A 109,915-nucleotide genomic window follows, 5' to 3' on the forward strand; every position below is an offset into this window, starting at 1 on the left:
CGGACAGCAGCAGCTCCGACAGCAGCGGCGCGGACAGCTCCACCCAGCAGGGCCCGCCGAGCGGCGGCGGCGGCTTCGGCGGCGGCTCGTTCGACGTCGACTCGTTCACCGTGACCGGCATCCCGGTCTCCGGCGACGCCGTCGGGCCCCTGACCAGCACCGAGCTCACGAAGGGCCGGACCTTCACCGCGAAGGACGCCGGCAAGGACGTCGTCGTGCTGGACGCGTCCTACGCGAAGAGCGAGTCGAAGGCCGTCGGCGACACCGTCGACATCGGCGGCACCGACTTCGAGGTCATCGGCATCGTCACCTCGACCGGCTCGTCGTCCACGACCGGCTCGAACACCTACATCCCCCTCGACACCGCACAGGCGCTGGCGGACCTCGACGGCAAGGTCACCTCGATCTACGTGTCCGCCGAGTCCTCGTCGGACGTCAGCGCGATCAAGACCGCCCTGCAGCAGAAGCTCACGACCGCCACGGTCTCGACCGAGTCCGACCTGGCGTCGAGCGTCTCCGGTTCGCTGAGCACCGCGTCGAGCCTCGTCTCGAACCTCGGCACCTGGCTGTCCATCGTGGTGCTGGCGGCGGCGTTCCTCATCGCGATCCTCTTCACGATCTCCGGCGTCACCCGACGGACCCGCGAGTTCGGCACCCTCAAGGCCATCGGCTGGTCGAACGGCCGCATCACCCGGCAGGTCGCCGGGGAGTCGCTCGTGCAGGGCCTCATCGGCGGTGTCCTCGGCGCAGCAGCCGGCCTGATCGGCATCCTCGTGGTGAACGTCATCAGCCCGACCATCTCGGCGAGCGCCTCGACCACGACGGGCGGTGGCGGCGCAGGTGGTGGCGGCCTGCCCGGTGGCGCGGCGACCGCGGCCGCCGGCAGCGGCACCACAGGCGGCGCTCCGGCCGGCGGCTTCGGCGGCGGCGCGAGCTCCGCGTCGACGACCGACGTGGTCCTGCACGCCCCGGTGACGGTCGAGGTCATCCTGCTGGCGATCGGACTGGCGATCCTCGGTGGCCTCATCGCCGGCGCACTCGGCGGTTGGCGCGCGAGCAGGCTGCGTCCGGCCGAGGCCCTGCGGAGCGTGGCCTGATGTCCGGGCCCGCCACCGACACGACACCGACCACCGGCCCGCACGCCGGGCCCGCACCGATCCCGAGCACGCGACCAGAAGGAGCGACCGTGACCAGCACCGACACCGCAGCCGGCCAGGCGGAGGCGAGCCGCGCCTCCAGTCCGATGTACCGGCTGACGAACGTCAGCAAGACGTACAAGCAGAAGAACCGGACCGTCACCGCCCTGACGAACGTGGACCTGACGATCCCGCAGGGACAGCTCGTGGCGATCCAGGGTCCGACCGGCGGCGGCAAGTCGACGCTGCTGCAGATGCTCGGGGCGCTCGACCGACCGACGGCCGGGTCGATCCACCTCGGTGGCGACCGCGACGTGGCGAAGCTCGGCGACGGTGCACTGACCGACCTGCGGGCGACCGAGATCGGCTTCGTGTTCCAGAGCTTCAACCTCATCCCCACGCTGACGGCGCTCGAGAACGTCGAGACGGCGTTCGCGGGCTCCCTGGCGAACCGTGCACGCTCCGAGATCCGCGAGCGGGCCACGGCTGCGCTCCGGGAGGTCGGGCTCGGCGAGCGGATGGAGCACCTGCCGGCCGAGCTCTCCGGTGGGCAGCAGCAGCGCGTCGCGATCGCCCGCGCCCTGGTGAAGAACCCCAGCGTGCTGCTGGCGGACGAGCCGACCGGCGCGCTCGACGAGGGCACCCGTGACGAGATCATGGGGCTCATCGAGAAGCAGTGGAAGGAACGCGGGTTGACGGTCGTCATCGTCACGCACGACTCGTGGGTGGCGAAGCGGGCCGAGCGTCGCCTGCACCTCAAGCAGGGGCAGGTGCGCGAGGTCTGAGGTGACCCGGGTCTCGCGGTGGGCGACGGTCCCGTGGCCACGAGCCCGAGGACTGTCGCTCAGACCGAGTCTCGTCCCACCGGGTAGTCGCAGTAGGCGAACCAGCGGGAGTCCGGCGACCACGGCGGGACGTTGACGGTGCCCTGACCGCCGTCGAGCACGACGAGGGTCTCCGGCACCGGCATCATCCGGGCTCCGCGGACGAGCACCCCGGGCAGCAGCCGCAGTTCCACGCGGTGGTCGGCCGGGTGGCCCTGCACGCCCGGCTCGTACGACAGGTAGAGCAGGTGTTCCCCGTCCGGCGAGACGTGCGGGAACCAGTTCACCCGGTCGTCGTTCGTCAGCCGTACCGGATCGATCGACCCCGGCCGGAGGGAGACGAGCTGTGCGGTGCCGGGCGTGAAGCGCTCCGAGTTCCACACGAGCACGTCGCCCGCGAACGACACCCCGTCGTCGGCGTGTTCATCCCTCGTCAGGAACGTCGGCTCGCCGGTCGCCGGGTCGACGAGTGCGACGTCGGTCGTCCAGACGCCGTCCGTGGTCCGCTCCCCGACGATCGCCGCGAGGGTCTCCCCGTCGGGTGCGATGCCGTGCAGGTAGAACTTCCGGAGGGTCGGCAGGGCGGTGGTCACGTCGGTGAGGGTCGCCGCCGCTCCCCCGGCGGGCACCGGGACCCGGTAGAGGTCCCCGTCGCGCCCGCTCACCACGACCGAGGTGCCCGACGGGTCGAGCACGTGGTCGTTGTTGATCTCGGGGACGCCGGGCATCGACACCCGCACCAGGGCGGTCTCGTCGAGCACGGCGTCCGTGTCCGGAGCGGGCAGCCGCAGCAGCCAGAGGTCGCCGTCACCGTTGAGCACGAGCGTGTCGGCGTCGAGGACGTTCGGCGCCTCGACGAGCACCGTCCTCGACTCGAACACCAGCCGCGGTGTCCGCGACGCCATGTCGTACACGTGCACCCGGCTGGTCTGTCCCGGCAGCAGTTGCCGCCCGCGCGCTTCGCTCATGGGTCCCATCCTGCCGGGCCGCCTCGGACTGGTCCGCGAAAGCGACAGATCCCCGCCGAACATCGGCGGGGATCTGTCGCTTTGGCAGAGCTGGAGCTGGAGCTGTAGCCGGAGCGGCTACTTCACCGCGCCGGCGGTCAGGCCGGCCACGAACTGCCGCTGCACGATGAGGAACGCGGCCACGACCGGGATGCTCACGACGAGGCTCGCCGCCATCACCTGGTTCCAATAGACGTTCGTCTGCGTCGAGTACTGCTGCAGACCGACCGCCAGGGTCGAACCGAGGCCGTTCGTCATGACCGAGGCGAAGAGGACCTCACCCCAGGCCGTCATGAACGAGTAGATCCCGACCGCCACCAGACCCGGGCGGGCCGAGGGCAGGATGACCCGGAACAGGGCACCCATCGGGCCGGAGCCGTCGACCATCGCGGCCTCGTCGAGTTCGCGCGGGATGGTCTCGAAGTAGCCGGCGAGCATCCAGATCGAGAACGGGAGCGTGAACGTCAGGTAGGTGATGATCAGGCCGAGCCACGATCCGACGAGCTGGATGCCGAGCGTGTTCCCGAGGTTCGTGAAGATGAGGAACAGCGGGAGCAGGAACAGCACGCCGGGGAACATCTGGGTGGAGAGCACCGCGGTGGTGAAGGTGCTCTTGCCCTTGAAGTTCCAGCGCGAGACACCGTAGGCGGCGAACGTCGCGATGATCAGCGAGAACACCGTCGCGACCGTGCACACCACGAGCGAGTTGATGAAGTACCGGCCGAGCGGCACCGTCGACCACATGTCGATGAACGGCTGGAAGGTGATCGTCGTCGGGATCCACGTGAAGTTGTCCTGCACGTCACCGAGGGGCTTGATCGCCGTGGTGATCATCACGTAGAGCGGCACGACCGTGAAGAGGGTCAGGACGATCAGGGTGATGATCTTGAAGGACTTGGCGCCAGTTGTCTCACGCACGGACGGACCTCCGGTTGGTCACGGCGAGGTAGATGCCGGTGACGACGAGCAGGAAGAGGAGGAGCAGGACGCTCATCGCGGCACCGGAACCGAAGTTCCAGGTGATGAACGACGCGTTGTAGATGTGGAAGCTCAGCAGGTCCGCGGCCGGGGGCTGCGCGGTCGAGCCGAACAGCACGAACGGCGTGTTGAAGTCGTTGAAGGTCCAGAGGAACATCACGAGCACGAGCGTCACGTTGACCGGGCGGACCATCGGCAGCGTGATCGAGCGCCACTGGCGGAACGGCTTCGCGCCGTCCACCGAGGCAGCCTCGTAGACGTCGTTCGGGACGGACTGCAGGCCGGCCATCAGCATCAGGAACGCGAAGGGCCAGGTCTTCCAGATCGCCACGACGACGACCGCGACGAAGGCGTTGTTGCCGATGAGCCAGAACGGGGCGTTCCCGCCGAAGAGTCCGAGTTGGTCGACCAACAGGTGGTTGAGCGCTCCGGAGTCACGCTGGAACATGAACTTCCAGGTGATCACGCCGGCGTACATCGGCAGCGCGTAGGGCACCAGGAACAGGGTGCGGAAGAGCCCGCGACCCGCGAACGGCTTCTGCAGCGCGACGGCCGCGGCCATGCCGAAGGTCCAGGAGAGCCCGACGACCAGGACCGTGAAGGCACAGGTGATGAGGAACGAGTTGAGGACCCCGCGGCCGATCGCCTGGTCGAAGTCGATGGCGACCTGGTAGTTCTTGAACCCCGCGAAGGGGGCGGCGCCCCAGTTGGCGATGAAGTACTTGGTGAGCTGGATGAACGAGATCCAGATGCCGGTGAGCATCGGGACGATGTGGATGAGCAGCTCGAACAGGATGGCCGGCGCGACGAGCGCGTAGGGCAGCCAGTTGCGCTTGCGCTTGCGACCTGGCGGACGGCTCGACAGCGTCGAGCCCTTCGTGTGCGTCAGGTCGATGCGCTCCGCATCGGGCAGGACCGTCGTGGACATGGGCGGGGGCCTTTCGGCAGGAGGAGGGTCGGGTGCTTCGCACCCCGGTCCGTGGCAGCGGACGGGAGGCGCGGTGTGCGTGAGACGTGAGGCTCACTGCCGGCGGTTGGCCGGCCCTGGGGCTGGGGGGTGGAGGCCCGGGGCGCGTCCAGCGGACGTGCCCCGGGCCTCCGGGATCGGATCAGCCGTTCGCCTGGGACACCTGGTCCTGGGCGGTCTGCAGGGCCGACTTGATGTCGGCCTCGGAGACCTTGGAGCCGGTCGCGATCTGGGCGAACATGTCGTTCATCGCCTTGCCGACCGTGGACTCGAACTGGTCCTCGGCGGGCACCAGCGGGAGCGGCTTCGCCTTGTTGTTGTAGATGTCGAGGAACGTCTTCGTCTGCTCGTCCGTGACGGAGTCAGCAGCCTCGGCGAGCACCGGCAGAGCCGAGTACGGCTTGTCCAGCGTCGTCTGCGTGTCCATGTCCGTCATGTACTTGACGAACTTGAGCGCGCCGTCCTTGTTCTTCGTGTTCTTGAAGATCGACAGGTTGATGCCGGCCGGGAACGAAGCGATCTGCTCGCCACCGGTCGGTGCGGGCAGGGCGACGACGCCGTACTCCGACGACTTCATGCCGAGCGACTCGATGGTCGCGTTCGCGTTGTTCTGGTTGAGGATGAACGCGGCCTTCTTCTTGGCGAAGTCCGTGGTGGACTGCGTCGCGTTGTCGTACTGCGCGTTCGACGGGTTCGCGACCTTGGCGTCCTGCATGAGGTCGAGGTAGCGCTTGATGCCGTCGACGTTCGCCTTCGACGTGAAGGTCGGCTTGCCGTCCTTGTCGAACCACTCGCCACCGTTCTGCGCCGAGTTGATGAAGGCGAAGTGCGAGTTCTCGGTGTACGAGCCGCCGGCGAGGCTGAAGCCGTAGGTGTCGCCCTTGGTCAGCTTCTTCGCGTCGGCGACCATGTCCTCCCACGTGGTGGGCGGGGTGATCCCGGCGTCCGCGAGCATCTTCTTGTTGTAGTACAGGCCGTACGCCAGGCCGTAGAGCGGCACGCTCGTGACGGTCTCACCCGGGGCGCCACCGGTGGAGAGCGCGACCTTGCCGAACTTGTCGGCGCCGCCGATCGCCTTCATCTCGGCGTCGCCGTACTCCTGGAACGCACCGGTCGCCTGGAGCGAGGTGGCCCAGGTGTTGCCGATGTTGACGACGTCCGGGCCCTGGCCCGAGGTGACGGCGGTCTGGATCTTCGTCTGCAGGTCGTTCCAGCCGATGACCTGGAGGTCGACCTTGATCCCGGTCTCCTTCGTGAACTTCTTGAGGACGGGGGTCAGCACCTCCTTGTCGTTCTGGAGCGACGTGCCCTGGTTGGACGCCCAGTAGGTGAGCGTCTTGGAGTCGCCGGAGGAACCGGACGATCCGGAGGAGCAGGCTGCGAGGCCGGTCACGGTGAGTGCGGCGGCCGCGGTGATGGCCAGTGCGCGGATGGCAGTGCGCATGACTCTCTACTTTCTCGTCGTTGAGATGGTGCAGGGATGGAGCAGGGGTGCTGCGAGGTGGATCTGTCGGGTGCTGCTGTGGTGCGGGACGGACCCGGGCCGGTCAGGCCAGGGTCTGCTCCGCGGGGTCCCAACCCTCGGGGAGGGTCTGGGAGGGCGAAACGGTGCTCTCGACGAGCACCGCCTCGCCACGTTCTGCCGCCTCGGCGATGGAGACCATCACGTCGAGGACGTGGAAGGCGAGCGCACCGGGGACCCGGTTCTCGTCGCCGGCGCGGAGCGAGCGGGCGAGGTCGACCACGCCGGTGCCGCGCGAGTAGGTGGAGCCGACCGCGGGGATCGTCTCGGGCTCCTCGGCGCCGAGCGCGTACAGCTCGGTGTCGCCGTCGAAGTTGTTCGGGTCCGGGAACACGACGGTGCCGGTCTCGCCGGCGATCTCGACGACGCCCGTGCGACCGCGGTCCGACTCGAACGAGAAGACGCTCTGCGCGCTCCCGCCGTCCTCGAACTCGATCAGCGCGGAGTGGTTCGTCGGGACGTCGACGGGGAACTCGGTACCCGCCTTCGGGCCGGAGCCGATCGTGCGCGTGGCGCGGGACTTCGACGCCGTCGCCGTGACCTTCTTCACCGGACCGAACGTCTGCACCAGGGTGGTGATGTAGTACGGGCCGATGTCGAACAGCGGGCCCGCGCCGTAGGCGAAGAGGAACTCGGGACTCGGGTGCCACGACTCCGGGCCGGGGCTCTGGAAGAGCGTCAGGCCGTTGAGCGGCTTGCCGATGCGGCCGTCGCGGATGGTGCGGAGCGCGGTCTGCAGGCCGGCACCGAGGAAGGTGTCCGGTGCGACGCTGACGGTCTTGCCGGCGGCACGGGCGGCGTCGCGGAGCTCGGCAGCGCTCGAACGGTCGAGGGCGTACGGCTTCTCGCCCCACACGTGCTTGCCGGCGGCGAGTGCCTGCAGCGCGACCTCGACGTGGGCGGCGGGGATCGTCAGGTTGACGACGATCTCGATGTCGTCGTCGGCCAGGAGCTCCTCGACGGTGCCCGATCCGGGGACGCCCCACTTCTCGGCCTGGGCGGCTGCGCGCGGCAGGTCGATGTCGGCGATGAAGCGGACCTCGACGTCGGGGAAGACGGTGAGGTTCGACAGGTACTGGTCGGAGATGACCCCGGCGCCGATGACGCCCACGCCGACGCGGCCGGTGCGGGTGCTGCTGTCGACCGCTGCGGTCGTGGTGGTGTCGGTCATGCGCGTGCCCCCTCGAGGAACGTGTAGGAGTCGGCGACGGCCTGGAACACGTCGCCCTCGTGGCCGTCGAGCTCGACGACGTGCAGCGCGTCGGGCGCTGCGGCGAGGATCTCGCGGATCGGCATGATGCCGTTGCCGACGGCGACCTGCTTGTCGTCGTCGTGCGACCCGTCGCCGTCCTTGACGTGCAGGAACTCGATCTTGTCGCCGTACTTGCCGATGATCGCGACCGGGTCGTCGCCGCCGACCGTGACCCAGTAGGTGTCGAGCTCGAGCACGACGTCGTCGGACAGTGCGTCGGCGAAGACCTCGTAGGCGCTGACGCCGTCGATGCGGTTCGAGAACTCGAACGCGTGGTTGTGGTAGCCGAGGACGAGGCCGTGGTCGGCCGCACGCGGGGCGAGGGCGCTCAGTTCGCGGGCGATCGCCTCGACGTCCTCGCGGGTGGTCCAGCGGGCCTCGTCGATGTGCGGGTCGATCAGGGTGCCGAGCCCGGCGGTGACGCTCGCGTGGAAGATGCGCTCGAGGTCCTGCTCGCCGGCGTCCAGCAGCCGTGCGTGTCCGCTCGGGGCGGCGAGGCCGGCGTCGCGCAGCGCGGCGGCGAGTTCGTCGGCGTTGTCGACGAAGCCGAAGGCCTCGACGTTCGTGTAGCCGATGTCGGCGATGCGCTGGAGCGTGCCGGGCAGGTCGGCCGAGAGGGCGTCGCGGACGGTGTAGAGCTGAACCGAGATCGGTTGGGTCACCTGGGGGTTCTCCTCGTCGAGATGGTGCGGTCGTCACTGACCGAGCGTCACACTATGGCCACTTCTGTCGGCGGTCAAGCAGAAGTTCGAGGAACGTCGACGAACTTCGTTGCGTGGCGCGTTCGATGTGTGCTTCACTCCCCACATGGTCGACTTGACTCGGACGGCAGCGTCGCCTCCGGTCGGGACGAGCGAGCTCTTCCAGATCCTCCGCGACGGCGTGCCGCGGACCCGGGCCGAGCTCGCCGCACTGACGGGACTCGCACGCTCCACCATCGGCGTGCGCCTGGACTCCCTCATCGAGGTCGGTCTCGTCGGCCCCGTCGACACCGCCGTCTCCACCGGCGGACGGCCGCCGGCGCAGGTGGCGCTGAAGCCCCGCGCCCGGCTCGTCATCGCCGCCGACCTCGGTGCCTCGCACGGCCGTGTCGCCGTCACCGACCTGGTCGCCGCCCCGCTCGCCACCCGCGAGGCGCGCATCGACATCGCCGCCGGCCCGGTGGAGACACTCTCGTGGCTGGTCGCGACCATCGACGAGCTGCTCGACGAGGTCGGCCGCGCCCGCCAGGACGTCATCGCCATCGGGATCGGCGTGCCCGGCCCGGTCGAGTTCTCGACGGGACGACCGGCCAATCCCCCGATCATGCCCGGGTGGGACGGCTTCGACGTGCCGTCGTGGCTCCGTCAGCACATCGCCGCACACGTCCTGCTCGACAACGACGTGAACATCGCGGCCCTCGGTGAACGGGAGCACGGCTGGCCCGACGTCGACCACCTGCTGTTCGTCAAGGTCGCCACCGGCATCGGGTCCGGCATCGTGTCGGACGGCGCGCTGCGACGGGGCGCCCAGGGCACCGCGGGCGACATCGGCCACGTCCGGGTCTCCCGCGCCGGCGACGTCCCCTGCCACTGCGGCAACACCGGGTGCCTCGAGGCGGTGGCCTCCGGTCCGGCGATCGCCCGCGCCCTGCGCGCGAAGGGGCACGACGCCCACACCGGCGCCGACGTCCTGGACCTGGTGAACCGGTCCGACCTCGACGCGATCTACGCCGTGCGCCAGGCCGGCCGCGACATCGGCGAGGTCCTCGCCACGTGCGTCTCGCTCATGAACCCGTCGGTGATCGTCCTGGGCGGCTCGATCACGCAGGCCGGTGAGCACCTGCTCGCCGGCGTCCGCGAGGTCGTCTACTCGCGCTCGATGCCACTCGCCACCGAACACCTCGTCATCGCCCAGTCGCGTGCGGGGTCGCTCGCCGCACTGCAGGGAGCAGCGGCGCTGGCGATCGGATACGCGCTCTCCCCCGCCGGGGTCGACGAGCTGGTCGCCTTCGCCGAAGGGCGCGAGCTCGTCTCCTGACGTGCGCGCCGCGACCCGTGAGCGCGTCGGATTCGGTCCTGCCGGTGGTCGGGGGGAGAATCGTCGGGTGACGATCGTGCAGCCCACCCTGTGGGGCGACCTGGACCCCGGCCTGGAGGACGTGCCCGCCTCCGCCACGCCGGTCGCGGTTCCGGGGCGGGACGCGTTCACCGCCCTGCGCGGCCACACCGAGCGCATCGTCGCGCACTCGTCGGACCGCTTCGCATGGCTCCGCGCCCGCGCCGCGGGCATCACCGCGACCGACGTCGCACGACTCGCGTCGCTCCACGCGGTCGAGGCCGTCGTCGCCGAGAAGCGCTACGGCTCACGGTTCTCCGGCAACGCGTTCACCGAGCACGGCAAGGACCGCGAGCCGCACATCGCCGCCTGGGTCGCGGCCACCCACGGCATCCAGCCGTCGGCGCACCTGTTCCACGCGGCGGCGAACCGGGCGCACCTCGCCACCCCCGACGGCGTCGGTGTCCAGGGCTCACGCGTCGTGCTAGCCGAGATCAAGACGACCGCGAAGGGCTGGCGGAGCATCCCCCGGCACTACCTGCGACAGATCTGGTGGCAGCAGTACGTGCTCGGCGCCGACCGCACCCTGTTCGTCTGGGAGCGCCACGACGGCTTCGTCCCCGTCGCCGACGAACCCGAGTGCCGGTGGGTCGACCGTGACGACGACCAGATCCGCGGGCTCGTCCAGCTCGCCGACCTGGTGCTCGACAAGCTGCGCGACTTCCGCTCGTAGCCCGTCCGCTCAGACCTTGACCAGGCGGAGCCGGCTCATCCCCACGACCAGCACGCCGAGCAACCCGATCGAGACGCCCACGCCGACGCAGTAGATCGCCACGACGCCGTAGCCCTGCGCCGGGTCGAGGAACGGGTACGGCACCCAGCCGTCGGTCGCGCCGCGGATCAGGATGACGATCGTCCACACCGCCGGGTAGATCAAGAACCACCACACGTGGCGGAGGAGCAGCTTCGACCGGTCCGAGAACACCAACCAGTCGAGCACGGCGTACGCGGGGATGACCTTGTGCAGCACGTCGTTCGACCACTGGACGTTCGCCGACACGTCGACGTTCGTGAGCAGGGTGTTGTAGACGATGCCCGTCGTCGCGATGTACACCGTCCCCGCGCCCCGCAGCAGGCTCACCCGCAGGTCACCGCGCTTCCGCCGAGCCGACGCGACGAGGGTCACCGCCAGGGCCACGGCGATGATGGCGTTCGACTGGATGGTGAAGTAGCCGAAGAAGTTCCACGGGTTGTAGGCGGCCGTTTCCGAGCTGACGAGCCACTGGGCGACGATCGCCACGACCACGGCGATGACGGCGATCAACCGGAGCGAGTTGACGAGGGTGCGCACGCCACCACGCTACCGGGGCCGCGGTCCCGCAGATGCGGAAAGGCCCGCACCGTTTCCGGTGCGGGCCTTCCTGCGGGTCAGTGACCCGGAGGTCAGTGACCCGGAGGTCAGTGACCCGGAGTCAGTGGACTCAGATGCTGTTGACGTCCAGCGGGATGCCGGGGCCGAAGGTCGTCGAGACGGCGCCCTTCATGACGTAGCGGCCCTTCGAGGAGCTCGGCTTGAGGCGGTTGATCTCCTCGAGCGCGGTCGAGATGTTCTCGTCGAGCTGCTCCGGCGTGAACGAGGCCTTGCCGACGACGAAGTGCACGTTGGCGTGCTTGTCGACGCGGAACTCGATCTTGCCGCCCTTGATGTCGTTGACGGCCTGCGCCACGTTCGGGGTCACGGTGCCGGTCTTCGGGTTGGGCATGAGGCCACGCGGGCCGAGCACCTTGCCGAGACGACCGACCTTGCCCATGAGCTCGGGCGTCGCGACGGCGGAGTCGAAGGCGGTGTAGCCCTCGGCGACCTTCGCGATGAGCTCGTCGCCACCGACCTCGTCGGCGCCGGCTGCGATGGCGGCCTCGGCCGCCGCACCCGTCGCGAACACGATGACGCGGGCGGTCTTGCCCGTGCCGTGCGGCAGGATGACCGTGCCACGGACCATCTGGTCCGCCTTGCGCGGGTCGACGCCGAGCTTCAGTGCGACCTCGACCGTGGAGTCGGTCTTCGCAGAGCCGGTCTCCTTGGCCAGGGCGACTGCCTCGGTCGGGGTGTAGAACTTGTCGGCCTCGATCTTCGCGGCCGCGGCTTCGTAGGCCTTGGACTTCTTCGCCATGGTGGTCTCCTTGCGAGATACGTGGTTGACGAGCCGGCGCGGCTCTCCCACGGAAAGGTGTCTGGGTGTGGGCCGGAGCCCGATCGGTGCTTAGGCCTCGACCGTGATGCCCATCGAGCGTGCGGTGCCGGCGATGATCTTCGCGGCCTGCTCGATGTCGTTGGCGTTCAGGTCGGCCTGCTTGGTCTCGGCGATCTGACGGACCTGGTCCATCGAGATCTTCGCGACCTTGACCGTGTGCGGGGTCGCGGACCCCTTCTGCACACCAGCAGCCTTCTTGATGAGCTCAGCGGCCGGCGGGGTCTTGAGGACGAACGTGAACGAACGGTCCTCGTAGACGGTGATCTCGACCGGCACGACGTTGCCACGCTGCGACTCGGTCGCCGCGTTGTACGCCTTGCAGAACTCCATGATGTTGACGCCGTGCTGACCGAGTGCCGGACCGATCGGCGGGGCCGGGTTGGCGGCTCCCGCGTTGATCTGCAGCTTGATCAGGCCCGTGACCTTCTTCTTCGGTGCCATGACTTGTCTTCCTCCTGGAATCGAACGCACGGGGATCCGTGCACTCTCCCGCTGGTCCGGCCGTTCCGGACCGCGGTGAAGGCCCACACGCACGAGGCGTGCGGGCCCAAACTCGATGAGTCTACCCGAACGGGCAGACCTGGACTAGAGCTTCGTGACCTGGTCGAAGCTGAGCTCGACCGGGGTCTCGCGCTCGAACAGCGAGACGAGGACGGTGAGCTTGCCGCTCTCCGGCTTGATCTCGGAGATCGAACCGGGGAGGCCCGCGAACGAGCCCTCCTTGATGGTGATCGTCTCGCCGACCTCGAAGTCGACCTCGGCCGCGGGCTGCGCCTGCAGGGAACCGCCGGACTTCGAGCCGCCCTTGGTCGGGGCGGCCTCGGCGACCTGCACGAGGGACTTGAGCATGCCGAACGCCTCGTCGAAACGGAGCGGCGTCGGGTTGTGGGCGTTGCCGACGAAGCCGGTGACGCCGGGAGTGTGCCGGACGACCGACCACGAGTCCTCGTTGAGGTCCATGCGGACGAGCACGTACGAGGGGATCCGGACACGGGTGACCAGCTTGCGCTGCCCGTTCTTGATCTCGACGACGTCCTCCATCGGGACCTCGACCTGGTAGATCGAGTCCTCCATCGACATCGACACCATGCGGTTCTCGATGTTCGACTTCACGCGGCGCTCGAAGCCCGCGTAGGAGTGGATGACGTACCACTTGCCCGGCTTCATCCGCAGCTCGACCTTGAAGGCCTCGTACGGGTCGACCTCGGCCTCTTCGGCGTCGTCGTCCTCGGCGTCGATGGCTTCGTCGGCGGCGAGGGTCTCGTTCGCCTCTTCGGCGGTCTCGGACTCGAGTTCGATCTCTTCCTCGTCCTCGACGGCCTCCACCGCAGCCTCGGCCTCGTCGGCGGAGTCGATCTCGAGGGCGTCCTCGACGACGGCGTCGGCCTCGGGGTCCTTGGACTCCTGCAGCGCGGTCAGCTCCTCGTCGATGCCGAGAGACTCGTCGTCCTCGGACTCGACGGAGATCGCGCGCTCCTCGGCGGACTCGGCGGAGCGCTCCTCGCCGGTCTCGACGTCGCCTTCCTGGTTCTCCTCGACCTCGGAGGACTGCTCGGCAGCCGTCGCGAGGTCGATGTCGTCGCGGGAGTAGTCAGACACAGTCGATTCTTTCCGTTCGGTGGTGCGGGTCGGGATGGCGGACGGTCCTGGTCACGATCGGCTCCGTCTCGGGCGACCGTACTCCACGGGACTGCCGCACAGGGCAGTCGACGTCCGGGTCAGGCCGTGGGCCCGTTGCCGAAGACGTACCCGACGCCGAGACCGAACACGAAGTCGAGGATCGACACCAGGATCATCATCACGACGACGAAGACGAGCACGACCAGCGTGTAGCTGAAGAGCTCCTTGCGGGTCGGCGTCACGACCTTGCGAAGCTCGCCGATCACCTGACGGATGAAGAGCACGATGGCAGCGATCGGACCCCGGCGCTCGGCCCGGTCCTGCTTCGCCTTGGCGACGACGTCGTCCGCCGTCGTCTCCATGTCTTTGCTCGCCAACTTCTACCCTTCCAGAGTTGCAGGGCGGACAGGACTCGAACCTGCAACCTGCGGTTTTGGAGACCGCTGCTCTACCAATTGAGCCACCGCCCTTCAGAGCACGTCCGTCACCGATCGTGTTCCGGTGGTCGAGTGTACGGGAGTCCGTCACACGGTGTCCACTTGACCCCCTCCACGGCGTGCCGCGCCGATAGGCTGGGACCCGTGAGCACCGCAGCCCCCGGCCCCGAGTCCACCGCTACCCCCGCCGCCGCGCCGACCGATCGGCCGCGCATCGCGTCCCGCATCGCGGCGATCGCCGAGTCCGCGACGCTCAAGGTCGACGCGAAGGCGAAGGCCCTGAAGGCCGCGGGTCGCCCCGTCATCTCCTTCGCCGCCGGCGAGCCCGACTTCGCGACGCCCGACCACGTGGTCGTCGCCGCGGTCGAGGCCGCACAGGACCCGAAGAACCACCGCTACACGCCGGCGACCGGCCTGCCGGAGCTGAAGCAGGCCATCGCCGCCAAGACCGCACGCGAGTCCGGCATCACCGTCGACCCGTCGCAGGTGATCGTCACCAACGGCGGCAAGCAGGCCGTCTACCAGGCGTTCCAGACGATCGTCGACGCCGGGGACGAGGTCCTGCTCCCCGCCCCGTACTGGACCACCTACCCCGAGGCCATCCGCCTGGCCGGTGGCGAGCCGGTCGAGGTCTTCGCCGGCAGCGACCAGGGGTACCTCGTGACCGTCGAGCAGCTCGAGGCCGCGCGCACCCCGAAGACGAAGGCGCTGCTGTTCTGCTCGCCGTCGAACCCGACCGGTGCCGTGTACACCGCCGAGCAGACCGCGGCGATCGGCGAGTGGGCGCTCGAACACGGCATCTGGGTCATCAGCGACGAGATCTACCAGGACCTCGTCTACGACGGGCTGCGCTTCACCGGCATCCTCGACGCCGTGCCGGCCCTCGCCGACACCACGATCCTCGTCAACGGCGTCGCCAAGACCTACGCGATGACCGGCTGGCGCGTCGGCTGGTTCATCGGCCCGGCCGACGCCGTCAAGGCTGCGTCGAACCTGCAGTCGCACCTGTCGTCGAACGTGTCGAACGTGTCCCAGCGCGCCGCGACCGCCGCCCTCACCGGGCCACAGGAGCCGGTGGCGGCCATGCGCGAGGCCTTCGACCGCCGTCGCCAGGCCATCGTCGCCGGGCTCAACGCGATCCCGGGCTTCGTCACGCCGACCCCGCAGGGCGCCTTCTACGTCTACCCGGACGTCACAGCACTGCTCGGTCGCGAGTGGGCGGGCTCGACCCCGACGACGACCCTCGAACTGGCCGACCTGATCCTCGAGCACGCCGAGGTCGCGGTCGTCCCGGGCGAGGCCTTCGGACCCTCGGGCTACCTGCGGCTGTCGTACGCCCTCGGCGACGACGACATCGCCGAGGGCGTCGCCCGTCTGGCGCGGTTCTTCGCGTAGACCCCACGCACCACGGAACGGGCCACCTCGTCGAGGTGGCCCGTTCGCACGTCCGGGAGGCCCGTGGCGCGTCGCGTGGGCGTCCTCAGTCGAGCAGGTCGCCCACCACGACGGGCTCCGGCACGAGCGAGACCCCGAAGCGGTTCAGGACGGTCACCTGCACGTACCGCGCGAGCTCCGCCACCTGGGCGGCCGTCGCTCCGCCGCGGTTCGTCAGCGCGAGGGTGTGCTTCGACGAGATCGCCGCCCGCGAGCCCGGCACGGCGTAGCCACGGTGGATCCCGGCGTGCTCGATGAGCCAGGCGGCGCTGAGCTTGACGTCGTCACCAGCCGGCCACCGTGGCGCATCGGCGGGCAGCGTCTCGGCGAAGGCCGCGGACACGATCGGGTTCGTGAAGAACGACCCGGCGCTCCAGGTGTCCCGGTCGTCGGCGTCGAGCACCATGCCCTTCGAGGCGCGGAGCCGCAGGACCTCGTCGCGGACCGTGGTCGGCTCCACGAGGGCACCGAGGTCGACCCCGAGCGAACCGGCGAGCTGGGCGTACCGCACCGGCACACCGTGCTCGCCCGCCGTGCCGAGCCGGAACTCGACCGTCAGCACGACACCGCGGCGTCCGTGCTTGAGGGTCGACGTGCGGTAGCCGAGCGCCAGCTCGGCTGCGGGGACCCACGTGCGCTCCCCCGTGGCCGCATCGAGGAACTCGACCCGGGTGAGCACGTCGGAGAGCTCGACCCCGTAGGCGCCGATGTTCTGCACGGGGGCGGCGCCGACGGTGCCCGGGATGCCGCTGAGGGCCTCCAGACCGGTCCAGCCGTTCGCGACGGTGGTGGCGACGAACGCGTCCCAGGGTTCACCGGCCGCGACGCGGACGGTGACGCCGTCTGCGTCGGCGTCGGCCTCCACGCCCGAGGTGCGGACCAGGACGACGGTGCCGTCGAAGCCCGAGTCGGCGACCAGCAGGTTGCTGCCGCCACCGAGGACGAGCCACTCGTGGTCGTCCCACGCCGCACGCGTGTGGGCGACGAGCTCGTCGGTCGTCGTGGCCGTCAGCAGCCGCGTGGCCGGACCGCCGACGCCGAGCGTCGTGAGGTCGGCGAGCACCGGCTCGTGCACGGTCAGCGGAACGCCACCGTGACCTGCGCCTTGCCGAGCACGGTCTGCCCGCCGGCGGTCACGGTGAGGTCGATGCGCTTCGGTCGGCCGTCGTCGTCGACGGTCCCGACCTTCGCGACGATGCCGATGGTCGCGCCCTGCTCGGGGTCCACGACGACGGGGCGGGTGAAGCGGACGCCGTAGCCCGCGACCCAGCCGCTGTCGCCGAGCCACTCGGACACCGGCTGCACCGCGAGGCCCATCGTGAGCATGCCGTGCGCGAGCACGCCGGGCAGCCCGACCGAGGCGGCGACGTCGTCGCGGTAGTGGATCGGGTTGAAGTCACCGGAGGCGCCGGCGTAGCGGACGAGCGAGTCGCGGGTGACGTGCACCTCGCGCTCGGCGACCACCGTGCCGACCTCGATCGCGGTGGCGGGTGCGGCGGTCATGCGTCGTCTCCTCGGACCACGAGGGTCGACGTCGCCGTGACGACGCGCTCCCCCGCGGCGTCGTTCATGGTGCTCTGGGCCGTGACCATCGCGTTGCCGCCGAGCGTCTTCACGCTCGTGACGGTCAGGGTCGCGGTGAGTTCGTCGCCGGCCACGATGGGCCGGTCGTAGGTGAAGGACTGCTCGCCGTGCACGACGCGGGAGAAGTCGATGCCGGCGTCCGGCTCGGCCAGGAGCTGCGCGAGCGTGGCTTCCTGCACGACGACCGCGAAGGTCGGCGGGGCGACGACGTCGGCGTACCCGGCGGCACGGGCCGCATCGGGTTCGTGGTGGACGGGGTTGGTCGCGAACACCGCGCGCGAGAACTCGCGCACCTTCTCGCGACCGACCAGGTAGGGCTGGGCCGGCGGGAACGTCCTGCCGACGAGCTCGGGGTTCACTGACACGTCGGCAGTCTACCGACGCCCGTCCTGGGGCCTGTCGATGCTGAGGATGCATCGGCTAGGCTTGCCGCGTCGGTTCGGGGGAACCGGCGGTCCCGTGTCGACACCGGATCAGGGGACGGGGGAGCACCGATGGACAGCAGGACCGAGTTCGCCGTGCACACGGGCGACCGCTGCACCGCGATGGAGGTCGCCGCCGCGGCGCTCCGCACCACGGGACACCACGTCGAGTCGACCGGTGGGACCCTCACCGCGACGACCGGCAACCGGCTGCTGACGATCTTGCTCGGCGCGCTCGTGCACCCGTCCCGCGAGTTCCGGCGCTACGAGCTGTCGACGACCGTCACGGGGGCGTCCACCACCATCACGCTCCGGCACAGCGGACACGGGACGGCTGTCTCCGGCGGCAGCATCGGCGCGAGCCGGCGACGAGCGGCTTGGCACGAGGTGAGCGCGTCGGTCGAGCGTGCGCTGCGGTCCGCCGGCGTGTTGCAGGCGCGGACCGGCACCGGGTCGCACTCCGCGCTGTAGTCCCGGTCACGGGGCGGACGGGAGGCCCGGGAACGACGAAAGCCCGGCGAACAGATCGCCGGGCTTGCTGTAGCGAGGGCGGGACTTGAACCCGCGACCCCACGATTATGAGTCGTGTGCTCTAACCAACTGAGCTACCCCGCCAGAGATCCGGAGCGACACGCGCGCCGGGTCGGAGCCCCGAGTCAGGATTGAACTGACGACCCCCTCCTTACCATGGAGGTGCTCTACCACTGAGCTATCGGGGCGATGTGCCGCGAACGGCACCACACGAGGATAGCAGACCTCCGACGCTGCTCCGGAACCGGGCGAGACGCCCGGGCGTGCCGCGCCGGCGACCGCTAGTTCGCGTTGGTCTGGAGCCACGCCAGCGGGTCCACGGGGACGCCGTCGACGTGCACTTCGAGGTGCAGGTGCGGGCCCGTGGAGTTGCCCGTGCTGCCCACGAGGCCGAGCTCGTCACCGACCTCGATCTGCTGGCCGGTGACCACCTTGAAGGAGTTGTCCTCCATGTGGCCGTACACGCTGACGAACTGCTTGCCGTCGACGTCGTGCTCGACCCAGACGTCGTTGCCGAAACCGCCGTCGTTCGCCTGCACCTTGATGACGGTGCCGGCGGCGATGACACGGATCGGGGTGCCCTCGCCGGGGGCGAAGTCGACGCCCATGTGGTTCGTCGAGCAGAACGAGCAGCCGGCGACCTGGCGACCGCCGAAGCCCGACGTGATCGGCACCCCGGTGAGGAACGGCCACTGGATCGTGCCGGTCGGGTCGTTCGTGAAGCTCGAGGCGTCGACGTTCTTGTACTGCGTGGCGTCGGACACCGTGTACTGGTCGCGGGTCGTCGAACCGTCGGCTGCTGCGCTGACGCTCATCGACTGGGTCGCACCGTTCGCCGTCGACCGGACCGCGGTGGAGCCGGTCTCCGGCACGTAGAGCGCCTGGGCGGGCAACGACGTCGAGACGACGAGCCCGGCGACGAAGAGGAGCGCACCGACGGCCGTCACGCGCGACGCCGCACGGCGGAACGAGGCGCCCTGCTTGCGAGCGGTGGGGGCCGGCGCGGTGGTGCGGCTCGTATTGATGTGCCGGGTGGCCCGGTCGACCTGCACGGCGGACGCCGCACGGCCGGTGCGCCGACGGGAGGCCGGGACCTGGCCGATGACCCGACGGGGCTGCGGTGCGGCGGAGGACGGAGCGGCAGCGGGCACGGTGCGCGGTGCGGTGGCGTGGACGTCCGGCGACGTGGGGGCAGGCGGCGTCGTGATGCGCGATGCCGGTCGGACCGCCGACTCCGGCAGCGCGGGCGACGCCGGCGCGAGGTCGATCGGGGACACCGGAGCAGCGGCGGACGACGGCGTGGTCAGCCCGACGACCTCGTCGAACGACGGGCGCGCGGCGCTGTCGGGCGCGACGTCCTGCGTGTGGTCCTGCGTGACGGGAGCACCCTTCGCAGCCGCTCGCTCCGCCTCGATCCGTGCTCGTCGGGTCATGTGGACGACCGGGGTGGCGGCGTCGACGGGACCGGTGGGGACGGACGTCAGTGGAGAGTGGGGCATGCGTGCGGTGGCGATCCTGATCGGGGAAGGAGGGTGCTCGTTGGTAACGAGCAGATAACGGGACCTGAGCACGGTAGCAAACGTCGTCGCACGTCGCCAGTCGTGGTCATGTCCACCGGGGACCCCCAGACCGAGGGACCGTCCGGGGCTCAGGCGTCGAGTGCCTCGGCTTCCAGTCCGCGCAGCAGAGCCTCGAGGTCGTCGGCCACCGCGGGGCTCGCGAACAGGAAGGAACGGCTGCCACCCGCTTCCCAGATGCGGACCGACGCCCCGGCCTCGTGCGCGACGACGGAGCCGCCGGCCATGTCCCACGGGTTGATCCCGCGCTCGTAGTAGGCGTCGACGATCCCGGCACCGACCGCGCAGCAGTCGAGCGACGCCGCTCCCCCGCGTCGGATGTCCCGTACCTCGCCGATGAGCCCGGCGAGCACGGCCACCTGCTCACGCCGTCGGTCTGCCGTGTACCCGAAGCCCGTCGCCACGAGCGTCTCGGCGAGCGAGGCGGGAGCGCTGACGGACAGGGGGACGCCGTCACGGGTGGCGCCCTGCCCGGCCGCGGCGCGGAACACGACCCCGGTGGCTGGGGCGACCACGACACCCGCGACGGGCTCCCACGTCGTCGGGTCGGCGGAGCCGCGCACGACCCCGATGCTCACGCCGTACTCGGCGCTGCCGTACAGGTAGTTGACGGTGCCGTCGATCGGGTCGACGACCCACGTGATGCCCGACTCCCCCGACGCCGAGCCCGACTCCTCACCGTGGAACGCGTCGTCCGGCCGGGCCTCGGCGATCCGGGTGCGGATGAGCGCCTCGACCTCGCGATCCGCCGCGGTGACCACGTCGACGATGCTCGACTTGCGGTCGGCGACCTCAACCCCCTCAGCACGTCGTCGTGCGGCGAGCGCGGCCGCCTCGCGTGCGATCGTCTCGGCGAGGTCGGCGAACTGGGACGGTGTGCGGTCGGATGCCATGCACCGATCCTGCCAGTGACGACGAAAGCCCCGTCCGGATCGGACGGGGCTTCCAGGTGGTGGCAAGTGAGGGATTCGAACCCCCGAAGGCTACGCCGGCTGATTTACAGTCAGATCCCTTTGGCCGCTTGGGTAACTTGCCATGCGCACCCAGCCGGTGTGATCACCAACCGAAGGCGCGCACAAAAGCATAGCGGATCCGGAACGGTGGTCGTGACCACCGTGAGCCGATCCGCGCGACCGGAACCGGGCCTCCTGTCCGCCGTTAGGCTGTCCGGCATGGCAGACAGTTCCTTCGACGTGGTCAGCAAGGTCGACAAGATGGAGGCGGAGAACGCCCTCAACCAGGCGGCCAAGGAGATCGAGCAGCGGTACGACTTCAAGGGCGCGGACGCGTCGGTCGCCTTCAGCGGTGACGACGTCCTCATCAAGGCGAACTCGGAAGAGCGCGCCAAGGCCGTCCTCGACGTCCTGCAGAGCAAGGCGATCAAGCGCAACATCAGCCTGAAGAGCCTCGACGCCGGCGACCCGTACCCCTCGGGCAAGGAGTACCGCATCGAGGTGAAGTTCAAGAACGGCATCGAGCAGGACGTCGCCAAGAAGATCGGCGCGTTCCTGCGGGCGAACGCCCCCAAGACCGTGAAGAGCCAGATCCAGGGCGACGAACTGCGGGTCTCCTCGAAGAGCCGTGACGACCTGCAGAACACGATCCAGCTCCTCAAGGGTGAAGAGTTCGACGTCCCGTTGCAGTACATCAACTTCCGCTGACGCGCGGCGTCAAACGACACCCGAACCCGACACCGGCACCCCGTGGAGCACTGGCTCACCGTCGCGATCACCGTCCTGGCCGTCCTGCTGGACCTGGCGATCCGCGCCTTCTCGATCATCTACGTCCCGATCAACCGGAAGCCGCAGACCGCGACGGCCTGGTTGCTGGCGATCTTCCTCATCCCCTACATCGGCTTCATCGTCTTCCTGGTCATCGGGTCGACGAAGCTGCCGCGTGCCCGGCGTGAGAAGCAGACCGAGATCAACGCGTACATCCTCGAGCAGACCGAGGGCATCGAACGCGTGCGCCGTGACCACCCGTGGCCGCTCTGGCTCGAGAGCATCACGACGCTGAACCGCGAACTCGGCGCCATGCCGCTGGTCGGCGGCAACTCGGCCGAGCTCTACCCCGACTCGGAGGAGTCGATCGCCGAGATGACCCGGGCGATCGACCAGTCGCGTCGGTTCGTGCACGTCGAGTTCTACATCGCGACACTCGACGACACGACCCGGCCGTTCTTCGACGCGCTCGCCCGCGCGCAGGCCCGCGGCGTCACCGTCCGCTTCCTGCTCGACCACTGGGCGAGCCGCGGGTACCCCGGCTACAAGGACACGCTGGCGTTCATGGACCGCGCCGGCATCGAGTGGCACCTCATGCTCCCGCTGCTGCCACTGCAGGGGAAGTTCCAGCGCCCCGACCTGCGCAACCACCGGAAGATCATGGTCATCGACGGCTCGGTCGCGTTCACCGGGTCGCAGAACCTGATCGATGCGTCGTACGACATCAAGTCCCACATCGAGAAGGGCATGGTCTACAAGGACCTCTTCGCCCGGTTCGAGGGACCGGTCGTCGCGGGACTGAACGCCCTGTTCGTCACCGACTGGTACAGCGAGACCGACGAACTGCTGCTGCGCGAGAGCGACCCCGTGCAACGAGCCGACCGCGGTGACGCACTCGACTGCCAGGTGGTGCCGTCCGGGCCGGGGTTCGACGGTGAGAACAACCTGCGCCTGTTCAACGCGCTGCTCTACTCGGCGCAGAAGAAGGTGTCGATCACCTCGCCGTACTTCGTCCCGGACGACTCGATGCTGTACGCCATCACGACGACCGCCCAGCGCGGCGTCGAGGTCGAGCTCTTCGTCGGCGAGATGGGCGACCACGCGATGACGTGGCACGCGCAACGCTCGTACTACGAGGGCCTGCTCCGCGCCGGCGTCAAGATCTGGCTGTACCGGGCACCGGTGATCCTGCACGCCAAGCACTTCACCATCGACGACGAGGTGTCGGTGATCGGGTCGAGCAACATGGACATGCGCTCGTTCAGCCTGAACCTCGAGGTCTCCGTGATGGTGCGCGGCCACCGCTTCGTCGACGCGTTGCGCGCCGTGCAGGACGCCTACAAGGAGCACAGCTTCGAGCTCACGCTCGACGAGTGGGTCGACCGTCCGCGCCGGTCCAAGGTGCTCGACAACGTCGCGCGGCTCACGGCAGCGCTGCAGTAGCGGACGCTGTCGCGCTGGCGCGCTGGCGCGCTGGCGCGCTGTCGCGCCGTCGGCCAGGAGGCGCGGAGCGGCTCCGCCCCACACGGTGCGCCGTCGGCCAGGAGGCGCGGCGCGGCTCCGCCCCGCACGGTGCGCCGTCCGCCACCCGGTGCGACGTTGGCCGCACGGTGCGCCGCGACCGCGGGGCACGCAGCGGGCAAGCCCGCACCGGACGAGCAATCCGGCACCGTGCGGCGCCGGTACTGCCGCTCAGCGCATCGGGACGAGGGATGCCAGGGCCGGGACGGCCCGCTCGAGCGGGCCACGGCCGAGGAACCGGCGCCAGACCATCGCGAACACGACCGAGCCGAGGGCGAACCAGCCCCACGCCTCGGCCGACTCGGGGTAGGTCGGCAGCATCGCGATCACCACGAGGTGTCCCGAGTAGACCGTGAGCGGCATCGACCCGACGGCAGCGAGCGGGAACGCGATCCGCTCGGCGACCCGGCCTCGCCCGTCGAACACCAGGATGCACAGCGCGATGACCGCCACCGCCACCCCGGCTGTGCCCACCACGTCGACGACCGACGACGAGTGGTCACGCGGTGACAGGAAGAGCTGGGCGAGGGCCTGGCCCGGAGTGGCGTTGTCGGCGGCGTACGGAACGCCCGGGAACGCGAACGCAGCCCCTGGCGGCAGCGGCGCGACGACGGTGCCGACGATGTACGCGGTGGCGGCGACCAGTGCGCCGGACGCGAGGAGCACGACCTGCCGGCCACGATCCTCCAGACCGGCCCGGGCGACCGCGAGACCGACCAGGACGTGCGCCAGGAATGTGACCACGGGGTAGACCAGGCCGAGCTGCACGCCGACCATGCCCGCGTCCGCGTAGGCCGGCGCGATCGCGACTGCGGCGATCGGCGACAGGACGGCGCAGGCACCCGCGAGGGCGAGGAGCCACGCCGGGCGGACCCGGAGCACCGGGATCACCAGCAGGAAGAGCACGCCGTACGTCGGCAGGATGACGTAGACGGGGGTGTCCAACGCGATGAGCACGAACCCGACGGCGACGACGGCCACGGCGCGGATCGCCAGGCGTGCCCGGACCCGGCCGATCGTCGGTGGTCCAGGCGGGCTCGTCCGACCGCTCGTCAGCCCGATCGACACCCCGGCGAGGACGGCGAACAGCGTGGACGGGCGGCCGTGCGCCACGGCCGACCACGTCGAGGGGTCGGACCAGTCGAGCTGGTCCGCGATGCCGCCGATGTGCGCGGCCATCATGCCGAGCAGCGCGAGCGCCCGTGCGACGTCGACGCCCTGCAGCCGTGCGCCGGAAGCGGACGCGCCCCGCACCGCCGTGGGCGGGACGGGGCGCGTGTCGGTCATCGCCGTCAGTTCGTGGGCGCGTCGACGCGACCGAGCGACACGTCGATCATCTCGTCACGGGGCACGACCTTGATGCGCTCACGCCCCTCGGCAGCACCGAGCGCGAGCTCGTGGGTGTCCAGGTTGTGCCAGCCGTCGAGGTCGGTGTACTGGACACCCCGCTCGCGGAGCAGCGCCGGGATCGCACCCTCGGACGGGTCCTCCGGCGTCCACCAGCTCGCCTGGTCGTTCACGATGTGCTGCACGGTCTCCATCGCGTCGGACTTCGTGTGGCCGATCAGGCCGACCGGGCCGCGCTTGATCCAGCCGGTGGCGTAGACGCCCGGGATCTGCTGGTTGTCGTCGTCGAGGACCTGGCCCTCGTGGTTCGGGATGACGCCGTGGCGCTCGTCGAACGGCAGGCCGGGCAGCGGGGAACCGAAGTAGCCCACGGCACGGTACGCCGCCTGGACCGGGATCTCGCGGATCTCGCCCGTGCCCTCGACGCCACCCTCGCCGTTCGGCCGGGTGCGCTCGTACCGGATCGCGGTGAGGTTGCCGTGCTCGTCGCCGACGAACTCCGTCGGCTTCGCGTAGAAGTGCAGGTGCAGCCGCCGGCTCGCCTGGCCGGTCTCGCGCGTGCGCCACTGCTCGAGCACCCGGTTGATGACCATGACCTGCTTGTTCGTGGCGATCGCGGTCTTCGAAGCCTCGTCGTGGTCGAAGTCCTCGTCGTAGACGATCATGTCGACGTCGCGGACCTCGCCGAGTTCGCGGAGCTCGAGCGGCGTGAACTTCACCTGGGCGGGACCACGGCGGCCGAAGACGTGGACGTCCGTGACGGGTGACGCCTTCAGACCCTCGTACACGTTCGCCGGGATCTCGGTCGGCAGCAGGTCGTCGGCGTGCTTCGCCAGGATGCGGGAGACGTCGAGGGCCACGTTGCCGACCCCGATCACCGCGACGCTCTCGGCGGTCAGCGGCCAGGTGCGCGGGACGTCGGGGTGGCCGTCGAACCAGCTGACGAACTCGGCGGCGCCGTAGGAGCCCTCGAGATCGACGCCGGGGACGTCGAGGTCGGCGTCCTTGATCGCGCCCGTCGAGAAGACGACGGCGTTGTAGTGCTTCTTCAGGTCCTCGAGGGTGATGTCCTCGCCGAAGCGGACGTTGCCGAACAGCCGGACGACACCGCGGTCGAGCACGTCGCGCAGCGCGTTGACGATGCCCTTGATGCGCGGGTGGTCGGGGGCGACGCCGTAGCGGACCAACCCGTACGGCGCGGGGAGCTGCTCGAACAGGTCGATCGACACGTCGTGTCCGTGGGCCTCGCGCAGCAGGATGTCCGCGGCGTAGATGCCGGCGGGTCCGGCGCCGACGATGGCGATTCGGAGGGTGGGCACTGATCGTCTCCAGTTCGTTCGGGTGGGGTGCTCCCGGTGGTGCGTCCCGCGCGGCGGCCGTGGGGCCGTCCGGTCGCGGGCGGTGTTCAGCGGCTGCGGTCGACGACGGAGTCCGCGAAGCGGGTGAGTGCCCGCTTCACGGTGCCGTCGGGCAGCGGGGCGAGGGCGTCCACGGCTTCGCGGGCCCAGCGGACCGCGACCGTGCGCGTCGACGCCGTCGCCTCGTGTTCACGCAGGGCGGCGACGGCCGACTGGTACGGCACGGAGCCGACCGCGTCGTCCGGGGCGCCGTTCACGTCGCGCTCGATGCGCTGGACGAGGTCCTGCGCCGCCGGGTCGGTCGCCGCGTGCCGCCGCAGGTGCAGCATCGGCAGCGTGTCGACGCCGGCGCGGAGGTCGTTGCCGGCGATCTTGCCGGTCTTGTCCGTCGCGGGTGCCAGGTCGATGACGTCGTCGACGAGCTGGAAGGCGACGCCCACCTTCTCGCCGAAGGTCCCGACGGCGTCGAGGTACGTCCGGTCAGCGCCCGAGAACATGACGCCGGCGCGGGCGGCGGTCGCGATGAGCGAACCGGTCTTGTCGCTGAGGACCTGGATGTAGTGCTCGACCGGGTCGTCGTCGGGCTGCGGGCCGGTGGTCTCGTGCAGCTGGCCCATGCAGAGCCGCTGGAAGGTCTCGGCCTGCATCCGGATGCCCTCGGTGCCGAGGTCGGCGGTGATGAGGCTGGCACGGGCGAAGAGCAGGTCGCCGGTCAGGATCGCCACGTTGTTGCCGTAGGTGATCTGCGCCGCGGGGACCCCACGGCGGACGGGCGCTTCGTCCATGACGTCGTCGTGGTAGAGCGACGCCAGGTGGGTCGTCTCGATGCTCACGGCCGCCTTGACCACGGCGTCGGTCACCCCGTCGCCGAGCTGCGCGATGAGCAGCGTGAGCGTCGGACGGATCCGCTTGCCGCCCGCGGAGAGCAGGTAGCGGCTCGTGGTGTCGGCCAAGGTGTCCGTGGAACGCATGGCGTCCTCGAGCCCCTGCTCGACGAGCTCGAGCCCGTCGTCGACGGCGGTGATGAAGCGGCGGTCGGCGGGCGTGGCGAACAGCCGCTCGCCGATGCCCAGCGAGGCGCGGAGGCTCGGCGCGCGACGTGCGACCGGGACGCTCGGATTCAAGTGCTGCTCCGTCTTCGGGGGATGGTGACCGGTCAGTCGTCGGCCGGGTCGACGCGCGGCTGCTCGCCGGTCGCCTGGTGGTCGCGGCGTGCCTTCGCACGACGGGCCGCGGACTCGCGCACCGTGTCGGCGACGGGCTTGCGGCCACGGTGCAGTGCGACGATACCGGCCGTGAGGTTGCGGTAGGCGACCACGGAGAACCCGACGCCGCGCAGCCACTGGGTCAGGACCTGCTGGTCCGGCCACGCGTCGATCGACTCGGCGAGGTAGCGGTAGGCAGCGGGGTTGCTGCTGGAGAGCTTCGCGATGCCCGGGAGCACGCGCTTCAGGTACGTGCCGTAGCCCAGGCGCAGCAGCGCACGGGGCGGGGTCGAGAACTCGCAGATGACGACGCGGCCGCCGGGCTTCAGCACCCGCAGCATCTCGGCGAGCGCCTGCTTCGGGTCGTTCACGTTGCGGAGTCCGAACGAGATCGTGACCGCGTCGAACGTGTCGTCGTCGAAGGGCAGGTGTTCGGCGTCGCCCTCGACGAAGGTGATCTCGGGGTGTCGCTCACGGCCGACGGCGATCATGCCGGCGGAGAGGTCGAGCGCGCTCACCTCCGCACCCTTCTTCGCGAACGCCGCGGCACTCGTGCCGGTGCCGGCGGCGATGTCGAGGACCTTCTCGCCGGGCTGGGGGTCGACCGCCCGCACCGTGGCGACACGCCACAGCGGTGCGTTGCCCGCCGACAGGATGTCGTTCGTGAGGTCGTACTTGGCCGCGACGTCGTCGAACATCGCCGCCACCTCGTCCGGCCGCTTGTTCAGGTCCGCTCTGCTCACCCGACCAATCCTAGAGGTCTCGACCGTACGTTCACCGGACTCGCAGCGACGGCTCGTGCGACCGGCGGACGGCCGGGCGTCCGACCGACCGCGCGTAGCATCGGAGCCGTGACCCGAACCACCACGGCGGCGCCCCCGCTGACGGTCTCCACCCGGATCCTCGACGACCCGGGCACCGTCCTCCGCCACACGCTCCGCGACCGTCCCCTGGCCTTCGTCCGGAACGGCGACGGCATCGTCGGCATCGGGGAAGCACTGCGGTTCACGTTCACCGGGCCCGACCGGATGCGCGACGCGGCCGCCGTGTGGCGTTCCGTCGTGGAAGCCGCCACCGTCGACGACCCGGTGCAGCTGCGCGGGTCGGGTCTGGTGGCGTTCGGCTCCTTCGCCTTCGCCGACGACTCCGCCGACGAGAGCGTGTTGATCGTCCCGCGCGTGGTCATCGGTCGTCGGCGCGGGAAGGCCTGGCTCACGGCGATCGACACGACCGTCGGCGCCGAGCCGCTCGCCTTCACACGGACCTCGGTGCCGGTCCCCCACGTCGGACCGCACGTCTCCGTCACGCTGCGTCCGGGCCGGATCGACGAGGCCGCCTACGCCGCGAACGTCGCCGAGGCCGTGCGGCGCATCGTCGCCGGGGGCGCGCAGAAGGTCGTCCTCGCCCGCGACCTCGTCGGCACGCTGCCGCCGGGAGCCGATCGACGCGCCGTGCTGCTCGACCTCGCCGCCGCCTACCCGCAGTGCGTCACGTTCGCGGTCGACGGCCTGGTGGGTGCGACCCCGGAGACGCTCGCCCGCACGGACGGCACGCGGCTGACGGCACGGGTGCTGGCCGGCAGCGCCGCACGCGGGACCGACGAGGTGTCCGACCGTGCGGCCGCCGAGGCCCTCGCCGCCAGCGCGAAGGACGTCGAGGAGCACGCGTTCGCGATCGACAGCCTGCTCGCCTCGCTCCGCCCGCTCGTCACCGAGCTGCGTGCCGACCCCGAGCCGTTCCGACTGCAGCTGCCGAACCTGTGGCACCTGGCGACCGACGTGCAGGCGACGCTGCCGCCGGACACCACCTCGCTCGACGTCGCCGACGCCCTGCACCCGACCGCCGCGGTCGCGGGGACTCCCACCGACGTGGCCGTCCGGCTCGTCGCAGAGCTCGAGGGCGTCGACCGCGGACGCTACGCCGGTCCGGTGGGCTGGATGGGCGCCACGGGCGACGGCGAGTGGATGCTCGCGCTGCGGAGCGCCCGGATCGACGACGACGGCACCGTCCGGGCCTGGGCCGGCGCCGGTGTCGTGGCGGGGTCGGAGCCGGCGCGCGAGGTCGCCGAGACCGCCCTGAAGTTCCGACCGGTCACCGACGCACTGGCCTGAGCGGCGCGGCGCCACGCGGCCCCGCGGTCGCGCTGCATCGCCCCCGCCGCGTCAGTCCGCCAGCGGGACCTCGATGACGACCCGCTCGGCCGGGTCGGTCAGCACGCGTTCGAGGTCGCCCCACGTCTCGGCGCGGCGGTACTCCCAGCCGAGGCCGGTGACGACCCGTTCGACGTCGACGTGCTGCGGGGTCGACATCATCCGCCGCATGTCCTCCGGTGGGGTGGTGCGTGCCACCTCGAGCCCGCGGAAGATCGCGCCGCCGTGGTCGTTGCCGACGACGACCTGCACCCGGTGCGTCCGTTCCTCGGTGCCGGTGACGAACGCCCCGAGGTCGTGCAGCAGGGTCAGGTCGCCGAGCAGCACGCGCGTGGTGCCGACCGACGCCGACGACTGCTCGAGCGCCGCGGCGATGCCCAACGCGGTCGACACGGTGCCGTCGATGCCGGCGAGGCCGCGGTTCGCGTGCACCCGGATCTTCTTGCCGAGCACCCGTCCGTCGGCGACGCGGATGATCTGCGAGGCCCCGAACACGAGCCGGTCGTGCGGCCACGTCACGCCCCACACGGCGTCGGCGAGCATCGCGCGGTCGACCGGTCGGCGGCGGAGCGCGACCTCGTCGCGCAGGAACTTGTTGCGTTCGGCGCGGTCCGGGGACCGCTTGGCGCCGAGGTCGGGTCCGGCGTCGCCGTCGCCGAGCAGCTGACGGCTCGCGCCGACCCAGCGACCGACCCACGCACGGTGCTCCGGCCGGGTGCGGCCGGTCACGCGGACGTCGGACACGAAGGTGGTCAATGATTCGCTGTGCCCACGCCGCCGGTTCCCGGGCAACGCGCCAGCGGCGTCCGGGCCGTGCCGGTGGGGAGAGGCGCGGGCCGGGTCGAAGGGATCGGACGCGGGTCCGCGGACCACGATCGTCTCGACCCCCTGCCGCTGCAGCAGCACCGGGACCTCCCGGCTGAGGGTCGGGTGGCCGAGCACGACGGCGCGGCGGACCACCCCGCCGAAGTCCGGGTCGCGCAGGAGGTCGCGGTACGCGACGACGAGGTTCCGGCCGAACCGTGCGCCGCTGGAGACCTCGGCGAGCAGGGGCGCCCCGAGCTCCCAGGCGATGCGCTCGGCGTCCGCACCGGCGTCGTGCCCGGCGATGACGACCGTGCCCGGCTCGTCGTCCGGCGACAGCTCCGCCACCGGCAGACCCCCGTGCCGGCGACGGGTGGCGAACGCGGTGTCGACCTCGTCGTCGGGGACGCCCTGCACGTTCTCGGCGTCGAGGCCGGCGGAGAGGGGTTCGCGGAACGCGACGTTGAGCTGCGCCGGCCCGGGTTGTCCGGTGTGTCCGGCGGCCGCGGCGACGGCCTGCCGGGCGAGGTCGCGCAGCGCGGCACGCACCGACGCGTCGGCCCCGTGTGCCGACGGCGCCTCGACGTCGCGGACGAAGGCGACCGCGTCGCCGAACATGCCCGGCTGGACCGTGGTCTGGTTGCTGCCGATGCCGCGGAGTTCATCCGGCCGGTCGGCGCTCAGGACGATCATCGGGACGCCGGAGTGGTGCGCTTCGAGGACCGCGGGGTGCAGGTTGGCGACGGCGGTGCCCGAGGTCGTCACGACCGCGGCCGGCCGGCCGGACTCCACCGCGAGCCCGAGGGCGAAGAACCCGGCGGTGCGCTCGTCGAGTCGGACGTGCACGGTCAGGCCACCGGCACGCTCGAGGGCGACGGCCGCGAGCGCGAGGGCCTGCGACCGCGAGCCGGGACTGACGACGACGTCGGTGACGCCGGCGCGCACGAGTTCCTGCAGCAGGGTCAGGGCCGCGTCCGTCGCCGGGCTGCCCGATCCCGCGGGCCCGTCAGCGATCGGTGCGGCCGTCGTCGTCTCGGTCGTGGAACTGATCTTCGAGGTCTCGGAGGGTCGCGTCGTCCTGGTCCTTGTCCGTGAGGGTGTCCCCCGGCGCGGGCGTGGTGCCGAGGAAGTCCGGGTCGTCTTCGGGTCCACGGTACCGGGCGGTCGTGCCCGGGGACGCCGGCGACCGGCCGAGCAGGAACCAGAGCACCCCGCCGAGGACGGGGAGGACGATCACCAGGAGGATCCAGACACCGCGCCTGAGGGATCGGACACGTTCGCGGGGCATCGTCGCGCAGTCGATGGCCGCGTACACCGTGAAGGCGACAGCGGCGACGACGACGATCAACCACAAGCGGACCATGCCCAGGAGTGTAGGTCGCGAGCCTGTGACGACCCTGCCGGTCGGCCGTCCGTAGACTCGCAGGGTGAAAGCGTGGCTCCTCTACACCCTCGCCCGGCTCGGCATCTTCGCGGCGGCGCTCGTGCTCCTCCTGCTCCTGACGCCGATGCCCTGGTACTGGGCGACCATCGTCGCTGCCCTCGTCGGGCTCCTGGTGTCCTACATCGCGCTCGCGAAGCTCCGCACCACGGTCGCCCTGAGCCTCGCCAACCGCCGCGGGGGCCCGGAGCGCGACGCGGACACCGACTTCGAGGACGACTTCGTCGACGCTGCGGACACCGACGCCGCGGACACCCCGACCGTGCGCCCGGTGTCGGACGCCGACCGGCACGCCGCGCGCCGGGACACCGACGCGGAGTAGTCCTACGGCTGGACGGCGAGCGTGATGCCGAGCACCACGCCGAACACCAGCGACGCGAACGACGACAGCTGCAACGCCGTGATGAGCTCACGCGGCTTGCGCGACGACACCCCGATCGCGAGCGCCGGCAGGGCCAGCAGCAGCGAGAAGTACGTGAAGCCGGTGCGGAAGTAGAGCAGGACGAACCAGAGCAGCACGACGTACGGCAGCATCAGAAACAGGCCGTACAGCACCCGTGCCACCGGTCGGCCGACGACGACCGCGAGGGTGCGCTTGCCGGCCAGACGGTCCTCGTCGACGTCGCGGATGTTGTTGACCATCAAGACCGCGCAGGCGAAGAACCCGGCGGCGACCGCTGCGGCCCACCCGCTCGCGGTGGCCTGACCGATGAGCACGTACTGGGTGCCGAGCACGGCGACGAGGCCGAAGAACACGAAGACGAAGACCTCACCGAGCGCGTTGTAGCCGTACGGCTTCTTGCCGCCGGTGTAGAACCACGCGGCGACGATGGCGGCGGCGCCCACGAGCAGCAGCCACCACAGCTGGGTGAGCACCACGATGACGATCCCGGCGACCGCTGCCAGCCCGAAGAACGTCAGCGCGACGGTCAGCACCGTCCGGGGCTTCGCGAGGCCGGCACCCGTCAGTCGAGCCGGGCCGACGCGGTACTCGTCGGTGCCGCGGACGCCGTCGGAGTAGTCGTTGCTGTAGTTCACGCCGATCTGCAGGAACAGGGCCACCGCGAGGGCGAGCAGCGCGATGGCGAGGTGCGCGTCCTGCGCCAGGAACGCACCGAAGTCACCCGTGGTGCGACTGTCGACGAAGCCCACGGTGGTGCCGAGCACCACGGGGACGACGCCCAGCGTCAGGGTGCGGAGCCGTGCCCCGCCGATCCAGTCCCGCGCGGTCGCCCGGCGCTTCGAGCGGAGCGGGGCCGCGGCCTTCGCCGGGTTGCCCGAGCGGCCCTGCTTGTGCGTCGTGTTCTTCGTTCGTGCCACGACCACCGATCCTATCCGCGACGCGTCGCGGTGCCGTCGCGCGGACCTACGAGGACGCCAAGTCCTGGATCGCCCGCCGGTCGGGCTTGCCGGACGGGAGCATCGGCAGCCGGTCGACGACCACCACCGCGGCCGGACGTGCCGCACGACCGAGTGCGTCGCCCACGTGGGACCGGACGGTGTCGAGGTCGAGCGGCTGCTCGGTGACGACGACCGGCACCTCGCCCCACTCCTCCGAGGCCCGTCGGGTGACGACCGCCCCGTGCTGGTCGGGCAGGTCGCGCACGAGCCGCTCCACCGCGCCGAGCCGGACCTTCTCGCCACCGGAGACCACCACGTCGTCGAGACGTCCGAGCACCTGGACCACCCCGTCGGACACCGTTGCGGCGTCGCCCGTGCGGTACCAGCGCAGACCGTCGCGATCGACGAACGTCGTGGCCGTCCGGTCGTCGTCACCGAGGTACCCCTCGGCGAGCATCGGACCCGACAGCTGCAGCTCGCCGTCCACGACCTCGGTGCGGACGGTGCCGAACGGGACGCCGTCGTACACGCAGCCACCGCTCGTCTCGCTGGCGCCGTAGGTCGTCACGATCCGCACGCCCGCCGCGACCGCACGATCGCGCAGTGCCGCCGGGGTCGCCTGGCCGCCGACGAGGACGGCGTCGAACCGGGCGAGCGCAGCGGTCGCACGGCCGTCGTCGAGCACACGGGCGAGCTGCACGGGGACCAGGGACGTGTAGCGCCGTGGGGCGGCAGGGCCGGTGACGAGCCGGTCTGCGGCGTCCGCGAACGCCGCCGCGTCGAAGTGGCCCGGTGCCACGACGACCGGCGTCGTCCCCGCGGCGATCGAGCGGGTCAGGACGTTGAGGCCCGCGATGTAGTGCGTGGGCAGCGCGAGGACCCAACCACCGGGGCCGCCGAGTGCGGCGTCGGCGGCTGCGGCCCCCGCGAGCAGCGCTTCGGACGAGAGCGCCACGCGCTTGCCGGTGCCGGTGGACCCGCTCGTCTCGACCACCAGGGCGACCCGTTGCCGGACGTCGGCCGGTGGCGGGGTCGGCAGGGCGGGCGTTCCCTCGGCGACCGGGAGCAGCGCGGGGCCGCCGGCGAGCGCCGCCTCCAGGCCGCGGAGCACGGCCAGCGGGTCCGACGTGCCGAGCGCGACCAGCGGACGGCTCATGCCACGCCCACCGGGCGCGTGCGGACCACCGGACGCAGGCGGAGCACCGGGCTCAGTAGTGCCACGGGAACGACGTCCACTCGGGGGCGCGCTTCTCGAGGAACGAGTCGCGGCCCTCGACGGCCTCGTCGGTGCCGTAGGCGAGCCGCGTCGCCTCGCCCGCGAAGACCTGCTGGCCGACCATGCCGTCGTCGACGGCGTTGAACGCGTACTTCAGCATCCGGATCGCGGTCGGGGACTTGCCGAGGACGATCTCACCCCAGCGGATCGCCTCGCGCTCGAGGTCCTCGTGCGGGACGACGGCGTTCACGGCACCCATCTCGTACGCGCGCTGCGCCGAGTACTCCTGTGCGAGGAAGAAGACCTCGCGCGCGAACTTCTGGCCGATCTGCTTGGCGTAGTAGGCACTGCCGTAGCCGCCGTCGAACGACCCGACGTCGGCGTCGGTCTGCTTGAACCGGCCGTGCTCGGCGCTCGCGATGGTCAGGTCGCAGATCGCGTGCAGCGAGTGCCCGCCGCCGGCCGCCCACCCGGGGACCACGGCGATGACGACCTTGGGCATCATGCGGATCAGGCGCTGCACCTCGAGGATGTGCAGTCGCCCCATCGAGGCCTGCGCGGCGGCCGGGTCGACCCCCTCGGGCGGAGCTCCCTCGTCGCCGACGTACTGGTAGCCGCTGCGCCCGCGGATGCGCTGGTCGCCGCCGGAGCAGAACGCCCAGCCGCCGTCCTTCGGGCTCGGGCCGTTGCCGGTCAGCAGGACGACGCCGACGCGGGGGTCCTGACGGGCGTCGTCGAGTGCGCGGTACAGCTCGTCGACCGTGCGCGGACGGAAGGCGTTCCGCACCTCGGGCCGGTCGAAGGCGACCCGGACGATGCCCTTCGAGACGTGCTTGTGGTAGGTGATGTCCGTGAACTGCTCCGCGATCGGAGCCGCGGTCCAGACGTCGGGGTCGAACAGGTCGGAGACGGGAGCAGCCATGCTCCCAACGTACCGCTGCGGTCAGGCGCCCATGCCGGTCAGGACCTCGGGTGCGACGAACACCAGGATCACGATGAGGATGACCGGGTTGGCGAAGAACGCCACCACGACGCCGATCGCGCCGTACCACCGGCCGAGGCCACCGACCGCGGCGACGAAGCCGAGCACGGCGGCGATGAGGGTCAGGAAGACCACGACGAAGCAGATCCCGAACGCGAACTCGGTGTCGCCGCCCATGAAGACCGCGAAGGCGCTGGCGTCGACCGCTGCGGACACCACCGCGAGGCCGAGGGCGATCTTGCCGACGATCGGGCTGCGGCGCTTCCGAGCCGCCGTCTGGCGCACGTCGACGGTGCCCTGCTGCATGAGCCGGGCGAACTCGTCGGTGTCGCGACCGGGGCGCTGCGACGCGTGCTGCTGCGGTTCCCGCGCCACCGCGCCTCCCTCGTTCCGGACGGTTCGATCCGGGTCGTGACCTGTGCCGACCGGGGCCGACCGATGCATGCTAATGCCCTGCCCTGGCGGTCCCCTCCGAGGAACCGGCAGGTGCCCTGGGTGCGGTGGGAGGATGGCGGACGTGCTCCCCGACCTCGCCGAACTCACCGCCGACGCGCACGTGGTCGCCCTGCCCATGCGGGTGCGGTTCCGCGGCATCACCACGCGCGAGGCGGTCGTCCTCCGGGGCCCCTCGGGGTGGACGGAGTTCTCGCCCTTCGTCGAGTACGACGACGCCGAGGCCGCCGCGTGGCTCCGCGGCGCGATCGACTTCGGGTGGACGGAGCACGAGCCCGCCGCCGACTCGGTGCCCGTGAACGCCACGGTGCCGGCGATCACGCCCGATGCGGTCGCCGCACTGCTCGCGCGCTACCCCGGGTGCACCACCGCCAAGGTCAAGGTCGCCGAACCCGGCACCACCGTCGACGACGACGTCGCCCGGGTCGCCGAGGTCCGCCGCGTGATGGGCCCCTCGGCGGCCGTCCGGGTGGACGCCAACGGTCTCTGGAGCGTCGACCAGGCCGCCGAGGCCCTCGAACGCCTCGCCCCCTTCGACCTGCAGTACGCCGAGCAGCCCTGCCGGACGGTGCCCGAACTGGCGGCACTGCGGTCACGGACCGCCGGCCTCGGCATCCGGATTGCCGCGGACGAGAGCGTCCGCAAGGCAGCGGATCCGCTCGCCGTCGCGCGGGCCGGGGCGGCCGACGTCCTCGTCGTCAAGGCCCAACCGCTCGGCGGCGTCACGGCCGCACGCGCCGTCATCGCCGAGGCCGGCTTGCCGTGCGTGGTCTCCAGCGCGCTCGACACCTCGGTGGGGCTCGGCATGGGGGCGTTCCTCGCCGCGGCCGCGATGTCCCCGGGGTACGCCGCGGGGCTCGGGACGGCCGCGATGTTCGCGTCCGACGTCACCGCGGACCCCCTGCTGCCCGTCGGGGGCCGGGTGCCCGTGCGCCGGGCCACGGTGTCGTCGGACCTGCTGGACCGGAACGCGGCGTCGCCGGAGCGCACGGCGTGGTGGCTCGCCCGGCTCGAGCGCGTGCACACCCTGCTCGCCGCCGCGTAGAGGGACGCCGACACGGACAGGAGGCGCGGTGCCAGCTGGCACCGCGCCTCCTGTCCGATCGCAGTCGCGACCAGAGCCGCGTCAGCGACGCACGTCGCTCACAGACCCGAGTAGCTGTGCAGGCCCTTGAAGAACACGTTCACGACCGAGAAGTTGAACATCACGGCGGCGAAGCCGATGAGCGCCAACCACGACGACCGCGCACCGCGCCAGCCGCGGGTCGCACGGGCGTGGATGTACCCGGCGTAGACGACCCAGATGATGAACGTCCAGACCTCCTTGGTGTCCCAACCCCAGTACCGGCCCCAGGCGCGCTCCGCCCAGACCGCACCGGCGATCAGGGTGAAGGTCCAGAGGACGAAACCGACGAGCAGGACGCGGTAGGTGAGGACCTCGAGGCGGTCGGCGTCCGGCAGGGTCGCCATGAAGCGGAGCTTGCCCGACGCGGTGCGGCCCTGGCGGTACGTCTGCACGAGCTGCGCCACCGCGAGCCCCGCGCCGAGCGCGAAGAACCCGGTGCCGGCGATCGCCACGAAGACGTGGATGACCAGCCAGTAGGACTGCAGGGCGGGCTGCAGCGGGACGACGGGGACCCAGTAGTTCACCGTGGCGATGCCGAGCAGGATGATCGTCAGCCCGGTGATGAAGACACCGAGGAACTTCAGATTCTGCCAGAACTGCACCAGCAGGAAGATGAGCGTGATCAGCGCCGTGCCGGTGAGCGAGAACTCGAACATGTTGCCCCACGGCACACGGTCGGCCGCGATGCCGCGGAGGACCACCGATGCGACGTGCAGGACGAGCGCGAGGATCGTCATGGCCATGCCGACGCGTTCGAACTTCGTGCCGCGCCCGGCCGAGCCGCTGGCGTTCGCCGGGGGTGCGGCGACCGGTTCGAGCACGACGGTGCCACCCCGGACGGTGGCGACGGTCTTCGCCGAGCGGGCCGCACCCAACGAGGCGGTCGCGGCTGCGTCGTCCGAGTCCGCGCCCGTCTTCTTCGCCGCTGCCGTCACCTCGCCGGAGCGTTTCGCCATGTCCAGCGCGAACGAGATGAACGCGATGACGTAGACCGCCATCGCGGAGTACGTCAGCACGACCGAGTAGGTCGCGAGGTTCGTGGTCATGTCGTTCACTGGGGCATCCTAACTCCGAGGTCCGACGTGTGGCGGTGTGCGATGTCCCCGACGGCCCGTTCGAGGTTGGGGTCCTCGCCACGGGCGAGACCGGCGTACTCCAGGTCGTACTCGCCGTGCTCAGCGCCCTTGCGGGGGACGACCTTCACCCACACGCGTCGGCGCGGGACGAAGAGCGACGTCAGCAGCCCGAGCGTGGAGAGCAGCGCGAACCCGGCGACCCACGCCTGCGACGGGTCGTGGTGCACGTCGAGCGACACGTAGCGCTTGACGCCGTCGAACGTGATCGACCCGGCGCCGTCCGGCAGCTGCTTGGTCTGACCCGGCTTGAGCGCGATGCTCGCCGTGTCGGACTGGCGGCCGGCGATCTGCTGCAGGCCCTTGGTGTCGAGCGTGTAGACGCTCTGCGGCACCCCGCTGTCGAGCCCGAGGTCGCCGGTGTAGACCTGCAGCGTCAGCAGCGGGTTCTGCGTGTCCGGGTAGGCGCTCGTGTACGCACCGGAGGCGAGCTTCGACGCCGTCGGGTAGAAGAACCCGACCATGCCGAGCTGGTCCGGCAGCGCGTCCGGCACCTTGATGACGCCGGTGGACGTGTAGTTGGCGTCCTCGGGCAGGAACGGCACGACGTCCTGGAACGCCACGTTGCCCTCGCCGTCGCGCACCGTGACGTTCATCGCGTAGCCGTTGCCGAGCAGGTAGACGTTGGTGCCGCCGACGTGCAGCGGGTCGTTCACGCCGAGGCGGCTGGTCTTCGACTCGCCGCCCTTCTCCTTGCTCGTGACGGTCGCCGAGTAGTCGAGCGCCTGGCCGAGGGCGTCGAGGTTGCGCTCCTCGTACTTCGTGACGAACTTGTCGAGCGTCAGGTTGTAGCCCTTGAGGTCGGTCTGCTGGAACCAGCGACCGGGGTTGAACGAGTCGTAGGAGCCGAGGACGTTCGAGAACGTCTGCCCCTCGACCAGCAGCCGCTGCCCGGTGAACCCGAACCCGCCGCCGACGCCGACGGCCAGCAGGACACCGACGAGCGCCGCGTGGAACACCAGGTTGCCGGTCTCGCGCAGGTAGCCGCGCTCCGCGCTCACCGAGTCGCCGAAGCGCTCGACGCGGTACCCGGAGCGCTTCAGGATCGCCATCGCGCGCGTCACCGCGTGCTCGGTGGACGGGAGGCCCGTGGTCGCGTCGATCCCGGTGGTGCCGTCGATCATCGCGTCGGGCTGCACCGCCACGGTGCGGAAGCCCGCCAGTCGCGTCAGGCGCGCGGGGGTCCGGGGCGGACGGGTCCGCAGCGCCTGCCAGTGGTGCTTCGTGCGCGGAACGATGCAGCCGATCAGCGAGACGAACAGCAGGAGGTAGATCGCCGAGAACCACACCGAGGTGTAGGTGTCGAAGACCTGCAGCTTGTCGAGGATCGGGTAGAGCGTCGCGTGGTCGGCCTTGTACTGGACGACGCCGTTCGGGTCGGCGGTGCGCTGCGGCACGAGCGAGCCCGGGATCGCCGCGAGGGCGAGCAGCATGAGCAGGAACAGCGCGGTGCGCATGCTCGTGAGCTGCCGCCAGAAGAATCGGAGGGTGCCGATGAACCCGAGCTTCGGCTGGTTGATGCCGGGGTCGCCGGGGCCGGAGCCGTCGACGTGGTCGGACGGTCGCTGCGGGTCCGACGCGGTGTCGGCCCCCGTCGCTTCGGTGTCGGGGTCAGATCGCGGGGACAAAGCTCTGGATCACCGCCCCGACACTCGACATGACGGCCGACCAGATTCCGGTGACCATGAGCAGACCGATGACGATCAGGATCGCTCCTCCGATGATGTTGACGGTGCGCATGTGGCGCTTCACGGCGCGGATCGCACCGGTGGCCCAGCCGGCCCCGACGGCGACCAGGACGAACGGGACGCCCAGACCCAGGCAGTACGCGACGCCGAGCCACATGCCCTGCCAGGCGCTCCCCGACTGCACGCTGAGCAGGTTGATGGCGGCGAGGGTCGGCCCGAGGCACGGGGTCCACCCGAGGCCGAACACGATGCCGAGCAGCGGGGCGCCGACGAGTCCGGTCGCGGGCGTCCAGCTCGGCTTGATGGTGCGCTGCATGAACGTGAACCGCCCGACGAAGACCAGGCCCATCGCGATGACGACGACGCCGAGGACCTGCGTGATGAGGTCCCGCCAGCGCACGAGCCAGAACCCGAGCGCCCCGAACACCGTCGTGTACGCGACGAAGACCGCGGTGAACCCCAGGATGAACAGGAGCACCCCGAGCACGACCCGACCCCGGCGCTGCCCGCCCTCGGCGATCCCGCCGACGTACCCGAGGTAGCCGGGCACGAGCGGCAACACGCACGGCGACAGGAACGAGACGAGCCCCGCGAGCGCCGCCACGGGCAGCGCAACGGCCATCTGGCCGCTCAGGATCGCGTCGGCGAAGGGGTTGGAGGCCACGGGTCAGGAGGCCTTGCCGGCGTCGAGTTCGTCGCTGATCAGGGTCTTCAGGATGCTCGTGCCGTCGACGGCACCGAGCACCCGGGCAGCCACGCGGCCCTTGGTGTCGAGGACGATCGTGGCCGGCACGGCGTTCGGAGCGATCTGACCGGACAGCGCGAGCTGCATCGTGCCGGTCTTCTGGTCGAGCACGGTCGGGTAGTCGACCCCGAAGGTGCGCTCGAAGGCAGCCGCGGTCGCTGCCTCGTCGCGGACGTTGACGCCGATGAACGCGACGTCGTCGGCACCGGCGTAGGACGCGTGCACCTTGTTGAGGTACTTCGCCTCGGCGCGGCACGGCGGGCAGCTCGCGTACCAGAAGTTCAGGACGACGACCTTGCCCTTGAGGTCCTTCGACGAGACGGTGTCACCGTCGGAGTCCTTCGCCTCGAAGTCGACCGCGTCGGACCGCTTGTCGGCGCTGACCTCGGTCACCGCGCCGTCGCCGGAGATGTAGTTCTGGGTGGTGCCGTTGCCGTACTGCTTCGCCAGGCCGCCGTTGTCCGACGAGCACCCCGACAGGACGAGTGCCGCGGCGACCGCCGTCGCTGCGAGGACCGCGAACCGCTTGCTGATGACGCTCACACTGCTCCTTCGTCGATGGCGGTCGCGCGCAGCTCCTGCGCGGGATCCGTGTACCCGACCTCGGTGAACCGACCGGTCGTCGAGGCGGGCACCCGTTCGACGGTGGTGATGCTCGACAGGTCGCAGCGGCGCTTGCGCGGGTCGTGCCAGAGCGACTCCCCCGCGAGCTTCCGGTGGACCATCCAGATCGGCAGCTGGTGGCTGACGAGGACGACGTCGCCGCCGTCGACGCTCTCCCATGCCGTGGTCATCGCCGCGAGCATGCGGTTGGCGATCGACTCGTACGCCTCGCCCCAGCTCGGTCGGAACGGGTTCGCGATCCAGGGCCACTCCGCCGGGCGGCCGAGCGAACGCTTCGTGAAGCCCGGGGGCTGCCCCTCGTACCGGTTCGTCGGCTCGATGAGCCGCTCGTCCAGCGTGACGTCGAGCCCGTACGCGGCCGACCACGGAGCCGCGGACTCCTGCGTGCGCTGCAGCGGCGAGGCGACGATCCGGCGCACGTCGACACCGGCGTCCTGCCACGCGGTCGCCGAGGCGAGGGCCATCTGCTTGCCGAGGTCGCTCAGCCCGAAGCCCGGGAGCCGGCCGTACAGGACGCGGTCGGGGTTGTGCACCTCACCGTGCCGGACGAGGTGGAGTCGGGTGGCGGGCATGGGTTCCAGTGTAGGTCGCCCATCGGTGCTCACCGGCCCCACAGCCGATTCACCGGATGCGGAAGCGCTCAGCCGAGTTCGCCCGACAGCCGCCCGTGGATGGCCACCGACCCGGTGTTGAGACCCACGACCTCGACCGTGGACCCGTGCTTGGCGAACCGTTGCTCGACGCCGTCCAGCGCCGCGACCGTCGAGGCGTCGAAGACGTGCGCGTCGGACATGTCGATGACCACGTGCTCCGGGTCCTCGGCGTAGGAGAACCGGGTGACGAGGTCGTTCGACGACGCGAAGAACAACGCACCGCGGACCCGGTAGCGCACGGTGCGCTCGTCGACCGGCTCGCGCACGACAGTCACGACGTGGGCCGCCCGGCGTGCGAAGACGAGCGCCGCGACGACGACCCCGACGAGCACCCCGGTCGCGAGGTTCTCGGTCACGACGACCACCACGACCGTGATCAGCATGACCGCGGTCTCACCGAGCGGCATCCGTCGCAGGGTGCGCGGGCGGATGCTGTGCCAGTCGAAGGTCGCCACGCACACCATGAGCATCACGGCGGTGAGGGCGGCCATCGGGATCTGCGCGACGAGGTCGTGCAGCACGATCGTCAGCACGAGCACGGACGCACCGGCGACGAAGGTCGAGATCCGGGTCCGCGCGCCCGCGGTCTTCACGTTGATGACCGTCTGGCCGATCATCGCGCAGCCACCCGTGCCACCGAAGAACGCCGATGCGATGTTCGCGACGCCCTGCCCCCAGGACTCCCGCCACTTGCTCGAGCCGGTCTCGGTGATCGAGTCGACGAGCTGCGCGGTCAGCAGGGTCTCGATGAGGCCGACGATCGCGACGCCGAACGCGTACGGCGCGACGATCTGCAGCGTCTCGAACGAGAACGGCGTCACGATGCCGTTGAACCCCGGCAGTGCGGTGGGCAGTTCGCCCTCGTCACCGACCGTGGGGACGACGACGCTGAAGAGCATGGTGATACCGGTGATCACGACGACCGCGATGAGCGGCGCCGGGACCGCCTTGGTCAGGAACGGGAAGCCGACGATGATCGCGATGCCGAGGGCGGTCAGCGGCCAGACGACGAACGGGACGTCGTCGCCGAGCAGGTTGGGCAGCTGTGCGGTGAAGATGAGGATAGCCAGCGCGTTCACGAAGGCCACGTTGACGCTGCGCGGGATGAAGCGCATCAGTCGCGCGACGCCGAGGAACCCGAGGACGAGCTGGAACACGCCGCCGAGCACGATCGCGGGCACGAGGTACTCGATGCCGTGTTCGCGGACGAGCGGCGCGATGACCAGCGCCACCGACCCGGCTGCGGCGGACACCATCGCCGGGCGCCCGCCCACGATCGAGATCACGATCGCGATGATCACGCTCGAGAAGAGACCGACCGCCGGGTCGACACCGGCGACGACGGAGAACGAGATCGCCTCGGGGATGAGGGCGAGCGCGGTGACGATCCCGGCCAGGACCTCTCGGGTCAGCGTGCGGGGTGAGCGGAGGGCAGTGAGGACGCTCGGGGCAGCCGGCGCGTGTGTGATCACGGACATCGACGGGAACTCTACCCTCACGTGAGGGTAGAGTTGTGCACCGTGAGCACCACCGACGCCCCGGACACCATGCACATCGGCGAGCTGGCGGACCGCGCCGGCATGTCCCTGCGGACGATCCGCCACTACGACGAGGTCGGTCTGCTCGTGCCGAGTGGCCGCACGACCGGCGGGTTCCGCGTCTACACCGCGCAGGACCTGGACCGGCTGCTCGTGATCCGCCGCATGAAGCCGCTCGGGTTCACGCTCGACGAGATGGCCGAGCTCCTCCGCGTGGTCGACGCCCTCGCAGCGAAGGACCCCGAGGACGAACGAGCACTGGCCGCACGACTCGACGCGTACCTGGACGACGCTCGCGCCCGCCACGCCAAGCTCGTCGAGCGGGCGGGCATGGCAGAGGAGTTCATCGGCACGCTCGGGTCACTCCGCGCGTCGCTCCCCTGACCGCACGGCGCCCGCCGCCGCGGTGGCCCCCAGGCGCGCGCGCTCGGCGCGGAGCCGCGCGCGCTCGTGATGGGCTACGTCCCATTCGCGCAAGCGACGCCGGATTTCATCGTGCTCCCAGATGACACGGCGCGCCTTCCTCGGTCTGAACCGGTACTTCCGCCTGATGCGCTCTCGCCACTCGGCCTCTCGACGCTCCAAGAGCTCGACCACCGGATCACGCTCTGTCACTCCGTGTTCGTCCACGTTGCCTCGCTTCCCGTGATGAGTTCCAACACGATGTTGCCCACCGCCTCGTCGTCGTCGCGAAGAATCTGCATTTCGTACATCGCTTTCGCGCTGGCGCGACCGAGCTCGGCGCGACCGATGTCGTCGGCGCACGTCTGGTCGACCGTCCAGACGAAGCGGGACCACGCCCGGTCCCGCTGCTCGCGCGCGACGTCCCGCCGCCACCGGATGACCGCCCACAGCCCACCGACGAACGCGGCGATGAGCGTGAACGCCGCCGTGCACAGCGCTGCTGCCACGACCGCGACCGCCGCAGGCGGCCAGGTCGCGAGCTCCCCCGTCCCCGTCCCCACCCGGCCCCCCTCTCGTCCCGCGACCCGGCCACGTCGAGAACGCTACGGACCCGCGGGACGCCCCACGGGCCTCCCGGCCGACCTGTGGACTGCGCCGGACGCATGCCGCCCTGTGGAGGGGAGCACCCCGCGGACCGACGCCGCCGGACGCAGACGGTTAGACTCGACCACCGTGATCGAACGCACCCGCATCGCCGACCTCGCTGCCCTCCCCGACGGCCCCGTCTCCGTGGCCGGATGGGTCGAGACCGTCCGAGACCAGAAGAAGGTGCAGTTCGTCGTCCTCCGCGACGAGTCCGGCGCCGTCCAGCTCGTGAACCCCGCCACGCGCGAGGCCGAGGACGGTGACGACGCCGCCCAGGCCGCGCTCGCCACCACCAACGAGATCTCGGGCCTCGCCCACGGCACCTTCATCCACGCCACCGGCACCCTGAAGCACGACGAGCGCGTCAAGCTCGGCGGCCTCGAGGTCAAGGTCGGCGCGCTCGAGGTGGTGAGCGCCGCGATCCCGGAGACCCCGATCGCCGACGACTCGTCCCTCGACAAGCGGCTCGACTGGCGCTTCCTCGACCTGCGCAACCGCAAGCAGAACCTGATCTTCCGCATCCAGACGACGCTGGAGCACGCGTTCCGCACCTACTGGGTGGACCGCGACTACATCGAGATCCACACCCCGAAGCTGATGGCGTCGGCCTCCGAGTCGCGCGCCGAGCTGTTCCAGCTCGAGTACTTCGAGACGACCGCCTACCTGGCGCAGTCGCCGCAGAACTTCAAGCAGATGGCGCAGCCCGCCGGCTTCGGTGCCGTGTTCGAGATCGCCGACGCGTTCCGCGCCGACCCCTCGTTCACGAGCCGGCACGCGACGGAGTTCACCAGCGTCGACGCCGAGTTCTCGTGGATCGAGTCCCACGAGGACGTCATGGCGATGCACGAAGAGGTCCTGGTCGCCGGCATCACCGCGGTCAAGGAGAAGTACGGCAAGGACATCGAGGAGGTCTTCGGCTTCGAGCTGCAGGTCCCCGCGACGCCGTTCCCCCGTGTGACCCTGGCCGAGGCCCGGAAGATCGTCGCGGACAGCGGACACGACGTCGTCCGTGCCGACGGCGACCTGGACCCCGAGGGCGAGCGCCGCGTCGCCGCCTGGGCGAAGGAGCACCACGGGTCGGAGTTCGTCTTCGTCACCGAGTACGACGCCTCGATCCGGCCGTACTACCACATGCGGAAGCCGGGCGACCCGACGCTCACGAACAGCTACGACCTCATCTTCAACGGTGCGGAGATCTCCACGGGCGCGCAGCGCGAGCACCGCGTCGACGTGCTCGAGGCGCAGGCCGTCGAGAAGGGCCTCGACCCCGAGGAGCTCGGCTGGTACCTCGACTTCTTCCGCTACGGCGTGCCGCCGCACGGCGGGTTCGGCATGGGCCTCGCGCGCGTCCTCATGCTCATGCTCGGCGAGCCGTCCATCCGCGAGGTCACGTACCTCTTCCGTGGCCCGACGCGTCTGACCCCGTAGTCACGTCACGCGTCGCCCCTCGCGGGCGCACATGGTGAACAGAAATGGTCGCCTCCCGATGTGGGAGGCGACCATTTCCGCTCACGAAGCGCCGCAGCGCACGCAGCGCCGGGGGCGGGACGGGAGGCCCGGCTCAGCGCTCCCAGTCGATGGCGGCCCGCCCCGTGACCAGTCCACGGATCTCGGCTGCGGCGGCCTGGTGGTCCGGGTGCACCTGGTACTCGTCGAGTCCCGCGAGGTCGTCGAACGACGCGACGACGGCGACGTCGCTGTTCTTGTCCGGGTAGGCGACGTTCTCGACGACCTCGAGCGAGCGGATCGACCCGATGGTGCCGGTCAGGCCGGTCAGGAGTTCGCGGATCCGGGCGATGGACGCGGCGCGGTCGAGGTCCTCGCGCAGGGTCCAGGCGACGACGTGGGAGATCATGCGGAGGCACCGGCCTTCTCGAGGGCACGTGCGAGCCGATCGGCGTCGACGTGCCAGTTGCTGTGGACGCGCCCGTCGACCAGCACGACGGGGATGTCCTCCGCGTACTCCTGGCGGAGGGCGTCGTCGTCGAGGATCGAGCGTTCCTGCAGGGTGACGCCGGGGTGTTCGGCGACGACGCGCTCGACCACGGGTCGGGCGTCGTCGCAGAGGTGGCATCCGGGCTTCGTCAGGAACGTCACTGCGGGCATGGCTCCAGCGTAACCCGCGGCCCGCGTCCCCTGGGGAATGCGAAAGCCCCGGCGAACCGGGGCTTGACGCTGCAGGCTCGGGGCCTACTTCTTGTTGCGACGCTGGTGGCGCGTCTTGCGAAGCAGCTTGCGGTGCTTCTTCTTCGCCATGCGCTTGCGACGCTTCTTGATGACAGAACCCATGTGGACCTCGCTCGGACTGTGCTGATGTATCGGACACCGGGCCGTCGAGACCGCGGAAAATCAACCCGGCCGAGTCTACCGGAGGGCTGACGCGATGTCGAACGCGCCCGGAACGGACGTGCGTGCGCTCAGCCGACGTCTGCGATGCCACCGCGCAGCACGTCGGCGACGGCTGACTCGGGGACACGGAAGGACCGGCCGAAACGGATGGCGGGGAGCTCACCGGCGTGGACCATGCGGTACACGGTCATCTTCGAGACACGCATCATCTCGGCGACCTCAGCGACGGTGAGGAAGCGCACGTCGTCGAAACTGCCGGTCATGATCCGCCTTCGGTGGCTCGCACGCGATCCGCGCACGGGTTTGGTGTGACCTGTGTGGTCACTGGCAACTGTAGAGGCGCGTGCGACCCAGTGTCCAGGCTCAGTCTTCGTCCCCGCGGCGGGTGAAGCGCTTGCGGCTGCGGTCGACGACGCGCTCCCAGCCCTGCTGCGCGCCGGAGATCGCCGCGGTGGCCCGGTAGGACGCCTCGGCCATGACACGCCCAAGCTCGGTGCCGACCTCGACGGTGGCCTTGCCGGCCGCCCCGTTCCGGCGCACCGACACGGGTTGTCCATCGGGGGTCCACGCCGTGGTCGCGGGCATGCCGTCGGCGTCGACCGCGCCGGTGAACGGCAGGACCCAGTCCTCCAGGGACACGAGCGGTTCCGGGTCGAGCCGGTAGAAGCGGTGCTGCCCTTCCTCGCGGCTGGTGACGAGGCCGATGTCGCGCAGGACGCGGAGGTGCTTCGACACCGTCGGCTGGCTGACGCCCAGTCGCTCGACGAGCTGCCCGACGCTGAGTTCCCCACCGGTGACGTCCGATCCGTACGCGGCGAGGAGGGTCCCGAGCAGCTCACGCCTCGTGGGGTCCGCCACGACGGAGAAGATGTCGGCCATGCGGGCAAGGCTAGCCGGGGCACCTCGGATGTACCATGACGAACCGTCCCTGCCCATGTCCTCGGAGGCATACGATGCTCGACCGTACCGAGCCGCTCCCGCGGCACGTGACCGTCACCCGGCGACGGGGCGGACGGATCGCGACGGTCCTGCGATCGTCGCCGTCGCGATTGGCGATCGTGGTGTTCATCGCCCTGATCTTCGTGTTCACGGCGCTGTTCATGACACCGTGGGCCGCCGCGGACCGGACCGGCACGCACTTCTCGGACGCGCTGTTCACGGCGGCCTCGGTGGTGTGCGTCACCGGCCTCGCGACCGTCGACATGGCGACCCACTGGTCGGTGTTCGGCAAGGTCCTCGTGGTGATCGGCACGCAGATCGGCGCGGTGGGCGTGCTGACCTTCGCGTCGATCCTCGGGCTGTTCGTGACCCGCAAGCTCGGGCTCCGCGCGAAGCTGATGGCCGCGGGCGACTCGAACCCGCTCCGCACCCACCACGGTGCGGTGCCCGAGGGGCAGGCCGTCCGCCTCGGTGAGGTCGGCACCCTGCTCGCCACGGTGGCCGTGAGCACCCTGTCGATCGAGATCGTCCTCGGCCTGCTGCTCCTGCCGTCGGTGCTGATCGCGGGCATCCCGTTCTGGACCGCGGTCGGCGACTCCTTCTACTACGCGGCGATGGCGTTCACGAACACCGGCTTCTCGCCCAACGCGGACGGCCTCGACCCGTTTGCCCACGACTACTGGTTCCTGACGCTCCTGATGATCGGCGTCGTGGCGGGGTCGATCGGGTTCCCCGTCATCCGTGCCCTGACGAAGCAGCTCCGCATGCCGCGCCGCTGGCCGATCCACGTCAAGCTGACCCTGGCCACGAGCGCGGTCCTGCTCGTCGGCGGTGCGATCGTCTACACCGCGCTCGAGGCCTCGAACCCGACGACCTTCGGCGAGGAGGGTGCCGGGCGGACGGCGTTCCAGGCGCTCTTCCTGTCGACGATGACCCGCTCCGGCGGCTTCTCGCTCGTCGACTTCGACCAGCTGAACGGGTCGAGCCTGCTCGTCACCGACATGCTCATGTTCATCGGTGGCGGCTCCGCGTCGACCGCCGGCGGCATCAAGGTCACGACCCTCGCGGTGCTGTTCCTCGCCGCGGTGGCCGAGGCCCGCGGCCGGCAGAGCATGGAGGCGTTCGGGCGCCGCATCCCCAGTGACGTGCTGCGGGTCGCGGTCGCCATCGTGCTCTGGGGAGCGACGATCGTGGCGGTCGCGACCGTGGTGCTCCTGCAGATCACGGACGACTCGCTCGACCGCGTGCTGTTCGAGGTGATCTCGGCGTTCTCGACCAGTGGTCTGTCCTCCGGCGTGTCCGCGGACCTGCCCGAGTCCGGCAAGTACGTCCTGGCCGCCACCATGTTCCTCGGCCGGGTCGGTACAGTGACCATCGCCGCAGCCCTGGCCGCGAGTCAGAGCCGGCAGTTGTTCCGCCGTCCCGAGGAGAGGCCGATCGTTGGCTGACCGAACCCGTCCCCCGCACCCGATGGGTGCGATCAGTCACGACGCACCCGTGCTCGTCATCGGCCTCGGCCGCTTCGGCGCCGCCACCGCCGGTCAGCTCGAGCGGCAGGACCGCGAGGTCCTCGTCGTCGACACCGACGCCGGCCTGGTGCAGAAGTGGTCCGACCGGGTCACGCACGCCGTGCAGGCCGATGCGACCGACATCGACGCGCTGCGGCAGATCGGTGCGCAGGACTTCGCGATCGCGGTCGTCGGGACGGGCAGCGACCTCGAGTCGAGCGTGCTGATCACGGCGAACCTCGTCGACCTCGGCATCCCGCAGATCTGGGCGAAGGCCATCAGCCGCTCGCACGGAACGATCCTGTCCCGCATCGGCGCGAACCACGTCGTCTACCCGGAGCGTGAAGCCGGGGAGCGCACCGCACACCTGGTGTCCGGGCGCATGCTCGACTTCATCGAGTTCGACGACGACTTCGCCGTGGTCAAGATGTTCCCGCCACGGGCCGTGCGCGGGAAGGACCTCGCCACCACGGTGATCCGCACCCGGTTCGGTCTGACGGTGCTCGGCATCAAGCCGCCCGGGAGCCCGTTCGTGCCGGCGACGCCGGAGAGCATCATCGGCGAGGACGACGTGATCATCGTCTCGGGTTCGGAGACCGACCTGGAGCGCTTCGCGGCGTTCGAGTAGGTCCGCCCGCGCCCCTACGACGCGGCGATCTCCTCCGCGCGCGCGATCGCGGCGCGCGACGCGCGCAGGAAGGTGTCGGCCAGGTCGGCATCCTGCAGCACCGCGACGGCCCGCTCGGTGGTGCCCTTCGGGCTCGTGACGGCACGCCGCAGGTCGGCGGGCTCACGCTCCGACCGGTCGAGCAGCTCCACGGCGCCGCGCAGCGTGCCCTGCACCATCGTGGCCGCCTGGTCCGGGGTGAAGCCGAGCGCCTCGGCAGCACGCTGCCACTCCTCGACCAGCAGGAAGACGTAGGCCGGACCCGAACCGGACACCGCGGACAGGGCGTCGAGCTGCGTCTCGGGCACCTCGATCACCTGTCCCGAGGCGGTGAACACCGACGACGCGAGCGCGACGGCGTCGGGGTCCGCGGACGCGCCGGCGCTGAGCCCGGTGACGCCGTGGCCGACGCCGATGGGCGTGTTCGGGAGTGCACGGACGACGCGCACACCGGCCGGCACCCGCGACTCCATGCTCGCGGTCGTGGTGCCGACCGCCACGCTGACCAGCACCGCACCGGGCTCCAGGTCCGCTGCGACCTCGTCGAGCAGGTCCGCGATCATGTACGGCTTCACGCCGACGACGACGAGCGTCGCGCCACGGACAGCACGGCGGTTCGCATCGGGGTCGGTGTCGCTCGCGGTGGCGTCGAGCCCGCGCTGCCGGTGGGCGGCGGCCGACCCCTCGGACTTCGTCGTGAGGGTCACGGTCGCCGGGTCGAGCCCAGCGGCGAGCAGGCCGTCGAGGACCGAGCCGGACATGGAGCCGACGCCGAGCAGGGCGGTACGGGGCAGGTCGATCGTCATGCTCCCGACCCTACCGACCGGCCTCGCCTAGGATCGTCTTCCAGATCGGGAGAAGGGGACAGCTGTGAGCGCTTCTGGAGGCACGAAGGCGATCCTCGCCGCACTCGGTGCGAACGTCGGCATCGCAATCGTGAAGTTCATCGCGGCCGCGATCAGCGGGTCCGCGTCGATGCTGGCCGAGGGCGTGCACTCCCTGGCCGACTCCGCGAACCAGCTCCTCCTGCTGCTCGGCGGACGCCGTGCCCGTCGCGCCGCCGACGAGGAGCACCCCTTCGGCTACGGGCGCGAACGCTACGTGTACGCCTTCGTCGTCTCGATCATCCTGTTCTCCGTCGGCGGGGTGTTCTCGCTCTACGAGGGCATCGAGAAGCTCGCCCACCCGCACCCGCTCGAGAACTGGTGGCTGCCGCTCGTCGTGCTCGTCATCGCGATCGGGCTCGAGGGCTTCTCGCTCCGCACGGCGCTGACGGAGGCCCGGCCGCAGAAGGGCACGCAGAGCTGGGTGCAGTTCGTCCGTCGCGCCAAGGCCCCGGAGCTCCCCGTCGTGATGCTCGAGGACACCGCTGCCCTGCTCGGTCTGGTCTTCGCCCTGTTCGGCGTCGGGCTGACCGCGATCACCGGCAACGGGGTCTTCGACGCGATCGGCACCATGCTCATCGCCGCCCTGCTCATCGCCGTCGCGGTCGTCCTGGGCATCGAGACGAAGAGCCTGCTCGTCGGCGAGGGTGCCACGGTCGCCGACGTCGAGCGGATCAAGCACGCGGTGCTCGACGGCCCGGAGGTCGACGCGATCATCCACATCAAGACGCTGTACCTGGGCCCGGACGAGCTCATGGTCGGCGTGAAGGTCGCCGTCGACGGCGACCGCCGCCTGGGGGACGTCGCCGCCGGCATCGACACCGTCGAGCACCGCGTGCGCACCGCGGTGCCGATCGCCCGGGTCATCTACGTCGAACCCGATGTGCTCCGCACCGGTCCGCGTCCGCCGACCGAGGCGATCGTCATCCTCGCCGCTGACTGAAGAAGGCGTCGAGCAGCGCGGCGCACTCGCGCTCGAGCACGCCGCCGACGACCTCGGAGCGGTGCGGCAGCCGCCGGTCCCTGGCGATGTCGTAGACGCTGCCGGTCGCGCCTGCCTTGGGGTCCCAGGCACCGAACACGACCCGCGGCACGCGCGCTGCCAGGATCGCCCCGGCGCACATCGGGCACGGCTCGAGCGTCACGACGAGCGTGTGCCCGTCGAGGTGCCAGTCTCCGGTCACCGCGGCCGCCGCACGGAGCGCGAGCACCTCGGCGTGCGCGGTCGGGTCCTGCAGTGCCTCGCGCTCGTTCCGGCCGACGGCGACGACCACGCCGTCGCGGTCGAGCACCACCGCCCCCACCGGGACGTCGCCGGTCGCCAGGCACGCGCGGGCCTCGTCGAGCGCGCGTTCCATCGCCGGGACGAACGGACGGGCAGCGGGCGCTTCCACGGGACCTCCTGGCGGTCGGCAGCACGGTAGGCTCGACCCTATGCGAGTCCACGTCGCCGACCACCCGCTCATCACCCACAAGCTCTCGGTGCTCCGCGACCGGACCACACCCTCCCCCACGTTCCGCGCCCTGACCGAAGAGCTCGTCACGCTCCTCGCGTACGAGGCCACGCGCAACGTCCGGGTCACCGCGACGCCCATCGACACCCCCGTGGCGCACACCATGGGCGTTTCGATCGCCAAGCCGCGTCCGCTCGTCGTCCCGATCCTGCGTGCCGGCCTCGGCATGCTCGAGGGGATGGTCAAGCTCGTGCCGACGGCCGAGGTCGGGTTCCTCGGCATGGCCCGCAACGAGGAGACCCTCGAGCCGCAGACCTACGCCGAGCGCCTGCCCGACGACCTGTCCGGCCGGCAGTGCTTCGTGCTCGACCCGATGCTGGCCACCGGTGGCACCCTCGCCGCCGCCATCGACTTCCTGTTCGCCCGCGGCGCCGAAGAGGTCACGTGCGTGTGCATCCTCGGCGCACCCGAGGGGCTCGCGATGGTCGAGCAGGCCGTCGGCGACCGCAACGTCTCGATCGTGCTCGGCGCCCTCGACGAGAAGCTCGACGAGAACGGGTACATCGTCCCCGGTCTCGGCGACGCCGGCGACCGCCTCTACGGACTGGCCGAGTAGGCAGTCGACGTCACCCACGATCGACGGGAGGCCCGTGGCGACACCGCCACGGGCCTCCCGTCGTCCGTCAGCCCGGTCCACCGCCGCCGGTGCGCGGAACGCACCGTCCACTCGGACGGTTGACACCGCCTTGGTATACCGCCGATACTCGTCCCATGACTGCAACCGTGTCCACCCGCGTCCTCTCCGAGGTCCAGGGGACTGCCGGCATGATGATGCCGGTCGCCGTCATGCGTTGTCGAATGTGTGCCTGATCGGCACCCGTTCCAGCCGGATCCCCCGCGACACCACCCCGGTCGCGAGCGTGTGATCCCCGGGTGACGGACACCGTCGACGACGCGCACCACGTCACGAGGTCTGTCTCCCGTTCCCCCGGGTCCGCCCCGGTCCACAGCAGGACCGCAGGGCACGACGGCATCCAGCCGTACCCGGGTCGACGCATTCGACACCGCCGCACGCGCCACACGCGCACCGGCCACATCGCCCGGAGAACCACCATGTCGCTCACCATCGCCCAGCCCCGCACCGCGCTCCGCACCGCCGCTCCGACGCCGACCGACCTCGGGACCGTCACCCCGATCCGGCCCCGTCCCGCGACGCCGGCCACGACCGGCCAGACCGCCGTGCCGACCAGCCCGGTCGTCGCACCGCAGCGCAACCGCTCGCTGCCGGAGGGCACCGAGGCCCGTGGCTTCGCGCTGTACGTCGGGATCGACGAGGCGAAGGCGGCAGCAGCCGGTACCACGCTCGCGGCCGTCGTCGAGCAGCTGAAGGCACTGACCGCGCAGCTCGTCCCGAACTCGGAGACCTACGCGGCCGTCGCCGTCGCCGCGGAGCAGTCCGGCGGCCGCGACGTCGACGTCGTCCGGCTGGCGTTGCAGGACCGCTCCGCCGTCGCCGCGCGCAAGCAGGCCGAGAAGCCCGAGCCGGAGGAGACCGGGGTCGTCATCGACATCTCCCGGAAGCGCGTCACCCTCGACGGTGAAGCAGCACCCCTGACGTACAAGGAGTTCGAGCTCCTGCAGTTCCTGGTGCTGCGCGAGGGCCAGACCGTCGACCGCTCGGCGATCATCGACGGTCTGTGGTCGGACGGCGAGGACGAGACCCCGAACGAGCGCACCATCGACGTGCACGTGCGCCGTCTCCGCTCCAAGCTCGGCGCGTTCGAGGAGATCGTCCGCACCGTGCGCGGCGTCGGGTACCGGTTCGACCGGCACGCCGACGTGGCCGTCCGCTACGCCTCGACGCCGTCGCCCGACCTCTTCTGATGCTGATCGGTCGCTCTTGGTGAACTCGCAGCGAACGACCCTCGGAGAGGCTAGCGCGCCGTTACCGCTTCGTTATACAGTCGGACGCGCAGACGGTGTTTGCTGTGGCACCGGCTGCGGAATGTGATTGCAGGAAACTCTTGGTGCAAGGGAGAGGGCCGGTCGCTCGGAAGAGCGGCCGGCCCTCGTGCACGTCGGGCTGGTGCATGTCGGCCCTCGTGCATGTCGAACCCGCCCCTGTCGGGGGCCGTCGGTAGTGTGGACGGACCGTCCGACCAGAGGGGAGCGCGATCGTGAGCGACTCACGCCGCAGCGAGAAGGCGACCGCCGTCGCTGCCTGGGAATCACTGTTCCGCGCCCAGGTCACCGTGATGCGGAGCCTCAACGCGGACTTCCCCGGCGGCGAGATCTCCTTCAACGAGTACGACGTCTGCTTCAACCTGTCGACGCAGCCCGGCCGGCGCTGCCGCATGCGTGACCTCACCGGTCACCTGCTCCTCACCCAGCCGAGCGTGAGCCGCCTGGTCGATCGCCTGCTCGCCCGCGGGATCGTCGAGAAGCAGCCGGACCCGTCCGACGCCCGCGGCGTGATCGTGGCGCTCACCCCGCACGGGTTCGACGTCTACCGCCAGGTGGCCGTGCAGCACGCGGCGAGCATCGCGCAGCAGGTCGGCGCCGGGCTCTCCGACGCCGAACTCCGCACCCTCACCGAGCTGTGCACGAAGCTGCGGCTCGCGGTCGGCACCGCCCCGGGCCGACGACCCGTCGCGCGGACGGTCTCCGAGTCGGATCCGGCACCGGTGTGACCGGCGCACTGGTCTGGCTCCGCGACGACCTGCGACTGGCCGACAACCCCGCGCTGCGCGCTGCGATCGACCACGGCGGCGACGTCACGGTGGTCTACGTCCTCGACGACGAGTCCCCCGGCATCCGTCCCGCCGGCGCCGCCAGCCGCTGGTGGCTCCACCACTCGCTCACCGCCCTCGACGGCGACCTGCGCGACCGTGACTCGCGGCTGGTGCTGCGACGGGGCGCGGCCGCCGCGGTGATCGACGCCCTCGTCGCCGAGTCCGGAGCGGACGCCGTGTTCTGGAACCGTCGGTACGGCCCCGCCGAACGCGAGGTCGACGCCGGCATCAAGAGCGCGCTGCACGACCGCGGCATCGAAGCGCACAGCTTCGCGGCGAACCTGCTCTGGGAACCGTGGACCGTGCTCACGGGTCAGGGCGAACCGTACAAGGTGTTCACCCCGTTCTGGCGCGCCGCCCAGGCGATGCCCGAACCGCGGCACCCGCTCCCGAAGCCCCGGGACCTGCCAGCACCCGCCCGGGTCACGAGCGACGACCTGGACCAGTGGGACCTGCTGCCGACCCGTCCCGACTGGGCCGGCGGACTCCGCGACGCCTGGGAACCCGGCGAGCACGGCGCCCACCAGCGGCTCGAGCACTTCGTCACCCACGCGCTCGAGGACTACGACCAGCGGGACGAACCCGCCATGGCAGCCACGAGCGACCTGTCCCCGCACCTGCGCTGGGGCGAGGTCAGCCCGTACCAGGTGTGGCACCGGTTGCACGGAGCGCTCGAGCCGGAGCAGCGCAAGAACGCCTCGGCCTTCCTGCGGCAGCTGGCGTGGCGCGAGTTCAACTGGAACGAGCACTTCCACTGCGAGGACATCACGACGGTGAACGTGCGTCGGGAGTTCGACGCGTTCCCGTGGCGGGACGCCCCGGCGGCCGAGGTCGACCGGTGGCGCACCGGCACGACCGGGTTCGACCTCGTCGACGCCGGCATGCGGGAGCTGTGGCACTCCGGCGCCATGCACAACCGCGTCCGGTTGGCGACCGCGAGCTTCCTCGTCAAGAACCTGCTGGTCGACTGGCGCGTGGGCGAGCAGTGGTTCTGGGACACCCTCGTCGACGCCGACTCGGCCAACAACGCCGGGAACTGGCAGTGGGTCGCCGGGTCGGGCTTCGACGCGGCGCCGTACTTCCGCGTGTTCAACCCCGACCGGCAGCTCGAGCGGTTCGACCCGCACCGTGAGTACGTGCACCGGTGGGTCCCCTCGGACGAGCTCCGGCCCGAGCCGATGGTCGACCTCAAGGCGACGCGGCAGCGCGCCCTCGACGCCTACGCAGAGATGCGTCGGTCGTGACCCCGTGGGACGCCGCCGTCGCGCAGGTCGACGCGCTCTTCCGTGACCGTGTCGACCGCGGCGTCGCACCGAGCAGCGCGTGGGGTGTGTTCGACCGGACGGGTCTCATCGCCTCCGGGGGCCACGGCGACCGTGGCGACGGGCAGCGACCCGATGCCGACAGCGTCTACCGGATCGCGTCGTGCACCAAGAGCGTCACCGCGGCGATGCTGCTGACGTTGGTCTCCGACGGCCACCTGGACCTCGACGCACCGGTCACCGCCTTCGTGCCCGCGTTCGGCGCCGTACACCTGCCCACACCGGACTCCCCCGTGCCGACCGTACGGATGCTGCTGACCATGTCGGCCGGGTTCCCCACCGACGACCCCTGGGCGGACCGGCAGGAGTCGATCAGCGACGCCGAGCTCGACGACGTCCTGCGCGGCGGACTGTTGTTCGACTCCGTGCCCGGCACCCGGTTCGCGTACTCGAACCTCGGCTACGCCCTGCTCGGTCGGGTCGTCGCCGTCGTCTCCGGCCGCCCGTTCACCGAGGCGGCACGCGACACGGTGCTCCGGCCGCTCGGTCTCGACCACACGGTGTTCAGCGCGACCGAGTCACCAGGACCGGTCGTCACCGGGTTCCGTCCGCACGACGGCGACTGGGAACCCCTGCCGATGACCGGCCCGGGGGCGTTCTCGTCCATCGGTGGCCTGTTCTCCACCGTCCGCGACCTCGCGCGCTGGGCGACGCACCTGGCATCGGCGTCGTCCGACACCCCGGAGCCCGGACCGGTCTCCCCCGCCGATCGCCGGCTCATGCAGCAGGCGATGCGGGTCGTGCCGTCGTCGGTGGTCCCCGGTTCGTCGCGCCCCACGGCGTACGGCTTCGGGCTGTTCGTCGAGCAGGACGACCGGTTCGGCGAACTCGTCTCGCACTCCGGCGGCTACCCGGGGTTCTCGGCGCACATGCGGTGGTCCGCGCAGACCGGCCTCGGTGTCGTCGCGTTCGAGAACGCGACGCAGGCGAAGGTCTCGGCCGCGGCGCAGCAGGCACACGACCTGCTCCTGGAGACCGCGCGTCTGACGGCGTCCCCGGCACTCGCCGGTACGGGCACCGGACCCGCGCGCCGCCCCGGCGCCGACCCGACCATCCGGGCGACGCGAGCCGCGCAGACCGCCGTGACGGGCCTCCTGGCCGACTGGCACGACGACGTGGCGGACGCGATCTGCACGCCGAACGTGGCGATGGACGTCCCCTACGATCGCCGCCGACGCGCGATCGCCGCCGCGGTCGCCGAGGTGGGGGCGGACCTGGCCGCTGCTCCCGTCGCCGAGCAGTCGTCGACGCCGTCGCACCTGCGCTGGTGGTTGCCCGGCGCCTGCGGGCGCCTGCGCGTCGAGATCCGGCTCGCCCCGTCGTCGACCGGTCGCGTCCAGACCCTCACCGTCGTGGCGGAGCCCGCAGAGGGCTGACCGGGCGGAACGTACGGTCGTGACCGCGGCCGGCTCGAGCCCCGGTCCCGGCCGTCACACCGGCGGTCGGCCGCCGACGAACCCGAGCGCCCGGGCGGCGACCCGGGTGCCCTCGCGCGCCGCCGCTCCGACCCGCACGGGATCGGTCGCCCACGCCCGCACGAACCCCGCGGCGAACGCGTCGCCGGCACCGACCGTGTCGACGACCGTCGCCGGTGTCGCGGCGACGCGGTGCACGCTCCGACCACGCCGCCCCACCAGCACACCGTCGGCGCCCACCGTGACCACCACGAGCGGGACGTGCTCGGTCAGTCGCCGCACCGCGTCGTCGAGGTCGGTCGACCCTGTCAGTTCGAGGGCCTCCTGCCGGCCGGGGAAGAGGACGTCGACACCGGCGAGGGCCTCGAGGAAGGCGGGAGCACCGACCGACCGGACGATGGCCGCCGAGGACGGGTCGAGCGACACCCGGGCCGGTCCTGTCCGGGCGCGGGCGACCAGGGCGGCGATGCGGTCGGCGCCGCCCCCGAGCATCGCGTGCCCGGTCAGGTGCACGATGTCCGCACGTCGAGCCACGGCGTCGGGGACGTCGGCGGCCGTGAGCTTCCCGCTCGCGGCCGGGTCGGACATCGCCGTGCGGCCGCTGTCGTTGCGCACCGACACCACGACCCCGGTGGAGGTCATCGCGTCGTAGCGCAGGTGCGGTCGGACGCCGGCGTCCTCCAGCGACCGTTCGTGCCGGTAGACGTCGTCGACGCCGACCCGGGCGACGAGGTCGACCTCGGCGCCGAGCCAACCGAGCCAGGCAGCGGTGTTGCCGGCAGCGCCGGTCGGGCGGTGGCGGATCACGGCTGCGGGATCGTGGACCCCGATGGTGTGTGCGGTGGTCTGCACGAGCACGCCGTCCAAGACGTCGCCGACCACCAGGAAGCGTTTTCCGGCACCCCGACGGCGCCCCGCGACCACCCGTCCGGCACGGGTCCCCTCGGGCTGCGACACGGGCACGGAGGCCTCTTGCGGCGTGGACATCTGCCTCAGTCTACGCGGAACCGAGTATTGCTCCGTTTTCACGCCCCGACAGCCGGTTCCGCGCGGTGACCGTCAGACCGAGCGACCGGTAACATACTCCATGACACCGGTCGTCGATAGCGCGACCGCCGCCGCCGATCCGACGGAGATGCCATGCCCCGGAAGCCCGACCCGACGCTCAAGCCGGCGATCCTCGAGAAGGTCACCCTGCACCTGCTCGACACCAAGCTCGAGGACGTCTCGGTGCGCAGCCTCGGTCGCGTCCTGGGCACGAGCGCGTACCCGATCGTCTACCACTTCGGCTCACGCGACGCGCTCATCGACTCGGTCGTCGAGCACCTGGCCGACACGGTCTGCCACGCCGCACTCGATCCCGGCGCGGACCGCGCTGCGCTCGGCGACTACCTCGTCGCCACCTTCGGCGGGCTCGGCGATCCGCACCGCGCCCTCGCCGCGCGGCTCACCTTCGAGCTCGGGTCGGTCGAGGCGCTGGACGGCCGCACCCGACACCGCGGTCTGCACCGGGACCGCGTCGCCGCGGTCACCGCGTGGTGCCTCGCGCACGGCTACGACGCCGCGGCAGCCGACCGCGCCGCACACGACGCCGTCATGGCCGCCCGCGGTGCGCAGTGGAGCACGATCGTCGACCGGGAGCGCACCGACGCCGACGCCGCCCTCCGCGCGATCGCCGACCGACTCGCCGCGGGCGCGTCCGTTCCCACGGCCTGATCCACGAACGGGAGGCACGGTGCCAGCTGGCACCGTGCCTCCCGTTCGTCCGTCGGTCGCGTCACGCGACCCGCGGTCGGTGGATCAGAGCGTCACGAACGACTGCGACTTCGCGTTGGCGAAGCGCGCCGCGACGTTCTCCCAGTCGACGATGTTCCAGACGGCCTTGACGTAGTCCGCCTTGACGTTGAGGTAGTCGAGGTAGAAGGCGTGCTCCCACATGTCGAGCAGGAAGATCGGCACGAGACCGAACGGCACGTTGGCCTGCTGGTCGAACAGCTGGAACGTGGTCAGCTTCTGGCCGACGGTGTCCCAGGCCAGGACGGCCCAGCCGGAGCCCTGGATGCCGTTCGCGACGGCGGCGAACTGCGCCTTGAAGGTGTCGAACGAGCCGAAGAACTCGTCGATGGCCGCGGCGAGCTCGCCCTCGGGGACCTTGGTGTCCGGGCCGAGGTTGGTCCAGAAGATCGAGTGGTTGACGTGCCCACCGAGGTGGAACGCCAGGTCCTTCTCGAGCTTGTTGATCGCACCGAAGTTGCCCGACTCGCGCGCTTCACCGAGCTGCTGCAGCGCGGTGTTCGCTCCGGTGACGTAGGCCTGGTGGTGCTTGTCGTGGTGCAGCTGCATGATCTTGCCGCTGATGTGCGGCTCGAGTGCGGCGTAGTCGTACGGCAGCTCCGGCAGGGTGTACTCAGCCATGTGAGGTCCTTTCGATCAGTGGGTTGCGGATGGGATTCCGCGGCTCACGAGAGCCGGGAACGATCGGTGAGGGAGTGGAATTCCCGGTTGTGGTAGACCAGCGGCTCGCCGTGCTCGAGGCCGACGACGATGTCGAGGACCTCGGCGACGACGACGGTCGAACTGCCGATCGGGGTCGTGGAGAGCGGACGGCACCGGAGCGCGCTGGCGGCGCTGGGCAGGTAGCGGTCACCCGAGGGCAGCGTGCCCCAGATCGGGTCGTCCGCGGTCGGGCTGCCCGTCGAGGCGAAGCGTCGCGCGAGGGCGACGCTCAGCGAGTCGACCAGGTGGACGACGAAGACCGGTGCGCCGAGCACGACCCCGGCGGACCCGGAGTTCGTGGAGAGCGAGAACACGAGCACCGGCGGGTCGACCGCCACGCTCGCGACGCTCGAGGCGGTGAGTCCGGTCGGACCGTCGGGCCCCTCGGCGGTGATGACGGCGACGCCGGCCGGGTGCCCGCGGAACGCGGACTTGTACGCTTCGGCGATGTTCGCCGGGGCTTCGTCGGGCATGGTGTTCGTCGTCGTTCCTTCGCACGGGGTGAGCCGTCACTGGGCGGCCATGTCCCAACGTATGACCTGAACCATGGTTGAGGTCAACGATTCACAGGTTCGACCGCTCCCGGGCGTGCCGGATGACGCCGCATGACGCGTCGTGCGGCCCCGCGGGGGCCACTTCGTGAGCAGAAATGGTCGAGTCGCTCGCGACGACCCGACCATTTCTGCTCACGAAACGCGCGCGGCCCGCGATCAGCGGCGCTTGAGCATGACGACGGCGCCCGCGGCGGCGATCACCATGAGCACCGCGGCGACCCCCGCCGTGATCGTCACGCCGGAGTCGAACGCGGCCCGCGCCGATTCGAGCAGCGCCTTGCCGGTCGGTCCGCCGAGGGACGACGCGGCGGACACCGCACCGCCGAGCGTCTCCTGCGCAGCGGTGTGCGCGGTCGAGCTCAGCCCGCCCGGCACCACGACGTGCGCCCGGTAGGTGGTCGCCAGGATCGTGCCGAGGACGGCCGTACCGAGCACCGCGCCGATCTCGTACGCGGTCTCGGACATCGCCGACGCTGCACCGGCCTTGTCCGCCGGCGCGGTCGAGATGATGAGGTCGTTCGTGACGGTCTCGGACGCGCCGATGCCGATGCCGAGCAGCACGAACGCGAACGCCAGTGCGGCGATCGACGCATGGTGCCCGAGGACCGCCACGAGGGCGTACGCGGCCGCCGAGAAGAGGAGCGAGGCCGACACGACCCAGCGCGGTGCCACGCGGGCGACGACCGGCACGACCGCCAGACCGGCGACGATCGTGAGCACCGATCCGGGGATGAGCACGACGCCCGAGGTGAACGGGTCCAGACCCGCGACGAGCTGCAGGTGCTGCGCGATGAAGAACAGGAAGCCGGTCAGCGAGAACATCGCCATCAGGTTCATGAGCACGCTGCCGGTGAACGCCGTGCTGCGGAACAGCCGCAGATCGAGCATCGGCGTGCGGGAGCGCAGCTGCCGGCGGACGAACGCGATGCCGCACACGACCCCGACGGCGAGCATGGCGACGGCGAACCCGCGCTCCTCCGGGTGCACGACCGACTTGATCGCCCACGCGGTCGGCGCCAGCGCGCCGAGGGACAGGAACATGCTCGGCACGTCCACCGGACCGGGCATCGGGTCACGCGATTCCGGCACGCAGAACGGGACGCCGACGAGCATGAGCACGAGGATCGGCACCGCGATCAGGAAGACGCTGCCCCAGTGGAAGTGCGCGAGCAGCGTGCCTCCGACGAGCGGGCCGAGGGCGTTGCCGGCCGCGAACATGGTCGACCAGACGGCCAGCGCCATCCGCCGCTCCCCCGCGTCGACGAAGACGTTGCGGATGATCGAGAGCGTCGCGGGCATGAGCATCGCGCCGAACACGCCCATCGCGATCCGGGCGGCGACGAGCATCCAGGCGTCGGTCGCGAACCCCGCGGCGACGGAGAACAGCGCGAAGCCGGTGGCTCCGATCACCAGGATCCGACGTCGCCCGATGCGGTCACCGATGCTGCCCATCACCACGAGCAGGCCGGCCAGGACGAGCGGGTACGCGTCGACGATCCAGAGTTGCGTGGTGGCGTCCGGGTTGAGCGCGCGGCTGATCGACGGCAGCGCGAAGCTCAGCACGGTGTTGTCCACCGAGATGAGCAGGACCGGCAGCATGAGCACGGCGAGCGCGAGGAACCGTCGGGCGCGGCTCCCGGTGACACGGGTGGCGACGGGGCTGGTGAGCAGTGCGGACACGGCGGACTCCTGGGACTTCGAGCCGGACCTGGTCGACGGCGGGGCGGTGCGTGGGGCAGACGAGACGGGACGCGGGATGGACACGCGCCCCGTCAGGACTCCGCCAGTGTACCGTCTGGACGGTGATGGTTGCAAATGCAACCAACAGGCTGACGGGAGGCCCGTGGCGGGCCCGCCACGGGCCTCCAGTCCGACGACTGGTCCCGCCCAGGGCGGGTGGCTGGAGCGGCGGCACGACCCGCGTCCGGTGCCGGGGTTCCGGGGCCGGGGTACTGGTGCCGGAGTTCCGGTGCCGGGGTTCCACAACACGCCGCGTGGTCTCCGCCCGGGTTCCGATGTCGGGCGGCACGAGCGCCGACATGCCGAGATTTCGGAACCTCGGGGGCGGCGCGGGGCGGGCCGGCGGGGCGGGGCGGGACAGAGCGGCGGGGCGGGGCTCGCGGCTGTCGTCAGGCCGAGTCGCGGACCAGCAGGCTGTGACGCACGGTGCGCTGCACTCCGGGGCCGTGCCGTGGCAGCTCGCCGGCGAGCATACCGAGGGCGAGGGCGAGCGCCTCGCGCGCGACGGCGTCGAGGTCGACCGCCAGGGTGGTGAGCGTCGGTGACACCAGCGCGCCGAGCGGCAGGCCGTCGACGCCGACGACCCGGACGTCACCGGGGACGTCGACGCCCGCACGCCGACACGCCTGCAGCACGCCGAGCGCCATCACGTCGTTGAACGCGAGGATCGCGTCGAGCCGGCGCTTCCGGGCGAGGATCCGCACGGTCTCCTCGGCACCGCACTCGGCCGTGGCGTGCGGCGCGTGCACGAGCTCCGGCAGGTAACCGCGGCGGCGGAGGGCGTCCAGCATGAGCCCGCCGCGTGCGCTCGTGTGGTCCGGCGACGAGTTGTCGAGCACGACCGGGTGCCGCACCCCGGTCGCCACCAGGTGGTCGGCGAGGGCCTCGATCGCGTCGGCGGGGTCGATCCACACGGCCGCCGTCGGCGGGTCGGAGGACGGGTCGAGCTCGACCATCGGCACGTTGCCGAGGACCTCGCTCCACCGGTGCCGACGCGAGCCGAGGTAGCCGATGACCACGTCGGTCTGCGCGCCGAGCGCCTGGACCATCCGGTCCGCGTCGCTCGCCAGGTCGACGTCGGCGAGCATGACGTTCCACCCCTGCTCGGCGGCGAGCCGGAACACGGCGGAGGCGAGCTGGGGCGTGTAGGGGTTCCGCAGGTCGTTCACGACGAGCCCGAGCTGGTGGTCGCCGCCGGTGACCAGCCCACGGCCGAACCGCGACGGCCGGTAGTCGAGCGCCGCCGCGACGGCGAGCACCCGTTCCTTCGTGGTCGCGCTGATGCCGGACATGCCGTTCATCGCACGCGTGACGGTCTGCCGGGACACCCCGGCAGCCGCGGCGACGTCGATGATCGTCGCGCGGCCGCCGGGGTGCGGTCCGTCCGGTGGCGACTGGGTCAGTCGCGGAGGTCCAGCCATGCCACCTGTTCCGGGGTGAGGTCGACGGAGAGGCCCGTCATGGACGATCGGGCCTCCGCGATCGTACGGGGTCCGAAGAGCGGGAACGTCGGGAACGGCTGGTTCAGCACGTACGCCAGGGCGATCGCCGTGGCGGGGACGCCGAACCGGTCGCCGAGCTCCCGCGCGCGACGGAGTCGCTCGAAGTTCTCGTCGCTGTAGTAGCAGCGGACGAGCTCGGCGTCGCTGGTGTCCTCGGGCGTCGCGCGGCCGGTGAAGAAGCCGCGGGCCTGCGACGACCACGGCAGCAGCGGGACCTGACGCTCCTCGAGCCACGCCTTCGACGCGGCGTCGGTCGCGTGCTCGCAGCCGTCCCACGGCACGTCGTACGCCTCGGCCAGGCCGAAGTGGTTGCTGAGGACCTCGAACTCGTGCTTCCCGTTCGCCCGGGCGTAGGCGTTGGCCTCGTCGAAGCGTGCCGGGGTCCAGTTCGACCCGCCGTACACGCGGATGCGGCCCGCGCGGCGGTGCTCGTCGAGGACGTCGACGAACTCCCCCACCGGGATGTCCGGGTTGTCGCGGTGCATCATGTAGATGTCCGCGTAGTCGGTGCCCTGACGTTCCAGGCTCTCGAGCAGCTGCTTCGTCAGGGACTCCGGGTCGCAGAACGGCGTGTGCGCGCCCTTCGTGATGACCACCACGTCCTCACGGACACCGCGGTTCTGGATCCACTTGCCGAGCCGGCCCTCGAGCACGCCGCCGCCGTAGATGTAGCCGGTGTCGAAGACGTTGCCGCCCTGCTCGACGAACAGGTCGAAGATCGCGCTGGCGTGCGCCAGGTCGGGCTGGTTGTCGACGCCCATGACCAGGCGGGACAGCCGCTTGCCGACACCCGGGATCTCGCCGTACTTCATGGGGTTGCCGTCCTGGACCCGGAGCGGCCGACCGCTCACGGTGGGGATGTCCGCGGTCTCGGCCTCGAACGGGTACCGCAGGCCGATCGCGGCGCGCCACTTGTCGAGGGTGCGGGCGGTGGCGAGCGACTCGTCGATCGTCATCTGCGACGCCTCGACCGCACCGGCACGCAGTGCGTCGGTGGTGGCGTCTGCCTCGCGGGCGTAGGGGTGCTCGCCCGCGAACGACAGCGAGCGCGGGTCCTCGTCGACGGTGCGGATCTCGATGGTGGGGTCGTCGCCGAGGGTCCACGGGTCGGTGAGGACGATGCGACCGCGCGAGCCGTACACCGTCACGGCGTTGTCGTCCTGCACGAAGACGCCGGTGCGGACCGACGCCGTGATCCCGCCCTTGTAGGTGAGCTGCGCGACGGTCCACTCGTCGACGCCGGTCGGCCCGAGGGTCCCGGTGGCGGTGAGCTCCGTCGGCTCGGCGACGGCGACACCGGTCGCGGCCTGCACGATCGCGGCGGCCATCGTCACCGGGTACCCGCCGACGTCGAGGATCCCGCCGCCGGCGGTGTCGACGTCGAACAACCGGCCGGTCCGCTCGCCGGTGCGGAACGCGAACGAGGCGTCGATGTGCGTGACCGCGCCGACGACGCCGTCGCGCACGAGGTCGAGCAGCGCCGCGGTCTGCGGGTGGAAGCGGTACATGAACGCCTCGACCAGCGGCAGGCCGGCCTGGCGCGCGGCGTCGGCGAGCGCCATGGCGGTGCCGTGGTTCGGGGCGAGGGGCTTCTCGCACAGCACGGCCTTGCCGGCTTCGAGCGCGGCGAGGACGAGCCGGGCGTGACCGGTGTGCACGGTCGACACGTAGACGGCGTCGACGCGCGGGTCGGCGAGGACCTCGTCGTAGGTCGCGGCGGAGACGTCGGCGAAGCCGAGCTGCGCGGCTTCGTCGGCGAAGGTCTGCGCCCGTTCGGTGGACGAGCTGCCGGCGGAGACCAGGGCACCACCGCTCGCGGGCAGCTGGGAGAGGAAGCGGCGGGCGATGCCCCCGGGGCCGAGGACGGCCCAGCCGGGGCGGTCGGCGACCGTCGGAGTCGTGGTGCTGGCGGTGTTCGCGGTCTGCGCTGACATGCGGATCCTTGTCGTCTCGTGAACCTTCACGGTCACGACGACGCTAGTGCCACACGCGCGGTGGATCAATGCGTGCGTGCTCCACTCGGCGTGTCCCACAGAGCCTGCTCCGGACCGCTTCGTGAGCGTTCACGGCCCGGCGCTGACGAGTGGTGCCCGCTGCGCGCGCAACTCCTCCTAGACTCGTGCGCATGGCCAGTGCCCGCGACCGCGTCCTCGACAGCTTCGTCGCCATCGTGTGCGAGGACGGCGAACGTCCCGCGACGCTCGACGCCGTCGCCGCGCGCGCCGGTGTCTCCAAGGGCGGGTTGCTGTACCACTTCGGATCCAAGGCGGCCCTGGTCGAGGGGCTGTGCGAGCGGCTGTCCGACCTGTCCGCCATCGACGTCGAGCGCATGGCCGAGGCCGAGGACGGCGCCGCCCGCTACTTCGTCCGCAACTGCCTGTTCGTCGGCAGCGAGCTCGACCTCGCGCTCCTCGCCGCGAGCCGCCTGCAGCAGGCCGGCTACGAAGAAGCGGGTCGCACCCTCGACGACACCGAGAACGCGTGGCTCGCGACCCTCGTCGACGCGCTCCACGACGAACCGACCGCCCAGGCCGTCAAGCTCCTCGGCGACGGCCTGTACCACCAGGCCTCACTGGGGGCGGCGAGCGACGGTCGCCCGAAGCGCAGCACCGTCGACATGGAGGCCTTGCTCGCCGTCGTGGACCGTCTGATCGCGACGAAGCCCGGCGCGTGAACGACCAACCCCGTTCCTGGGGATAGACTTGGCGACGTTCCACTCGTCGACACCCGGAGGTATCCCGTGGGCCGCGTCATCGCCGCTGTTTTCTCGATCCTGCTGCTGCTGGTGTCGATGTACCTGTTCGGGTTCGCGTTCCAGGTCGACTCGGGTCAGGCGTTCGTCTTCATGGGCGGACTGATCCTGATGACCCTCTCCTTCTTCCTGCCGATCCACGTCTTCGGCAAGCGGTAACCACCCCGCTGACGCAGAACGGCCCCGCACCGCTCGAGGTGCGGGGCCGTTCTGCGTGCCGGAGACGTGTGGGGAACCAGGTTCCGGACACAGCACCGCGGAACGGCGTGGTGTTGTGTCCGGAACCTGGTTCCGCGAGCGCCCGCCGCTACGCGAGGACGCGCAGCGAGCGCAGCGTGACCGCGGTCGCGACCGCGGCGTGGACGGCCTCGGCGCCCTTGTCCTCCTTCGACCCGGGCAGCCCGGCCCGGTCGATGCCCTGCTGCTCGTCGTCCAGCGTCAGCACACCGAAGCCCACGGGCTTGCCGGTGTCGATCGCCACGCGGGTGAGCCCGCTCGTGGCGGCGTCGGACACGTACTCGAAGTGCGGGGTGCCGCCCCGGATGATCACGCCGAGCGCGACCGCGGCGTCGAACCCGGCCTCGAGGGCGGTCTTCGCGACAACGGGCAGCTCGAAGCTCCCCGGCACCGGGAACACCGACGCGGTGGCGCCGAGTCGTTCGACCTCGCGCTGCGCGCCGGCGAGCAGACCCGCCGCGATCGTGTCGTGCCACTGTCCGGCGACGATGGCCACCCGGATCCCGGTTCCGTCGACGTGGTCGCGGTCCGCCGCGCCTGCTCCGCTCATCGTGCTGTCCCTTCCGTGGACGGGGCAGCTGCTGCCGCCGTCCGGTCTGCCGCGTCCAGCCACTCGACGAGCGCGGCGATGGTGATGACGGGCACGCCCTCGCGCGCCCCGAGTGTGACGAGCGCCGGCAGCCGCATCATGCCGCCGTCCTCGTCGACGATCTCGCAGATCGCCGCGGCGGGCCGCAGCCCGGCAGCCGTGACGAGCTCGATCGCTGCTTCGGTGTGCCCCGCACGTTCGCGGACCCCGCCCGGCCGCGCACGCAGGGGGACGACGTGACCGGGACGGTGCAGGTCGTCGCGCACGGACGTCGGGTCGGCGAGCACCCGCAGCGTGCGCGCACGGTCGTGGGCACTGATGCCGGTGGTGACCCCGACGGCGGCGTCGACGGTGACGGTGTACGCGGTGCCGCGGACGTCCTCGTTGTGCTGCACCATCGGCGGCAGGTCGAGGGCGTCGGCGATCCCGGTGCTGACGGGCGCGCAGATGAACCCGGACGAGTGCGCCACGGTCCAGGCGATCCACTCGGGCGTCGCGAGCTCGGCGGACAGGATGACGTCGCCCTCGTTCTCGCGGTCCTCGTCGTCGACCACGATGACCGGGCGACCGGCCGCCACCGACGCGATCGCGGCCTCGACGCTCGCCAGGCCGAGCGTCTGCGGCACGGACGCGACCATCACCGGGCCTCCGACCCGACGGTCTCGAGCGTGCCGACCGCGGCGTCGAGCCGCAGCATCCGGCGCACGTGCCGTGCCAGCACGTCGGTCTCGACGTTCACCCGGTCCCCCGGCACGCGCAGGCCGAGCGTCGTGGCCTCGAGCGTCTCGGGGATCAGGCTGACCTCGAACCAGGCGGCGTCGGGCGCGGTGTCCTCCGGCGAGACGGCGCTGACGGTGAGCGAGACGCCGTCGAGTGCGATGGATCCCTTGTCGACGACGAGCGGGCTGAGCGCCGGCGCGAGCGAGAACCGCACCCGGCGCCAGCCGTCGCCGTCGGCGGTCTCCAGCACGGTGGCGGTGCCGTCGATGTGGCCCTGCACGATGTGGCCACCGAGCCGGTCGCCGACCGACGCCGCACGTTCGAGGTTCAGGCGGTCGCCCACCCGCAGCGCTCCGTGCGCGCTCATGTCGAGGGTCTGCTTCATGACGAACGCGGTGAAGGAGTCGGGGGTCTGCTCGACGACGGTCAGGCACACGCCGCTGGTGGCGATGGAGTCGCCGTGGCTCGCGTCCGCGACCACGATCGGCCCGCGCACGGTGAGCGCGACGGAGTCGCCGTGCTGCTCGACGGCGGTGACGGTGCCGAGTTCCTCGATGATGCCGGTGAACACTGGTGTCCTCTCAACGGGACTCCGGGGGTGTTCGACGATCGTCGGCATCGACGGACGGGTCGCCCCACGCAGGGTGGGTCGTCTCGTCCGCCAGCGCGCCTCCCATCCGGACTCTCACCGTCGGTCCCGGAGTTTCACCGAGTCAACCTCTGACGGGTTCGCACCCGTCATCAGTTCGTGGACTGTCACCACCGGTTCGGAATTGCACCGACCCCGGAGCGCTTGCGTAGTCGGAACGATACCCCAGACCGGTGACGGACGCGTCGAGCCGGGACGCACCGTGTAACGCGCGGTCAGCCGCGTCCGCGCGCGAGCGCGACCGCCTGCCGCAGCGACAGGTCCGGCAGGTACGCCCGGACGACCGCGAGTCCGATCGACGGCAGCGCGACCGGGTCGGGGTAGGCGAGGACGAGCGGGTGCAGGTCGGGTCCGAACTTCTGCTTGAACCGCAGCAGCGACCGGAAGCCGTAGACCGGTTCGAGGACTCCCCCGACGAGCTCGAGCAGGCTCTGCACCCCGTCGTTCGGCGCAGCGGCCTCGCCCGCCTGTGCGAGCGGCGCCGCCGACAGGCTGAGCCGTTCGACACCGTCGTCCCGCATCCGTTCGGCGGCGCTCGCGACGAGGAACTCCATCACGCCGTTCGGCGCGGCCTCGGTCCGGCGCATCACGTCGAGCGTCCACCCGACGACCCGGCCCTCGCGGTGACTCGGCAACCAGCTCGTCACGGCGAGTACCCGCCCGGTGGCGTCCTGCGCGACGAGCGTCCGGACCGCGGGGTCGCGCATCTCGTCCACCCCGCCGAGCGTGAAGCCCATCTCGGGGAGCTCGCGCTCGGACACCCACTCCTCCGAGATCGCCTCGATCTGCCGCGCCGTCGACGGCGGCAGGTCCTGCCATGACGACCACGTGGCGGTGATGCCCTCGCGACGAGCCCGGTTCACGGCCGTGCGGACGTCCTGCTTGCGCTTGCCCGTCGTCGTCCAGGTGCGCGGGTCGAGGTCGGCGTCCTCGGCCACCGGCAGCGTCGACCACCCCAGCGTCGTCAGCAGCTCGGCGTTCCGGGCGTCGACGCCGTAGAAGACGGTCGTCCACCCGTTGTCGTCGCAGTACCGGGCGAAGTCCGTCATCGCGGCGTCGCGGGCGTCCGGGTAGCCGAACGGACCACCGACGGTGACGGCCACGCCACCGCTGCGCCGGAACGCCACCCCGGCGCGCCCGTCGGCGGCGAACCAGTACGCGTTGCCGCGCCAGGTCGTCATCCACCCGAACGTGTCACCCCCGCCGGCGGTCACGAGCGCCCGGGCTCGCTCCCGGTCGGTGCGGGAGCCGTCCGCGTCGGTGTCCGGTTCCACCGCGCCGGTCGGTCGGACCGCGGCGAGCGCGACGACGAACCAGAGCACCGGTCCGGCGAGCCCGACCACGATGCGGAGCGCGGTGCCGAGCGACGGCAGTCGCTCCCAGGCGGCCGACGGCGACAGCGGGCCGAGCGCGGCGACGGCTATCCGGAGCGGGTCCTCGACGCGCTGCGGTGCGGACGCCGCGAACACCGCGACCGTGCCGACCACGACGGCGACCGCCGCGACCACGGTCACCGCGAAGGCGACCACACGCCGACGCGAGGGCAGCACCGTGAACGACCGGCGCCGGAGCACGAGGACGGCCGCGGTCGCGAGCGGCACCACGATCGACGCACCGACCGACAGCGCCGTGACGAACTCGTCGGCGGTGCCCTGCAGCCCGCCGGCCCGCGCGGGCAGCACCCCGTAGGTGACCGCGGCCGCCACCGCCGTCACCAGGTCGACCGCCACCACGAGCCAGACGGCGAACCGGCTGCCCCGGAAGAGCCCGAGGCCGCCGACGACGAGGACGAGCAGGGGCGCGACGGCGAGCAGCAGCGTCCACGGGTCCGTCGCGCGGTACGCCAGCAGCGCGCGGAGGCACTCCGCCGAGGCCCCGTCCGTGCCGCAGCCGCTCACGGGCGTCACCGGCCCGGTGCCGAGCACCGCGGCGATCGGGGCGAGCAGTCCGACCCGTGCGCGGGAGACGAGCGCCACCACGGGACCGATCGCTGAGACCAGCACGACCGTCCCGAGCAGGACCCGGGTCTCGCGGTGCGAGCTGCGCACCCACCCGCCACGCTTCGGGGTGCGGCGGAGCAGCTCGCCGAGCACCCATCCCACCCCGGCGGCGAGCACCGCGTACAGGTCGGAGGCGTGTCCGGCGTAGAGCAGGAGCGCGGCCACGACGGCGAGCGCGTTCACCCGGATGCGCCGTCGCCAGAGCGGTCCGGCGAACGCGCTCGCGGTGACGATCGTGCCGACGATCGCGGTCCAGGGGTCGAAGGCCGTCGCCCGTCCGAGCAGCAGGCTCGTGAGGTCGCGACCGTCGGCGTCGACGAACGCGGTGAGCGCGCCGGCCGCGGTGCCGACGACGGTGGTGACGACGAACGCCAGAGCGGTCCGCCACGACCCCATCAGCCGTTCGGCGGCGCCGACGAGGACGACGACGCCGGCGATCGTGGCGAGCAACGCGACCGCGCCCGTGGACGCCGCGAAGATCCGGAAGGGCCCGTACGAGGCCGGGTCGGCGCCGTGCAGCACCCGGACGACGATGCCGAAGACCGCGGTCGCGACCACGAGGAACGTGATCGCGGCCGTCACCGGATGCCGGACGAGGGCGGAGCGCACCCCCTCATGGTGGTGCCGGCCGGCCGTTCGGACAACTCCGCGCACGGTGACGAGGGGCGTCGGCGGTGCGACGCCCCTCGGTCACCTGCTGTCAGCGCTGCCCGTCGGTGCCGACTCCGGAGTGCCGACGACGGAGCAGGAGCGTGCCCGCCCCGGCGAGCAGCAGCAGGAGCGCGAACCCGACGGGGACGACCGGCGATGCCGCTCCCGTGTACGCGAGCTCGGTCGCGCCGTCACCGGCGGCGACCGTGTCGGCCACCGTGCGTGCGATGGCCGGGAGCCCGGTGGTCGCGGCGACCGTGGTGGTCACCACACCCGCCGTGGAGGCCCGGGTCGGCCCGTCCGTGCCGGTGGCACCGGCCGGGGTGGTCACGGTTCCGGGCGCGGTGCCGTCGCCGACGTCCGTCCCGTCACCGGGGTTCGTGCCCGGGTCCGTGCCGTCACCGGGGTTCGTACCGGGGTCCGTGCCCGGGTCCGTACCGGGGTCCGTGCCCGGGTCCGTACCGGGGTCGGTGCCGGGGTCCGTGCCCGGGTCCGTGCCGTCACCCGGCGTGGTGCCGGTGCCGGTGCCGGGGGTGGTGGCGGTGCCGTCGCCGACGACACCGATGCCGTTCCCGCCGATCGTGATCGGCAGGCTGATCACCGGGACCACCTGGGTGCCGGAGAGCAGGCCACCGTCGCCGGAGGTCGTCCCCCCGGTCGACGGGGTCGTGCTGCCCGGGGTGGTGCCCGTCGGGGCCGTCGCGCCGGTGCTGGTGCCGTTGCCGACCACACCGATGCCGTTCCCCGACACCGTGATCGGGACCGTGACCACCGGGGACACCTGGGTGCCCGAGGCGGTGCCGTCGGAACCGTCCGTCGTGCCACCGGCAGCCGGAGCCGGACCGGCGGTCGTGCCGGTCCCCGCAGCGGGCGTCGTGCCCGTCGAGGTGCCGTCACCGAGGAGCCCGATGCCGTTGCCACCGATCGTGACCGGTACGTCGACCAGTCCGCCGACCTGGGTGCCCGAGAGCAGCCCGTCGTCGCCCGACGTGCTCGGTGCGGTCGTGGCCGGAGCGGCGGGGGCCGGGGCCGTCGCCGGGCCGGACGCCGCAGCGGTGCCGTCCCCGAGGACGCCGATGCCGTTGCCGAACACCGTCACCGGGACCGACACGACCGGGGCGACCTGGGTCCCCGAGCCCGTGCCGTCCTCGCCCGAGGTCACCGGTGCCGGAGCGGCGGGTGCAGCCGGGGCGGCCGGGGTGGGTGCAGCCGGGGTGGCCGGCGTCGTGGTCGACACCGCGTCACCGCCGACGGCGACAGCATTGCCACCGACGGTGACGGGGACGGTCACGTCGCCGGCGACCTGTGTCCCCGAACCGGTGCCGTCGGAACCGGACGTGGTCGGAGCAGCGGCCGCAGCCGGAGCAGCCGGGGCAGGGGCCGGGGCCGGGGCCGACACTGCGTCGCCCCCGACGGCGACCGCGTTGCCGCCGACGGAGACCGGCGCGGTCACGGTCGGCGCCACGTGGGTGCCGGAGGCCGTGCCGTCGGCTCCCGAGGTCGTCGGCGCGGACGCCGGAGCAGGAGCTGGGGCTGCAGGAGCGGCAGCGGGCGAGGTCACCGACGACACCGCGTCGCCGAGCACCCCGAGGGCGTTGCCGGTGAGGGACACCGGAGCGTCCACCGAGGGAACCACCTGGGTTCCGGACACGGCGCCGTCCGCTCCGGAGGTCGTGGCCGCGTTCGCCGCAGCCGTCCCTCCGAGCGTGAGGCCGCCGACGAAGAGGGCGAACCAGAGCCCTCTCGAGACGTACTTGTTCATGGTCGTACTCCCTGATCGAGATCGTTGACCGACCGCGGTCGCGGTCGGTGTGTGTGCGTGCCTGCCGTGCCGGACAGGCGCACCGATCTCAGTCAGGGGCGACGTCGTGCTCGCCGACGACCGATGCGGGGACCGCGTCGTCGGAGAGCGTGCCGCGAGACCCCGCGGCGAGGGAGACGATGTCGTCGGTCGAGCCGACGATGCCGACGGCTGCGACGCCACCGGAGGTCGAGGTGGCACTGCCACCGAGGACACCCGCGCCGCCAGGGCCGTCGGACGGCGAGGAGTGGCCGTCGCCCGGCTCGGGCAGGAGCAGCGCGGTGCCGCCGAGGGTCGCGTCCTGCACGCCGCCGACGGCGACGGGCACGACGAGCGGCCCGGTCACGAGCGCGGACGGCACGGCCGCACCGGGACGGCGCTCGTCGCTCGTTCCGGGAGCGGCGGGATCGTCGGTCGTCGCGACCGTGGTCGCGGACGGAGTCGTCGCCGTCGCGGCGGCCTGCGGCGGACGCGCGGACGGGACCGTCGTACCGGGCGCGCCGGACGGGGTGGGGCCGGTGACGACCGGAGGTGCGGGGACGTCGACGACGGGATCCGTGCCTCCTGGCAGGACGGCACCGACCGACGGGACGACGCCCACGACGACGTCGGGGACCTGCCCGACGGCCGTGCCGACACCGCCGAGCGTGTCGTCCACCAGCCCGGTCACCGGCCCGGTGACCGTGCTGAGGGTGTCGTCACCGACGATCGCACCGACGACCGGGACGCTGCCGACCACGTGGCCGACCGTGTCGACGACGGCGGTCACCGGCCGTGCTCCGGTGACCGTCTGCACGGTCCCGGTCACGGGACGCAGCGCCGTCGCGACGGTGTCGGTGACGGGCCGGGAGGCGGTGCCCACCTGCTCGACGACGCCCTGTACCGGGTGCGTGGCCGGCTCGGCCGCGGGGGCGGTCGTGGCCGGCACCGCGGGTGCGGGCGCGGTCGTCGGAGCGGCAGGGGTCGGGGTCGCGGGGTTCGAGGCCGCGGGGGCCGGAGCAGCGGGCGCAGGTGCGGCGGCAGTGGGCGCCGGGACCACCGGGGCAGGCTTCGGGGCGGCCGGAGCAGGGGCCGGTGCAGCAGGTACGGGCTTCGGCGCGGGCGCGGGCGCGACCGCCGTGCGGACGGGGTCCACGACGCCGCCGACGACCCGTCCGACACCGCCGGACACGTCGTGCACGGTCTCGCCGAGGCCGTCGACAACACCGGTGACGAGTCCGCGCTGCTGCGTCTGGGCGGGCGGCGCGGACGCCGCGTCGGCAGCCGAGGCGGGACGGGCTCCGAACCCCAGGGACAGCAGCACGAGGGCAGCGAGGGTCCCGACGCCCAGCAGGGCGATCCGGAGCACCGTGAGCCAGGGAGCGCGCGATGTCGTGTCCATGCGCTCACCTCCTGAACTCGGCTGCGCACGTAGAGTGGTTGACCGGCAATGTACGCCGGTCCGGTCCGGAACGCACCCTGTTCTGGAAGAAATTCTCAGGAAAGGCCGTCCGTGGTCTCGATCTTCACCGCTCCGACCCGCAACCTGGACATCGTCACGCTGCACGAGATCCTCCGGCTCCGGCAGGACGTCTTCGTCGTCGAACAGGGGGCCGCCTACGGGGACATCGACGGGCGTGACCTCGAGCCCGGCACCGTGCAGTTCTGGGCGGGCCAGGGCTCGGTGGACGCCACGCTCCGCCTCCTGCGCGAACCCGACGGCACCGAGCGCATCGGCCGGGTCGTCACCGCGGCGCACGCCCGCGGGCAGGGACTCGCCGGACAGCTGATCGAGGCTGCGATCGCCGAGTCCCGCTCGCCGAGCATCGCCCTCGGCGCCCAGTCGCACCTCGAGAAGTGGTACGCCCGCTTCGGGTTCGTCCGCTCCGGGGACGAGTACCTCGAGGACCGGATCCCGCACGTCCCGATGACCCGGCAGCGCTGACGGAACCCGCCAGGCACACGGGCGGGGGAACTCGCGTCAGGCGCGCCAGCGTCGGAGCTCGTCGAACGAGCGACCCTGCGTGGACCGGTCGGCGACGAGCCGCTCGAACACGATGTTCGTCTGCGTCGTCGCCACGGAGGGGTCCCCGCTGAGCTCGTCGGCGACGAAGTCCCGGAGCTGCTCGGTCGACTCGCACGCGATGTGCACCAGGAAGTCCTTGTCACCGGCCAGGAACGAGACGTCCTGCACGACGGGCACGCGGAGCAGTCGCTTCGCGAAGTCCCGGAGTTCGTGGCGGGCCGCTGCGTGGACCCGGACGGAGACCATCGCCTCGATCGAGAACCCGAGGCGGGCGATGTCGACCTCGGCCCGGTAGCCGCGGATCACCCCGGCGTCCTCGAGTGCTCGGACCCGGGTCAGGCACGTCGACGGCGCGATGCCCACGGCGGCCGCGAGCCGGTTGTTCGGGATCCGGGCATCGCCGGCGAGCGTCCAGAGGATGCGCTCGTCGACCTCGTCGAGGCGCGGAGCGGGGTCGGGACGGCGAGCGGGTCGGTCAGACACGGCTCGACGCTACCGCGATGGTGCGAGCAGGGCGCGGAGCGCGTCGTCGAGCGCTCGGGCCACGAGGTCGTCGTCCGCCGACGCGAGCGGCTCCACCGCGGTGGAGCGCCGGAGCATCGTCATCCCGAGCACCACCGACAGCGCGATCTCGGCCCGGACGAGCATCTCCTCGGTGACCTCACCGCCGACGGCCGTGGCGAGCCGCTCGGCGTACCGGCGCAGGGTCTCGCGGCGGATGGCGTCGGCGCCGTCGTCACCGGAGGACCGGAGCAGGAGCATGAGCTGGAGGGAGTCGTCGTCGGTCGGCGCGCGGACGACGTGCGAGACCAGCCCGGCCAACGCGCGCTCGAGGCCCCGCTCGACGGGCTGCTCGACCCCGAGGTCCTGCACCACCCGGTCGAGACAGGCACGGAACAGCCCCTCCTTCGACCCGAAGTAGCGGTTGATCAGCGCGACGTTGACCCCCGCGTCCGAGGCGATGTCCCGCACTGTCGTCGCCTTGTACCCGTCGAACGCGAACCGGTGTCGCGCCGCCCGCACGAGCAGCAGTCGGGTGGCGGCGGCGTCCTTGCTCATGGTCGAAGCGTAGCGGCCCGGACCGGGATGTAAGCAAGTGTTGACATCGTGCGAGAACTGCGTACCCTCATCAAGTCAGCAGTTGTTTACATCACCCAGACACGGAGCACGATGACCGACACCATGCAGAGCCCCCGCACGGGCTCGCACCCCACCACCACCGGGCACCGGCCGAACAGCACGGCGATCATCGTCTACCTGTCCCTCGGCGGTCTGTCGTTCGCGGTCCTGCAGTCGCTCGTCGCCCCGGCGCTGTCGACCATCGGACAGGACCTCGGCGCCTCGACGAGCGCGACGAGCTGGGTGCTCACCGCCTACCTGCTGTCCGCCTCGGTGCTCACGCCGATCCTCGGGCGTCTCGGCGACATGATCGGCAAGCGCAAGGTCCTGATCGTCGTGCTCTCGATCCTGCTCGTCGGCGCCGTGCTCGCCGCGCTGGCACCGAACCTCGGCGTCCTCATCGTCGGCCGTGCGCTGCAGGGCGCCGCCGGTGCGGTGATGCCGCTGTCCATCGGCATCGTCCGTGACGAGCTGCCCAAGGAGAAGGTCAGCGTCACGATCGGTCTGCTCTCCGCGATCTTCGGCATCGGCGCCGGTGTCGGCATCGTCGCCGCCGGACCGATCGTCGAGCACCTGTCGTGGCACTGGCTGTTCTGGCTGCCCGCCGTGCTCGTCGTCATCGCCCTGCTCGGCGCGGTCTTCGGCATGCCGGAGTCGCCGGTCCGCAAGCCCGGCCGCCTCGACATGGCCGGCACCTTCGTCCTCGCCGTCTCGCTCGTGTCGATCCTGCTGGCGGTCAGCGAGGGCGAGACGTGGGGCTGGGGCGACGGCAAGACCATCGGTCTGCTGGTCCTCGGCGCCGTCGCACTGGTCGTGTTCGTCCTGGTCGAGCTCCGCGTCGCCGAACCGCTCATCGACGTCCGCCTGTTCGCCGTCCGCGGCGTCTGGACGGCCCACGTCGTCGCGCTCGTCTTCGGCTTCGCGATGTTCGGCACCTTCGTCCTCGTGCCGACCCTGCTGCAGCTGCCGAGCGCGCTCGGCTACGGCTTCGGCAAGGACGTCACCCAGGCCGGGCTCTTCCTGCTGCCGACCGTCCTGATGATGATCGTCGCCGGACCGATCGCCGGCATCCTCGTCCGCAAGGTCGGCCCGAAGCCGCCCATGCTGCTGGGCGGGATCGCCATCGTCGCCGCGTTCCTGCTGCCCGCGATCGCGCACGGCGAGCTCTGGCAGGTCGTCGTCTCCGGCATCCTGACCGGGATCGGCATCGGCCTGGCCCTCGCCGCGTGCTCGAACGCCATCATCGAGAGCGTGCCCGCGAACCAGACCGGCGAGGCGATCAGCGCCAACACCGTCGTCCGCACGATCGGTTCGAGCGTCGGCACCGCCGTCATCGCGGCGCTCATCACCTCGCACAGCACCCCGCAGGGCCTGCCGACCGACGACGCCTTCACCATCGGGTTCTGGGCGTGCACCGGCGTCGCCGTCCTCGCCGTCCTCGCCGCGCTCGCGGCCCCGTCGATGCGCGCGCGCCGCGCAGCGGCCGCCGCACGTGGCATCGACGACCTCGAGGAGATCGCCGAGTAGGGCACTCGGCCCGACCACCCTGGAGGCCCGTCCTGCGTCGTCGACGCGGGGTGGGCCTCCAGGGTGGTCGGGCCCACCGCCACCGGCGGCTCCGCAAGCTGGGAAGCGACCGAGCACGCCGCCACGAACGTGACGATCATCGGACCGGACGCGTCACAGCAGGTGGACGCGACCACCGCGCCCGGACAGGAGACCCATGAGCACCACGGACCACGACGACACCACGACCAGCACCAAGCCGTCCTTCCGCGACACGGTCACCGCCGGCCTGGTGCAGAAGGCCCTGGAACCCGTGCTCCGCGCCGTCCGCGACGAGGTCGCCTCGGCTCGGCGCGAGATCAGCGAGCGGGCGAACGGGGCGAAGACCGGGCTGGTGCTCACGGGCGCCGCGGTGGCCTTCGCGCTGACCACCCTCGTGCTGCTGGCCGGCCTCGTGGTGGCGCTCCTCGCCCTGGCGCTGCCGGTCTGGGCCGCGATCGGGATCACCTTCGTCGTGTTCGCCGTCGTCACCGCGATCCTGCTCGTGGTCGGGCTCCGTGGCATCCGACGGGGTGTGCCGCCGGTGCCGAAGGACACCATCCGCGCTGCGAAGGACCGCGTCACGCACACGGGCGACGCGACGACCACGGCCGACTGAGCTCCGGCGGCGCTACATCGCGAGGGTCATGCCGACGACGGCGACCGTCATCGCGAAGACCTCGCCGCTGCGGACCGCACGACGGTCTTCCTGCGCCCACTCGTGCCGCAGCAGCCACCCGCTGAAGGCGCAGTAGCCGATCACCCCGGCGCCGAGCACCGCGGACAGCGCGATGCCGTGGCCGGCGTGGCCGTCGGCGACACCGGTCGCGTGGCCCATCAGGAGCATGCCGGCCATCACGACCGCGGACAGCGCGCGGTGCACGTCCATCGGCTCGGCGCGGCGGCCGTCCGCGCGGCGGCGTCGCATCACGGGCAGCGGTGCGAGCAGCAGCAGGAGCGTCGCGGCGAACAGCGTCCACACCGCACCCGCGTGCACCACGGGCATGAGCATCGCGACGAGCATCACCGCGGCCGGCACGATCACGCTGGGGCGCGGGCGGTACCGGTCGCCGACGATGCAGCACACCGACGCGAACTGCGGCACGACGAGCATGGCGTCGGCGACGGTCTCGTGCACGTGCGGGTCCTCGGGTGCGGCGGCGTGGTGCCGGGCGGATCAGTCCTCGGCGCGGGCAGCGGCCTTGGCGGCGCGCTCCTGCTTCACGCGGGCGTTCTCGGCGTGCACGGCGGCCTGCGTCTCGCGCTCGCGGACGAGCCACTCGGGCTTCTGCTCGAGCAGCGACTTGATCTCCGCCGTGGTGAGGGCGTCGTCGATCCCCGCACGGGTCAGACCCGAGATGGAGATGCCGAGCTTCTGCGCCACGACGGGTCGCGGGTGCGGGCCGTCGCGACGGAGGTCCTCGAGCCACGTCGGGGGTTCGGTCCGGAGCTCGTCGAAGGCGGTCCGTGTGACGGGAGCGCCCTGGAAGGACTCCGGAGCGGCCGCCAGCAAGATGCCGAGCTTCTTCGCAGCCGTTTCGGGCTTCATGGTCTGTTCCTGCGCCATGCCCCCTAGAGTACGGCCCCTATGCTCGTCTGCATGACCGCGGCACTCACCATCGCATTCGTGCCCGGGGTCTCCCCGGCCAAGTGGGCCCGTGTCTGGCGGGATCGACACCCCTCGATCGAGCTGCGGCTGCGGCCGATCGGGTCCGACGACGTCGACGACACGCTCGCCGGCGAGGTCGACATGGTCTTCGCTCGCATGCCCGTCTCCGAGCAGCACAACGCCATCCCGCTCTGGACCGAGACGGCCGTGGTCGCGATGCCGAAGGACTCCCCCCTCGCCGACCTGGCCGAGGTGGACCTCACCGACGCCGAGGTGCACGTCGTCGACGCGGGTCCGGTGCCGGCCGACATCGCTGCCGCGCTCGACCTGGTCGAGGCGAACGTCGGTGTCGTCGTGCTCCCCCAGTCGCTCTTCCGCGCGGCGAGCCGCAAGGACCTCGTCGCTCGCCCGCTCTTCGGCGCGCCCGGTACCCAGATCGCGCTGGTCTGGCGCGACGAGGACGCCACCGAGACCACCGAGGAGTTCATCGGCGTGGTGCGCGGACGGACCGCCAACAGTTCGCGGAACCAGCCGACAGGCACCGATCGCGACGTCGAGGAGGCGTTGCGTGCGGCGCGCGCCGACTCCAAAGCAGGCGGCGGGTCCGGCGGGTCCGGCGGGTCCGGCGGCTCCGGCAAGGGCGCGGCGGGCAAGGGCGGAGCGGGCGCCGGCGGTGGTGGCGGCAAGGCGAAGGCCAAGTCGCCCGGCAGCGGCAAGTCCGGCAGCGGCAAGAAGTCCAACACCGGCAAGGGGCCCACCCCCGGACGCGGGAAGATGCGCGGCAAGCCGAGCCGGGGTTCCAAGGGCAACCGATGACGGACACGCGCCTGCGGGTCATGCCGGCCACGCGCCTCCCGGCCTGGCTCGACCGGACCATGGCCGAGTACGTGGCGTCGCGGATGCAGGCGGGCGAGACCCGCCAGCAGGCCGAGGCGAACAAGCAGAAGTCGCTCGACCAGTGGTTCCCGGACGGGTCCCCCGCCGACGGCCACCTGGTGTGGGACGTCCTCGACCAGGACGACACCGCGGTCGGGTACCTGTGGATCGGGCCGTTCGCGCCCGGCGGGACCGACTGGTGGGTGTTCGACGTCGAGATCGACGAACCGCACCGTCGCCGCGGACACGCCCGCCGTGCCCTCGAACTCGGCCACCGGGCTGCGGCGGAGCACGGCGCGACGAGCATCGGCCTCAACGTGTTCGGCTACAACACGGGCGCGCAGGAGCTGTACGCCGCGCTCGGGTACCAGGTCACCGCGACGCAGATGCAGAAGCCGCTGGTCTGAGCGCGCTGCCGCTTCGTCGCGGCGGGTGCGTCGTCACGACAGCTGTGTCGTCACGGCAGCTGTGTCGTCACGGCAGCTGTGTCGTCACAGCAGGACGGCGGCCGCTGCGCGGGTGACCCGGTCGCTGCGCGCTGCCTCGGCCGCAGCCCGTGCACGGGCGACCACGACGGCGTCGGCGCGTTCCGCGGAGCCCGCGTCGAACGGCGGCTGCGGGTCGTACTCGATCTGCAGCTGGATCGCCTCGGCCGCCGGCTGCCCCGCGAGCTCGGCCGCCAGCCACAGCGCCATGTCGATGCCCGCGCTCACGCCGGCCGCGGTGACCACCGCGCCGTCGTCGACGATGCGGTCGTCGACCGGCTGCGCCCCGAACGCCTCGAGCATGGGCTTCGACGCCCAGTGCGTCGTCGCACGCTTGCCGGCGAGGAGCCCAGCGGCACCCAACACGAACGCACCCGTGCACACCGAGGTCACCCAGGTGGCACGCTCCGCCTCGCGCCGCACGAACCCGATCACCTCGGGGTCGAGCATCGCGTCGAAGGCGCCGTCACCGCCCGGGACCACGAGGACGTCCGCCGGACCCGCCTCGGCGATGGTCGTCGTCGGGACCAGCGCGAACCCGCAGTCGGTCGGCACCGGGTCGAGCGTCGCCGCCACGTACTCGACGCGTGCGCCGGGCACGCGGGAGAGCACCTGCGCCGGGCCGGTGAGGTCGAGCTGGGTCAGGTCCGGGAAGAGCAGGAAGGCGATCCGGACCTCGTCGGGGTCGTGGTCCGGCTCCGTCGCCGAGTCCCCGGCCGGGTCCGGCACGGGGGTGGGCACGTCGGCCGGCACGTCGACGGGCACGTCGACGGAGTCGGCGTCGACCGGGCGGACGGGACGCACGCGCGGGTTCGGCTGGTCGGTGCTCATGCCGCGACCCTAGCCCGGTGTGGTCGCCGGCGGTGGGGTCGGCGTCCTGATCAGTTCCAGACGCCCGAGGTCCCGCGCCGGTGGCTGCCGAGCAGGTGCGTGTCGACGATGCCGAGCGCCTCCATCAGGGCGTGCATCGTGGTCGGACCGACGAACGCGAAGCCACGCTTCCGCAGTGCCTTCGACAGTGCGACGGACTCGTCGGAGGTCGTCGGGACCTGGGCGTACGTCTCCGGCTCGGGCGTCGTCGCCGGGCGGAACGACCAGACGAAGTCGGACAGCCCGCCGTCCTGCCGCAGGGCGACCGTCGCGTTCGCGTTGGTGATGGTCGCGAGGATCTTCGCCCGGTTCCGCACGATGCCGGCGTCGGCCATCAGCCGAGCGACGTCGTCCTCGCCGAAGCCCGCGACGGTGTCGGGGTCGAAGTCCGCGAACGCCGCACGGAACGCCGGACGCTTCGCCAGGATCGTGCGCCAGGACAGGCCGGACTGGAACGCCTCGAGCGACAGCCGCTCGAACACCCCGCGCTCGTCCCGTACGGGCATGCCCCACTCGGTGTCGTAGTAGTCGCGGAGCAGCTCGTCCGTCGATGCCCACACCGGCCGGGCGAGGCCGTCGTCGCCGATCACCAGGTCGGAGTGGGGCGCTGCGGCGGGCTCGGAGCTCATGGCACCATCCTGGTGTGCGCCGCCGACACCGTCGTCGCCGGCCTTGTGGTCACTCGGCCGGCGGGCCGTCCTGGGCGGCCTGCGGGTCCATCCACACGTACTCCCACCGGTGGCCGTCCGGGTCGGTGAAACTCCGCTGGAACATGAAGCCGAGGTCCATCGGCGCGCGGTCCTCACTCCCGCCGGCCGCGACGGCGGCGTCGACGATGCGGTGCACCTCGTCCTTCGACCCGGCGGTCAGCGAGTTGATCACCTCGACGGTGCTGGCGTCGGCGATCGCCTTGTCGGTGAAGTCGGCGAACTTCGGGTGGGTGAGCGCCATGACGAAGATCGTGTCGCTGATGACGATGCACGCAGCGGTGTCGTCGCTGAACATCGGGTTGATCGTTTAGCCGAGGGCTTCGTAGAACGCCTTCGAACGGTCGAGGTCGGTGACGGGCAGGTTGATGAAGACCATCGTGTCCATGGGGAGGTTCCTTTCGTCACGCTCAACCTGGCCCGTGGCGCGGCGATGCGCAACCGTTCCGTCGTGGTACGGACTGATACGCAATATGCTGGACCGATGCGGGCGCACGTCGATGAATCGGAGCCGGGCGGCGGACGCGATCACACCGTGTACGTGATGGCAGCGGTGATCATCTCGGCGTCGGCTTGCGAAGCGGCGCGTGCCGACGTCCGGGCAACGACGCCGAGGCGCATGCGGAAGCTGCACTGGTACGAAGCCCTCCCCGGCCAGCGGCTCTCGTGGCTCGACCTCCTGCGACACGCCGTCTCGGTCCTGGTCGTGCGCTACGACGGCGCGGTGGCACGTACCGAACGCCGACGACGGCGCTGCATTGAACGGCTCGCGCACGAGCTCGAACTCCGACAGGTCCACCAGGTGATCCTCGAGACTCGGGGGCCGGCTCGCGATGCCGACGACAGAGCGATGTTCGACGCTCTGCGAGACCGGGGCATCGGCAAGCAGCTCCGGTTCGAGCACGCTTCTCCGTCTGATGAACCGCTCCTCGCGCTGGCCGACGTAGCGTGCGGCGGCCATGTCGCGGCGATGCCTGCACCCCCTGACCTGTCGAGCGCCGTCATCGTGTCGTGACGCGCTTGCGGCACCGTCGGGAAAACGCAAATCCCCGGGCCCGCGCTGGCTGCAGGACATCCGGGGATCACTTTCGACCGAGCAGCACCCGATCGACATATCAATACTACTGCCGCTCCGCGGGGGCGTCAACCGCGCGCGTTCGTCGACTCGGAACGACGAAGCCGCTGTCGTGCGACAGCGGCTTCGTCGTTCCGAGTCGGCTCAGTGGCGCGGGACCGAGGTCAGGCGGACGCGCGGCCCTCGCCGGCGGCCTTCTGGTCGGCCTCGGCCTCGGCCTGGCCGATGATGTCCTCGGCCGGCACCGGGTTCAGGCGGTCCCAGAGGAAGAACAGCAGGCCGCCGACGAGCATCGACAGTCCGACCCACAGGTTGATGTGGATGCCGCCGGTCTTCTCGGGGTCGGTGTCCCAGTGGACGATGCCGACGATCGTCACGATGACGCCGTAGAGCACGAACAGGCCGCCGAGGATGCGGCGCAGGTCGAGACGACGGGTCGAGCGGACGAGGGCGGCCTTCTGCTCCTCGGTCAGCGCGCCGGGGGTGGTGGTGTCACTCATGGTCGGTGATCTCCTTCGCGGATCAGAGGAACGGCAGGTACAGGACGACGCACAGGATCAGTGCGACCGTGCCGAGCAGGGCGGGCGAGCGGTACCAGGCGGTGTCGGTCGCCACCGAGTCGCCGTGCAGGTCGATCTTGCCGATGCCGTAGACCAGACCGCCGAGCTCCTTCTCGTCCTTGGGGGTGGTGAACATCGAGACGATGAACCCGACGACCAGGACGGTCACGAACGAGATGATCGCGCCGTACAGGGTCTCGGCGGTCGCGGTGGCGAACAGGTCCGGGTTCACGAGGTACGCGATCCAGGTGATGGTCGGCGTGACGATGCCGAGGACGTAGCCCCAGAGCGCCCCCTGGGTGGTCATCCGCTTCCAGAGCAGACCGAGGATGAAGACGGCGAACAGCGGCGCGTTGAAGAACGAGAACAGCGTCTGCATGTACGTCATGATGTTCGACGCCTGGGCCGCGATGAACGCGGTCGCGATGCCGACCAGGACGCCGACGACGGTGACCCAACGACCGGTCTTCAGGTAGTGGATGTCCGGCATGTTCGGCTTGATGTAGCGCTGCCAGATGTCGTACGTGAAGACGGTGTTGAACGACGACACGTTGGCCGCCATGCCGGCCATGAACGAGGCGAGCAGGCCGGTCACCGCGACGCCGAGCACACCGGTCGGCAGGTACATCTGGATGAGCTTCGGGATCGCGTCGTTGTAGGTGAGTGAGCCGTCGGCGAACTGGTTGCCGACGACCGCCGCGGCGATGAGACCGGGGATCACGACGATGGCCGGGATGAACAGCTTCGGGATCGCGGCGATGAGCGGGGTCCGGCGCGCTGCGGACATGTTCTTCGCCGAGAACGCGCGCTGCACCTCGGTGAAGTTGGTGGTCCAGTAGCCGAAGCCGAGGACGAAGCCCAGGCCGAGCACGATCGCGAGCCAGTTGGCACCGATCGGGTTGGTCACGTCACCGAAGCCGGTTCCGGCCCAGGCCTGCAGGTGCTGGACGCCCTGGGTCTCGGTGATCGCCTTGCTCAGGCCGTCCCAGCCGCCGACGCGGTGCAGGCCGACGATCGTCAGCGGGATGAGCCCGGCGATGATCACGAAGAACTGCATGACCTCGTTGTAGATCGCGCTGGAGAGCCCGCCGAGGGTGATGTAGACGAGCACGAAGCCGGCGGACACGACGATGGCCAACCACTCCGGCCAGCCGAGCATCGCCTCGATGACGATGGCCATGGCGTAGAGGTTGATGCCCGCGATGAGCACGTTCGACACCGCGAACGCGATCGAGTTCACCAGGTGGGGGGCCTTGCCGAAGCGGCGGAGCATGAACTCCGGCACCGATCGGACCTTCGACCCGTAGTAGAAGGGCATCATGACGAGCCCGAGGAACACCATGGCCGGCACCGCGCCGACCAGGTAGTAGTGCAGGGTCGCCATGCCGATCTGGGCACCGTTGGCGGCCATGCCGAGGATCTCGGTCGCGCCCAGGTTCGCGGACACGAACGCCAGACCGGTGATCCAGGCGGGCATCGACCGACCCGACAAGAAGAAGTCCATGCTCGTCCGGACCTGCTTCCGGGCGGTGAACCCGATCCCGATGACGACCGCGAAGTACACGATGATCATCAGGTAGTCGACCCAGCCCAAGTCGAGCCGGATCCCTTCGTTCGCTGCAGCGAGAACCATTCAACATCTCCACGTCAGTGTGTTGCAGTCGACAACTCCGCCGACCCGGACGGAGACGTTACACCGAATTGTGACCGTTCACATAGCCGAGGCATGTGTCCGTCGACGGTGCCCGGCGGTCCGCGATCGCTAGGCTCACCCCATGACCGACCAGGCGCGCATCCTCGTCCTCAACGGACCGAACCTCGACATCCTCGGTCGGCGCGACCCGGAGCAGTACGGCACCGTGACGCTCGCCGAGCTCGAGGCGATCGTGCACACCGAGGCGGCCGTGCACGAGCTGGACGCGGACTTCCGCCAGACGAACCGCGAGGGCGAACTGGTCGAGTGGCTGCACGAGGCCCTCGACGACTTCGCCGCCGTGGTGATCAACCCCGCGGCCTACGCCCACACCTCGGTCGCGCTGCACGACGCGGTCGAGGCGCTGTCCGTCCCTGTCGTCGAGGTGCATCTGTCGAACACGTGGAAGCGCGAGCCCTTCCGGCACGTCGACCACGTCGCCACCGCCGCGACGGCGGTCATCGCCGGCGCGGGCGCCGACGGGTACCGCCTGGCGGTCGCGCACGTCGCGTCCCTCATCGCCTGACACCCGTCACGCGCGCACGAGGCGGTTCTCGCCCTGCCGAGGTTCCGAGATCTCGGAACCTCGGCGGCGCCGCCGTCCAGGAGTGGAACCTCGGCGTCACGCGGACGGCAAGTCGTGGAACCTCGGCGTCACGCGGACGGTAAGTCGTGGAACCTCGGCGTCACGCGGACGGCAAGTCGTGGAACCCGGCGGTAGCGCACGTCGCGTCCGTCACGCGCGCGCGAGGCGGACGGGAGGCCCGTGGCGGGGCCGCCACGGGCCCCCCGTCCGCCTCGTTGGAACGTTCCCAACGCCAGCCGGGCGCGCTAGGTTGCATGTATGGACAAGGTGCGCATCGGGCTCGTCGGCTACGGCATCGGGGGGCGAGCGTTCCACCGTCCGTTCCTGCTGGACGCTGCAGGCGTCGACCTCGTCGGCGTCGTCGCCCGCTCGCCCGCGAAGCACGAGCAGCTGGCGACCGACCTGCCCGGCGTCACCGTGCACGACTCCCTCGGTGACCTGATCGCCGCGGGCGTCGACGCCGTCGTCGTCACCACTCCCCCGTCCACCCGGCGCGAACTCGTCCTGCAGGCGATCGCCGCCGGGGTCGCCGTCGTCGCGGACAAGCCGTTCGCCCCGGACCCGGCCACCGCGCGTGCCATCCGGCAGGCCGCGGCCGACGCCGACGTCGTGGTCACGCCCTTCCACAACCGCCGGTGGGACACCGACCTCGTCACCCTCCGGAGCGTGCTGGACGCCGGACGGGTCGGGACACCGCTGCGCTTCTGGTCCCGCTTCGACCTGGTCGAGCGGCACGGCATCGCGACGGGGATCGGCGGCGGCGTGCTCTCCGACATCGGATCGCACCTGGTCGACCAGGCCGTGTCGTTGTTCGGACCGATCGACCGGGTGTCCTGCACGCTCGACGTCCGCGATGCCCGCTCGCTCGGCCTCGACCAGGACGGCCCGATCGACGCCGGCTTCACGCTCGCAGCGACGCACGTGTCCGGCGTCGAGTCCGTCCTGACGTCGAACAAGGCCGGGTGGCTGGGCGCACGGCAGCTCCGCCTCGACGGTGTCGACGGCACGTACGAGGCCACGAGCACCGACGTGCAGGCACGGGCAGCGGTGGCGGGCGCATCACCCGCCGACGACCGGTCGACCTGGGGAGTCGAACCCTCGTCGGGGACCCTCACGACGGAGTCCGGCACGGTCGACGTCCCGTCGGCCCAGAGCTCCTACACGGACTACTACGAGCGGTTCGCGCGTGCCGTCCGCGGGCTCGGCCCGGTACCGGTGCCCGTCGACGACGCGGTGCACGTGGTCGAGGTGCTCGATGCGGCGCGCCGGTCGGCGGCGTCGGGCGAGACGGTCACCGTCCCCGCCCCGTAGGCGTTCTTTCCCACGACATCTGCGCTACAAGGTCGAATCGGGCGTACCTGGCGAGAACTTCAGGCCAGGTATGCCCGAATCGACCAGGAACGCGCGGACGGCGGCCGCCGTTCCGGCTCAGAAGTCGGCGGGGCGCCGCACCTCGGTCAGGCCGGCCGTGGCGAAGCCGCCGCGGATGATCGGGATCGCCCGGCGCACGGCCTGGTCGATGCGGAGCTCGAGGTCGACGTTGCCGATGTCGTAGCCGCCCTCGCGCTTCGTGAAGTCGCGCTCGTTGCCGAACACCCCGATCGGCAGCGTCGTGGACTGGAAGAAGCCGAACAGCGGCCGCATCTGGTGCTCGACGAGCAGGGCGTGGCGGTCACTGCCACCCGTGGCGGTCAGCAGGACCGGGGTGTCGACGAGGTCGTACTGCCCGATCCAGTCGAAGAACAGCTTGAACGCGCCCGAGTAGGCGGCGCGGAACGCCGGGCTGCCGACGACGAGCACGTCCGCGGCCTCGACGGTCTCGAGTGCCGCCCGGGTGCGGTCGGACATCGCCTCCCGCGACGACGCGGCACCGAGGTCGGCCAGCAGCGGGCCGATCTCGACGGTCTCGGTGCGGGCACCCTCGATCTCCTGCCCGAGCCGAGCCACTGTGGCGGCGACCAGGGTGGACGTCCGCGAGGGGTCCGATGGGCTACCGCTGACACCGACGACCAGTTCTCCACTCATGCGGTCGATGCTCACACGCCTGCCACCGGGGCGGTCGGCGTGTGACGACATGTGTCGGGTGCCAGAGCTCGCGGGTACCGTCCGCGGCATGCAGACGTTCTTGCCGTACGCCGACTTCCGGGCCTCTGCCGAGGTCCTCGACGACCGGCGTCTCGGCAAGCAGCGCGTCGAGACCCTGCAGGTGATGCGGGCCCTGACGCTGCCGGGGTACGGCTGGCAGCACCACCCGGTCACCGCGATGTGGCGCGGCTACCGCCCGGCGCTGATGGCGTACCAGGAAGCGACGTGCCGCGTCTGGCTCGAGCGCGGGCACGTGGACACGTGCCTGGAGAAGACGCTGCTGGACCTCGGGCGGGTGCCGGAGGACCTGGCGGCGTACGAGCGTGGCGAGGTCCCGATCCCGCCGTGGAACGACGACGACGCCCTGCACGAGTCGCACCGCTCGAAGCTGGTGCAGAAGGCACCGGAGCACTACCGCGAGCTGTTCCCGGACGCACCCGACGACCTGGACTACGTCTGGCCGGGCACACCGGGCAGCGCGGCGGCCGTCACGCCACCGGGATCCACCGCGCACCGTCGCGGCGCGTGACGACGTCGGACCGGATCTCGACGACGTCGCGGAGGCCGTGCACGGTCGCGTCGCGCACGACCACGGCGGTGGCGTCGTCCTCGGACTCGAACCGGACGACCGCGCACGGCACACCACGCAGCAGACGGACGTCCTGGGCCTCGACCACGGCGTGCTCGGCGACCAGCCGGGCCGCAGCGGGCAGGACGGCGTCGGGGGTGGTGCCGGCGGCGAGCGCGCCGATCGCCAGGGTCACGCGGTACGAGGGCATGCCCCGACGGTAGCGGGAGCGGGAGACACCGGGAGCCCGCCGTGGGCTGCAGGGGAACTGACGTCGTTCAGGGGGTCGACGTCGGCCCACGGCGGGTCGCGGTGTGCGGCGGGACGCGACGACAGGGGGAACGTCGCGCCCCGCTCCGGATGTCGATCAGGGGTATCGACATCCGGTCTGGGGCACCGTCCGGGTCGCTGGAGGAGCCGGGCGGTGTCGGACCTCAAGGGTGTTCGGTGTCCTCTCGGTACCGGTCCGTCTCGATCGGTGCGGGCATCGATCGAGCGGCAGCGGGTCGGATCATGGGGAGCAGGGCACTCCCGACCGTCGCGAGGGCTCCGACGGCGGCGATCAGCCCGAGGGGGGCGGTGCCGAGGTCGTGCTGCGCGGCCAGGGCGAGCGCGACGAGGGTCGCCGGCGCGGGCAGGAGCTGCACCGCTCGGAAGCGGTCGTCCTGTCGTGTCCGGGTCATCACCACGTTTGCCATGTGGACACTCTGGCGCAGATTCTGTGTCCGCATAAGGGGGGACACGACCCCACTCATGGAGTAGAACGTCTAGTACACCCCAGGTGCAACCCCTCAGCCGAGTGCGCGGACCGTCGCCACGGCGTCCGCGACCGCGCCGACGACGACCGGCACGTCCTCGACGCCGAGGGAACCGTCGAAGGTGAGTCGCAGCGCGGTCCGAGCGACCTCGTCCGGGATCCCGAGCGCGGTGAGCACGTGCGACGCCTCCGTGCTGCCGGCGGCGCAGGCGCTGCCGGACGACGACACGACGTCGCGCTGCTCCAGTTCGAGCAACACCGTCTCGCCGTTGACCCCGGGGAAGCAGAACGACGCGTGCCCGGGCAGCCGGTGCTCGCGCGAGCCGGTCACGAACGCCCCGGGCACGGCGGCGAGCACCCCGTCGAGCACGGCGTCACGGACGGTCGTCGCGGTGGCGGAGGCAGCAGCAGCACCAGAGGCAGCAGCAGCACCACCAGAGGCAGCAGCAGCACCACCGGCACCCACCAACCCGAGCGCCGTCGCGACCGCCACCGCCCCGGCGACGTCCTCGGTGCCGGAGCGTCGGCCCCGCTCCTGTCCGCCGCCGTGCAGCAGGGGTTCGACGGGGACCCCCGAGCGGACCAGGAGCACCCCGGTCCCCTTCGGAGCCCCGAGCTTGTGCCCGGACAGTGACAGCGCGTCGACCCCGAGCACGTCGAGCCCGACCGGCAGCCACGGAGCGGACTGCACGGCGTCGGTGTGGAACCGGGCGCCGACCGTGTGGGCGACCGCGGCGAGCGCGGAGACGTCCTGCACGGTCCCGACCTCGTTGTCGGCGTGCGCGATCGACACGAGCGTCGTGTCCGGCCGGAGCGCCGCGCGCAGCACCGACGGGTCGACGAGGCCGTCCGGCGCGACCGGGAGGACCGTGACCTCGAAGTCGTGGAACCGCGCCAGGTACGCGCAGCTCTCGAGCACGGCCTCGTGCTCGATCGCACTCGTGACGACGTGGCGTCCGCGCGGGGCGGCGAGTGCGATCCCCTTGATCGCGGTGTTCGCGCCCTCCGTCCCGCCCGTGGTGAAGACGACCTCGGCCGGCCGGCAGCCGAGCACGCCCGCGACGGTCGCCCGCGCGGCCGCGAGCCCGCGCGCGGCGTCGTCCCCGACGCCGTGCGTCGACGACGGGTTGCCGAACACCCCGGTCAGGTACGGCCACATCGCCTCGAGGACCTCGCGGCGGACGGGGGTGGTGGCCGCCCGGTCCAGGTAGAACACGATCAGTCCCCGGCTGTCACCGCGATGTCGAGCCCGAGGTCGAGCGCTCGGGCCGAGTGCGTGAGCGCCCCGACCGAGATGACGTCGACCCCGGTCGCCGCGATGGCCGCGACGGTGTCGAGGGACACCCCGCCCGAGGCCTCGACGAGGGCACGACCCGCGACGATGCCGACACCCGTCTCGAGCTCGTCCGGCGTGAAGTTGTCGAGCATGATCGTGTCGACCCCCGCCGCGACGACGGGCTCGATCTGGTCGATGCGGTCCACCTCGACCTCGACGTGCACGGTGTGCCCGAGGCGCTGCCGCGCTGCGACGATCGCGTCGCCGATGCCGATCCCGCCGGCGAGCAGCACGGCCAGGTGGTTGTCCTTCGCGAGCACGGCGTCGGACAACGAGGTGCGGTGGTTGTGCCCGCCGCCGCAGCGCACGGCGTACCGCTCGAGCGCGCGGAGCCCCGGTGTGGTCTTCCGGGTGTCGACGATCCGCGCTGTGGTGCCCGCGGCAGCGGCGACGTGCGCCGCCGTGACGGTGGCGATGCCGGACATGCGCTGCACGAGGTTGAGCGCCACCCGCTCGGCACGGAGGACGGCACGGGCCGATCCCGTCACGGTGGCGAGCGTGTCGCCCGCGGCGAACGCGGACCCCTCGGCGGCGTGCAGGGTCGCGCGGATCGACGGGTCGACCGCGTGCATCACCGCCACGAAGACCGTCCCGCCGCTCAGCACGCCGGGTTCGCGCGCGGCGAGCGTCGCCGTCGCGGTCGCCTCGGCCGGGATGAGGGTCTCGCTGGTGACGTCGCCCCAGGGCGCGTCCTCCTCGAGCGCGGTCTCGATGACACGGCGCAGGGCGTGCGGCGGGATGGTGCCGGGGTCGATGGTCATGCGGGGACCTCCTGGGGGACGGCGGCGCGTTCGGCGACGGGTTCGGCGACCCAGGCGTACGAGGCCGGGGCTGCGGGATCGGTGTCGGGGTGGTCGGTACGGGCGTGGGCACCGCGGGATTCGGTGCGGGTCTCGGCGGCGAGTGCGACCAGCCGCGCCAGGTCGAGCAGGGCGCGGTCCTCGTGCTCGCGCACGCCGCCGGTGGCGGGCGCGGTGAGCGCGTCGAGGTCGCGCCGGGCGCTCGCCAGTCCGGTCGCGTCACGCAGCAGACCGACGCGCTCCGTCATGACGGTCTGGACCGCCTGCCGGACGTCGGTGGTCGGGTCGCGGTGATCCGGGCCTCCTGGCCAGGTCTGACGGGAGGCGCTGATCGCGTCGGCCGCTCGGGGCACGCTGGTCACGTGGAGACCGGCGTCCCCGCGCAGGCGGAGCAGGCCGGGTCGCGGTGCGGCGACCGCGTCCGCTGCGCGGACCGCGAAGACGAGTCCCTCGAGCAGGGAGTTCGAGGCCAGTCGGTTCGCGCCGTGGACCCCGGTGCAGGCGGCCTCGCCGATCGCCAGGAGCCCCGGGAGGCTCGTGCGTCCCTCGGCGTCGGTGGCGATGCCGCCCATCGAGTAGTGGGCCGCCGGGGACACCGGGACGCCCTGTCGGGTCCAGTCGAAGCCGGCTGCGCGGGTGGCCCGGGTGAGGCCGGGGAAGCGTCCGGTCAGGAAGTCCGCGCCGAGTCCGGTGGCGTCGAGGAGCACGGGCGCGCCACCCTGGTCGCGGACGGCGGCGGCGATGCCGCGGGCGACGACGTCCCGCGGGGCGAGCTCGGCGTCGGGGTGCACCGCCGTCATGAAGCGGCGTCCGCGCGCGTCGCGGAGGACGGCACCCTCACCGCGGACGGCCTCGGAGACGAGCCCGCCGTCCGGCACCGCGAGCCGGGTCGGGTGGAACTGGACGAACTCCAGGTCCGCGACGACCGCCCCGGCACGCCACGCTGCAGCGACGCCGTCCCCCGTCGCGACCAGCGGGTTGGTCGTCTCGCGGTACAGGTGTCCCGCTCCCCCGGAGGCGATCACGACGGCGTCGGCGTCGATCCGTCGGGGTTCACCGAGCAGGTCGAGGACGTCGACCCCGACGACGGCGCCGTCCCGGACGACCAGGTCGGTGAGGCAGGTGCGCTCGAGGATCGTGACGTGTCGACGGTGCAGGGCGTCGATGAGGGTGCGCTCGATCGCCGCTCCGGTCGCGTCGCCGTCGGCGTGCACGACGCGCCAGCGGCCGTGCGCGGCCTCGCGCCCGCGGGCCAGGTCGTCGCCGTACCGGTCGAGGGACGACGGGTCGGTCGAGCGGTCGAACGGCACCCCGAGGGCGAGCAGGTCGCGGACCCTGGCGGGGCCGTCGGTGCAGAGCACCTCGACGGCGCGGGCATCGGCGCTGCCGGCGGCCGCGACGTGGGTGTCGGCCTGGTGCAGTGCCGCCGAGTCGTCGGCGCCGAGTGCCACCGCGACGCCACCCTGGGCGTACGCGGTGGCGCTGTCGGCGAGCGCGCCCTTCGTCACCAGGGTGACGTCGTGGACGGCGCTGGCACGGATCGCTGCGGTCAGCCCGGCGATGCCGGAGCCGACGATGACGACGTGCACGGTGGTCTCCCTCGGTCGTTCGGGTTCGGGTTCGGGGCTCAGGCTCGGGGCTCTCGGGGCTCTCGGGGCTCTCGGGGCTCTCGGGGCTCGGGGCTCAGTCGCGGGGCTTGGCCGCGAGCATGCGCTCGAGCGCGACCTTCGCGTCGGCCTGGACGTCGGCGGGCACGACGATCTCGTTGAGGACCTCGCCGCGGACCAGTGCCTCGAGCACCCAGGCGAGGTAGCCCGGGTGGATCCGGTACATCGTCGAGCACGGGCAGACGACCGGGTCGAGGCAGAAGATCGTGTGCTGCGGGTACTCGGCGGCGAGCCGGTTCACCATGTTGATCTCGGTGCCGATCGCGAACGTGGTCGGCTCGGTGGCCGCGGCGACGGTCTTCCGGATCAGGTCCGTGCTGCCGGCGTGGTCGGCGGCGTCGACGACCGCCATCGGGCACTCCGGGTGCACGATGACCTGCACGCCGGGGTGCTCGCGTCGGGCCTGCTCGATCTGGTCCACGGTGAAGCGACGGTGCACCGAGCAGAAGCCGTGCCAGAGGATGACCTTCGCCGCTTCGAGGTCACTCGTCTCGTTGCCGCCGAGGGGCTTCCTGGGGTTCCACATCGGCATCAGGTCGGTGCTGATCCCCATGGCCTTGGCGGTGTTGCGGCCGAGGTGCTGGTCCGGGAAGAAGAGCACGCGCTGCCCGCGCTCGAACGCCCACTCGAGCACCGTCGCGGCGTTCGAGCTGGTGCAGACGATGCCGCCGTTGCGCCCGCAGAAGGCCTTGAGGTCGGCGGCGGAGTTCATGTAGGTGACGGGGATGACGGGCACCCGGCCGTCGGCGTCGGGCTCCGTGCCGTAGACCGCGGTGAGCTCGGCCCAGGCGGCCTCGACGCTGTCGATGTCGGCCATGTCCGCCATCGAGCAGCCCGCGGCCAGGTTCGGCAGGATGACGCGCTGGTCGTCGCGGGCCAGGATGTCGGCGGTCTCGGCCATGAAGTGCACGCCGCAGAACACGATGGCCTCGGCGTCGGGCTTCGTCAGCGCCGCGTTGGCGAGCTGGAACGAGTCGCCGAGGAAGTCCGCGTGCCGGACGACCTCGTCGCGCTGGTAGAAGTGCCCGAGGACGACGACCCGGTCGCCGAGCGTGGCCTTCGCTCGCTCGATGCGCTCGTGCAACTCGTCGGTCGGCGCGGTCTTGTACTCGTCCGGCAGCACGCCCTGCCGCGGTGCGCTCGTCGGGATGACGTCGGTCATCGACGAGCCCGGGCCGTACCCGGGCCGGGAGTCGAAGTCCCACGTGGGCACGGCGAGGTCGGGCGTGCAGGTGCTGCCGGCGGCCTTGCCGTTCGAGATCAGTTCGATGGTCGTCGCGATGGACACGGTGGTTCCTGTCGGTTCTGCGGTGGTGTGCCCTGCTGCAGCGGGCCGTTGTCCGCGTAGGCCAGGTCGGGGTTCGAGCGGTACAGCCGGGCCGGACGGTGCCGACCCCCGCTCGTGGTCTCGTCGGTCGGCAGGATCGCGTCCGTCTTCTCGACCTGCCGACGGAAGTTCGCGGGGTCGAGCGCGCGCCCGAGCACCGCCTCGTACACCCCGCGCAGCTCGGCGAGGGTGAACCGGTCCCCCAGGAAGGCCTGGGCGATGCGGGAGTACGACATCTTGGTGCGGAGCCGCCAGAGCGCGTACTCGACGATGCGGTCGTGGTCGAAGGCGAGCGGCGGGTGCTCGTCGGCGAGGAACCAGCGGACGTTCCAGTCGTCCGGCACCACGTTCGCTTCGTCGGGGTGCACGAGCGCCCAGTACACGATCGACACGACCCGGCTCGGGGAGCGTCCGACGTCGCCGAACGCGTAGAGCTGCTCGAGGTACCGCGGCTGGACGTTCGTCGTCTCGCGCAGGCGGGCGGCGGCGGAGTCCTCGAGGCCCTCGTCGACGCCGACCCAGCCGCCGGGCAGCGCCCACGACCCCTCGAACGGCTCGGCGATCCGGCGCACCAGCGGCATCCACAGCGCCGGCGCTCCGGTGTCGGGGTGCGGGCGCAGCGCGACGATCACGGTCGAGACCGCGACGCGGATGCCTGCTTCGTCCATGCTGGACCTTCGTGTCATGTTGACCCGAAGTGTTCGGGTTGCGATGACACTATCACTGCTGGACGCTGTGCCGCGCCCCTCGGGGGTCGCCGGTCGTCACGAACCGGAAACAGATCGTCACGCGGCCGAAAACTCCGGGACGCCCCGCGTGGATACGGTGAGGCTCATGACGACGGTGACGAGGATGCATGCCGTGGTGTCGGGGACCGTCCAGGGGGTCGGCTTCCGGTACTGGACCGCACGGAAGGCCGACGGGCTCGACCTCGTCGGGTACGCCAGGAACCTCTGGGACGGCACCGTCGAGGTCGAGGCCGAGGGGCCGTCGGTCGCCGTGGAGACGCTGATGGAGTGCCTGCGGAGCGGACCACCGTCGGCCACCGTGACCGACGTCGAGCTCCGGCCCGTCGTGCCGCACGGCGACGCCGACGGGTTCGCGATCCTGCACTGACCCGGTCGCGCCGACCGTCCACCTGCGGATGTCGGCGCGAAGCGGAATAATCGAATCCACTCAGGCGGTTGCCCTGTCTGCGCGTTCCGCGCCACCTCGTTCCACCAGTCGTGATCCACCAGGAGCTCCCGCATGACCCAGGCCGTCGATTCCGCCCCCCGCACGGGAAGCGTCTCGCAACCGACCGCTGCCGAGACCCGACTCGTGATCGGGCTGCTGCTCGTCTCCGCGTTCGTCGTCATCCTCAACGAGACGATCATGGGCGTGGCCCTGCCGCGACTGATGGACGACCTCGGCATCAGTGCGGCGACGGGGCAGTGGCTGACCACCGGCTTCCTGCTCACGATGGCGGTCGTCATCCCGATCACCGGGTTCCTGCTGCAGCGGTTCAACACCCGGCCGGTGTTCGTCTGGGCGATGGGCCTGTTCTCGGCCGGCACCCTGATCGCCCTGCTCGCACCGGGGTTCACGCTGCTGCTCGTCGGACGCATCGTCCAGGCGAGCGGCACCGCGATCATGATGCCGCTCCTGATGACGACCGTGCTCACCCTCGTCGACCCGGCCCACCGCGGCCGCATCATGGGCAACATCTCGATCGTCATCTCGGTCGCGCCGGCCATCGGCCCGACGATCTCCGGGCTCATCCTCAACGCGTTCTCGTGGCGCTGGCTGTTCGGCTTCGTCCTGCCGATCGCGATCGCCGCGCTCATCCTCGGCATGGTGAAGGTCCGCAACGTCTCGACGCCCCGCAGGGCACCGCTCGACGTGTTCTCGGTGATCCTGTCGGCGTTCGCCTTCGGTGGGATCGTCTACGGCCTGTCCAGCATCGGCGAGGCCGGCACCACCGGCCTGTTCGTCCCGGTCACCGCGCTCGTCGTCGGTGCCGTCGCCCTGGCGCTGTTCATCGTCCGGCAGACCCGCCTGCAGCGCACCGACAGCGCCCTGCTCGACCTGCGCACCTTCCAGACCCGCGGCTTCACCGTCCCGATCGTCGCGATGGCGCTGAGCTTCATGGCGATGTTCGGCACGCTCATCCTGCTGCCGATCTACCTGGAGCGCGTGCTCGGGCTCGAGGTCCTGAACGTCGGACTGCTGCTGCTCCCCGGCGGGCTGCTCATGGGGCTCCTCTCCCCCATCGTCGGGCGCATCTACGACCGTCGCGGCCCGCGCGTACTGCTCATCCCCGGCTCGATCATCGTCAGCGCGGTGCTCTGGGCGCTCTCCACGGTCGGCGTGGACACCAGCGTGTGGTTCGTCCTCGGGGCGCACGTCGTGCTGAGCATCGGCCTGGCGCTCACCTTCACCCCGCTGTTCACGGCGGCGCTCGGCGGACTCCCCCCGAAGCTCTACTCGCACGGCAGCGCCGTCCTCGGCACGGCGCAGCAGCTCGCCGGAGCCGCCGGCACCGCCCTGTTCGTCACCCTGCTCACGATCGGCGCCGCCACCGCAGCGACCGGTGCCGGGGCGGACGCCGTGGCCGCTGCGACTGCCTCCGGCGTGAAGACCGCGTTCCTGGTCGGCGCGGTGATCTCGCTGTTCGGCATCCTGGCGTCGGTCTTCGTCACCCGTCCGGCGGTGCCCGAGGGCGCGCCGACGCCCCAGCCCGTGCACTGACCGCGGTGCCGCCCACGGGTCCTCGTGGCATCGTGGGCGGCATGCGGTCGACGGCGAGCGAACTGAACTGGTCCGGCACGGTCACCTACACGGCCGAGCGGGTCGTGCGTCCGGCCTCGATCGACGAGGCAGCCGAGGTCGTCGCCCGCTCCCCCCGGGTGCACGGACTCGGCACGCGGCACTCGTTCAACGACTCCGCCGACGCCCCGGGGGTCCTGCTCGACCTGACCGCCATCCCGACCGACCTGGTCGTCGACCCCGACCGGCGGACCGCGACGCTCGGCGCCGGCACCCGCTACGGCGACGTCGCCCCCGACCTCGACCGCGCCGGGTTCGCGCTGCACAACATGGGGTCGCTCCCGCACATCTCCGTCGGCGGCGCGGTCGCCACCGGCACCCACGGCTCCGGCACCACCCTCGGCTCGCTCACCACCGCGGTCCGGTCCCTCGAACTGCTCGGCTCCGACGGTTCGCTGCGGACCGTCGACCGCTCGGACCCGGCGTTCCCCGGCACCGTCCTGCACCTCGGGCTGTTCGGCATCGTGACCCGCGTCACGCTCGACCTCGAGCCCACGTACCGGATGCGACAGGACTCGTACGGGCCGTTCCCGTGGAGCACGTTCACCGACCACGTCGCCGAGGTCCACGCCGCCGGGTACTCGGTGTGCGCCTACACGGTGTTCGGCGACGAGGTCAGCGAGGCACTCGTGAAGTCCCGGGTGCCCGCCGGTGCCGACGACGTCCCCGTGCCGGACGACCTGTTCGGCGCACCCCGGCTGCCCGGCTCCTCCGGCGACGGCCACCACACGGCGCGTGACGGCTCGGTGGGACCGTGGTGGGACCGGCTGCCGCACTTCCCGATCGAGTCCGTACCGAGCCACGGGTCCGAGGTGCAGAGCGAGCACTTCGTCCCACTCCGGCACGCAGCGGCGGCACTCGACGCGCTGCGCGGGCTGGCTGGCCGCATCCAGCCGCACCTGCACGTGTGCGAGCTCCGGACGATGGCCGCCGACGAGCTCTGGTTGAGCCCGACCCAGGGCGAGGACGTGCTCTGCATCGCGTTCACCTGGCAGAAGCACCCGGAGGCGGTCGCCGCGCTGCTGCCCGACCTCGAGGCGCGGCTGGCGCCGTTCGACGGGCGACCGCACTGGGGGAAGATGAGCTCGCTCGACGGCGACGCGATCGCGGAGCTGTACCCACGGGTGGCGGACGTCCGCGACCTGATCGCACGAGCCGACCCGGACCGGACGTTCGCATCCGCGTTCGGCGAGCGGGTCCTGCGGGCCTGACCCGCGCCTCCCGTCCAGCCCTGCTGCGCTCCGGGAGGCCCGGTGCCGGTCCGCCACGGCCCTCACTGCAGGCGGGTGACCACCTTCGCATCCCCGTCCCAGTGGCGGAGACCGCCCACGGCGAGCACCTCGGGCAGGGGTGCGTCCGCGGCCAGGACGCGGAGCGCCGCGGGCAGGTCGACGTCGCGGATGCGCCGAGCGAGGGTGACGTGCGGCGCCCAGTGGCCGGGTCGCGACGAGTCGAGCGATCCCGGAGCGGCGGCGTCGAGCGCACGGTGGAAGCGGGCAAGTGACTCGTCGACGACCACACCGAGCCCGAGCACGTGTCGACCGGGGCCGGCGGGGAAGAGCAGGACGCCGGCGACGCGCACGGTCTCGGGCACCGCGACGTCGAGGTCCGTCGGGACGGGCAGGGCCTCGCCGGCCACGAGCGTGACGTGCGGGTCGTTCGTGCCCGAGTGGCCGAGGCTCGGCAGCTCCGCGGCGACGAGGGTCTGCCAGAGCGCCCGGACCACTGCGTCCGAGGGGCCGTCGAGGACGAGTTCGATGCTGCGCACGTACCGAGTGAACCAAGGGACCCCGTGACGGCGATGTAACACGGCGGAACGGAACTCGCACCGTGGACTCGCTCCCGTCACACTCGACTCCACGCCGCGGACCACCGCGGCTCCCCCGCACAGCACGGCCCACGAGGAGCACCAGCATGTCCGCAGCCCCCGCACTGCCCGAGAAGCCGAAGGGCAAGCGCCCGATCGGCTGGATCATCGCCGCCGTCATCGTCGTCGTGGCGATCGTCGTCGCCGTCATCGTCGGAGTCGTGCGCTCCGGTGGCGACAGCGGTGGCGCTGCCGCCGGTGACGCTGCGCCGAAGACCGTCACCATCGGTGTCTCGGACAAGTCGCTGCCGTACTGGAACACGTACGTGAAGGCCGCCAAGGAGCAGCTCAACGTCACCGTGAAGCTCCAGAACTTCTCGGACTACTCGCTGCCGAACCCTGCGCTCAAGGACGAGCAGATCGACATCAACCAGTTCCAGCACATCCAGTACCTGGCGAACTACAACGTCACCTCGGACGACGATCTGCAGCCGATCGGCGCGACGGCCGTCTACCCGCTGCCGCTCTACTCGACGAAGGTCTCCGACGTCGCCGACTTCGAGGACGGCGCGAAGGTCGCGATCCCGAACGACGCCATCAACGAGGCGCGTGCGCTCCTGGTCCTGCAGGCCGCTGACCTGCTCGAGCTCAAGGACGGCGGCAACGCCTTCTCGACGACCGCCGACATCACCTCGCACAAGGTCGACGTGCAGACGCTCGACGCCTCGCAGACCGCCAACGCCCTGCAGCAGGGTTCCGTCGAGGGAGCGATCGTCAACGTGAACTACGCCACCTCGGCCGGTCTCGACACCAAGGACGCGATCTTCCAGGACGACCCGAAGAGCGCCTCGGCCGCCCCGTACGTGAACGTCTTCGCCGTCCGCGACGCCGACAAGGACAACAAGACGTACCTCGACCTGGCGGAGTTGTTCCAGGACGACGCCGTGCAGAAGGTCTTCGCGAAGGACTACCCGGACGCCGTCCCGAGCGACGAGAGCGCGGCCTCGCTGCAGAAGGAGCTCGCGACGGTCGAGTCGGACGCGAAGGCGGCAGCGGAGTAGTGCCGGTCCTCGTCGAACTCCGCGGCGTCTCGAAGCACTACCGCCGCGCCGACACCGGCGAGACCGTGGTGGCCGTCGAGGACGTCTCCCTGGACGTGCACCAGGGAGAGGTCCTCGGCGTCATCGGGTACTCCGGTGCCGGCAAGTCCACCCTGGTCAGGCTGGTGAACGCACTCGAGCTCCCCAGCTCCGGGACCGTCACCGTGGCCGGCAAGGAACTGACGGCGATCCCCGAGCGGGACCGCCGTCTGGCGCGCCGCAACATCGGGATGATCTTCCAGCAGTTCAACCTGTTCCGGTCCCGCACCATCGCCGGCAACGTCGCGTACCCGCTCAAGGTCGCCGGCGTGCCGAAGGACGAACGCGACCGTCGCGTCGCGGAACTGCTCGACTTCGTCGGGCTCCTCGAGCGCGCCCACGCCTACCCGGAGCAGCTGTCCGGTGGGCAGAAGCAGCGCGTCGGGATCGCCCGCGCGCTCGCAGCGTCACCCGACCTGCTGCTCGCCGACGAGGCCACCAGCGCCCTGGACCCGGAGACCACCTCCGAGGTCCTCGGGCTGCTCCGCCGCGTGAACAAGGAACTCGGCGTCACCATCATCGTCATCACGCACGAGATGGACGCCGTCCGCCAGATCGCCGACCGCGTCGCCGTGATGGAGCAGGGACGCGTCGTCGAGGTCGGGGACGTCTACGACGTGTTCTCCGCCCCGAAGACGGGTGCTGCGCAGCGGTTCGTCCGCACCGCGCTGCACGACCGCCCGTCTCCGGACACGCTCGCTCGCCTGCGCGAACGGCACCCCGGGCGCCTGGTGACCGTGCAGATCACCGACGAGGCCGGGCTGCAGAATCGGATCGACGCCGTGTTCCGGTCCGCCGGGGTCACCGCCGAGCTCGTCTACGGCGGGGTCGGCGAGATCCGCGAGCGTCGGATCGGGTCGCTCACCTACGAGCTGACCGCCGGCGGGGTTGCTGGTGCTGGTGCGCCCGACGCCGTCGACCGCGCCGTCGCCGCCCTGCGCGCCGACGGGGTCACGACCGACGAGGAGGCAGCCGCGTGAACAACTCGTTCCAGAGCGTGATCGACACGTTCGACGTCTTCCTGGCCGCCATGCGCGACACCATCGTGATGTCGCTCGTGTCGCTCGTCATCGCCGGGATCATCGGACTCGCCCTCGGACTGCTGCTCTACGCGACCCGACCGGGCAACCTGCTCGGCAACCGCACCGCGTACACGATCATCAACGTCGTCGTGAACCTGGTCCGGCCGATCCCGTTCGTGATCTTCCTCGCCGCGATCGCCCCGCTGTCCCGCGTCGTGGTGCAGACCACCATCGGCGTCCCCGCGGTGACGTTCGCGATCTCGCTGGCAGCGGCCTTCGCGGTGTCGCGCATCGTCGAGCAGAACCTGCTCGCGGTGGACCCCGGCGTCGTCGAGGCGGCGCGGGCGTCGGGCGCACACCCGGTCTCGATCCTGCTGACCGTCCTCATCCCGGAGGGCCTCGGGCCGCTCATCCTCGGCTACACCTTCATCTACATCGGCATCGTCGACATGACGGCGCAGGGTGCGTTGATCGGTGGCGGAGGACTCGGCGAGTACGCGATCACCTACGGCTCGCAGCGGTACGACTGGTGGATCGTCTACGTGTCGGTGGCAGCGATCGTCGTCATCGTGCAGCTCGGCCAGTTCGTCGGCAACCGGTTGGCGCGCGCGACCCTGCGTCGCTGACGCGGGCGCGCCCCGCGCGGCGCGTGCTGCGAGCTCGGCACGTGCCGTGGACGTGACTGCCTGGAGGCCCGGTGCCGGTTCCTGGAACCGGCACCGGGCCTCCAGTGCGTTGCCGCGTTGCGGGCGCGCCCCGCGTCGTCCGCCGAGCGGTCGACAGCGCCCACGACTCGCCGCACGCGATCCGCCGAGGTTCCACGACGCGCCGCGAGCGATCCGCCTCGGTTCCACGAACGCACGCTGGGGCCCTCGAGGTTCCGAAATCTCGGAGTGTCGGGCAGCGGGCCGGGCGGCCCGGACGGGACGGGTTCTGGTCGCCGCTCGATGCCGTCCCCGCCCGGTCCCGGCTCGCCGAGGTTCCACGACTCGCCGCACGCGATCCGCCGAGGTTCCACGAACGCCCGCTGCGAGCGCCGAGATTCCGAGATTTTGGAACCTCGGGGGCAAGCAGGCTGGGGCGAGCCGGGCCGGGCCGGGCCGGGCCTGGTCAGGCGGCCGGGGACTCGACGGTCTCGACGGTGCCGGTCGCTCCGGGGTGCTCGTAGTGCGCGCGCACCAGGATCGGACGGTGGTCGGAGATGCCCGCCGGGAGGGTCTCGACCCCGGCGATGTGCAGCCCGACGCTCGTCGCGAAGTCGAAGTGCCCCGTGAACTTGCGGTAGCGCAGGTAGGTCGGCTGGTCGGAGAGCGACAGCGCGAAGCCGTGCTGTTCGATCTTGCGACGCAGGTTCGTCTGGAACCAGGGGTAGTTGAAGTCGCCGACCATGACGGCGGGGACGTCCTTCGCCAGCTCGCGCAGGAACTGGTGCGCCGCCTCGATCTGCTTGCGGCGCAGGGAGTTCGTCGCGGTCAGCGGTGAGGCGTGGAACGAGGCGACGACGACCTCGGCGTCGGCCTCGTTGTCGCGCAGGTGCATGGCAATGAGCCGCTCGTGCGCGGGCGCGAGGACCCGGTCGTGCAGGGACTTCTGCAGCGAGTGGATGCTGAAGTCCTGCACCTCGAAGCGGTCGTCGCGCTTGTAGATGGCGAGTCCGAGGCGGTTCGTACGGGTCGACGCGGCGAGGGAGAGCCCGCCGATCGACGGCGCCAGGTCGTTGCTGTCGCACTCCTGCACGCAGATGACGTCGGCGTCGGAGGCCTCGGCCAGGGCGGCGAGTTCACCGTTCGCGGTGTGCTCGCGGAGGTTGTAGCTGACGACCCGGAGGGCAGTGGGCGGCACGCCTGCGTCGGTGGCGATCGTGCTCTGCTGTTCTGGCGCGGCCATGCTGCCTTCCTGTCCGGGTGGTCCGGGTCACCCTGCCGCGGCAACGGTACTCGGCGTTCGCAAACGGATGCTGAGACTGTAACGCCTGTCGGGTTTCGCGCGTGTGACCGTGACGGAAACGGACAGCCCCGCGGGGCGTGCGCGCGGCCGCGCGGAACCGGCAGCGCCGCGCGGTGTGGGACGGATCAGGCGCGGACCCGGCGGGCGGGGCGGACGGTGTCCCCCGCTGTGCGGCTCATCAGGATGCCCTCGACGCACGCGACGGCGAGCAGCGCCGCGATGACCCAGAACGCGACGGTGTACGGGCCGTCGCCTCCGAGCCCACCGGCCGCACGGATGACGACCGCGGCGACGGCGACGCCGAAGCCGGCGGCGGTCTGCTGCAGCGTCGACGAGAGGGTGTTCGCGGGGGTCATGTCGGCCTGCTCGACGTCGGCGAAGGCGATGGTGTTGTACGCCGTGAACCCGACGGAACGGGCGGCTCCGCTGACGACGAGCAGGACGGCCAGCAGCCAGAACGGGGTGTCCTCGGTCATGAACGCCATCGCGACGACGGTCAGCGCCGCGACGGCACTCGACACGATGATCACCGGGCGGTACCCGAACCAGCGCAGGAACGGGGTCGTCATCGGCTTGATGCCGAGGTTGCCGACGAAGACCCACAGCACGGCGGACCCGGCGAGCACGGCACTCCAGCCCCAGGCGTCCTGGAACAGCAGCGGGAGCACGAACGGCACCGCGGAGACCGCCAGCCGGAACAGGCTGCCGCCGGCGTGCGACACCCGGAAGGTCTCGAGCCGGAACGCCTCGAGCCCCATGATCGGGTGCGGTGCCCGGCGGAAGTGCCGGATCGCGAACCAGCAGCAGACGGCTCCGACGACGCCGGACACGATGGCGGCCAGGACCGGGATGACGTCGAGCGCGAGCAGGGACGCCATCACGACGAGCGACCCGAGGCCGAAGCACGCCAGCAACGACCCGAACCAGTCGAACGGCACGCGCTGCGCCGCGCGCTCCTGCGGGACGAGCACGAGCGCGGCGACGAACGCGATGACGCCGAGCGGGATGTTGATCAGGAAGATCCAGTGCCACGTGAGGGTGTCGACGAGCACGCCGCCGATGAACGGGGCGATGATCGGCGCGGCCAGCGCCGGCCAGGTCAGGATCGCGATGGCCGTGACGAGCTGCTCGCGGCCGGCGCTCCGCAGCACCACGAGCCGGCCGACGGGCACCATGAGCGCACCGCCGAGCCCCTGCAGGATGCGCCAGAGCGTCAGGTCGACGAGGCCGGTCGACATCGCACACAGCGCCGACGCGATCGTGAAGAGGGCGATCGCGCCCGCGAAGACCGTGCGGGATCCGATCCGGTCGGTGAGCCAGCCCGAGACGGGGATGAAGACCGCCAGTGTGACCAGGTAGGCGGTGATCGCGACGCCGACGGCGGCGGAGTCGACGCCGAGGTCGCGTCCCATCGCCGGTGCTGCGGTCGCCAGGATCGTGCCGTCGAGGAGCTCCATGAAGAAGGTGCCCGCCACGAGCACGGCGACCGCCGTGCTGCCCGTCCGTCGTCTGGGTGTCGTCGTCATCGTCGCCATGTCGCGTCAAAGGCTATGCCCACCGCGGCGTCACGCGACGATCCGCGTCGCGAGCTTCCGCCGCCTGGTTGTGCATTGCAGAATGATGCGCACCAGCGCGTTGCCCCGGCGGTCCGCCGAGCGGGAGCGTGGGGGCAGCGCGACGACAGGAGGCACACCGATGACCGACGCCGACACGACGACCGGGACCGTGACCACGAAGGGCGCCTGGGATCCGGCAGCGAGCGCGCCGCACCACGTCCTCGACCACGCCCACCTGCCGGTGATGACCCTGCGCGAGTCCGCCCTGGCGAACAACACCGCCGTCATGCAGGCCTACGTCGACCGCCACGACCTGCTGTTCGCACCGCACATGAAGACCCACATGGCGCCGGACCTCGCCGCGCGGCAGATCGACGCCGGGGCCTGGGGCGTCACGGTCGCGTCCGTCCAGCAGGCGATGGTCGCGTGGGAGCACGGCGTGCACCGCATCCTCGTCGCGAACGAGGTCCTCGACCCCGCGGGCCTCGCCTGGCTCGCGTCCCGGCGCACGGTCGACCCGGACGCCGACGTCCTCTGCTCCGTCGACTCCGCAGCGGGTGTCGCCGCCGCGGTCGCCGCACAGGGGGCCGTCGGCGGCGAGCTGCACGTCCTGGTCGAACTCGGGTTCCCGGGCGGCCGCACCGGGGTCCGCTCCCCTGACGACGCGCGTGCCCTCGCGCGCCTCGTCCACGACGCCGGGCTCGCGCTCCGCGGTGTCTCCGGGTACGAAGGCGGGCTGCCCGGCGTCGACGCTGCGCGCGAGTACGTCGACGGCGTGCTCGACGTCGCCGAGGACGTCCGCGGGCTCGTCGACGGTCGCGGGCTCCTCAGCATGGGCGGCAGCGCCTGGTTCGACGCCGTCGTCGACGCCGTGGCACGACGCACGGACGACCTCGACGTACTGCTGCGTTCGGGTGCCTACCTGACCCACGACGACGGCTTCTACGCCGAGCGCACGCCGTTCGGCCGGCACCCGGCCGAGGGATCGCTCGTCGCCGCGATCGAGGTGTGGGGACGCGTCACGTCCTGCCCCGAGCCGGGGCTCGCCCTCGTCGCGGTCGGGAAGCGCGACATCTCCTTCGACGAAGGGCTGCCGGTCGTGCGGGCGGTCCGGCCAGGAGGCACGGCGGGCGCCGCGCAGGTCGTCCCACCATCCGGGGCGGTCACCGTCACCCGCCTCGACGACCAGCACTGCTACCTCGCGCTGGCGGACGGGGCCCCCGAGCTCACGCCCGGCGACGTCGTCGTGTTCGGCATCTCGCACCCCTGCACGGTGTTCGACAAGTGGCGGCAGGTGCACGTGCTCGCCGACGACGACACCGTGCTCCGGACGATCGCGACGTGGTTCTGATGCGCGCGACCACGGCTGTCCCGGTGCCGACGGACGGCGACGGACCCGCGCGCAACGCTGCGCTGTCGCTGCGCCGCGGGCTCCGCCTGCTCGACTGCATCGCGGACCGCACCCGCAGCGGCGCGGTGTCCGTGAGCCTGTCCGTGCTGGCCGACGAGCTCGGCACGTCGAAGTCGACGGTGCTCCGGCTGACCGCCCCGATGCTCGAGAACGACCTGCTGCGCCGCACCCCGGACGCCGGGTTCACGCTCGGGCTCGGCGCCCTGCTGCTCGGGCAGAGCTACCTCGAGGGCATCGACCTGCGCTCCGCCGCCGCACCGTTCCTGCGCCGGACCGCGGAGCAGACCGGGCTGACGTGCCACCTCGTGGTGCCGGACGGCACCGACATCGTCTACGTCGACAAGGTCGAGACCCGCGGCACGGTGCGGATGGGGTCGCGCATCGGCAACCGCCTGCCCATGCGGAACACCGCCTCCGGCAAGGCGATCGTCGCGTTCGGCGAACCGGAGCTGCTCGACCGCGTGCTCGCCGAACCGGCCCAGGTCATGACGGAGCACACCATCACCGACGACGACCGCTGGCGGCACGAGGTCGACCGCACACACGGTCGCGGGTACGGCATCGACGACCGCGAGAACGAACCGGACATCCGGTGCGTCGCCGCCCCGGTGTTCGACCACGCGAACCAGGTGGTCGGCGCGATGAGCATCTCGGGGCTCGCGTCGCGGTTCCCCGCTGCCGCGGTCCGCGAACTCGGCGACGGCGTCGTGCGGACCGCACACGAGATCTCGGTCGCGCTGGGGTCCTCGTCGGCGCAGCTCGCACTCGCGCGGAGTGCCCGGTGACCGGCTCGGTGCTGACGTTCGGCGAGACGATGCTGCTCCTGACCGGACGCGACGTCGGTGCGGTGCCGGACCTGGAGCACATGCGGGTCGACACCGGCGGAGCCGAGAGCAACGTCGCGATCGGTCTGGTCCGCGCCGGGGTGCCGGCCACGTGGCTCGGTCGGGTCGGCACGGACCCCGCCGGCGACCGGGTCACCGCCGACATCGGGAACGAAGGCGTCGAAGTGCTCGCCGTCCCGGACGCCGAACGCTCCACCGGCATCATGATGAAGGAGCGGCTGCTCGACGGCCGCACGCGGGTCACCTACCACCGCCGGGGTTCGGCCGGGTCGGCGTTGACGGCGACCGACCTGCCCGGCAGCATCGTCGAGACGGCGGCGCTCGTGCACGTCACGGGCATCACCCTCGCGCTCTCCGAGTCCGCGCGGGACACCGTGACGGCGGCCCTCGACCGGGCGTCCGCCGCCGGCGTGCCGGTGTCCTTCGACGTCAACCACCGGCCGAAGCTCATCGGCGCCGACGCTGCACGTGACCGGTACCGGGCCGTCGCCGCCCGTTCCGCGGTGGTCTTCGCCGGGGACGACGAGGCACGGCTCGTGCTCGGCCGTGACGAGCAGGACGACGACGAGGAATCGCTCGCGCACGAGCTCGCCGCACTGGGACGGGGCCGCGCGGTCGTGAAGCTCGGCTCCCGCGGCGCGGTGGCGTCGATCGACGGCGAGTTCCTCCGGCGACGCGCGACCCCGGTGCGCGTCGTCGACCCGGTCGGTGCCGGTGACGCCTTCGTCGCGGGGTGGCTCGCGGCGAGCCTCGGCGGAGCGGACGCTGCCGAGGCACTCGACCGAGCCGCCGACGCCGGCGCACTCGCCTGCACCGTCGAGAGCGACTGGCGCCGCCCGGACCCCGAGGCACTGCACCACGCTCCGGACCCGTCGGACACCGACCACGCCGTGCACGACCGCGTCGACCGTTGACGCCGTGCCCGCCGCAAACCACCACTCGAGGAAGCGCACCATGACGAACGACACCACGAGCACCGAGCAGCACGCCGGTGCGCGGCACCGCCACCAGGCCGGTCCGGCGATCGCGATCCTCCGCGGCGGCACCGGCGACCACGTCGAGGCCGTCGTCGCCACGCTGGTCGAGTCCGGCGTGACGGCCATCGAGATCACCACGAACACCCCGCGGTGGCGCGAGGGCATCGCCTGGGCGGTCGAGCGGTACGGTTCCGCGGCGTCGATCGGCGTCGGCACCGTGCTCGACGTCCGCCAGCTCGACGAGGCCGCCGCGGCCGGAGCCTCGTTCGCGGTGAGCCCGCACCTCGACGCCGAACTCGGTGAGCGGGCGCACGAGCGCGGCCTCGGGTGGTACCCGGGCGCCGCGACCCCGACCGAGATCGTCCGCGCCTGGCAGCTCGGCGCCCGTGCGGTGAAGGTGTTCCCGGCGGCGCAGCTCGGCGGCCCCGCGTTCCTGCGGCAGGTCCTGGCGCCACTCGACTTCGTCGACGTCATCCCGACCGGCGGCATCGGTGTCGACGACGCCCCGGACTACCTGGCCGCCGGCGCGGTCGCCGTCGGGCTCGGCTCCCCGCTCGTCGGCGATGCGTTGACCTCGGGCGACCTCGACGCCCTGCGAGCGCGGGCCGGCCGCCTCGTCGCGGCGCTCGACCGATGACCGTCCCGGGGAGCACGACCGGCGGTCCGGTCCTGCTGCGCGGCGGGGCAGTGCTCGGCGTGGACGGCGCTCCGGTGCGCGCCGACGTCCTCGTCGCCGACGCCGTGATCCGCGCCCTCGGCCCGGACCTGGACGCCCCCGTCGACGCGCACGTGATCGACTGCGACGGCCGACTGGTGCTGCCGGGCTTCGTCGACGCGCACTCGCACGCCGGTTCGCTCGTGTTCGACGAGGGGGTGCAGCTCGCGCTCCTGCGGCAGGGCGTGACCACGATCGTGACCGGACAGGACGGTGTCGGGCCGGCCCCTGGCGACGGTTCGTACGCCGACACGTACTTCGCCGCCATCGACGGCCCCCACCCGTCGTACCGGGGTGGCGGGGTCGACGGGCTGCTGACGACCTACGACGGCACCACCCCGATCAACGTCGCGACGCTCGTCCCCGCCGGCACGGTCCGTCACCAGGTCATGGGCGACGACCCGGGGCCGGCGGACAGCGCACAGCTGGCGGCGATGCGCGAGCTCGTGCGCGACGGCCTCGCGGACGGAGCGGTCGGTCTGGCGACGGGTCTCGACTACGTCCCCGGCCTGTTCGCCGACACCGCCGAGCTCACCGCGCTCTGCACCGAGGTCGCCGCCGTCGACGGCCTGTACGTCTCGCACATGCGCGGTGGCTACGAGGGCAACGCCCGCGCAGGCCTCGACGAGATCGCCGCCATCGTGCGTGGGTCGGGTGTCCGGGCGCACGTCTCCCACCTGCACGCCCCCGTCGACCTCGCGGTGACCGCACTCGCCGCACTCGAGGCCGAGGGCGCCCCGATGTCGTTCGACGCCTACCCGTACTCGCGCGGCTGCACGATCCTGTCGATGCTGCTCCTGCCCGCGGCCCTCGCCCGGCCCGGCACCGAGGACCTCGCCCACGCGATCGCCGACGACGGGGGGCGCGCCGCGGTCCGTGCCGCCGTGCTCGACCGCGTGCTGTCCCGCGCCGACCTCGGCACCGGGTGGGCCGAGCAGATCACGCTGTCGCACGTGCCCGCCGCCGAGTTCCACGCGCTGCAGGGACGGACCCTGGCCGACGCCGCCGAGGCCACCGGGACGGATCCGGTCGACCTGGCGCTCGACGTCCTGGTCGACTCGGCGCTGCAGGTCACCGCCGTGATGCGCGTGCCCCGACCCCGGACCGCCGACGACCTCGCGCCGCTCTTCCGGCTGCCCGGGCACACGGCCGGGTCCGACGGCATCTTCGTGGGCACGCACCCGCACCCCCGGGCGTACGGCACGTTCGCGCGCTACCTGCAGGACTTCGCGCGCACCGGGCTCCTGACGTGGTGCGAGGCCTCCCGGCACCTGTCGACGACCGCCGTCGAGCGACTCGGGCTCGGACGACGCGGCACGGT

At 71.5% G+C, this 109,915-nt stretch carries 116 protein-coding genes, 4 tRNA genes and 1 riboswitch (2 of these 121 running past the window's edge); of the genes, 43 read left to right on the forward strand and 77 right to left on the reverse strand.

What is annotated here, in order from left to right:
* On the forward strand, positions 1 to 1,097 hold the 3' portion of the coding sequence (locus EDF63_RS15045) for an ABC transporter permease (RefSeq protein ID WP_123313827.1). Its footprint begins 448 nt before the window's first position; the window shows 1,097 of its 1,545 coding nt (coding positions 449-1,545); its start codon lies off the left edge, out of view; it ends in the stop codon at positions 1,095 to 1,097.
* Between the two features lie 146 nt (positions 1,098 to 1,243).
* Complete coding sequence (locus EDF63_RS15050) at positions 1,244 to 1,921, forward strand: ABC transporter ATP-binding protein (protein ID WP_123314077.1); 678 nt, start codon at positions 1,244 to 1,246, stop codon at positions 1,919 to 1,921.
* 59 nt (positions 1,922 to 1,980) lie between these two features.
* On the opposite strand, the gene EDF63_RS15055 is transcribed toward EDF63_RS15050, so the two are convergent.
* The 6 genes from EDF63_RS15055 to EDF63_RS15080 all read right to left on the reverse strand — a co-directional run bounded on the left by EDF63_RS15055 (position 1,981) and on the right by EDF63_RS15080 (position 8,348).
* Positions 1,981 to 2,928 carry a biopolymer transporter Tol gene (locus EDF63_RS15055; RefSeq protein WP_123313828.1) on the reverse strand — a complete coding sequence of 316 codons (948 nt, stop codon included), beginning with the start codon at positions 2,926 to 2,928 and terminating at the stop codon, positions 1,981 to 1,983.
* Between the two features lie 117 nt (positions 2,929 to 3,045).
* Complete coding sequence (locus EDF63_RS15060; RefSeq protein WP_123313829.1) at positions 3,046 to 3,885, reverse strand: carbohydrate ABC transporter permease; 840 nt, start codon at positions 3,883 to 3,885, stop codon at positions 3,046 to 3,048.
* Entirely contained in the window at positions 3,878 to 4,873 is a 996-nt protein-coding gene (locus EDF63_RS15065; RefSeq protein ID WP_123313830.1) for a carbohydrate ABC transporter permease, read from the reverse strand. The genes EDF63_RS15060 and EDF63_RS15065 overlap by 8 nt, the downstream gene beginning before the upstream one ends.
* A gap of 181 nt (positions 4,874 to 5,054) precedes the next feature.
* A complete protein-coding gene (locus EDF63_RS15070) occupies positions 5,055 to 6,356 on the reverse strand; it encodes a sugar ABC transporter substrate-binding protein (protein WP_123313831.1) in 1,302 nt (433 codons plus the stop codon).
* A gap of 103 nt (positions 6,357 to 6,459) precedes the next feature.
* Complete coding sequence (locus EDF63_RS15075) at positions 6,460 to 7,605, reverse strand: Gfo/Idh/MocA family protein (RefSeq protein WP_123313832.1); 1,146 nt, start codon at positions 7,603 to 7,605, stop codon at positions 6,460 to 6,462.
* Positions 7,602 to 8,348: a sugar phosphate isomerase/epimerase gene (locus EDF63_RS15080; RefSeq protein WP_123313833.1), complete on the reverse strand. Its 747-nt coding sequence runs from the start codon at positions 8,346 to 8,348 to the stop codon at positions 7,602 to 7,604. The genes EDF63_RS15075 and EDF63_RS15080 overlap by 4 nt, the downstream gene beginning before the upstream one ends.
* Before the next feature lie 145 nt (positions 8,349 to 8,493).
* Here EDF63_RS15080 and EDF63_RS15085 point away from each other — a divergent pair, with 145 nt between their 5' ends.
* Both EDF63_RS15085 and EDF63_RS15090 read left to right on the forward strand, forming a co-directional pair.
* Positions 8,494 to 9,705 carry an ROK family protein gene (locus EDF63_RS15085; protein WP_185021454.1) on the forward strand — a complete coding sequence of 404 codons (1,212 nt, stop codon included), beginning with the start codon at positions 8,494 to 8,496 and terminating at the stop codon, positions 9,703 to 9,705.
* A 67-nt stretch (positions 9,706 to 9,772) separates the two neighbouring features.
* Positions 9,773 to 10,456 (forward strand): YqaJ viral recombinase family protein, encoded by a 684-nt coding sequence (locus EDF63_RS15090; protein WP_185021455.1) that lies wholly within the window; start codon positions 9,773 to 9,775, stop codon positions 10,454 to 10,456.
* Between the two features lie 9 nt (positions 10,457 to 10,465).
* Here the strand turns inward: EDF63_RS15090 and EDF63_RS15095 are convergent, their stop codons facing one another.
* From EDF63_RS15095 to EDF63_RS15120, 6 genes are all read right to left on the reverse strand, one after another.
* Positions 10,466 to 11,074: a Pr6Pr family membrane protein gene (locus EDF63_RS15095; protein ID WP_123313834.1), complete on the reverse strand. Its 609-nt coding sequence runs from the start codon at positions 11,072 to 11,074 to the stop codon at positions 10,466 to 10,468.
* Between the two features lie 130 nt (positions 11,075 to 11,204).
* The gene (gene rplA, locus EDF63_RS15100; protein WP_111084260.1) at positions 11,205 to 11,894 is read right to left on the reverse strand and encodes a 50S ribosomal protein L1; all 690 of its coding nucleotides are present in this window, start codon (positions 11,892 to 11,894) and stop codon (positions 11,205 to 11,207) included.
* A gap of 90 nt (positions 11,895 to 11,984) precedes the next feature.
* Positions 11,985 to 12,416: a 50S ribosomal protein L11 gene (gene rplK / locus EDF63_RS15105; RefSeq protein ID WP_022906459.1), complete on the reverse strand. Its 432-nt coding sequence runs from the start codon at positions 12,414 to 12,416 to the stop codon at positions 11,985 to 11,987.
* Positions 12,417 to 12,560: 144 nt separating this feature from the next.
* Positions 12,561 to 13,574, reverse strand: coding sequence for a transcription termination/antitermination protein NusG (gene nusG, locus EDF63_RS15110; protein WP_123313835.1), 1,014 nt, complete (start codon positions 13,572 to 13,574; stop codon positions 12,561 to 12,563).
* 119 nt (positions 13,575 to 13,693) lie between these two features.
* The gene (secE, locus tag EDF63_RS15115) at positions 13,694 to 13,957 is read right to left on the reverse strand and encodes a preprotein translocase subunit SecE (protein WP_228504884.1); all 264 of its coding nucleotides are present in this window, start codon (positions 13,955 to 13,957) and stop codon (positions 13,694 to 13,696) included.
* A gap of 35 nt (positions 13,958 to 13,992) precedes the next feature.
* Positions 13,993 to 14,065 (reverse strand) — tRNA-Trp (locus EDF63_RS15120).
* Between the two features lie 180 nt (positions 14,066 to 14,245).
* Between EDF63_RS15120 and EDF63_RS15125 the strand changes: the two genes are divergently transcribed.
* Entirely contained in the window at positions 14,246 to 15,427 is a 1,182-nt protein-coding gene (locus tag EDF63_RS15125) for a pyridoxal phosphate-dependent aminotransferase (RefSeq protein ID WP_123314079.1), read from the forward strand.
* Positions 15,428 to 15,512: 85 nt separating this feature from the next.
* Here the strand turns inward: EDF63_RS15125 and EDF63_RS15130 are convergent, their stop codons facing one another.
* From EDF63_RS15130 to EDF63_RS15140, 3 genes are read right to left on the reverse strand one after another with little or no spacing between them, the layout of a single operon-like run.
* Positions 15,513 to 16,529, reverse strand: coding sequence for a UDP-N-acetylmuramate dehydrogenase (locus EDF63_RS15130; RefSeq protein ID WP_260233129.1), 1,017 nt, complete (start codon positions 16,527 to 16,529; stop codon positions 15,513 to 15,515).
* A 14-nt stretch (positions 16,530 to 16,543) separates the two neighbouring features.
* On the reverse strand, positions 16,544 to 16,969 hold the full coding sequence (locus tag EDF63_RS15135) for a MaoC/PaaZ C-terminal domain-containing protein (protein ID WP_123292107.1): 426 nt from the start codon (positions 16,967 to 16,969) through the stop codon (positions 16,544 to 16,546).
* Positions 16,966 to 17,415 (reverse strand): MaoC family dehydratase N-terminal domain-containing protein, encoded by a 450-nt coding sequence (locus tag EDF63_RS15140; protein ID WP_123313837.1) that lies wholly within the window; start codon positions 17,413 to 17,415, stop codon positions 16,966 to 16,968. Before EDF63_RS15140 ends, EDF63_RS15135 begins: the two co-directional genes overlap by 4 nt.
* Before the next feature lie 129 nt (positions 17,416 to 17,544).
* Here EDF63_RS15140 and EDF63_RS15145 point away from each other — a divergent pair, with 129 nt between their 5' ends.
* Positions 17,545 to 17,943: a hypothetical protein gene (locus tag EDF63_RS15145; RefSeq protein WP_123313838.1), complete on the forward strand. Its 399-nt coding sequence runs from the start codon at positions 17,545 to 17,547 to the stop codon at positions 17,941 to 17,943.
* Between the two features lie 70 nt (positions 17,944 to 18,013).
* On the opposite strand, the gene EDF63_RS15150 is transcribed toward EDF63_RS15145, so the two are convergent.
* The 5 genes from EDF63_RS15150 to EDF63_RS15170 all read right to left on the reverse strand — a co-directional run bounded on the left by EDF63_RS15150 (position 18,014) and on the right by EDF63_RS15170 (position 20,615).
* Positions 18,014 to 18,087, reverse strand: a tRNA-Met gene (locus EDF63_RS15150).
* A gap of 32 nt (positions 18,088 to 18,119) precedes the next feature.
* Positions 18,120 to 18,191, reverse strand: a tRNA-Thr gene (locus EDF63_RS15155).
* 93 nt (positions 18,192 to 18,284) lie between these two features.
* Positions 18,285 to 19,502, reverse strand: coding sequence for a M23 family metallopeptidase (locus EDF63_RS15160; protein WP_123313839.1), 1,218 nt, complete (start codon positions 19,500 to 19,502; stop codon positions 18,285 to 18,287).
* A 149-nt stretch (positions 19,503 to 19,651) separates the two neighbouring features.
* Positions 19,652 to 20,473 (reverse strand): inositol monophosphatase family protein, encoded by an 822-nt coding sequence (locus tag EDF63_RS15165; protein ID WP_123313840.1) that lies wholly within the window; start codon positions 20,471 to 20,473, stop codon positions 19,652 to 19,654.
* Positions 20,474 to 20,530: 57 nt separating this feature from the next.
* A tRNA-Tyr gene (locus tag EDF63_RS15170) sits at positions 20,531 to 20,615 on the reverse strand.
* A gap of 137 nt (positions 20,616 to 20,752) precedes the next feature.
* On the opposite strand from EDF63_RS15170, the gene EDF63_RS15175 reads away from it, so the two are divergent.
* Together EDF63_RS15175 and cls are read left to right on the forward strand one after the other, a co-directional pair.
* Positions 20,753 to 21,241 carry a YajQ family cyclic di-GMP-binding protein gene (locus EDF63_RS15175; RefSeq protein ID WP_123313841.1) on the forward strand — a complete coding sequence of 163 codons (489 nt, stop codon included), beginning with the start codon at positions 20,753 to 20,755 and terminating at the stop codon, positions 21,239 to 21,241.
* A 42-nt stretch (positions 21,242 to 21,283) separates the two neighbouring features.
* Positions 21,284 to 22,744: a cardiolipin synthase gene (gene cls, locus EDF63_RS15180; RefSeq protein ID WP_123313842.1), complete on the forward strand. Its 1,461-nt coding sequence runs from the start codon at positions 21,284 to 21,286 to the stop codon at positions 22,742 to 22,744.
* A 249-nt stretch (positions 22,745 to 22,993) separates the two neighbouring features.
* On the opposite strand, the gene EDF63_RS15185 is transcribed toward cls, so the two are convergent.
* From EDF63_RS15185 to EDF63_RS15200, 4 genes are all read right to left on the reverse strand, one after another.
* The gene (locus EDF63_RS15185) at positions 22,994 to 24,109 is read right to left on the reverse strand and encodes a heparan-alpha-glucosaminide N-acetyltransferase domain-containing protein (protein WP_123313843.1); all 1,116 of its coding nucleotides are present in this window, start codon (positions 24,107 to 24,109) and stop codon (positions 22,994 to 22,996) included.
* A gap of 5 nt (positions 24,110 to 24,114) precedes the next feature.
* Positions 24,115 to 25,488, reverse strand: a complete 1,374-nt coding sequence (locus EDF63_RS15190; RefSeq protein WP_123313844.1) for an FAD-dependent oxidoreductase — start codon at positions 25,486 to 25,488, stop codon at positions 24,115 to 24,117.
* A gap of 86 nt (positions 25,489 to 25,574) precedes the next feature.
* Complete coding sequence (locus tag EDF63_RS15195; protein WP_123313845.1) at positions 25,575 to 26,651, reverse strand: polyprenyl synthetase family protein; 1,077 nt, start codon at positions 26,649 to 26,651, stop codon at positions 25,575 to 25,577.
* Between the two features lie 32 nt (positions 26,652 to 26,683).
* Positions 26,684 to 27,475: a demethylmenaquinone methyltransferase gene (locus EDF63_RS15200; RefSeq protein WP_123313846.1), complete on the reverse strand. Its 792-nt coding sequence runs from the start codon at positions 27,473 to 27,475 to the stop codon at positions 26,684 to 26,686.
* A gap of 108 nt (positions 27,476 to 27,583) precedes the next feature.
* Here EDF63_RS15200 and EDF63_RS15205 point away from each other — a divergent pair, with 108 nt between their 5' ends.
* Positions 27,584 to 28,843: an isochorismate synthase MenF gene (locus tag EDF63_RS15205; RefSeq protein ID WP_123313847.1), complete on the forward strand. Its 1,260-nt coding sequence runs from the start codon at positions 27,584 to 27,586 to the stop codon at positions 28,841 to 28,843.
* A gap of 51 nt (positions 28,844 to 28,894) precedes the next feature.
* Here the strand turns inward: EDF63_RS15205 and menD are convergent, their stop codons facing one another.
* A complete protein-coding gene (gene menD / locus EDF63_RS15210; RefSeq protein ID WP_311316892.1) occupies positions 28,895 to 30,736 on the reverse strand; it encodes a 2-succinyl-5-enolpyruvyl-6-hydroxy-3-cyclohexene-1-carboxylic-acid synthase in 1,842 nt (613 codons plus the stop codon).
* Positions 30,693 to 31,049, reverse strand: coding sequence for a PLD nuclease N-terminal domain-containing protein (locus EDF63_RS15215; RefSeq protein WP_123313848.1), 357 nt, complete (start codon positions 31,047 to 31,049; stop codon positions 30,693 to 30,695). Before EDF63_RS15215 ends, menD begins: the two co-directional genes overlap by 44 nt.
* A gap of 64 nt (positions 31,050 to 31,113) precedes the next feature.
* Here EDF63_RS15215 and EDF63_RS15220 point away from each other — a divergent pair, with 64 nt between their 5' ends.
* A complete protein-coding gene (locus EDF63_RS15220; protein ID WP_123313849.1) occupies positions 31,114 to 31,449 on the forward strand; it encodes a DUF4229 domain-containing protein in 336 nt (111 codons plus the stop codon).
* A 2-nt stretch (positions 31,450 to 31,451) separates the two neighbouring features.
* Here the strand turns inward: EDF63_RS15220 and EDF63_RS15225 are convergent, their stop codons facing one another.
* The 4 genes from EDF63_RS15225 to EDF63_RS15240 are packed head-to-tail and all read right to left on the reverse strand — an operon-like array spanning position 31,452 to position 35,041.
* Positions 31,452 to 32,453, reverse strand: coding sequence for a 1,4-dihydroxy-2-naphthoate polyprenyltransferase (locus EDF63_RS15225; protein WP_123313850.1), 1,002 nt, complete (start codon positions 32,451 to 32,453; stop codon positions 31,452 to 31,454).
* 40 nt (positions 32,454 to 32,493) lie between these two features.
* Positions 32,494 to 33,624 (reverse strand): AMP-binding protein, encoded by a 1,131-nt coding sequence (locus tag EDF63_RS15230; RefSeq protein ID WP_123313851.1) that lies wholly within the window; start codon positions 33,622 to 33,624, stop codon positions 32,494 to 32,496.
* Between the two features lie 52 nt (positions 33,625 to 33,676).
* On the reverse strand, positions 33,677 to 34,606 hold the full coding sequence (locus tag EDF63_RS15235) for a 1,4-dihydroxy-2-naphthoyl-CoA synthase (protein WP_111084280.1): 930 nt from the start codon (positions 34,604 to 34,606) through the stop codon (positions 33,677 to 33,679).
* Positions 34,607 to 34,627: 21 nt separating this feature from the next.
* Positions 34,628 to 35,041: a hypothetical protein gene (locus EDF63_RS15240; RefSeq protein ID WP_123313852.1), complete on the reverse strand. Its 414-nt coding sequence runs from the start codon at positions 35,039 to 35,041 to the stop codon at positions 34,628 to 34,630.
* A gap of 133 nt (positions 35,042 to 35,174) precedes the next feature.
* On the opposite strand from EDF63_RS15240, the gene EDF63_RS15245 reads away from it, so the two are divergent.
* Positions 35,175 to 36,164, forward strand: a complete 990-nt coding sequence (locus EDF63_RS15245) for an o-succinylbenzoate synthase (RefSeq protein WP_123313853.1) — start codon at positions 35,175 to 35,177, stop codon at positions 36,162 to 36,164.
* A gap of 98 nt (positions 36,165 to 36,262) precedes the next feature.
* Here EDF63_RS15245 and ccsB read toward each other — a convergent pair whose 3' ends face one another.
* From ccsB to EDF63_RS15275, 6 genes are all read right to left on the reverse strand, one after another.
* A complete protein-coding gene (gene ccsB, locus EDF63_RS15250; protein ID WP_123314081.1) occupies positions 36,263 to 37,291 on the reverse strand; it encodes a c-type cytochrome biogenesis protein CcsB in 1,029 nt (342 codons plus the stop codon).
* A gap of 5 nt (positions 37,292 to 37,296) precedes the next feature.
* Positions 37,297 to 39,006, reverse strand: a complete 1,710-nt coding sequence (locus EDF63_RS15255; protein WP_260233130.1) for a cytochrome c biogenesis protein ResB — start codon at positions 39,004 to 39,006, stop codon at positions 37,297 to 37,299.
* The gene (locus EDF63_RS15260) at positions 38,990 to 39,688 is read right to left on the reverse strand and encodes a cytochrome c biogenesis CcdA family protein (protein ID WP_123314083.1); all 699 of its coding nucleotides are present in this window, start codon (positions 39,686 to 39,688) and stop codon (positions 38,990 to 38,992) included. The genes EDF63_RS15255 and EDF63_RS15260 overlap by 17 nt, the downstream gene beginning before the upstream one ends.
* Positions 39,689 to 39,733: 45 nt before the next feature.
* The gene (locus EDF63_RS15265) at positions 39,734 to 40,354 is read right to left on the reverse strand and encodes a TlpA disulfide reductase family protein (RefSeq protein WP_123313854.1); all 621 of its coding nucleotides are present in this window, start codon (positions 40,352 to 40,354) and stop codon (positions 39,734 to 39,736) included.
* Complete coding sequence (locus EDF63_RS15270) at positions 40,351 to 41,007, reverse strand: histidine phosphatase family protein (protein WP_123313855.1); 657 nt, start codon at positions 41,005 to 41,007, stop codon at positions 40,351 to 40,353. The genes EDF63_RS15265 and EDF63_RS15270 overlap by 4 nt, the downstream gene beginning before the upstream one ends.
* Positions 41,008 to 41,075: 68 nt before the next feature.
* Positions 41,076 to 42,566 carry a SulP family inorganic anion transporter gene (locus EDF63_RS15275; protein WP_123313856.1) on the reverse strand — a complete coding sequence of 497 codons (1,491 nt, stop codon included), beginning with the start codon at positions 42,564 to 42,566 and terminating at the stop codon, positions 41,076 to 41,078.
* 69 nt (positions 42,567 to 42,635) lie between these two features.
* On the opposite strand from EDF63_RS15275, the gene EDF63_RS15280 reads away from it, so the two are divergent.
* The gene (locus EDF63_RS15280) at positions 42,636 to 43,010 is read left to right on the forward strand and encodes a MerR family transcriptional regulator (protein WP_123314084.1); all 375 of its coding nucleotides are present in this window, start codon (positions 42,636 to 42,638) and stop codon (positions 43,008 to 43,010) included.
* Positions 43,011 to 43,237: 227 nt separating this feature from the next.
* On the opposite strand, the gene EDF63_RS15290 is transcribed toward EDF63_RS15280, so the two are convergent.
* Positions 43,238 to 43,591: a hypothetical protein gene (locus EDF63_RS15290; RefSeq protein WP_123313858.1), complete on the reverse strand. Its 354-nt coding sequence runs from the start codon at positions 43,589 to 43,591 to the stop codon at positions 43,238 to 43,240.
* A gap of 172 nt (positions 43,592 to 43,763) precedes the next feature.
* Between EDF63_RS15290 and aspS the strand changes: the two genes are divergently transcribed.
* Positions 43,764 to 45,104 (forward strand): aspartate--tRNA(Asn) ligase, encoded by a 1,341-nt coding sequence (aspS, locus tag EDF63_RS15295; protein ID WP_123313859.1) that lies wholly within the window; start codon positions 43,764 to 43,766, stop codon positions 45,102 to 45,104.
* Positions 45,105 to 45,237: 133 nt separating this feature from the next.
* Here aspS and EDF63_RS15300 read toward each other — a convergent pair whose 3' ends face one another.
* The 5 genes from EDF63_RS15300 to EDF63_RS15320 form a co-directional block, all read right to left on the reverse strand.
* Entirely contained in the window at positions 45,238 to 45,531 is a 294-nt protein-coding gene (locus EDF63_RS15300; RefSeq protein WP_123313860.1) for a Dabb family protein, read from the reverse strand.
* Positions 45,528 to 45,782 carry a glutaredoxin family protein gene (locus tag EDF63_RS15305; protein WP_111084287.1) on the reverse strand — a complete coding sequence of 85 codons (255 nt, stop codon included), beginning with the start codon at positions 45,780 to 45,782 and terminating at the stop codon, positions 45,528 to 45,530. The genes EDF63_RS15300 and EDF63_RS15305 overlap by 4 nt, the downstream gene beginning before the upstream one ends.
* 84 nt (positions 45,783 to 45,866) lie before the next feature.
* Positions 45,867 to 45,965, reverse strand: a complete 99-nt coding sequence (locus tag EDF63_RS15310) for a 30S ribosomal protein bS22 (protein WP_003792170.1) — start codon at positions 45,963 to 45,965, stop codon at positions 45,867 to 45,869.
* 128 nt (positions 45,966 to 46,093) lie between these two features.
* Positions 46,094 to 46,288: a helix-turn-helix domain-containing protein gene (locus EDF63_RS15315; RefSeq protein ID WP_022902482.1), complete on the reverse strand. Its 195-nt coding sequence runs from the start codon at positions 46,286 to 46,288 to the stop codon at positions 46,094 to 46,096.
* Between the two features lie 100 nt (positions 46,289 to 46,388).
* Complete coding sequence (locus EDF63_RS15320) at positions 46,389 to 46,904, reverse strand: helix-turn-helix transcriptional regulator (protein ID WP_123313861.1); 516 nt, start codon at positions 46,902 to 46,904, stop codon at positions 46,389 to 46,391.
* 74 nt (positions 46,905 to 46,978) lie between these two features.
* Here EDF63_RS15320 and EDF63_RS15325 point away from each other — a divergent pair, with 74 nt between their 5' ends.
* Positions 46,979 to 48,412: a TrkH family potassium uptake protein gene (locus tag EDF63_RS15325; RefSeq protein ID WP_123313862.1), complete on the forward strand. Its 1,434-nt coding sequence runs from the start codon at positions 46,979 to 46,981 to the stop codon at positions 48,410 to 48,412.
* A gap of 22 nt (positions 48,413 to 48,434) precedes the next feature.
* Positions 48,435 to 49,100, forward strand: a complete 666-nt coding sequence (locus EDF63_RS15330; protein ID WP_123313863.1) for a TrkA family potassium uptake protein — start codon at positions 48,435 to 48,437, stop codon at positions 49,098 to 49,100.
* Positions 49,101 to 49,114: 14 nt separating this feature from the next.
* Here EDF63_RS15330 and proC read toward each other — a convergent pair whose 3' ends face one another.
* Entirely contained in the window at positions 49,115 to 49,945 is an 831-nt protein-coding gene (gene proC / locus EDF63_RS15335) for a pyrroline-5-carboxylate reductase (RefSeq protein WP_123313864.1), read from the reverse strand.
* 64 nt (positions 49,946 to 50,009) lie between these two features.
* Here proC and EDF63_RS15340 point away from each other — a divergent pair, with 64 nt between their 5' ends.
* Positions 50,010 to 50,966 (forward strand): cation diffusion facilitator family transporter, encoded by a 957-nt coding sequence (locus EDF63_RS15340; protein ID WP_123313865.1) that lies wholly within the window; start codon positions 50,010 to 50,012, stop codon positions 50,964 to 50,966.
* On the opposite strand, the gene EDF63_RS15345 is transcribed toward EDF63_RS15340, so the two are convergent.
* Complete coding sequence (locus tag EDF63_RS15345; RefSeq protein WP_123314085.1) at positions 50,947 to 51,381, reverse strand: nucleoside deaminase; 435 nt, start codon at positions 51,379 to 51,381, stop codon at positions 50,947 to 50,949. The genes EDF63_RS15340 and EDF63_RS15345 overlap by 20 nt on opposite strands.
* Positions 51,382 to 51,457: 76 nt before the next feature.
* Here EDF63_RS15345 and upp point away from each other — a divergent pair, with 76 nt between their 5' ends.
* From upp to EDF63_RS15370, 5 genes are all read left to right on the forward strand, one after another.
* Positions 51,458 to 52,093, forward strand: coding sequence for a uracil phosphoribosyltransferase (gene upp, locus EDF63_RS15350; protein ID WP_071290729.1), 636 nt, complete (start codon positions 51,458 to 51,460; stop codon positions 52,091 to 52,093).
* A gap of 497 nt (positions 52,094 to 52,590) precedes the next feature.
* Positions 52,591 to 53,361 (forward strand): winged helix-turn-helix domain-containing protein, encoded by a 771-nt coding sequence (locus tag EDF63_RS15355; RefSeq protein WP_123313866.1) that lies wholly within the window; start codon positions 52,591 to 52,593, stop codon positions 53,359 to 53,361.
* A gap of 293 nt (positions 53,362 to 53,654) precedes the next feature.
* Positions 53,655 to 54,167: a MarR family winged helix-turn-helix transcriptional regulator gene (locus EDF63_RS15360; protein WP_123313867.1), complete on the forward strand. Its 513-nt coding sequence runs from the start codon at positions 53,655 to 53,657 to the stop codon at positions 54,165 to 54,167.
* Positions 54,164 to 55,513 carry a deoxyribodipyrimidine photo-lyase gene (locus EDF63_RS15365; protein WP_123313868.1) on the forward strand — a complete coding sequence of 450 codons (1,350 nt, stop codon included), beginning with the start codon at positions 54,164 to 54,166 and terminating at the stop codon, positions 55,511 to 55,513. The genes EDF63_RS15360 and EDF63_RS15365 overlap by 4 nt, the downstream gene beginning before the upstream one ends.
* Positions 55,510 to 56,967 (forward strand): serine hydrolase, encoded by a 1,458-nt coding sequence (locus tag EDF63_RS15370; RefSeq protein WP_123313869.1) that lies wholly within the window; start codon positions 55,510 to 55,512, stop codon positions 56,965 to 56,967. Before EDF63_RS15365 ends, EDF63_RS15370 begins: the two co-directional genes overlap by 4 nt.
* A 54-nt stretch (positions 56,968 to 57,021) precedes the next feature.
* Here the strand turns inward: EDF63_RS15370 and EDF63_RS15375 are convergent, their stop codons facing one another.
* Positions 57,022 to 57,993 carry a carbohydrate kinase family protein gene (locus EDF63_RS15375; protein WP_123313870.1) on the reverse strand — a complete coding sequence of 324 codons (972 nt, stop codon included), beginning with the start codon at positions 57,991 to 57,993 and terminating at the stop codon, positions 57,022 to 57,024.
* Positions 57,994 to 58,146: 153 nt separating this feature from the next.
* Between EDF63_RS15375 and EDF63_RS15380 the strand changes: the two genes are divergently transcribed.
* Complete coding sequence (locus EDF63_RS15380; RefSeq protein WP_123313871.1) at positions 58,147 to 58,722, forward strand: hypothetical protein; 576 nt, start codon at positions 58,147 to 58,149, stop codon at positions 58,720 to 58,722.
* An 84-nt stretch (positions 58,723 to 58,806) separates the two neighbouring features.
* Here the strand turns inward: EDF63_RS15380 and EDF63_RS15385 are convergent, their stop codons facing one another.
* From EDF63_RS15385 to EDF63_RS15405, 5 genes are all read right to left on the reverse strand, one after another.
* Positions 58,807 to 59,421 (reverse strand): superoxide dismutase, encoded by a 615-nt coding sequence (locus EDF63_RS15385; RefSeq protein ID WP_111084300.1) that lies wholly within the window; start codon positions 59,419 to 59,421, stop codon positions 58,807 to 58,809.
* A gap of 44 nt (positions 59,422 to 59,465) precedes the next feature.
* Entirely contained in the window at positions 59,466 to 59,975 is a 510-nt protein-coding gene (locus EDF63_RS15390; RefSeq protein ID WP_111084301.1) for a flavin reductase family protein, read from the reverse strand.
* A gap of 237 nt (positions 59,976 to 60,212) precedes the next feature.
* Positions 60,213 to 61,736, reverse strand: coding sequence for an MFS transporter (locus EDF63_RS15395; protein ID WP_123313872.1), 1,524 nt, complete (start codon positions 61,734 to 61,736; stop codon positions 60,213 to 60,215).
* A 449-nt stretch (positions 61,737 to 62,185) separates the two neighbouring features.
* On the reverse strand, positions 62,186 to 63,217 hold the full coding sequence (locus EDF63_RS15400; RefSeq protein WP_123313873.1) for a LacI family DNA-binding transcriptional regulator: 1,032 nt from the start codon (positions 63,215 to 63,217) through the stop codon (positions 62,186 to 62,188).
* Positions 63,196 to 65,232: an aldo/keto reductase gene (locus EDF63_RS15405; protein WP_123313874.1), complete on the reverse strand. Its 2,037-nt coding sequence runs from the start codon at positions 65,230 to 65,232 to the stop codon at positions 63,196 to 63,198. Before EDF63_RS15405 ends, EDF63_RS15400 begins: the two co-directional genes overlap by 22 nt.
* A gap of 191 nt (positions 65,233 to 65,423) precedes the next feature.
* Here EDF63_RS15405 and EDF63_RS15410 point away from each other — a divergent pair, with 191 nt between their 5' ends.
* Positions 65,424 to 65,972: a TetR/AcrR family transcriptional regulator gene (locus tag EDF63_RS15410; protein ID WP_123313875.1), complete on the forward strand. Its 549-nt coding sequence runs from the start codon at positions 65,424 to 65,426 to the stop codon at positions 65,970 to 65,972.
* Between the two features lie 66 nt (positions 65,973 to 66,038).
* Entirely contained in the window at positions 66,039 to 66,209 is a 171-nt protein-coding gene (locus EDF63_RS18740) for a hypothetical protein (protein WP_185021456.1), read from the forward strand.
* A gap of 148 nt (positions 66,210 to 66,357) precedes the next feature.
* On the opposite strand, the gene ribH is transcribed toward EDF63_RS18740, so the two are convergent.
* The 6 genes from ribH to EDF63_RS18745 form a co-directional block, all read right to left on the reverse strand.
* Positions 66,358 to 66,837, reverse strand: a complete 480-nt coding sequence (gene ribH / locus EDF63_RS15415) for a 6,7-dimethyl-8-ribityllumazine synthase (RefSeq protein ID WP_123292070.1) — start codon at positions 66,835 to 66,837, stop codon at positions 66,358 to 66,360.
* Positions 66,834 to 67,502 carry a 3,4-dihydroxy-2-butanone-4-phosphate synthase gene (gene ribB / locus EDF63_RS15420; RefSeq protein WP_260233131.1) on the reverse strand — a complete coding sequence of 223 codons (669 nt, stop codon included), beginning with the start codon at positions 67,500 to 67,502 and terminating at the stop codon, positions 66,834 to 66,836. Before ribB ends, ribH begins: the two co-directional genes overlap by 4 nt.
* An 11-nt stretch (positions 67,503 to 67,513) precedes the next feature.
* Positions 67,514 to 68,167, reverse strand: a complete 654-nt coding sequence (locus EDF63_RS15425) for a riboflavin synthase (protein WP_123313877.1) — start codon at positions 68,165 to 68,167, stop codon at positions 67,514 to 67,516.
* A 90-nt stretch (positions 68,168 to 68,257) separates the two neighbouring features.
* Positions 68,258 to 68,392, reverse strand: a riboswitch (FMN riboswitch).
* Positions 68,393 to 68,460: 68 nt separating this feature from the next.
* Positions 68,461 to 70,854, reverse strand: coding sequence for a bifunctional lysylphosphatidylglycerol flippase/synthetase MprF (locus EDF63_RS15430; protein ID WP_123313878.1), 2,394 nt, complete (start codon positions 70,852 to 70,854; stop codon positions 68,461 to 68,463).
* Between the two features lie 91 nt (positions 70,855 to 70,945).
* Positions 70,946 to 72,658 (reverse strand): hypothetical protein, encoded by a 1,713-nt coding sequence (locus tag EDF63_RS15435; RefSeq protein WP_123313879.1) that lies wholly within the window; start codon positions 72,656 to 72,658, stop codon positions 70,946 to 70,948.
* 88 nt (positions 72,659 to 72,746) lie between these two features.
* Positions 72,747 to 74,078 (reverse strand): hypothetical protein, encoded by a 1,332-nt coding sequence (locus EDF63_RS18745; protein WP_185021457.1) that lies wholly within the window; start codon positions 74,076 to 74,078, stop codon positions 72,747 to 72,749.
* Between the two features lie 111 nt (positions 74,079 to 74,189).
* Here EDF63_RS18745 and EDF63_RS15450 point away from each other — a divergent pair, with 111 nt between their 5' ends.
* Complete coding sequence (locus EDF63_RS15450) at positions 74,190 to 74,621, forward strand: GNAT family N-acetyltransferase (protein ID WP_123313881.1); 432 nt, start codon at positions 74,190 to 74,192, stop codon at positions 74,619 to 74,621.
* Positions 74,622 to 74,657: 36 nt separating this feature from the next.
* On the opposite strand, the gene EDF63_RS15455 is transcribed toward EDF63_RS15450, so the two are convergent.
* Complete coding sequence (locus EDF63_RS15455) at positions 74,658 to 75,185, reverse strand: Lrp/AsnC family transcriptional regulator (protein WP_123292064.1); 528 nt, start codon at positions 75,183 to 75,185, stop codon at positions 74,658 to 74,660.
* A 9-nt stretch (positions 75,186 to 75,194) separates the two neighbouring features.
* Complete coding sequence (locus tag EDF63_RS19080) at positions 75,195 to 75,761, reverse strand: TetR/AcrR family transcriptional regulator (protein WP_123313882.1); 567 nt, start codon at positions 75,759 to 75,761, stop codon at positions 75,195 to 75,197.
* Between the two features lie 111 nt (positions 75,762 to 75,872).
* On the opposite strand from EDF63_RS19080, the gene EDF63_RS15465 reads away from it, so the two are divergent.
* Together EDF63_RS15465 and EDF63_RS15470 are read left to right on the forward strand one after the other, a co-directional pair.
* On the forward strand, positions 75,873 to 77,348 hold the full coding sequence (locus EDF63_RS15465; protein WP_123313883.1) for an MFS transporter: 1,476 nt from the start codon (positions 75,873 to 75,875) through the stop codon (positions 77,346 to 77,348).
* A 196-nt stretch (positions 77,349 to 77,544) separates the two neighbouring features.
* Positions 77,545 to 77,985, forward strand: a complete 441-nt coding sequence (locus EDF63_RS15470) for a phage holin family protein (protein ID WP_123313884.1) — start codon at positions 77,545 to 77,547, stop codon at positions 77,983 to 77,985.
* 12 nt (positions 77,986 to 77,997) lie between these two features.
* Here EDF63_RS15470 and EDF63_RS15475 read toward each other — a convergent pair whose 3' ends face one another.
* Entirely contained in the window at positions 77,998 to 78,504 is a 507-nt protein-coding gene (locus tag EDF63_RS15475) for a hypothetical protein (RefSeq protein WP_123313885.1), read from the reverse strand.
* A 39-nt stretch (positions 78,505 to 78,543) separates the two neighbouring features.
* Entirely contained in the window at positions 78,544 to 78,933 is a 390-nt protein-coding gene (locus EDF63_RS15480; protein WP_123313886.1) for a DUF5997 family protein, read from the reverse strand.
* A 33-nt stretch (positions 78,934 to 78,966) separates the two neighbouring features.
* Here EDF63_RS15480 and EDF63_RS15485 point away from each other — a divergent pair, with 33 nt between their 5' ends.
* Both EDF63_RS15485 and EDF63_RS15490 read left to right on the forward strand, forming a co-directional pair.
* Positions 78,967 to 79,791: a LysR family transcriptional regulator substrate-binding protein gene (locus EDF63_RS15485; RefSeq protein WP_185021458.1), complete on the forward strand. Its 825-nt coding sequence runs from the start codon at positions 78,967 to 78,969 to the stop codon at positions 79,789 to 79,791.
* On the forward strand, positions 79,788 to 80,258 hold the full coding sequence (locus EDF63_RS15490; protein ID WP_123313888.1) for a GNAT family N-acetyltransferase: 471 nt from the start codon (positions 79,788 to 79,790) through the stop codon (positions 80,256 to 80,258). The genes EDF63_RS15485 and EDF63_RS15490 overlap by 4 nt, the downstream gene beginning before the upstream one ends.
* A gap of 84 nt (positions 80,259 to 80,342) precedes the next feature.
* Here EDF63_RS15490 and EDF63_RS15495 read toward each other — a convergent pair whose 3' ends face one another.
* The 6 genes from EDF63_RS15495 to EDF63_RS15520 all read right to left on the reverse strand — a co-directional run bounded on the left by EDF63_RS15495 (position 80,343) and on the right by EDF63_RS15520 (position 85,181).
* Positions 80,343 to 81,167: a DJ-1/PfpI family protein gene (locus tag EDF63_RS15495; protein ID WP_123313889.1), complete on the reverse strand. Its 825-nt coding sequence runs from the start codon at positions 81,165 to 81,167 to the stop codon at positions 80,343 to 80,345.
* A gap of 50 nt (positions 81,168 to 81,217) precedes the next feature.
* A complete protein-coding gene (locus EDF63_RS15500; protein WP_123313890.1) occupies positions 81,218 to 81,835 on the reverse strand; it encodes a DNA-3-methyladenine glycosylase I in 618 nt (205 codons plus the stop codon).
* Between the two features lie 49 nt (positions 81,836 to 81,884).
* Positions 81,885 to 82,211 carry a VOC family protein gene (locus EDF63_RS15505; protein ID WP_311316888.1) on the reverse strand — a complete coding sequence of 109 codons (327 nt, stop codon included), beginning with the start codon at positions 82,209 to 82,211 and terminating at the stop codon, positions 81,885 to 81,887.
* A gap of 12 nt (positions 82,212 to 82,223) precedes the next feature.
* The gene (locus EDF63_RS19085; protein WP_311316889.1) at positions 82,224 to 82,874 is read right to left on the reverse strand and encodes a hypothetical protein; all 651 of its coding nucleotides are present in this window, start codon (positions 82,872 to 82,874) and stop codon (positions 82,224 to 82,226) included.
* 278 nt (positions 82,875 to 83,152) lie between these two features.
* Positions 83,153 to 83,488, reverse strand: coding sequence for a hypothetical protein (locus EDF63_RS15515; protein ID WP_111084327.1), 336 nt, complete (start codon positions 83,486 to 83,488; stop codon positions 83,153 to 83,155).
* A gap of 22 nt (positions 83,489 to 83,510) precedes the next feature.
* Positions 83,511 to 85,181 carry a sodium:solute symporter family protein gene (locus EDF63_RS15520; protein ID WP_123313892.1) on the reverse strand — a complete coding sequence of 557 codons (1,671 nt, stop codon included), beginning with the start codon at positions 85,179 to 85,181 and terminating at the stop codon, positions 83,511 to 83,513.
* 142 nt (positions 85,182 to 85,323) lie between these two features.
* Here EDF63_RS15520 and aroQ point away from each other — a divergent pair, with 142 nt between their 5' ends.
* Positions 85,324 to 85,767: a type II 3-dehydroquinate dehydratase gene (gene aroQ / locus EDF63_RS15525; RefSeq protein ID WP_123313893.1), complete on the forward strand. Its 444-nt coding sequence runs from the start codon at positions 85,324 to 85,326 to the stop codon at positions 85,765 to 85,767.
* Between the two features lie 318 nt (positions 85,768 to 86,085).
* Positions 86,086 to 87,138 carry a Gfo/Idh/MocA family protein gene (locus EDF63_RS15530; protein WP_123313894.1) on the forward strand — a complete coding sequence of 351 codons (1,053 nt, stop codon included), beginning with the start codon at positions 86,086 to 86,088 and terminating at the stop codon, positions 87,136 to 87,138.
* A gap of 117 nt (positions 87,139 to 87,255) precedes the next feature.
* Here EDF63_RS15530 and EDF63_RS15535 read toward each other — a convergent pair whose 3' ends face one another.
* Positions 87,256 to 87,852, reverse strand: coding sequence for an NAD(P)H-dependent oxidoreductase (locus EDF63_RS15535; protein ID WP_185021459.1), 597 nt, complete (start codon positions 87,850 to 87,852; stop codon positions 87,256 to 87,258).
* An 88-nt stretch (positions 87,853 to 87,940) separates the two neighbouring features.
* Here EDF63_RS15535 and EDF63_RS15540 point away from each other — a divergent pair, with 88 nt between their 5' ends.
* On the forward strand, positions 87,941 to 88,441 hold the full coding sequence (locus tag EDF63_RS15540) for an MSMEG_6728 family protein (protein WP_123313896.1): 501 nt from the start codon (positions 87,941 to 87,943) through the stop codon (positions 88,439 to 88,441).
* Here EDF63_RS15540 and EDF63_RS18750 read toward each other — a convergent pair.
* The 7 genes from EDF63_RS18750 to EDF63_RS15575 all read right to left on the reverse strand — a co-directional run bounded on the left by EDF63_RS18750 (position 88,401) and on the right by EDF63_RS15575 (position 95,035).
* Entirely contained in the window at positions 88,401 to 88,691 is a 291-nt protein-coding gene (locus EDF63_RS18750) for a hypothetical protein (protein ID WP_185021460.1), read from the reverse strand. The genes EDF63_RS15540 and EDF63_RS18750 overlap by 41 nt on opposite strands.
* Positions 88,692 to 88,914: 223 nt before the next feature.
* Positions 88,915 to 89,178 (reverse strand): hypothetical protein, encoded by a 264-nt coding sequence (locus tag EDF63_RS15550; protein WP_148061798.1) that lies wholly within the window; start codon positions 89,176 to 89,178, stop codon positions 88,915 to 88,917.
* Positions 89,179 to 89,271: 93 nt separating this feature from the next.
* Positions 89,272 to 90,453 carry a cysteine desulfurase family protein gene (locus EDF63_RS15555; RefSeq protein WP_123313899.1) on the reverse strand — a complete coding sequence of 394 codons (1,182 nt, stop codon included), beginning with the start codon at positions 90,451 to 90,453 and terminating at the stop codon, positions 89,272 to 89,274.
* A gap of 2 nt (positions 90,454 to 90,455) precedes the next feature.
* Positions 90,456 to 91,334: a carboxylating nicotinate-nucleotide diphosphorylase gene (gene nadC, locus EDF63_RS15560; protein WP_123313900.1), complete on the reverse strand. Its 879-nt coding sequence runs from the start codon at positions 91,332 to 91,334 to the stop codon at positions 90,456 to 90,458.
* Positions 91,331 to 92,962 carry an L-aspartate oxidase gene (nadB, locus tag EDF63_RS15565; RefSeq protein WP_123313901.1) on the reverse strand — a complete coding sequence of 544 codons (1,632 nt, stop codon included), beginning with the start codon at positions 92,960 to 92,962 and terminating at the stop codon, positions 91,331 to 91,333. The genes nadC and nadB overlap by 4 nt, the downstream gene beginning before the upstream one ends.
* 94 nt (positions 92,963 to 93,056) lie before the next feature.
* The gene (nadA, locus tag EDF63_RS15570; protein WP_123313902.1) at positions 93,057 to 94,328 is read right to left on the reverse strand and encodes a quinolinate synthase NadA; all 1,272 of its coding nucleotides are present in this window, start codon (positions 94,326 to 94,328) and stop codon (positions 93,057 to 93,059) included.
* Entirely contained in the window at positions 94,301 to 95,035 is a 735-nt protein-coding gene (locus EDF63_RS15575; RefSeq protein WP_123313903.1) for an NrtR DNA-binding winged helix domain-containing protein, read from the reverse strand. Before EDF63_RS15575 ends, nadA begins: the two co-directional genes overlap by 28 nt.
* A gap of 166 nt (positions 95,036 to 95,201) precedes the next feature.
* Here EDF63_RS15575 and EDF63_RS15580 point away from each other — a divergent pair, with 166 nt between their 5' ends.
* The 3 genes from EDF63_RS15580 (at position 95,202) to EDF63_RS15590 (ending at position 98,386) form a co-directional block, all read left to right on the forward strand.
* Positions 95,202 to 95,483, forward strand: coding sequence for an acylphosphatase (locus EDF63_RS15580; protein WP_228511574.1), 282 nt, complete (start codon positions 95,202 to 95,204; stop codon positions 95,481 to 95,483).
* A gap of 132 nt (positions 95,484 to 95,615) precedes the next feature.
* Complete coding sequence (locus EDF63_RS15585) at positions 95,616 to 97,097, forward strand: MDR family MFS transporter (RefSeq protein WP_123313904.1); 1,482 nt, start codon at positions 95,616 to 95,618, stop codon at positions 97,095 to 97,097.
* Positions 97,098 to 97,138: 41 nt separating this feature from the next.
* Positions 97,139 to 98,386 carry an FAD-binding protein gene (locus EDF63_RS15590; RefSeq protein ID WP_123313905.1) on the forward strand — a complete coding sequence of 416 codons (1,248 nt, stop codon included), beginning with the start codon at positions 97,139 to 97,141 and terminating at the stop codon, positions 98,384 to 98,386.
* Between the two features lie 62 nt (positions 98,387 to 98,448).
* Here the strand turns inward: EDF63_RS15590 and EDF63_RS15595 are convergent, their stop codons facing one another.
* Positions 98,449 to 98,943, reverse strand: a complete 495-nt coding sequence (locus EDF63_RS15595; RefSeq protein ID WP_185021461.1) for a 2'-5' RNA ligase family protein — start codon at positions 98,941 to 98,943, stop codon at positions 98,449 to 98,451.
* A gap of 146 nt (positions 98,944 to 99,089) precedes the next feature.
* On the opposite strand from EDF63_RS15595, the gene EDF63_RS15600 reads away from it, so the two are divergent.
* The 3 genes from EDF63_RS15600 to EDF63_RS15610 are packed head-to-tail and all read left to right on the forward strand — an operon-like array spanning position 99,090 to position 101,769.
* Entirely contained in the window at positions 99,090 to 100,043 is a 954-nt protein-coding gene (locus EDF63_RS15600) for a MetQ/NlpA family ABC transporter substrate-binding protein (protein WP_123313907.1), read from the forward strand.
* Positions 100,043 to 101,101 (forward strand): methionine ABC transporter ATP-binding protein, encoded by a 1,059-nt coding sequence (locus tag EDF63_RS15605; protein WP_123313908.1) that lies wholly within the window; start codon positions 100,043 to 100,045, stop codon positions 101,099 to 101,101. The genes EDF63_RS15600 and EDF63_RS15605 overlap by 1 nt, the downstream gene beginning before the upstream one ends.
* Positions 101,102 to 101,151: 50 nt before the next feature.
* Entirely contained in the window at positions 101,152 to 101,769 is a 618-nt protein-coding gene (locus EDF63_RS15610; protein WP_123314086.1) for a methionine ABC transporter permease, read from the forward strand.
* Positions 101,770 to 102,253: 484 nt separating this feature from the next.
* Here EDF63_RS15610 and EDF63_RS15615 read toward each other — a convergent pair whose 3' ends face one another.
* Entirely contained in the window at positions 102,254 to 103,030 is a 777-nt protein-coding gene (locus tag EDF63_RS15615) for an endonuclease/exonuclease/phosphatase family protein (RefSeq protein WP_123313909.1), read from the reverse strand.
* A gap of 185 nt (positions 103,031 to 103,215) precedes the next feature.
* Positions 103,216 to 104,625 (reverse strand): MFS transporter, encoded by a 1,410-nt coding sequence (locus EDF63_RS15620; RefSeq protein WP_221180573.1) that lies wholly within the window; start codon positions 104,623 to 104,625, stop codon positions 103,216 to 103,218.
* A gap of 160 nt (positions 104,626 to 104,785) precedes the next feature.
* On the opposite strand from EDF63_RS15620, the gene EDF63_RS15625 reads away from it, so the two are divergent.
* The 5 genes in view from EDF63_RS15625 to EDF63_RS15645 are tightly spaced (at most 40 nt apart) and all read left to right on the forward strand, a layout consistent with a single transcriptional unit that may run on beyond the window.
* Entirely contained in the window at positions 104,786 to 105,997 is a 1,212-nt protein-coding gene (locus EDF63_RS15625; protein WP_185021462.1) for an alanine racemase, read from the forward strand.
* Positions 105,997 to 106,842 (forward strand): IclR family transcriptional regulator, encoded by an 846-nt coding sequence (locus tag EDF63_RS15630; RefSeq protein WP_123313912.1) that lies wholly within the window; start codon positions 105,997 to 105,999, stop codon positions 106,840 to 106,842. The genes EDF63_RS15625 and EDF63_RS15630 overlap by 1 nt, the downstream gene beginning before the upstream one ends.
* Positions 106,839 to 107,816: a sugar kinase gene (locus EDF63_RS15635; protein WP_123313913.1), complete on the forward strand. Its 978-nt coding sequence runs from the start codon at positions 106,839 to 106,841 to the stop codon at positions 107,814 to 107,816. Before EDF63_RS15630 ends, EDF63_RS15635 begins: the two co-directional genes overlap by 4 nt.
* 40 nt (positions 107,817 to 107,856) lie before the next feature.
* A complete protein-coding gene (locus EDF63_RS15640; RefSeq protein WP_123313914.1) occupies positions 107,857 to 108,516 on the forward strand; it encodes a bifunctional 4-hydroxy-2-oxoglutarate aldolase/2-dehydro-3-deoxy-phosphogluconate aldolase in 660 nt (219 codons plus the stop codon).
* Positions 108,513 to 109,915, forward strand: partial view of an amidohydrolase family protein gene (locus tag EDF63_RS15645; RefSeq protein ID WP_123313915.1) — the 5' portion only. 232 nt of this gene lie beyond the right edge of the window; the window shows 1,403 of its 1,635 coding nt (coding positions 1-1,403); the start codon lies at positions 108,513 to 108,515; the stop codon falls past the right edge of the window. The genes EDF63_RS15640 and EDF63_RS15645 overlap by 4 nt, the downstream gene beginning before the upstream one ends.

It is taken from the genome of Curtobacterium sp. JUb34 (assembly GCF_003755065.1).
In the GTDB taxonomy this organism is placed as follows: domain Bacteria; phylum Actinomycetota; class Actinomycetes; order Actinomycetales; family Microbacteriaceae; genus Curtobacterium.

What these genes read in the sequence shown, in the direction of transcription:
- EDF63_RS15355 (WP_123313866.1), top strand. Translation starts at nt 52,591, where the DNA reads ATGTCGCTCACCATCGCCCAGCCCCGCACCGCGCTCCGCACCGCCGCT.
- EDF63_RS15325 (WP_123313862.1), top strand. Translation starts at nt 46,979, where the DNA reads ATGCTCGACCGTACCGAGCCGCTCCCGCGGCACGTGACCGTCACCCGG.
- EDF63_RS15495 (WP_123313889.1), bottom strand. Translation starts at nt 81,167, where the DNA reads ATGAGCACCGACCAGCCGAACCCGCGCGTGCGTCCCGTCCGCCCGGTC.
- EDF63_RS15375 (WP_123313870.1), bottom strand. Translation starts at nt 57,993, where the DNA reads ATGTCCACGCCGCAAGAGGCCTCCGTGCCCGTGTCGCAGCCCGAGGGG.
- EDF63_RS15490 (WP_123313888.1), top strand. Translation starts at nt 79,788, where the DNA reads ATGACGGACACGCGCCTGCGGGTCATGCCGGCCACGCGCCTCCCGGCC.
- EDF63_RS15590 (WP_123313905.1), top strand. Translation starts at nt 97,139, where the DNA reads ATGCGGTCGACGGCGAGCGAACTGAACTGGTCCGGCACGGTCACCTAC.
- EDF63_RS15065 (WP_123313830.1), bottom strand. Translation starts at nt 4,873, where the DNA reads ATGTCCACGACGGTCCTGCCCGATGCGGAGCGCATCGACCTGACGCAC.
- EDF63_RS15405 (WP_123313874.1), bottom strand. Translation starts at nt 65,232, where the DNA reads ATGTCAGCGCAGACCGCGAACACCGCCAGCACCACGACTCCGACGGTC.
- rplA (WP_111084260.1), bottom strand. Translation starts at nt 11,894, where the DNA reads ATGGCGAAGAAGTCCAAGGCCTACGAAGCCGCGGCCGCGAAGATCGAG.
- EDF63_RS15435 (WP_123313879.1), bottom strand. Translation starts at nt 72,658, where the DNA reads ATGAACAAGTACGTCTCGAGAGGGCTCTGGTTCGCCCTCTTCGTCGGC.
- EDF63_RS15175 (WP_123313841.1), top strand. Translation starts at nt 20,753, where the DNA reads ATGGCAGACAGTTCCTTCGACGTGGTCAGCAAGGTCGACAAGATGGAG.
- EDF63_RS15535 (WP_185021459.1), bottom strand. Translation starts at nt 87,852, where the DNA reads ATGAGTGGAGAACTGGTCGTCGGTGTCAGCGGTAGCCCATCGGACCCC.
- EDF63_RS15470 (WP_123313884.1), top strand. Translation starts at nt 77,545, where the DNA reads ATGAGCACCACGGACCACGACGACACCACGACCAGCACCAAGCCGTCC.
- rplK (WP_022906459.1), bottom strand. Translation starts at nt 12,416, where the DNA reads ATGGCACCGAAGAAGAAGGTCACGGGCCTGATCAAGCTGCAGATCAAC.
- EDF63_RS15070 (WP_123313831.1), bottom strand. Translation starts at nt 6,356, where the DNA reads ATGCGCACTGCCATCCGCGCACTGGCCATCACCGCGGCCGCCGCACTC.
- ccsB (WP_123314081.1), bottom strand. Translation starts at nt 37,291, where the DNA reads ATGACCACGAACCTCGCGACCTACTCGGTCGTGCTGACGTACTCCGCG.
- EDF63_RS15480 (WP_123313886.1), bottom strand. Translation starts at nt 78,933, where the DNA reads ATGGCGCAGGAACAGACCATGAAGCCCGAAACGGCTGCGAAGAAGCTC.
- EDF63_RS15310 (WP_003792170.1), bottom strand. Translation starts at nt 45,965, where the DNA reads ATGGGTTCTGTCATCAAGAAGCGTCGCAAGCGCATGGCGAAGAAGAAG.
- EDF63_RS15245 (WP_123313853.1), top strand. Translation starts at nt 35,175, where the DNA reads ATGGCGGACGTGCTCCCCGACCTCGCCGAACTCACCGCCGACGCGCAC.
- EDF63_RS15390 (WP_111084301.1), bottom strand. Translation starts at nt 59,975, where the DNA reads ATGCCCGACGAAGCCCCGGCGAACATCGCCGAAGCGTACAAGTCCGCG.
- EDF63_RS15600 (WP_123313907.1), top strand. Translation starts at nt 99,090, where the DNA reads ATGTCCGCAGCCCCCGCACTGCCCGAGAAGCCGAAGGGCAAGCGCCCG.
- EDF63_RS15385 (WP_111084300.1), bottom strand. Translation starts at nt 59,421, where the DNA reads ATGGCTGAGTACACCCTGCCGGAGCTGCCGTACGACTACGCCGCACTC.
- nadC (WP_123313900.1), bottom strand. Translation starts at nt 91,334, where the DNA reads ATGACCATCGACCCCGGCACCATCCCGCCGCACGCCCTGCGCCGTGTC.
- proC (WP_123313864.1), bottom strand. Translation starts at nt 49,945, where the DNA reads ATGACGATCGACCTGCCCCGTACCGCCCTGCTCGGCGTCGGCTCCATG.
- EDF63_RS15540 (WP_123313896.1), top strand. Translation starts at nt 87,941, where the DNA reads ATGCAGACGTTCTTGCCGTACGCCGACTTCCGGGCCTCTGCCGAGGTC.
- aroQ (WP_123313893.1), top strand. Translation starts at nt 85,324, where the DNA reads ATGACCGACCAGGCGCGCATCCTCGTCCTCAACGGACCGAACCTCGAC.
- EDF63_RS15345 (WP_123314085.1), bottom strand. Translation starts at nt 51,381, where the DNA reads ATGGAACGCGCGCTCGACGAGGCCCGCGCGTGCCTGGCGACCGGCGAC.
- EDF63_RS15585 (WP_123313904.1), top strand. Translation starts at nt 95,616, where the DNA reads ATGACCCAGGCCGTCGATTCCGCCCCCCGCACGGGAAGCGTCTCGCAA.
- EDF63_RS15380 (WP_123313871.1), top strand. Translation starts at nt 58,147, where the DNA reads ATGCCCCGGAAGCCCGACCCGACGCTCAAGCCGGCGATCCTCGAGAAG.
- EDF63_RS15145 (WP_123313838.1), top strand. Translation starts at nt 17,545, where the DNA reads ATGGACAGCAGGACCGAGTTCGCCGTGCACACGGGCGACCGCTGCACC.
- EDF63_RS15160 (WP_123313839.1), bottom strand. Translation starts at nt 19,502, where the DNA reads ATGCCCCACTCTCCACTGACGTCCGTCCCCACCGGTCCCGTCGACGCC.
- EDF63_RS15620 (WP_221180573.1), bottom strand. Translation starts at nt 104,625, where the DNA reads ATGGCGACGATGACGACGACACCCAGACGACGGACGGGCAGCACGGCG.
- EDF63_RS19085 (WP_311316889.1), bottom strand. Translation starts at nt 82,874, where the DNA reads ATGGCCGCCGCACGCTACGTCGGCCAGCGCGAGGAGCGGTTCATCAGA.
- ribH (WP_123292070.1), bottom strand. Translation starts at nt 66,837, where the DNA reads ATGAGCGGAGCAGGCGCGGCGGACCGCGACCACGTCGACGGAACCGGG.
- EDF63_RS15550 (WP_148061798.1), bottom strand. Translation starts at nt 89,178, where the DNA reads ATGGCAAACGTGGTGATGACCCGGACACGACAGGACGACCGCTTCCGA.
- EDF63_RS15410 (WP_123313875.1), top strand. Translation starts at nt 65,424, where the DNA reads ATGGCCAGTGCCCGCGACCGCGTCCTCGACAGCTTCGTCGCCATCGTG.
- EDF63_RS15640 (WP_123313914.1), top strand. Translation starts at nt 107,857, where the DNA reads ATGACGAACGACACCACGAGCACCGAGCAGCACGCCGGTGCGCGGCAC.
- upp (WP_071290729.1), top strand. Translation starts at nt 51,458, where the DNA reads ATGCGAGTCCACGTCGCCGACCACCCGCTCATCACCCACAAGCTCTCG.
- EDF63_RS15215 (WP_123313848.1), bottom strand. Translation starts at nt 31,049, where the DNA reads ATGGTCCGCTTGTGGTTGATCGTCGTCGTCGCCGCTGTCGCCTTCACG.
- EDF63_RS15610 (WP_123314086.1), top strand. Translation starts at nt 101,152, where the DNA reads ATGCGCGACACCATCGTGATGTCGCTCGTGTCGCTCGTCATCGCCGGG.
- EDF63_RS15575 (WP_123313903.1), bottom strand. Translation starts at nt 95,035, where the DNA reads ATGGACGAAGCAGGCATCCGCGTCGCGGTCTCGACCGTGATCGTCGCG.
- EDF63_RS15400 (WP_123313873.1), bottom strand. Translation starts at nt 63,217, where the DNA reads ATGGCTGGACCTCCGCGACTGACCCAGTCGCCACCGGACGGACCGCAC.
- EDF63_RS15300 (WP_123313860.1), bottom strand. Translation starts at nt 45,531, where the DNA reads ATGATCTCCCACGTCGTCGCCTGGACCCTGCGCGAGGACCTCGACCGC.
- EDF63_RS15320 (WP_123313861.1), bottom strand. Translation starts at nt 46,904, where the DNA reads ATGGCCGACATCTTCTCCGTCGTGGCGGACCCCACGAGGCGTGAGCTG.
- EDF63_RS15580 (WP_228511574.1), top strand. Translation starts at nt 95,202, where the DNA reads ATGACGACGGTGACGAGGATGCATGCCGTGGTGTCGGGGACCGTCCAG.
- EDF63_RS15270 (WP_123313855.1), bottom strand. Translation starts at nt 41,007, where the DNA reads ATGCCCGCCACCCGACTCCACCTCGTCCGGCACGGTGAGGTGCACAAC.
- EDF63_RS18745 (WP_185021457.1), bottom strand. Translation starts at nt 74,078, where the DNA reads ATGGACACGACATCGCGCGCTCCCTGGCTCACGGTGCTCCGGATCGCC.
- EDF63_RS15135 (WP_123292107.1), bottom strand. Translation starts at nt 16,969, where the DNA reads ATGACCGCCGCACCCGCCACCGCGATCGAGGTCGGCACGGTGGTCGCC.
- EDF63_RS15235 (WP_111084280.1), bottom strand. Translation starts at nt 34,606, where the DNA reads ATGGCTGCTCCCGTCTCCGACCTGTTCGACCCCGACGTCTGGACCGCG.
- EDF63_RS15505 (WP_311316888.1), bottom strand. Translation starts at nt 82,211, where the DNA reads ATGTTCAGCGACGACACCGCTGCGTGCATCGTCATCAGCGACACGATC.
- EDF63_RS15485 (WP_185021458.1), top strand. Translation starts at nt 78,967, where the DNA reads ATGACCGCGGCACTCACCATCGCATTCGTGCCCGGGGTCTCCCCGGCC.
- EDF63_RS19080 (WP_123313882.1), bottom strand. Translation starts at nt 75,761, where the DNA reads ATGAGCAAGGACGCCGCCGCCACCCGACTGCTGCTCGTGCGGGCGGCG.
- EDF63_RS15630 (WP_123313912.1), top strand. Translation starts at nt 105,997, where the DNA reads ATGCGCGCGACCACGGCTGTCCCGGTGCCGACGGACGGCGACGGACCC.
- EDF63_RS18750 (WP_185021460.1), bottom strand. Translation starts at nt 88,691, where the DNA reads ATGCCCTCGTACCGCGTGACCCTGGCGATCGGCGCGCTCGCCGCCGGC.
- EDF63_RS15520 (WP_123313892.1), bottom strand. Translation starts at nt 85,181, where the DNA reads ATGGTTCTCGCTGCAGCGAACGAAGGGATCCGGCTCGACTTGGGCTGG.
- EDF63_RS15305 (WP_111084287.1), bottom strand. Translation starts at nt 45,782, where the DNA reads ATGCCCGCAGTGACGTTCCTGACGAAGCCCGGATGCCACCTCTGCGAC.
- EDF63_RS15315 (WP_022902482.1), bottom strand. Translation starts at nt 46,288, where the DNA reads ATGACCGGCAGTTTCGACGACGTGCGCTTCCTCACCGTCGCTGAGGTC.
- EDF63_RS15330 (WP_123313863.1), top strand. Translation starts at nt 48,435, where the DNA reads ATGGGTGCGATCAGTCACGACGCACCCGTGCTCGTCATCGGCCTCGGC.
- EDF63_RS15515 (WP_111084327.1), bottom strand. Translation starts at nt 83,488, where the DNA reads ATGAGTGACACCACCACCCCCGGCGCGCTGACCGAGGAGCAGAAGGCC.
- EDF63_RS15075 (WP_123313832.1), bottom strand. Translation starts at nt 7,605, where the DNA reads ATGACCGACACCACCACGACCGCAGCGGTCGACAGCAGCACCCGCACC.
- EDF63_RS15615 (WP_123313909.1), bottom strand. Translation starts at nt 103,030, where the DNA reads ATGGCCGCGCCAGAACAGCAGAGCACGATCGCCACCGACGCAGGCGTG.
- EDF63_RS15260 (WP_123314083.1), bottom strand. Translation starts at nt 39,688, where the DNA reads ATGGCCGTTGCGCTGCCCGTGGCGGCGCTCGCGGGGCTCGTCTCGTTC.
- EDF63_RS15085 (WP_185021454.1), top strand. Translation starts at nt 8,494, where the DNA reads ATGGTCGACTTGACTCGGACGGCAGCGTCGCCTCCGGTCGGGACGAGC.
- EDF63_RS15465 (WP_123313883.1), top strand. Translation starts at nt 75,873, where the DNA reads ATGACCGACACCATGCAGAGCCCCCGCACGGGCTCGCACCCCACCACC.
- EDF63_RS15500 (WP_123313890.1), bottom strand. Translation starts at nt 81,835, where the DNA reads ATGAGCTCCGAGCCCGCCGCAGCGCCCCACTCCGACCTGGTGATCGGC.
- secE (WP_228504884.1), bottom strand. Translation starts at nt 13,957, where the DNA reads ATGGAGACGACGGCGGACGACGTCGTCGCCAAGGCGAAGCAGGACCGG.
- EDF63_RS15185 (WP_123313843.1), bottom strand. Translation starts at nt 24,109, where the DNA reads ATGACCGACACGCGCCCCGTCCCGCCCACGGCGGTGCGGGGCGCGTCC.
- EDF63_RS15230 (WP_123313851.1), bottom strand. Translation starts at nt 33,624, where the DNA reads ATGAGCCGTCCGCTGGTCGCGCTCGGCACGTCGGACCCGCTGGCCGTG.
- EDF63_RS15275 (WP_123313856.1), bottom strand. Translation starts at nt 42,566, where the DNA reads ATGTCCGTGATCACACACGCGCCGGCTGCCCCGAGCGTCCTCACTGCC.
- EDF63_RS15280 (WP_123314084.1), top strand. Translation starts at nt 42,636, where the DNA reads ATGCACATCGGCGAGCTGGCGGACCGCGCCGGCATGTCCCTGCGGACG.
- EDF63_RS15050 (WP_123314077.1), top strand. Translation starts at nt 1,244, where the DNA reads ATGTACCGGCTGACGAACGTCAGCAAGACGTACAAGCAGAAGAACCGG.
- EDF63_RS15055 (WP_123313828.1), bottom strand. Translation starts at nt 2,928, where the DNA reads ATGAGCGAAGCGCGCGGGCGGCAACTGCTGCCGGGACAGACCAGCCGG.
- EDF63_RS15165 (WP_123313840.1), bottom strand. Translation starts at nt 20,473, where the DNA reads ATGGCATCCGACCGCACACCGTCCCAGTTCGCCGACCTCGCCGAGACG.
- EDF63_RS15530 (WP_123313894.1), top strand. Translation starts at nt 86,086, where the DNA reads ATGGACAAGGTGCGCATCGGGCTCGTCGGCTACGGCATCGGGGGGCGA.
- EDF63_RS15625 (WP_185021462.1), top strand. Translation starts at nt 104,786, where the DNA reads ATGACCGACGCCGACACGACGACCGGGACCGTGACCACGAAGGGCGCC.